This window comes from Yoonia sp. MH D7 (genome assembly GCF_054439475.1).
This window is the reverse complement of record NZ_JBTJCF010000001.1, coordinates 1032223-1146717: the sequence shown is the minus strand read 5'-3', so window position 1 is coordinate 1146717 and position 114495 is coordinate 1032223. Positions and strand designations below refer to the sequence as shown.

Sequence of the window (114495 nt, the reverse complement as noted above, 5' to 3'; positions counted from 1 at the left end):
CGATGCGTATATCGCGTCAATACCATCCGCCTGTGCGCGCCAAAATGTCCGGATCGACGTTGATGGACCACCTCGACACCGCTGCCTTTCAGCAGAGTATCAAAGGTGGCCACATGCACATCTGCGGTATGCAGAAACGCGATTTTCACTTTTCGGGCATCAACCCGCGCGGACTAAATCGCAACACCAGCAACAGCACAATACCCATGGTAAACAGGCGGAAATGCGCCGCTGCGTCCTCCATGCGGATGCGGAACCAGTGGTCGGTGGCAAAGCCCGAGGTGGTCACTTCCGCTATCCATTGCCCCAGCGGCTCAACCATCACCCACAGCCACCAGATCAAAAATCCGCCCAGCACCGCGCCAAAGTTATTGCCCGATCCGCCAACAATCACCATCACCCAGATCAGGAAGGTAAAGCGCAGCGGTTGGTAAGATGTAGGCGTCAGCTGCGCATCAAGCGTCGTCATCATCGCCCCCGCAATACCGCAAATAGCCGATCCTAGAATAAAGATTTGCAAGTGACGCGCGGTCACATTCTTGCCCATCGCTTCTGCGGCGGTCTCGTTATCACGGATCGCGCGCATCATACGGCCCCACGGCGAGTTCAGCGCGCGTTGCGCCAGCCACAGCAAGACTACCAGCACAATCGTAAACAGGATCACATAGCCCATTTTGGTGTAAAGCGTCGAAGCGGTCGTCGGATCAAGACCAAACGACGCTGCTTTCTCGATAAACCCCGGATCGTTTTGCAAATCGATCTCATAAGGCACCGGACGCGGCAAACCGTTCACGTTCTTCACGCCGCGTGCAAGCCAGTCTTCGTTTTTCATCACCGCGATGATAATTTCAGCAATGCCCAGTGTGGCAATCGCAAGGTAGTCCGAGCGCAGACCAAGCGCTGTTTTGCCAATGACCCAAGCAGCGCCAGCAGCAAACAAGCCGCCAACCGGCCACGCCACAACCGTCAACCAACCGTAGTCCTTGTAGTTCTCGCCGCCCCAGTTCAATCCGCCAAGGTAGCCGGTAGATGCAGGATTAATCGCTTCGACATTTGCCACGCCACCATCAAAAACCGCGCGGAAAGCAAAGAAACCAATGATCAATAGCGCCAGCGTCATACATGTGCGCAGCCCGCCCTTTGGCAACCAGCGAAACATCATCACCGTGCTGACAATCGTGAGCGCACCCAAAGCCAGACCCGCAAATATCTGCCATCCGCCAGCCTGCCACGCGCCCGGTGTGGCGGGCATCGAAATTAGCACCGTAGCCAAACCGCCCAGCGCGACAAACCCCATGACGCCGATATTGAACAGCCCCGCAAATCCCCATTGCAGGTTCACGCCAAGCGCCATAATCGCGCTGATCAGCGCAAAGGTCATCATCTTGAGCGAACTGTCCCATGAGCCGGAGAAAATCCAGAACTCGGTCGATCCTTCAAGAATATATAGTGCTGCAACAAACATAACGAGGAAAGCATTGCGATAGGTGAGGGTCATACGGATTTTCCCTTGAACAGGCCCGTTGGTTTGAACAGCAGGACGATGATGAGGATCGAGAAACTCACGGCGAATTTATAATCCGTCGATAACAGCTGGACCAACGAGTCCGGCGCGAGGCTGTCTGGTAACAGGTATTCCAGCACTTTCTTGAACGCATAGGTGATAGTGACTTCTGAAAATGCGATCACAAATCCGCCAGCGATGGCACCAACAGGACTGCCCAAACCGCCAACAATGGCACTTGCGAAAATCGGCAGCAAAAGTTGGAAATAAGTGAACGCCTTGAATGATTTATCCAGCCCGTAAAGCACACCTGCGGTGGTCGCCAACGCGGCCACAATCATCCATGTGACCATCACAACCTTTTCAGGATTGATGCCTGACAGTAGTGCCAGGTCTTCGTTATCCGAAAACGCACGCATGGATTTGCCGGTGCGGGTTTTATTGAGAAACCAGAACAAAACAGCCACCACAAAAATCGCCACAACAACTGTAATCCCTTGCGTGGTTTTGATCGCAAGACCTTCTTCCAGTCCGGTCAATTCTTTGAACCTGCGCACCGAAATGATGAACCGCTCGCCATCGGAAAACTGAATATCGCGCACACCGATCACAAACCGGACCAGACCGTTTAAAATGAACATCACCCCCATTGACACGATCACAAGGATCACCGGAGCCGCTTTCTGATCACGGTAAAATTTATACACAATCCGATCCGTCAGCAGCACCAGAATACAGGTTGCGACAATACCAAAGGGCAGGGCGAGCAGGGCGGTTGGCAGCGGGCCAAAGGTGATCCCAAGGGCCAACAATCCGTTGGTAAAGATAATCGTCATCGCGGTGCCAAAAGCCATGGTATCGCCATGGGCAAAATTCGAAAACCGCAGAATACCGTAAATTAGCGTGACACCCAGCGCACCAAGCGCAAGCTGCGCGCCATACGCCATCCCCGGCACGATCACATAATTGGTGAGGGCCACAAGGGCGTTCAGGAAATCCATCAGTTTGTCCTCTGCGCGGCGTGACCTGCGTCAAAATACGCCATCATCTTTTGGCCATGAAAATTAATTTGCCAGAGCGCACTATTCTCCGGTTCACGACTGCCGTTTTCAATCAAACGGGCGTTGGCGTGTTTCTGAGCAAGCGTCACGGACCAGTCGACGTTTTGCGTCTCTCCGGCGGTTGTGCGAAAGCGGTCAAATTGAAAAGATCGCTGATTGCCCGCAAGGGCAGCAGTTGCGAAAAACGGCATGCACATCGACGCCGGGGGGACTAATTGCCTCAACAGCTCACCCCCCAAGAAACTGCGGCGGATAGTCTCGTCCGCGAGCAGTTCTTTTCCGGTGCCGGTATGCGCGTTGGCACCCTGTACCAAAACATAGGCTTTATCAGCGATTTCAAGCGCTTGGCGCGCGTTCTGTTCCACCATCAAAATCGGAATACCCGTGCGGGCGACCTCGATAATACGGTCAAACAACTCGTCCATCACAATCGGTGATACACCCGCTGTCGGCTCGTCGAGCATCAAAACCTTCGGCTTTGTCATCAGCGCACGGCCAACGGCCACTTGCTGACGTTGCCCGCCCGATAACTCGCCCGCCGCCTGATTACGTTTGTCTTTCAAGATCGGAAACAAGTCGTAAATCTGTGCCATCGTTTCGCGGTAATCGTCGGTGCGAATAAACGCACCCATCTCCAAATTCTCTTCCACCGTCATCGAGGTGAAAATATTCGAGGTCTGCGGCACAAACCCCATACCTTTCACAACACGCTGTTGCGGCGTCAGTTTGGTAATGTCCTCGCCGTCCAGATGTACAGCACCTGAATGCACATTCAACATGCCAAACAGCGCCTTCATCGCGGTGGATTTGCCCGCGCCGTTCGGCCCTACGATCACCGCAATCTGGCCTGGATCAACAGAAATCGTGCAACCGTGTAAAATGTCAGGGCCTTTACCGTAGCCACCCGTCATCGCAACACCCGACAAAAAAGGCACCTCCGCAGACGGGGTCGCACGGCCCTTTTTATCAGGTCCTTCGCTGGTGCTGGACGTGCCTTGCTTAGCGATACTGGCGTCCTTGTTGCCGCGGGTGTTCTGATAGGGGTTACTGCTCATACTGCGCTGACCTTATCTTTGTTTTTCAAACCGGTGCCAAGATAGGCCTCGATGACCTGCTCGTTGGCCTTAATTTCCGCCAGCGTGCCTTGCGCCAGCACCTTGCCCTCGGCCATACAAATCACCGGATCACATAGCCGGCCAATAAAGTCCATGTCATGCTCGATCACGACAAACGTATAGCCGCGCTCTTTATTCAGCCGGATAATCGCATCACCAATGGTGTTCAGAAGGGTGCGGTTCACACCTGCGCCCACTTCATCCAAAAACACAATTTTGGCGTCGACCATCATCGTGCGGCCCAGTTCCAACAGCTTTTTCTGACCGCCGGACATATTGCCTGCCCGCTCGTCTTTCAGGTGGTCAATCGTCAGAAACTCAAGCACTTCATCGGCTTTAGCCAACAGCGCGCGCTCCTCGTCAGCAATCCGCTTGCGGCCGAACCATGCGTTCCACAGCGTCTCACCCGATTGCGCACCTGGCACCATCATAAGGTTTTCGCGTACCGTCATGGTCGAGAATTCATGCGCAATCTGGAACGTGCGCAGCAGCCCTTTGTGAAATAGTTCATGCGGCGGCAGACCGGTAATATCTTCGCCCATCATCGTCACACGACCCGAACTCGGTTCAAGGACGCCTGCGATCGCATTGAAAAGAGTGGTTTTTCCAGCGCCATTCGGGCCAATTAGTCCGGTGATAGATCCTTCTTCGATCCGCAGGCTTGCGCCATCCACCGCGCGAAAACCACCAAAGGTTTTCACCAAATTCTCAACGACAATCATGTTACATCCCCTCGCACGTCTTATATGACGTATCGTCTTGTGGTGGGCTGGCGCAAGAAATCCCGCGCCAGCCCAAGTGCCTCTCACCGCTTAACGGTAACCGATTGTCGCGTAAACGCCGTCAGAAAATTCGATTTCCTGATAGCTACCAGCAGATTCGCCGGGTCCAATCAACTCGACTGCGGATGCACCAACATAGTCAATGTCGCCGCCAGCAGCCAGAATTTCCAAGCCTTTAGCCAACTCACCTGGCAAGATCTGCTCGCCCGGTGCGTTTGCCACGTCCATGACGTGATCCTTGAAATCAGCGGATGCGGACGACTTTGCGGCCTGCATCGACAACATGATCAGCGCAGCCGCGTCATAGCTCTCGGGTGAAAACGCGCCCGTGCCGTCAAAACCGGCAGCGGTTGCAAGCTCCAGATAGGTCGCAGCACCTGCGTTATCTGTGCCGGGATACGCGCCATAAGACCCGTCCAATTCGCTTCCGAAGTTTTCATTCAGCTTCACACCAACCATGCCGTCTGGAAAGTAGAACGTATCAAACGCGCCGGTATCCAGTGCAGAGCGCACAACGCCCGATCCGCCTTGGTCAACGTAGCCTGCAACAACCAGAACTTCGCCGCCAGCAGAGGCAAGCGCGCCCACTTCTGCGGAATAGTCGGCTTTGCCATCTTCATGCGCCGCCGAAATCGTCACAACGCCGCCAGCAGCTTCGAACTCTGCTTGGAACGCGTCAGCCAACCCTTTGCCGTAATCGTTGTTTGTATAGGTAATCGCCACTTCTTCCACGCCGCGATCTTGCAAGATATTGGTGATGATCACACCTTGGCGGGCATCTGACGGCGCTGTGCGGAAAAACAAACCATTGTCTTCTGCGGTCGACAGACCAGGTGATGTCGCCGAAGGGGAAATCATCACAATGCCGTTTGGCAGTGCTACGTTAGCAAGGATCGCGCCGGTAACACCCGAACAGGCTGCCCCCATGATAGCGTTGATCTTGTCGCCGGTAACCAGCCGCTCGGCCGCAGATGTTGCCGCACCCGCATCAATACATGTGCTGTCTGCACGGATCGATGTGACTGTGGACCCATCTAGAAAGGTGCCAGCCGCATTCACTTCCGCCATCGCGAGCTCAGCGCCCGAACCCATCGCTGGGGTGATGGATTCAAGCGGGCCAGTAAAGCCCAGAATGACGCCGATTTTTACATCTTCCGCAAATGCCGCAGTGGACATCATTGCAACGGCAGAAGTCGCCATAATTATTTTTTTCATACGTAGTCTCCCTAATGGATTTTGTTATCCTAACAAGGAGATTAACAGCGAATACGGGAATGTGAAGCCTGAACATACAGGAAAATTATCTGTTATCAGAGCATATTTCAGACGTTTTGATGCTTCAACAGGCAGATTCAACCCTAAGGGTAGTTCATCAAACAGGGAGCCGCGCCGCATGGGTGCCACGCTCGCGGTACGGTGTCGTGTCATAATGCGACCGGTAGCATTTAGAGAAATGCGATGGCGAGGCAAAGCCGCAGGCAAGTGCGACGTTAATGACCGTCATATCCGTTTGCATCAACAGGTTCCGCGCCTTTTGTAGCCGCAACTCCATATAATACCGTTTGGGACTGCGCGACAGATATCGACGGAACAACCGTTCCAACTGCCGCGTCGACATGCCCACATCACTCGCCAAAGTTGCAGGACTAATTGGCTCTTCGATATTGGTTTCCATGATCTCGATGACGCGGCTAAGTTTCGGATGCCGCACCCCGATGCGCGTCGGGATCGACAGGCGCTGGGTGTCTCGATCGGTGCGGATTGCGGAATAAATCAACGTATCCGCGACCGCACTGGCCAGTTCTTCTCCATGATGATCCGCAATCAGCTTCAGCATCAGGTCAATCGACGCCGTGCCGCCCGCTGTAGTAATCCGGTTGCCGTCCACCACAAAGACCGATTTTGTTAGTATAACTTCTTCAAATTCCTCAACAAAGCTGTCTTGATTCTCCCAATGGATCGTCGCTTTTTTCCCGTCCAGCAATCCGGCCTTAGCCATCGTATAGCCCGCCGTGCACAGCCCCGCGACAATCACTCCACGCCGTGCCTCGCGCCGAATCCAACTCAACAGCTTCTTGGTGGTCGCATGCTGCACGTCCAGCCCACCACATAACATCACAGTGTCATCGCGGTCCAACGCGTACAGATCGTCGTCGAGCATAAAACTGCAGCCGTTGGAACACACAGCACTGGCGCCGCCCTCGCCAATGATCTTCCATGTATAAAGCGTTTTGCCGGCCGTGCGGTTCGCAATGCGCAGGCTCTCGATCGCCGAGGCAAAACACAGCATGGTAAACTGGTCCATCAATGCAAAGACAAACCGTCGCGGCTTGCCCGCATGTACGACGTCGATGGTGTGTGGGTCATCCATAATCGCACTGTTCCTCACGCTCTTGTTTACCGACCACACCAGCTTTGCACAGAAACGACAAGCCTCTTTCCACAAAATTTGTCGCTTTTGACTGTTGCAATTGCCGGCGCTCATGTGCCTTTTGGCATTGGCCCGCACGTGACTTCGGGTTATAACCGCGTTTGCTACCGCTAACAGCGGGGGCAATATAGATGAAATGGAGCAAGACAATGACTGATTGGCAAAAATCTGACTGGCGTAATAAGCCCCGCGTTCAGATGCCTGACTATCTCGACGCAGAGGCACTGAATGCTATCGAAGGTCGTCTTGCCAGCTATCCACCATTGGTTTTTGCCGGTGAGGCGCGCAAGCTGAAAGCAGCGCTCGGTGCGGCCAGCCGTGGCGACGCGTTTTTGTTGCAAGGCGGCGATTGCGCCGAAAGCTTCTCGGAATTCCGCGCCGACAACATTCGCGACACCTTCAAAGTGATGCTGCAAATGGCAATGGTCCTGACCTATGGGGCAAAAGTGCCGGTGGTCAAAGTCGGCCGTATGGCAGGTCAAATGGCCAAGCCACGTTCTGCCCCGACTGAAACTGCGAATGGCGTCGAATTGCCAAGCTACCGTGGTGATATCATCAACGGTTTTGACTTCACACCAGAAGCCCGCATCCCCGATCCAACCCGCATGGAACAAGGCTACTTACAGTCCGCTGCCACGCTGAACCTGCTGCGCGCGTTCTCCACAGGTGGCTACGCCGATGTGCGCAAGGTCCACGCCTGGACGCTTGGCTTCACCGAAGGACCCGAAGCCGAGAAATACCGCGAAATGGCGGAACGCATTGGCGATACGCTTGATTTCATGGAAGCCGCAGGCATCCGCGACGAAGCCTCGCACGCCATGCAAACCGTCGACTTCTACACATCCCACGAAGCGTTGCTTTTGGAATATGAAGAAGCCCTGACACGTGTGGACTCGACATCTGGCAAATGGCTCGCAGGCTCCGGCCACATGATCTGGATCGGGGACCGCACCCGCCAGCCCGACGGCGCACATGTCGAATTCTGCAAAGGCGTGCAAAACCCGATCGGTCTGAAATGCGGCCCGTCGATGACAACAGGGCATCTGAAAGCTCTGATGGCATCGCTGAACCCCGAAAACGAAGCGGGCCGTCTGACGCTGATCTGTCGCTTCGGCGCGGGCTCTGTGGGTGAACACCTGCCGCGTCTGATCAAAGCCGTCGAGGAAGAGGGCGCAAACGTGCTTTGGACTTGCGACGCAATGCACGGCAACACGATCAAGGCGTCCTCGGGCTACAAAACCCGTCCATTCGAGTCCGTTCTCCGCGAAGTGCGCGAATTCTTCGGTGTTCACGGCGCAGAGGGCACAGTCCCGGGCGGCGTGCATTTCGAGATGACAGGCAAAGACGTGACCGAATGCACAGGCGGCGTGCGCGCTGTCACCGACGAGGACCTTTCAGACCGCTATCACACCGCGTGTGACCCGCGCCTGAATGCGTCCCAGTCGCTTGAACTTGCGTTCTTGGTATCCGAAGAGCTGTCCCTTCGTCGCAACGCAATCGCGGCGTCCAAAGCAAGCTAGGTTAGGCGTCCGTGGCAACATAGGTGTCGTTGACAATCAAACGCAGGGCCGGACGGGTAAAACTGTCCGGTCTTTTTACGACTGGCGCAGGCACATAAGACTTCAGCGGCTCCATGCGCATCGGCTGGCTGTCATCAGTTTGCAAACGGCTACTGCGGGCAGTCAACTTGCCATCCACCACTAACGCACCCAAAACGCGGCTGACATCGCCATGATCATCCAGCATCGGCAGCAACAGCATCGCACCACGCACCTTCGTGCGTAGCAATCCTGACGGGATATGCACAGGGATCGCTACCAAGGCAGGCTCCGCAAATGCGCTCTCTAAATACACCGCCAATGTGCTACGATCATCTGCGGCAAAAAACGCACTGATCGGCATGCCGCGTGGCTCCATACGCATAATCTCGTGCAACTTTTGACCCGCCACGCGCATACGCGCCACACCGGGGGCCACACGCTCCAGCACAAATGTATGCGGCAAGGCGCTATCAATCGCACCGGGGTCAACATCTGCGCGGCGGGGCACTCCGTCGTCTTTACGCAGCGACTGCCAATACTCTTCAAGGCTCGCCAGAACAGGGTGCTTTGGGTCACACGCACGGCGCGCAGCCAATGGGAAGGTCAATGTCGTCGTCATCGTGTGTCTCCTTAGCTTGACATAATGTGAACCACTTGGCGTCACAATCTAAACACAATCTAGCGTCCGTTAAGACTTTATTCACTTAATAAAGTGTTAACGGGTTAACGCACACAGCTGACAACCCTTGATCCATCAGGCGTAAGTGCCTTAGGTGCTGTTTAACCAGATGAAGGACAGGCCTATGACCAATTCCATGACCGCATTTTCCAGCATCACTGGCGCGCTAGGCTCTGTTACATGGAGCTGGAAAATGCGCGGCGTGAACGGACGCGGCTTGGATTTACGCCTGCGAATCCCCGACGGGCTTGGTGCAGTCGAGACCACTGCACGCAAGGCGATCACCGCTTCACTGGCGTGCGGCAACATCACCCTGAACCTGCGCATCACCCGCGAAGAGGGCGCAAACCCCCTCAGCTTGAATGCAGCCCAGCTCGACGCCGTACTCTCCGCCCTCGACGCCCTGCAAGAACGCGCCTTCGAAATGGGCGTGACCCTCGCACAACCCAACGCGGCTGACGTTCTCTCCCAGCGCGGCGTGCTGACCCAAGACAAAAGCGAAACCGACGACGCACCGCTCATCGCCGCGCTCACACAAGATATCAAACCCCTCGTCGCCGCATTTGTCGCCATGCGGGCAGAGGAGGGGGCTGCCTTAAAAACCGTGCTGACCGCCCAACTCGTCGAAATCGAACACCTTGTCTCAGCAGCAAATACCGCTGCACAGGCCCGCAAACCCGCTCTAAAAACCAAGTTAAGCGCCGACATGGCCCGCATTCTCGAAGACATCACCGAGGTCGACGAAGGTCGGATCGCCCAAGAACTTGCCCTCTTGACCGTGAAATCCGATGTCACCGAAGAAATCGACCGCCTCAAAGCGCATATCACCGCCGCGCGCACGCTTCTGTGCGATCCAAACCCCAGCGGGCGCAAACTTGACTTCCTGTCACAGGAATTTAACCGCGAAGCCAATACACTCTGCGCCAAAGCAGGCGCCCCCGCGCTGACCACCATCGGTCTAGCGTTAAAATCCGTCATCGATCAGATGCGCGAACAAATTCAAAACGTGGAGTAACCCCGTGAACCGCAATCTTAATATGAAAAGACGTGGCCTTTTAATCATCCTGTCGTCGCCCTCAGGGGCCGGCAAATCAACCCTCGCAGGGCGTCTGCGGACATGGGACGACACGCTACGCTTCTCCGTGTCCTCCACCACACGCAGCCCGCGCGCAGGCGAAGTTGACGGCACCGACTACTTCTTTGTCAGCACCGAGACCTTCCAATCCCAAGTAGCGGACGGCGAAATGCTCGAACACGCGCGGGTGTTCGGCAACTACTACGGCTCGCCAAAGGCGCCCGTGCAAACCGCCATCGAACAAGGCCGCGACGTGCTGTTCGACATCGACTGGCAAGGCGCACAACAAATCAGCAAATCCGCACTCGCCGACCACGTTTTGTCGATCTTCATCCTGCCGCCCTCGATCACCGAACTCCACCGCCGCCTTGTCAGCCGTGGTCAGGACGACGCGGAAACCATAGAAAAGCGTATGCAAAAAAGCTGGGACGAAATTAGCCACTGGGACGGCTACGACTATGTTATGGTGAACGACGATCTGGACGAAACCGAAATGCGCCTCAAAACCATCATCAGTGCCGAACGCCTGCGCGCAAGCCAGCAACCTGATTTGATGAACCATGTGCGCACCCTGCAAACCCAATTCGAGGACCGATAATGATTTACGCCCTTGGCCAAAAAGTCCCGCAAGTCGCCCCCGACGCATGGATCGCACCCGGATGCCACGTCATCGGCAACGTGTCTCTGGGCGCGCAAGCCTCAGTCTGGTTTGGCACCACAATTCGCGGCGACAACGAACAAATCACCGTCGGCCTGCGTAGCAACGTGCAGGAAAACTGCGTATTGCACACCGATATCGGCTATCCGCTGACCATCGGCACCGGCTGCACCATCGGTCATAGCGCAATCCTGCATGGCTGCACCATCGGGGATAATTCGCTTGTCGGCATGGGCGCAACGGTGCTGAACGGCGCGGTGATTGGCAAAAACTGCCTGATCGGGGCAGGGGCCTTAGTCACCGAAGGCAAGGTCATCCCCGACGGCAGCCTTGTGATGGGCGCGCCGGGCAAGGTGGTGCGCCAACTCGACAGCTCAGCAATTGCAGCGCTCGAAACCTCCGCCACACATTACGCCCAAAACGCCGCACGTTTTAAGCGCGACCTCAAACCGATGTGATCGTCACGCGCTGATGCCTTGGCGTGGTCTCAGCGCGACCACTTTACTTTTTACACGCCGCTGCGCGTTGCGGCAAAGAGCAGGGTATGCGCTTGGTTGAAAACCACGGTTGTATCTTCGCGCGCGCTATAGTGTGATGCACCAAAGATCCACCCAAACCATAGGACGCCCCATGACTGACCTGATCTGCGCCGCGCCAAAACTGCATATCCTGCCTATTACGAACAGCACCGCGGGTTACCCGGTGAACCGGATTTTCTGCGTCGGTCGCAACTACGCAGCGCATGCGGCTGAAATGGGCAGCGAGGTCGACCGTGAAGCACCGTGGTATTTCACCAAGTCCGCACAAGCTATCTGCCAAAACACGCAAACCGTCGCATATCCGGCAGGCACCAAAAATTTCCAATTCGAAATGGAATTGGTCGTGGCCTTGGGTGACGACATCTTCCAAGCAGACGAAGCGCGCGCTCAAGCCGCGGTTTATGGCTATGCCTGCGGGCTCGATATGACACGACGCGACCTGCAACAAATCGGCAAAGACAACCGCAGACCATGGTCGCTTGGCAAAGACTTCGAGAACGCAGCCGTGATCGGACCGATCACACCGCGCGACAGCTTTGGCGCCGTCGCATCACAGCGCATCACCTTGGCCGTCAACGGAACCACACAGCAAGACGCACAGCTCTCCGATATGGTCTGGTCGGTGCCGGAAATCATCAGCCATCTGTCTCGCTTCTACCACCTGTGCGCTGGCGACCTGATCATGACAGGCACACCGGCGGGCGTGGGCGCAGTTAACGCCGGCGACGTTATCACCGGCAGCATCACAGGGCTGGCAGACATCTCACATACGCTAAAAGCGGCGCAATAGATGCAGTGTCGTAAAAGAATACGTAAGTCGCATAATCATGATTATGTTACATTTACTATAACCGGACCATAGCCATGAAGCCGGTCTTAACCCAAATCGACGATATCGTCAGCTCCACCTCCGTCGAGGCGCTCTGGACCCTGCATACCACTTACATGGCGCAATTCGGGTTCGACCGGCTGATTTACGGCTTTACGCGCGATAGCATTTCCAATTCATTGGGAAACCCCCAAGACCGGATTCTGCTCACGACCCACAGCAACGCCTACATGATCCCGTATCTGAACGACGGTCATCTCGCCAATGGACCCATGATACGTTGGGCGCTGGAAAACGCTGGCACATGTAGTTGGCAATGGATTTCGGACATGGCCAACGCAGGGAAACTCAACCCGAAAGAGCTTGGCGTGGTCGCGTTCAACCAGAAAATGAATGTGACTGCAGGTTACACAATCAGCTTTAAAACCGTGTCACAGCGGGTGAAAGCTGCCATCGCGCTGACCGCAAAAGAAGGTTTAAGCCAGCCTGACGTCGAAGCGATCTGGCAAAAATACGGTGCTGAAATTGTGGCGGCCAATAACGTCATGCACCTGAAATTGCTGACCCTGCCCCAGACTGGCGAACGGCAATTGACCAAACGGCAACGCGAAGTGCTGCAATGGGTCGGCGACGGCAAAACCGCGCAAGATATCGGGTTGTTGTTAGGCCTGAAACCCGCGACCGTCGAAAAACACCTGCGACTGGCCCGTGAAACTCTGGACGTTGAAACCACCGCGCAAGCCGTGCTAAAAGCCGCTTTCTCCAATCAGATGTTTGTGATGGATATCTAACTGAAATCATTCGATTAATTCAAAAGGTATGGAATACACTACTTTCGTGATGTCACGTCAAAGCGTATGACAAAGCTGTTCTGTAAGTGGTGGCCTTTGGTCTGGGGAACGTAGGGCGCAATCCTGATGATTTTCAGGCTCTGCGCCTTACACCTCGTCCCCGAAATCAGCATAAATCCTGAAAAAACGCCTACCGATCAAACCTTATTGGCAACGAAAACTGATGCACGCCCGACGACAAACCGGCTGGTGCTTGGACTGCATGACCAGCATTGAGGGTTGGTCCTGCTACCGGCTTGGCATAACCGGTGCAAGAAGGACACTTTGCTGAAACGCCTCGACCGGCCGGTCCCAATCATCAACCATAGCTGAAATCGCCCAAGAGGCAGCCGCGAGACTGATGGTATCTTCGCCCCCGCCCACCTCTGGTCCACCATCGGGCGCGGCACTGAACACCACCAGATGCACCACCGCCGCAACTGCCGCAAACCCGATGAATTCCACCGCCTGTCTCACGGGTTTGCCACGGCAAGATCAACAGATGTGATGGCGATACCGGTAAGCCGTGCCTGGACATTGGCTAGCTTTGGCGTCGGCAAATCCGCATCGGCCCGGATACTCAGGCGCTGTGTTTTATAGCGTCACGTCTTCTTCCAAAGGCGTTTCACTCTGCGAGACAGGCAACGATAGAAAAAATGGCGGCGCAGGCGCAATCCGCGCCGACATCATGAAAAACACCAGCAGCAGAAAAACCACATCAACAACGGCGCTTCCTGCGCCAGACACCGCGCAATCAAAACCCGCGCCTGTTCGCCGCCAGACAACCGCGTCGCAGTCCGGTCGCGAAACGCGCCTAAATCCATACGGTCCATCGCCCGCGCCACAGCGGCAACGTCCGCATCACCAGCGCGCTGGCCTACCGCCGAATGCGGCGCGCGACCTAATCACCAGCGTTTGCACATCCACAGGCCATGCGATCTCGCGCGCCTGCGGCAGCCAGGCCACGGCGCGACCCCGCTCGCGCGGCATTAACGCGACCACTGAACTATGACCCGTACCTTCAATCAACCCCAAGGCAGCACGCATTAGCGTCGTTTTCCCCGCACCGTTCGTGCCGATTATGCCAACCAACTCCCCCTGCCCCGATCACCAGATCAACTCCGCGCAGAATACTGTGATTGCGCCGTGCCACACCAAAACCAGTCAGCATCAGCAGGCTCATAATCTGTCCCTCCGCGTGCGGTAAATCAGGTGCAAAAACAACGGCGCACCCACCAATGCAGTCGCCACACCCAGCTTCAGATCACGCGCAGGCAATATCACACGCACCGCAATATCCGCCGCCACCAACATCGCAAGTTGATCGGTGCAAAGATTGACGGACACGACCTTGACCGGCGTGTCCGACATCACGGTCACCGGATAAGCCATCAGCGCGCCCGTCAGGCAGAACGCCTTTATCAACTTAAAAACTTGCACTGACACCAGCATTGGCCGCAGGCCCGCGCGTAGCAAAACCCCAAACATCAACCGCATCACTATCAAACAGGTTCGTGACACGCGCATTCAGCGTCACAATATCGTTAGCTCATAGCGCGCTGCAAAAACCGTCGCAGTCGTTGCCGCACCCACCTCTAACGTGGCTACATAAGTGTCGCCAAACTTGCCATTGCGGGTAATAATATTGGTCACGCTCGCAGATGCACTCGAGCCATAATAGACTGAATGCGCCCCACGCAACACCTCGATCCGCGCAATATTCGCCGTCTCCAAGCCACTCAGAATATATTCCCCATATCCGCGCCACTACCTCACCTATTGCCCATGAAAAAGCCCGCCTGTTTGCACAAGCGGGCCTCCAATCTCGAATGAATAGCGCCTTAGCCCTTCAGTTTTGCCACTTCAGCTGCGAAATCTTCTTTCACAACTTCAATGCCTTCACCAACTTCAATACGGGAAAAACCAGTGATCTCAACGCCAGCTTCTTTTGCAGCCGCGCCAACAGTCAGGTCTGGGTTCACAACGAATTGCTGGTTCAACAATGTGACTTCCGCCATGTATTTCTGCATACGGCCAACGATCATCTTCTCGATCACTGCGTCTGGCTTACCAGATTCACGCGCGATATCGATCTGCACGTTCTTCTCTTTTTCAACGATTGCCGGATCAAGATCAGCTTCGGACAACGACACTGGGTTCACAGCTGCAATGTGCATCGCAACCTGACGGCCAAACGCTTCGTTGTCGCCAGTCATCGCAACCAGAACGCCGATGTTGCCCATATCTGTAGCAGCCGCATTGTGTACGTAGGACACAACGGTTTCGCCTTCCAGAACAGCCATACGACGCACGGACATGTTCTCGCCGATGATTGCAACTGCGTCTGTCACAGTCTGCTCAACGGTTTTGCCGCCCATGTCAGCCGCTTTCAACGCGTCTGTATCACCAACGGTCAAAGCAACTGCTGCGATTTTCGCAACCATGCCTTGGAAATCGGAGTTTTTGGATACAAAGTCGGTCTCGGCGTTCACTTCAACAGCGATACCTTTGCCGCCGGAAACCGCAACGGCAACAAGGCCCTCTGCAGCAGTACGGCCGGATTTCTTAGCAGCTTTTGCAAGGCCCTTGGTGCGCAGCCAGTCAACGGATGCTTCCATGTCGCCATTGTTTTCAGTCAACGCTTTTTTCGCGTCCATCATGCCTGCGCCCGTGCTGTCACGCAGTTCTTTTACCATTGCAGCGGTAATTGCCATGTTATCTCTCCATTACGGAATTCAAATTGGGATGAGGCAGGGAACACCCCTGCCTCTATTAGTCTCACAAAGCTTACTGCTGCTCGGAAGCAACCAGCTCTTCTGCGAACTCTTCCATTGCGCCCATATCAACGCCAGCTGCACCCAGCTGCGCTTGCATGCCGTCAAGGGCCGCACGTGCTGCAAGATCAGTGTAAAGCGCGATTGCACGCGCCGCATCGTCGTTGCCTGGAATGACATAATCAACGCCGTCTGGCGAACAGTTGGTGTCGACAATAGCGATCACAGGAATGCCCAGCTTCTTGGCTTCCAGAATTGCGAGGTCTTCTTTGTTGACGTCGATGACGAAAATCAGGTCAGGCACGCCGCCCATTTCGCGGATACCGCCCAAAGACGCCTGCAGTTTGCCCTGCTCACGTTCCATGCCAAGACGCTCTTTCTTGGTCAGACCGGCAAAACCGTTCTCGGACGCTTCATCAATCGCTTTAAGGCGGTTGATCGACTTGGAAACAGTCTGCCAGTTGGTCAATGTGCCACCGAGCCAACGGTGGTTCATGTAGAACTGTGCGCAACGCTCAGCAGCATCAGCAACTGGCTTTTGTGCCTGACGCTTGGTGCCAACGAACAAAACGCGGCCGCCCTTGGCAACTGTGTCGCGAATAACCTGCAACGCTTGGTCCAGCATTGGCACTGTCTGTGTCAGGTCCATGATGTGGATGCCGTTACGGCTACCGTAAATGTGTTTTTGCATCTTTGGGTTCCAGCGCGCTGTCTGGTGGCCAAAGTGTACGCCTGCTTCAAGCAATTGGCGCATGGAGAACTCGGGTAGAGCCATGTCAGTCTTCCTTTTCCGGTTTTAACCAAGGACGGGGGTGAAGGCGCTGAAGTGCGACAACCGGTGGATTGTCCGGGATTTCTCCCCGAACGACCCGCCCCGTCTGGGGATTTCGTAGCGTTCCTTTAGCGGGCGTTCCTGCCATTTGCAAGTGGCCTCACATCCGGCAGGACCATTTTCACAAGAACACCCGCTCGATGAACCAGTATGTGCCAACGACCGCAATCGCCAGCGAGGCCGGAATAGCCACGATCCGGCGGTACGCGTCCAGATGATCACGCAACTGGATCGACACCATGCACAGCAGGAATATCGCCATCAGCGGTGCCGCAAATACCCAGACCGGCCCTTCGATCAACGTCACCAGTGGCGCAGGGTTCAACCAGATCAACACAGCAGCAACCGCCGCCAGCACACCGTATAACGCTATCCCCTGCGACGCCTCATTGGCTCCTCGATCGACGCGCAGCGCTTGCAACACACAAACGAACATCACGCCAATCACTGCCAACTGGCCAACCTCAACACCCACATTAAACCCGATCAACGCAGGCACAAAGGTATTCTGCGGCAATCCAAACTCGGCCAGCACCGACGCAAACCCAAGCCCGTGCAACAAGCCAAAGCCGAAAATCACAAACGGTCGCCACGGACTAAGCGTTTTCATAAAGACATTCTCAACCGCAACATACACAATCGACGCCGCAATCAACGGCTCGACAATACTGCCCGGCACCACAACCCAGCCCAGCGCCGCGGCCGCCAGCGTAATCGTATGCGCCAGCGTGAACAGCGTCACCTGCGTTAACAGCGGACGCAGCCGCGCCGATAAGAAAAACAATCCCAGCACAAACAGAATATGATCCAGCCCCTTGGGCACGATATGATCAAAGCCAATCGGAATATAACGCGTAAATGTCTCCCAGCCCGTCGCCTCATCGCCACCGGCCAATGCAATCGGATCAGACTGCGCGCCAGCTTCCAAATAACCGTCATAAGGCGCCTCAACACCGATTTGACGCAGTACCAGCACACCAAATTCCGGCGCCCATCCGACCTGCACCACCTGCGCATCCGCAGGTAGCGGCGTGGTAAACTTGATCATAGAGGCGCGCGTCACCTCCACATCACCCACCGGTCCCACATCCACCGACACCAGCTCGGCCAGCATCGGCTGCCCGTCCGCCGTCAAGGTCATCGACTCTGCCATCTGCGGCCAAAACGTCATAAACCGCGCGGCCAATGCTTCAGGCGCCAGCGCACGCAAGGCATCATAATCCGCAGCCTCACGCGCATTTGCAGTGTCCGCCACCGCGGTCAAATCAATACCCGCAATAAACCCCTCCAAATTCAGGCGCACATCAAACACCAATGTATCACCCTCCCTCGTCATATCGGCGATAGAAGGCAGCACTTCATGGGCGCTCGCGGTTGACAGAGTTGTGAACCAGACCAAGAGCATGCTTGACAACAGGCGCGCAAAGGACAGTTTAAACGGAACAGAAAAGGACGGTGTCATGCGTAAAATTGCTCTCTTAATTGGTTTGCTGGCGGGACCTGCGACGGCACACGAGCTCTGGCTGGAACCCGACGCCTACCAGATAATGTCGGATGGTAGAATGACCGCGAATATTGTCAATGGACAGGACTTCAAAGGGGTTATTCTCCCCTACGTGCCGCAACGGTTCGCACACTTCAAGACCTTTGCAAATGGCAATTCGACCGACGTCACCGGACGCATAGGCGACACGCCGGCACTCGACAACGCACCACTTGCAGACGGGCTGAATGTGGTGGCCTATCAAGCACGCAATTCAACCGTCGACTACGCAACGTGGGACAAGTTCAAAGCATTCCTTGATCACAAGGATCTGGGCGATCTGCGCGCCAGCCACACCGCACGCGGCCTGCCGCTCGAAAACGTCAAAGAAGTCTACTCTCGCTACTCTAAAACCCTGATCGGCGTGGGGTCAGGCGCAGGTGCGGACCGGCGCGTCGGGCTGGAAACTGAAATTGTAGCCCTGACCAACCCCTATACCGACGACCTGTCAGGCGGCATGCGGGTGCAGCTATTCTACGGCAACGTGGTGCGCGCAAACACCCAACTCGAAATTTTCACCAAAACCCCGACCGGCGCAGTCTCGATCGGCTACACCCGCACCAATGCCCAAGGCATCGCGACCGTGCCAGTCACCTCTGGCAACAGCTACATGCTCGACGCGGTTGTCCTGCGCGAACCCTCTGAACAATTGGCAAATGCCACGAAAGCAGCCTACGAATCCCTTTGGGCGAACCTGACTTTCGCAGCCCCCTAAATTGCACCTCAGCCGCACTTGCAAACGGTCACGCCCTGCTGCAAAAGCAGGGCATGACAAAACAATCTGACATTTTATGTATCGGTTCGGTCCTATGGGACGTGATCGGACGCGCCGCTTTCCATATGCGCGTAGGGTCCGACGTGCCGGGACGTATCACGCGACTTCCGGGCGGCGTGGCGATGAATATCGCCATGACCCTACGGCAGTTTGGCATGACCCCCACGCTGCTCTCGACTATCGGGCGCGACGCAGAAGGCAACGAACTGGTCGCCGAGGCCCACCGCATGGGCCTGATCACCGACCACCTCTACCGCTCCGACGACCTGCCAACTGACATCTATATGGCCGTTGAGGGCGCAAACGGCCTCATCGCCGCTATCGCCGACGCACATTCGCTCGAAGCCTCAGGCGACAAAATTCTGCGCCCCCTGTCTGATGGCCGCCTCGGCAGCCTCGAAAACCCCTTCAAAGGCACAATAGCCCTTGACGGCAACCTTACCGAAGACCTGCTGCAAACCATCGCAAACTCGCCGCTATTTGCAAACGCCGACCTGCGCGTCGCCCCCGCTTCACCGGGCAAAGCACAGCGACTTCTGGCGCTGATGGACCACCCCACAGCAACTCTCTACGTCAACCTGGAGGAAGCAGGCTTGCTCTGCCAAACCAAATTCGAGACCTCCGCCATCGCAGCAAGCGCTCTGCTGAAACGAGGTGCACACCGCGTGCTGGTCACTGATGGCGGCAATGCCTGCGCCGAAGGCACCGCAGGTAATATCATCAGCCACACCGCCCCCGCCGTTATGGTGACGCGGGTCACCGGTGCAGGCGACACATTCATGGCAGCACATATCGCAAGCGAGGCGCAAGGACTTGACCGCCAAGCCGCACTCACCCGCGCATCCAACGCTGCCGCCACCTACGTTTCAGGAGAAACACCCCAATGACAATGACCCAAAACCTGCCGATGCAATTCAGCGTCGAAGTCACGACAGCACGCCGCAAAAACACGCCCATTGTGGCGCTGGAAAGCACAATCATCACCCACGGCATGCCTTTTCCGCAAAACGTCGAAACGGCCCGCATTGTGGAACAAGACGTGCGCGACAACGGTGCCACGCCCGCCACAATCGCTGTGATCGACGGTGTGCTGCACATCGGCCTTGAATCCGACATGCTCGACAGTTTGGGCCAAGCGCAAAACGTCGCCAAACTCTCACGCGCCGACATCGCAGCCTGCATCGCCACTGGCGGCACAGGAGCCACCACAGTCGCCGCCACAATGATCGCAGCCAACCTCGCAGGCATCAGCGTTTTCGCGACAGGCGGCATTGGCGGTGTACACCGCGGCGCTGAGACCTCATTCGATATCTCCGCCGACCTGCAAGAACTCTCGCTCACCGGTGTCACCGTCGTGGCCGCTGGCGCAAAAGCAATTCTCGATCTCGAGAAAACCTACGAAGTCCTCGAAACCCTCGGCGTCCCCGTCATCACCTTCGGTCAAGACGCCCTGCCCGCTTTCTGGTCAGCCACCTCTGCGATGGCATCACCTCTGCGCATGGACACCGCCGCCGATATCGCACGCGCGCAACTGACCCGCAAACAAATGGGGCTCACCGGCGGACAACTCATCTGCAACCCGATCCCGCAAGACGCCCAAATCCCGGCAGACACCCTCGCGCCCGTGATCGCCCAAGCCCTCGCAGAAGCAACGGCGCAAAACATCAGCGCAAAGGCCGTGACCCCCTTCCTGCTTGACCGGATTTTCACCCTGACCGAAGGCCGCTCGCTGGCCGCGAACATCGCCCTCGTGCGCAACAACGCGCGTCTGGCCGCCCAAATCGCCGCCGAGATCATCAGTCAAAGCGATCCTGTGTAGTAAAGCTTGTAGGGGCGCTCACGTCACATTACATGTGACCAAACTTTAAGGCGTCCCTCCATGCACCTCGACCCCCTACATGACGACACCAGACCATCAAAACGCGGCCTGATCGCACGCGCGCGCAGTAACTTTCTGGCGGGTTTGGTTATCGTCGCCCCGATCGCCCTCACGCTCTGGCTGATGTGGACTGTCGTGGGCTGGGTCGATAGCTGGGTCTGGCCATTTGTGCCCGAAGGTTACCACCCCGACGCCCTTATTAACCGGTTTTTCCGCCCCGACGGCGCCGCACCGATCAATGTAAACGTGCGCGGTTTCGGCGTGATCATCTTTTTGATCTTCACCGTGATCGTCGGCTGGATCGGCAAAGGCATCATCGGTCGCTCGTTCATCCGCTTGGGCGAAAACCTCGTGGGACGGATGCCCGTCGTCAGCTCGATCTACAACGGCGTTAAACAAATCGCTGAAACCGTGTTTTCGCAGCGCGACACCTCCTTCGACAAGGCCTGCCTTATCGAATACCCGCGCAAAGGGATCTGGGCGATTGCCTTTATCTCGACCAACGCCAAAGGCGAAATGCGCGACAAAATCTCCACCGGCGGCGATATCGCAACCGTGTTCCTGCCCACCACACCAAACCCGACCTCGGGCTTCCTGCTGTTCCTGCCGCGTGAAGATGTCTTTGAACTGGACATGAGCGTCGAAGATGCCGCCAAACTGGTGATCTCTGCCGGACTGGTCTACCCGAACCCCAAAGACCCTTCGAAACCCGTAACACTTCCTGCGGTATGATCACCCCCGCACTCACGGGCTTTGCGACAGGGTTCTCACTGATCCTCGCCATCGGCGCACAAAACGCCTTCGTGTTACGGCAAGGACTGGCAAAACAACACGTCTTTTGGCTCTGCCTGCTCTGCGCCACCTCCGACGCGGCTCTGATCACTGCAGGTGTGCTCGGCTTTGCGGCCATCGTTGACGCGGCACCTATGCTTCCAAAAATCATGGCGTGGGGTGGTGCCGCCTTCCTCTTCGTCTACGGCGCCCTGCGGCTTCACGCCGCCTACCTTGGTCACTACGACAACCAGATTACCGGCAAATCCGCAGGGCTCTGGACCACCCTCGCCACCGCCGCCGCTTTCACATGGCTCAATCCGCACGTCTACCTCGACACGCTGGGATTGATCGGCGCAATATCGACCCAATACACCATAAACGCCGAACGCTACGCTTTCGGCGTAGGCGCGGTTACCGCGTCCTACGTCTTTTTCTTTGGCCTGGGCTACGGCGCAAGACTACTCGCGCCCGTCATGCAATCACCCCGCGCATGGCGGATCCTCGACGTGATCATCGGGCTGGTGATGTGGGCGCTGGCAGTAAAACTGCTCAGCTGAACAGCGCCTCCGATTTCCACGCGCCCCACAATTACAACGTAAGGTTGATCTTAATTAAAGTGCGGTCCAGCCACCATCAACGCTGATGGTCGTGCCGGTAATCTGTGCCGCTGCGTCCGAGCACAAGAAATTCACTGTCCCACCGAGCTGTTCCACCGTCGCAAATTCCTTTGACGGCTGGCGCGCCAACATGACCTCTTTGATCACCGTCTCGCGGTCCATACCGTATTCTTTCATCGTATCAGGGATTTGCGCCTCGACCAAAGGCGTCAACACATAGCCCGGACAAATCGCATTGCAGGTAATCGGCTCCTGCGCAGTCTCCAAGGCAGTCACCTTCGAAAACCCGACAATCCCGTGCTTGGCCGCGACGTAAGCCGATTTATACGGGCTTGCCGTCAGACCATGCGCCGAAGCCACATTCACAATCCGCCCCCAGCCAGCCGCGCGCATCATCGGCAGCGCTTCCGCCGTGGTGTGAAACGCACTGGTCAGGTTGATCGCAATAATCGCATCCCACTTCTCGGCAGGAAATTCGTCAATCGGCGCCACGAACTGAATACCCGCATTGTTTACCAGAATGTCGCAGACACCCGCCTCCGAAATCAACTTGCGGCAGTCAGCCCCTTTGGACATATCCGCCTGAATATACCGCGCTTTCACACCAAACTCTTTGGCAATCCCGGCTGCAATCGCATGATCCTCATCGCGGTCGGTGAACGAATTCAACACCACATGCGCCCCCGCACGGGCCAGTTCTCGCGCAATCCCAAGGCCAATACCCGAATTTGATCCGGTGATAACGGCGGTTTTGTTCTGATATGACATAGATCTTGGCTCCGGTGCTGAAAATGATACCTGCAGTATAGATCCTGCACCTGCAAATAACACACCGATTCTCAGCTGATTCCACCAGCATTAATCCTGTGGGCAAACATGTGGATAACCTGCAAAAGACCAAAAAAAACGCCCGCACAAGGCGGGCGTAAAGTTATTGAGGCAGGTTTCATACAGGCAAGAAACCTATCGAGCAGTAAGGACGTTATACGCCTAACTACGCCTACGGCCAAGCTAAAAGTTTGATAAGCCCGTGAACTCGCTATAAGTTGATCGTTAACGTACACAGGGATTGCAGGGATTATTGCCGAAATGAAGCCACACTATTTCAGATATTTGCGCCGGTTCAGCGCGGCCAACGCTATTGTTTTGGCAGGCACTGCCGCTTTTGGCGAATCAACCCATGGTATTGCGATGTATGGCGACCCCGCTTTGCCCGCCGATTTCACCGCCCTGCCCTACGCCAACCCCGACGCGCCCTTGGGCGGCAAAATGGTCACCGCCAACGTCGGCACATTCGACAGCCTTAATCCCTACATCCTCAAAGGCAACGTGCATTGGCAATTGCGCTACCTGATGGGCGACAGCTTGATGGGGCGCACGCTGGATGAACCCTTCTCGCTTTACGGCGTCATAGCCGAGACAATCGAAACCGGCCCCGCCCGCGAATGGGTTGAATTTACCCTGCGCGAAGGTGCGCAGTTCAACGACGGCAGCCCGATCACAGTAGAAGACGTAATGTGGTCATTCGAGACACTGGGCACCCAAGGCCACGGCCGCTACCGCGGGTTCTGGGAAAAAGTGGAAACCCTCGAGGCCACAGGCCCGCGCTCGGTGCGCTTCACCTTTACAGAAGCCGACAATGAACTGGCTCTGCTGGCAGGTCTGCGCCCCATCCTCAAGAAATCCCAATGGGATGGCTTGGACTTTGGCGAAAGCGGCCTTGATGTTATTCCCATCGTCTCCGGCGAATATGTGATCGACGATTTTGAAGCTAACCGCTTTATCTCCTTCAAACGCGACCCCGACTATTGGGCCGCTGACATCCCCTTTATGCGCGGCGTCGGAAACCTTGACGAAATTCGTTTAGAATTCTTTGGCGACGAGACCGCTGCATTCGAAGCTTTTAAAGTCGGTGAGGTGAATACTCACCGCGAATTCAACGTGGCAAAATGGGACGGCCAATTCGACTTCCCGATGGCGCAAAGCGGCGAGGTGATCAAATCCATTCTCCCCCACGAACGCCCTTCCGGTATGACCGGATTCGTGATGAACAGCCGCAACGCGGTCTTTGCCGACTGGCGGGTGCGCGACGCGATGCTGCACGCCTTCAATTTTGAATTTATCAACGAGACGATGACCGGCAGCCAGCAACCGCGCATCACGTCCTATTGGTCCAACTCACCTTTGAGCATGGACCACGGCCCCGCCACGGGCCGGGTCGCCGAATTTCTGGAACCCTTCAAAGCCTCCCTGACGCCCGGCACAATAGAGGGTTACACCCTGCCGGTCTCGGACGGATCAGAACGCAACCGCGCGGGCATCGGCGCGGCACTGGCCCAACTCGAAGCTGCAGGCTGGACCGTGCAAAACGGCGTGTTGAAGGACGCAAACGGGGCGCCGTTCAAATTCGATATTCTTATTGAAGCCGCAGCAACCGAAAACACCGCGATCATCGACATGTATGTGCAAGCCCTTGGACGTATTGGTATTTCGCCAACCGTATCTTCGGTCGACGGCGCGCAATACAAAGAACGGACCGACGCGTATGATTTTGACATGACCTACTACCGCAGCGGGTTGTCACTTTCGCCGGGCAACGAGCAAGACGCCTATTTTGGCGCGGACCGCGCAGACGAGATAGGCGGACGCAACCTGATGGGGATCAAATCCGAAGCTGCTGACGCCATGATCGACAGACTTCTAACCTCGGAAAATCAGGACGATTTTGTCGCGGCAGTGAAATCGCTTGACCGGGTGCTGACCGCAGGACGCTATGTGATCCCGATCTATCAGTGGAACATCAGCCGCATCGCGCATTCAAAAAATCTGCACTTCCCCGAAGACCTGCCGATCTTTGGCGACTGGCCCGGATGGCAGCCCGATGTCTGGTGGTACGAAGAATAACTTTCGAGGGCCAGCGCTGCGCTGGTCCTCTTCATCACATGTCTGGAAAACCTATGCGAAAACTGTTTCTTATCTGCGGCGCATTATATCCGCTGCAAGCCTGCACCGTGGCGCGTACCGCGGGCAATGTGGCGGTTGGCACAGGGCAACTGGCGCTTGGCGCGGTGGATGTGGTGCTGTAATCGCAACAGCCGTTAAGCCAGCGATGTCACCCATAAAACGGTGGCATCATCCGCACTCGTCGACACCACGTTATGACCCATCGCGGCGTCGTAATAGGCGCTGTCACCGCGCTTTAGGTCCACAGGCTCGTAAAATTCAGTGAACAGTTGCACAGTGCCTGTCAGCACCAATAAAAATTCTTCGCCGTCATGGCGGATCCAGCCATCAAAATCATCCATCCGGCGCGCACGGATACGGGCGCGGTAGGGCAGCATTTTTTTGGCCGTCAGGGCTTCGGCAAGAATTGTATGCTCGTAAGTCGTGGTGATTTGCTGCGCACCCTCGCCCGCCAATGTGATCGTGCGGCGGCCGTTTACCTGTGCCGTTGAGGGGGGCGTAAAAAGTTGTGGCACCGAAATTTCCAAGCCAACTGCCAGCTTTTTCAGCGCCTCATAGGTCGGTGACATTTGCCCGTTCTCGATCTTGGAGAGGGTCGAGCGTGCCAATCCCGCTTGCTTGGCAGCCTGTTCTAACGTCCAGTCACGCGATTTGCGCAGCTCGCGCACGCGCTGGCCCAGATCAAGCGGCTGCGCGGTTTCGGTCCTGCCGTCTTCATGGGCGATGCGGATCAAGGTTTTGGGATCAATGTCTGACATAGGAATTCTATTAGTCTGCCCGACTGATGCTTGCAACAGTCGGGGTGTGGGCATAGCGATGAAGATTGTGCCTACTTGCACGATGCAGAGAGACGGGTAAAACCTTATCCGCGGATAAGCTTGCTTTATTGAGAAATTTACCACTTATTAACGATCCGACGGGCAATCTGGCTCATCCCACCCCCAAAGATGCATCTAGTCCGCAGCAACAAGGTCAGCGCGTGGCGACTGTGCAAAATGGTAAGCTTGTGAAAAGCGGCAAGAGTGGCGCGACGACTATATGATAAATGCGGGCGGGTACCGCGTGAACCTGATTGAGGTTGAAGCGTATCCAGCGATGACAAAGGCTGCGATCTGTGAGGTACAGATCGAACAGGCTGTGTGCATTATTGCGGCCTTTTATGTTAGCACAGATGTGGTAAAGGACGATCTTCTGACCGCGTGGTGTGCGGACACATTTACGCGCTACAAATACCCAAGGCTATTTGTGCGCCAAGACACCCTGCCGCGCGGTGCAAACAACACATTACTCAGGCGCGTATTGCGTCAAAACCGGGAGGCCGCGCATGGTCAAGCTAGATATTATTTCCGATCCGATTTGCCCATGGTGCTATATCGGCAAAACCAATCTGGATAAGGCGCTGCTGCAATTCCCGGAGCATCCGTTCATCGTGGAATGGCATCCGTTTCAGTTGAACCCAGATATGCCCGCGGGCGGTATGGATCGCAAAGCCTACCTTGAAGGCAAGTTTGGCGGCAAAGAGGCAGCGGTGAAAGCCTATGCGCCTGTGGTCGAACACGCGGAAAAAACCGGTGCGGTGATCAATTTCGAAGCGATGAAGGTCACACCGAACACGATCGACGCACACCGCTTGATCCACTGGGCCGGCATCGAGCATCGCCAATCGTTTGTGGTTGATCTGCTGTTCAAAGCTTATTTTGTGGATGGCCGCGATATTGGTGATCATGCGGTTTTGGCCGATATTGCCGATAGTGCCGAAATGGACGCGGCGATGGTCACGCGTTTGCTAGCGACGGATGAAGATACCGTTTTGATCCGCGAACGTGACGCCCATAGCCGCAAAATGGGCGTGAATTCGGTGCCGACGTTTATCGTGGCGCAACACCATGCGGTGCCCGGCGCGCAACCACCCGAGACCTGGGTGCAAATTATTAAAGACATACAGTCGCAACTAGACGCATCAGAGCAGTCCTAATCAAAAAAGAGCAGACCATGAAGACCCCGACCAAAGCCCTATCCGAGCGCGAATTCGTCGCACTTGTTGCCATGTTATTTGCCTCGATGGCCTTTGCAATTGATGCGATGCTGCCTGCGCTGTCGACGATCGGCGCGGAGCTGTCGCCAAGTGATCCTGCACGCTCTGCGCTGGTGGTGGGGATTTTCGTGCTAGGCATGGGAACCGGCACTTTGTTTTCGGGACCTTTATCGGACGCCTACGGCCGTAAGCCATTGATCATTTGGCCCTATCTTATTTTCATTGCAGGCTCCGTTCTTGCGGCGAATGCGCCGACCCTAGAGATTTTGCTGATCGCGCGGTTTATTCAAGGGCTTGCGTTGTCGGGACCCCGTATTGCGGGTCTGGCGATGGTGCGTGACCTTTACTCGGGGCCAAAGATGGCCGCTGTGATGTCGATGGCGATGATGGTATTCGGGCTGGTACCCGCGATTGCGCCGCTGTTGGGTCAGGTGATCCTGAACATGTTTAACTGGCAGGCGATCTTTTATTCGATGGTGATTTTTGGTGTCGTGGTCAGCCTGTGGTACGGATCGCGTCAGGGCGAGAGCCACGTTGTTTCCGCCCGCCGCCCGCTAAAGATATCGTCGATGTGGGAAGCCGCGAAATACGCCTTTGGCAACCGTGTGTTCCGCTATTCAGTCGCCGTCCAAACCGTGCTTTACAGCGCGCTATTCTTGCAAATTTCGCTGATCCAGCCGGTGTTTGAAATCTACTACGACAAGGCCGACACATTCCCGTTGTGGTTCGGCGCCATTGCGGTTTTGACCATGTCTGCCAGCTTTATCAATGCGCGCATTGTCGGCCGATTGGGCATGCGTAAAATCATTCAAGGGACATTGGGTGTGCAGGTCGTATTCTCGTCGACGGTTATTGCCGTGTTCCTGATAAGCGGCGGTCTGGCGTTCTGGCTTTACTTTATCTGGGCGGTTTCGGTCATGCTGATGGTCGGCTTCACCTTTGGTAACCTGAACGCGCTTGCGATGGAGCCGATGGGCAAAATTGCGGGCATGGCGGCGTCGATTGCCGCAGGTATCTCGACGATCCTGTCGGCGTTGATTTCAATGATGATCAGCCTGACGTTTGACGGCACACCGCTGCCTTTGACCATCGGGGTGTTTGGCTGCGTGGTCGTCGGATTGACGCTGATGCGGATATTGGGACCACGGCGGGCCACTGACGAATCCTAAGCCTTTTTCGCCGCCGCCAGCTTACCTGCAAGATCCCGGGCGATATCAAATGCGCCCTGGATTTTGTCGCGCTCTTTGGACCAGTCGCGCATAATGACAATCTTGTTGTCTTTGACCTTGGCCTGACCTTTTTGATCATAGATGAAATCTACCAAGCCCGCAGGTGACGCAAATTTGTCATTGTGGAACATGATGGTCGCACCTTTTGGCCCGGCATCAAGCTTGGCGATCCCTGCCCGTCTGCACATCGCTTTGATCCGGACGACGAGCATCAAGGTATTCACTTCGCGCGGTAATTTGCCAAAGCGGTCGATCAATTCGGCAGCAAACCCTTCCAGTTCGACCTTTGTGGTCAGCTCGGACAGGCGGCGGTACAGGCCCAGACGCACGTCGAGGTCAGGCACATAGACTTCGGGGATTAGCACAGGCACCCCGAGGTTGATCTGCGGCGCCCATTGACCGTCGTCCACGATACCTTCGGCGTTACCCGACCGGATTGCATTGATCTGGTCTTCGAGCATTTGTTGATAAAGCTCGTAACCCACTTCACGCATCTGGCCTGACTGCTCTTCGCCAAGCAGATTGCCCGCGCCGCGAATGTCGAGGTCTTGGGATGCGAGGGTAAAACCGGCACCCAAGCTGTCCAGACTGCCCAGCACCCGCAGACGTTTTTGTGCAGTGTCAGTCAGTTTCTGGCGCGGTTTGGTGGTCAGATAGGCATAGGCACGGGTTTTCGAGCGGCCCACACGTCCCCTGATCTGATAAAGCTGGCTTAACCCGAACATGTCGGCGCGCCAGACGATCATCGTATTCGCTGTCGGGATATCGAGACCGGATTCGACGATTGTTGTCGCCAGAAGCACGTCATATTTACCATCGTAAAATGCGTTCATGCGGTTATCAAGGTCGCCAGCCGCCATTTGCCCTGTGGCAGAGATGTAGGAAACTTCCGGTACTTCATTTTTCAGGAACTGTTCCATCTCGTCCATATCGGCAATGCGCGGCACAACGATGAAGGATTGACCGCCACGATAATGTTCACGCAAAAGCGCCTCGCGAACGGTTATTGTATCAAATTCAGAAACATACGTCCGAATTGCCAGACGGTCGATCGGCGGTGTGCCGATGATGGACAAATCGCGCACACCTGACAAAGAAAGCTGCAATGTCCGTGGGATAGGCGTCGCAGTTAATGTCAATACATGGACATCAGTGCGTAGTTGTTTCAAGCGTTCCTTGTGCTGAACCCCGAATTTTTGTTCTTCATCAATGACTAACAAGCCGAGGTTCTTGAACTTTACGCCTTTGGCGAGCAGCGCATGGGTGCCGATGATAATATCAGCCGTGCCAGAGGTGATGCCCTCGCGGGTCAATGTGGCATCACGCGCTGACACAAAACGCGACAAGGGTCTGACATTGATAGGAAATCCACGAAAGCGCTCTGCGAAACTCTGATAGTGTTGACGTGCCAGCAAGGTCGTTGGCGCGATGATTGCGACCTGCACGCCCGACATGGCCGCCACAAATGCCGCGCGCAGCGCCACTTCGGTTTTACCAAAGCCCACATCGCCACAGATCAGCCGGTCCATCGGTTTGCCAGAGCCCAAATCTTCGATCACATCGTCGATGGCGTTCAGCTGGTCGTCGGTTTCAACGTAGGGAAAGCGCGCCAGAAACTGGTCCCACATGCCATCGGGCGGATCCAGCACGGGCGCTGTGCGCAACGCGCGTTCGGCCGCGACACGGATCAGGCGCTCGGCGATCAGACGAATACGCTCTTTGAGCAGTGCCTTTTTGGCTTGCCACGCGCCGCCGCCCAATTTGTCCAGCAGTCCGGTTTCGTGGCCGTATTTCGAGAGCAGTTCTATGTTCTCTACTGGCAGGTAAAGCTTTGAATTTTCAGCATATTCAATCAAAAGGCATTCGTGGGCCGCGCCCAAAGCGGTGATGACCTCCAGCCCCATAAACCGTCCAACGCCGTGGTCGACATGCACCACCAGATCGGTGGGGTTCAGGCTGGTGGCCTCGGATAGAAAGTTCTGCGCGCGCCGTTTGCGTTTGGTTTGGCGGATCAAGCGGTCGCCAAGCACATCTTGCTCGGAAATCACCGTCAGCCCGTCTGCCTCGAACCCTGCATCCAGCGCCCAAACGGCCAGATGCAGCCCGCGTTTACCAACCCGTTTGTAGTCGGTCACAGGGATCGTCTCGACCAGTCCTTCGTCCTCGATCAGTCCCATCAGGCGCTCGCGCGCGCCCTCGGAATACGATGCAACGACAACCGGACCAGTCTTGGATTTCGCTTTAATATGATCGGCTAACGCCCCAAAAAGACTAAGGTTTTCTTGCTGTCGTTCGGGTGCAAAGCTGCGGCCGATACGTCCACCCGCATCAATGACACCCAGACCAGTGGCCTGCTTATTGGGCGAGAATTGCAGCACGCGTTTACCTGCCAAGGCCGCGTCCCACGCAGTGTCGTCAAGGTATAACAGGTCGGGCTTGGCCGGTTTATAAACGCTGTCCATGCGTTTTTTCTGGGTCAGTGCATGCATGCGCGTGCCGTATTGATCTGCGATGCTTTCCCAGCGCGCAAGGCGTTGCGGGCTAATTTGGTCGTCTAAACTGATGGTTACACGCGGTAAGTAATCAAACAAGGTTTCCAGATCGTCCTGAAAAAAGCCCAACCAATGCTCGATACCGGCGTGTTTGCGCCCTGCGCTAACCGCCTCGTAAAGTGGGTCATCGGTGCCTGCCGCGCCAAACGCGATGCGGTAGTTTTGCCGGAACCGCATGATCGCGGCCTCGTCGAGGATCACTTCGGAAACCGGTGCGAGCTCGATCTCTGTCAGTTTTTCGGTAGTGCGTTGGGTTTCGGGATCAAAGCGCCGCGCGCCGTCAAGCACATCACCAAAAAGATCCAGCCGGATGGGACCCGATTGCCCCGGTGGATAAATGTCGATGATGCCGCCGCGCACGGCGTAATCGCCTGCTTCCATCACTGTCGGACTTTGGGTAAAACCCATACGAACCAGAAAGTTACGCAGCGAAGCTTCATCAATCCGGTCGCCAACGCGCGCCTTGAACGCGGCGTCGCGTAGCACTGATCTGGCAGGCACCCGCTGTGTTGCGGCGTTCATCGTGGTTAACAGCACGAATTGCGCCGGCATTCCGTGCACAAGAGCGGCAAGTGTAGCCATACGCGCCGCAGAAATATCCGCGTTGGGAGACACGCGGTCGTAGGGCAGACAATCCCAGCTCGGGAACACAAAAACCGGCATCTCTGGCGCAAAGAAAGCCAGCGCCGCCTGCATCGCCGCAAGCCGTTTGTCGTCGCGGGCCACATGCATCACGGGACCGTTTTTTGCGAGCTCATTGAGGATCAGTTTGGCGTCAAAACCCTCGGGTGCGCCGCTGACGGTGATATGGGTGGGGCTGTTCATCGTGTCATCACATCCCGCGCACAATGGCGAGATTATAGAACATTCCGTAGAGGCCGGTGATAAAAATTGCAATCATCCCAATGACTTGGGTCCATAAACGGTGGCGCAGTAAAATGGCGTATAGGGCTTCGCCTTGTGGTGATGTGGCGGCAATCAAACGGCTGGTCGACAGGGTCAGTGCGCCAACACATGACAGCGGCAACACCAGCAGCAAAACCGCTTGCGCTAGTTCAATATGGTAGATAAACCCGAGTGCTGCCAGCATTGTTAAGACAAAAAACACGAACCCGATGAGCCAGATGCCAGCAAGTGCGGCGGTGGCTAACTGTCTGTTCACATTGATGCGCACCAGATCGGTCAGGTCGATTTCTGCCTGTCCCCCCTGTCGTCTGCCGCGTTGGATCAAGTCAAACGGCACACCGAGCACCCAATGGCTAACGGTGGACCACATGATGGCCACGACAATCCAATACCAGAGGCTCGAAAATGACCGCACATTGATCACATGTAGAATTGCGTTGTTCCAGTCCACTGGACCCCCAAGTGTTATCGGTCGATTTATCCGCGCATATTAGCCGCAGATGAGAGGGAAGCCCAGACTTGCGAGCGTGCAAAATCCATGCGACCAAACGGGTGTGACCAGAAAGGCCCGTATCATGAAACCAACTCTTGCTCAATTCCCTGCCGCCCGCTTACGCCGTATGCGTCAAAGCCCTGCATTGCGCGCATTGTCCCGCCAGAATGTGCTGACGCCGTCAGATTTGATCTGGCCGATTTTTGTGATGGAAGGTGTCGATGCCGAGACGCCGATTGCATCAATGCCCGGTGTGACCCGCAAGACGGTAGACCGTGCAGTAAGTGCGGCGCGCGAGGCCTATGCCCTTGGAATTCCTGCGATTTGTATTTTCCCTTATACAGGGATGGAGGCACGGACCGAGGACTGCGCGCTGGCGTGGTCGCCCGAGAATATATCCAATCGTGCGATCCGTGCCATTAAGGATGCGGTGCCCGATATCGCGATTATGACGGATATTGCGCTGGATCCGTATAATATCAACGGGCATGACGGATTTGTCGAAAACGGCCAGATTGTGAATGATCGCACCGTCGAGGCACTTGTGAAAATGGCCTTGGCGCAGGCCGCGGCGGGTGCGGATATTTTGGGACCATCGGATATGATGGACGGGCGTATCGGCGCAATCCGTGATGCACTCGAGGCCAACCTTTATCAAAACGTAACGATTTTGTCTTATAGCGCCAAGTATGCGAGCAGTTTCTATGGGCCGTTTCGTGATGCGGTTGGCGCGTCCGCTGCACTGACGGGAGACAAAAAAACCTATCAGATGGACCCTGCCAATAGTGACGAGGCGCTACGTCTGGTTGCGCGCGATCTGATGGAAGGTGCCGATATGGTCATGGTCAAGCCGGGCATGCCGTATCTGGATATCTGTCGACGTGTTAAGGATCAGTTTGGCGTGCCGACCTACGCATATCAGGTGTCGGGCGAGTATGCGATGATGATGGCTGCGGCGCAGAATGGCTGGCTGGACGGTGATGAGGTGATGATGGAGAGCCTGATGTGCTTTAAACGCGCGGGCTGTGACGGGGTGTTGACCTATTTCGCCCCTGCCGCTGCAAAGATTATGAACGGTTAATTATTGTGCGTTTTGCGGTAGATCGTCGGTGATTTTATAGTAATCGCCCTTGTTATCAGTGAAAATATGCAGCGCCAGCGCGGTTCGCGTTGGCGCGTCAAACGCGCCCATGGCGATTGCGATCCAATCTTGGAAGAGTGCATCGAAGAACATATTGCAACCGCAGGTCGCGCAAAATCCGCGTCGCACTTTGTCGGATGCCTGATACCAAGTGATGCGATCAGCCCCTTCAATCGTGACTTTATCGCGCTTGAACTCGGCAGAGGCCCAATAATGCCCCGACTGGCGGCGGCATAATGTGCAGTGGCAGGCGTTAGGCGGCGTCATTTCAGCGTCGACCGACACCTGAACTGCGCCACAATTACAACGGGCTGTGTGCATTTTGGACCCTTTGCTGGCTGCAAACCGCTTTTACGTGATCTAGTGCGTGACAGATTCGCATAAATTGCTTAGACTATATGTGATAAGAAGCGGAAACAGCTTCTCGCGACAAGATAAAAAAGGCAGTATTATGACTCAAATTTCACGACGGACTTTTGCGTTCGGGGCAGTGGCAGGCACCACGCTGGCCGCTTGCGGTAACGGCATTGGCGGCAACGGTGCCTCGACGATCGACGCGCGTGTGTCGAGCACGGTTGAGCATATGTATTCGCGCTATCCCGGCACAAGAGATCTGGCCACTAAATCCGCGGGCATGCTGGTCATGCCGCTGGTGACCGAAGTGGGTCTTGGGCTTGGCGGATCGTTCGGTCGCGGCGCGTTGCTGGTTGGTGGCTCGACAGTTGATTATTACTCAACCACCGGCGGTTCTGCAGGGTTACAGATTGGCGCACAGCAATATAGCCATGTGTTGTTCTTTATGACCCAAAACAGCCTGATGGATTTCCGTCGCTCGCAAGGTTGGGCCGCAGGCGCCGATATCGAATATGCAATCAATGATATGGGCGAAGTGCTGCGCGCCGAAACGACGACGTCGCTGGCCCCTGTTATTGCCGTTGTGTTTGCGCAGGCGGGTCTGCGTGTCGGTGCAACCTTGGAAGGTAGCAAATACACACGGATCATCCCGTAAGTCTTTAATATACTGCGGGCTTTAGGCCCGCAGGTTTTATCATCGAAATCAAAGTGCGGCGCGTTATCGCGACTTTTGGTATCGGCCTCGTAGCGCCAGATCACTGTCAGCTTTAGCGTAAATCGGCGTCGACCAGTGCCGCTAGGCGGTCGCGATCACCATCAAACGGAAGCGCTTGCAAAGCGCGGCGCAACTCGGCTGTGGCAAATATTTTTGCCGCAGCCTGCATCGCAGGATCGCCATGCAAGCGCAGGCTTTGTAACGCTTTTTGCAACCGGATCTGGATTTCGACCATCGCCGCCCCGTCACGCGCCAAGGTGCCAAATCCCGAATTCAGCAGGTCATGCGCACCCAACGCAGGCAGATACACGCGGTCATATTGCGCATTGATCCCGCTATCAGCCTCGTTGCGATAGAGACATAAAATTGTGGTCAGACGGGTCATCACATCAATCGCGGTGCCACTGTCATTGATGCCCGGCGACAGCGCCTTGCTGGCCATTTCGCCCAACACCAGCAATCCAAATCGCGGATCCTGCTCGAAGCTGCGCAGATCCCCCAAAACCATCGCGTCGGCAATATCGTCCTGCACTGGTTCCCCGCCCAAAACGCGGGCCACGACATCACCTGCGACTACAAAACTGCCCACATCGCGCGTGACATAAATCTGCGCATTGGTATCCTCAGCGATTTTTTGCAGCTGATCTGTATAGATAAACTGGATGTAGCCAGAGACTTTTGCCTGAATGTCGTATGCGCCACTCGGCACGTCACCATAACGACGCCCGCCCAGACACGGGGAATCGATGCGTTCTTGCAAGCGACGGGTGGTGATCGCGGCCACCTCACGCGCAGTTTCAATCAAGCTGCCAAAGCTCTGCAAATGCAGGGTCCAGCGGATGATATAGACCACAATGATCGCCATGACCGCGACCGTCAGGTAGAAGATGAGAAACGCATGTTCGGGACCAAATAGCCCGGTTTCGCGCAGGACAATCCCCACGGTTGCATAGACGTAAGCGCCGATAAATGTGGCCAGAGTGTTTTGCGTGGTGCGGTCTTCTAACATCAGACGGTGAATGCGCGGCGTCCACTGGGTCGAGGTGGCGCGGTAGACCGAAACCATCACAGTCAGGGAAAACGTGGTGACGGCCAGCATTGAATTCGAGATGATATCCAGCAGCCTGTCCACCGACGTGATATCGACCGAGCTGGTCAATCGCACGGGTAGAAACGCGGCCCCGAGCCGTGCAGCGGCCAAACCAACCAGCGCCAACATGCCAAACATGACCACCCGCACCCAGAGTTTACGGGTCTGCCGCAGGGCCTCGTGGAACAGATGCACTGGCATGTTTAAAAGACGGATCATTCGGGCCCCTTCAAATGTGCTGCGGCGTCGCCCTTGTTGTCAAACAACGACATGACGTGTCGGACGAAATCAACGATTTCTTGGCGTTTAACATAGACCTAAACCATGAGACGTCGCATGGAAACCGCTCCACTTGACGATTTGATACAGGCGCCTCTGAAGGTCGACGCGGTGCTGCATCTGGTTACACCTGACCCGCGCCTGATGTGATCCCTGTTATTTATCTTGCCGCTGGTGCGTCGCGCCGTATGCGCAGGGCTGATAAGGTGCTGTAAAATTTGTATTTTTCGCGACCAGTCGTCATGTGTCGCGCAGTTTGTTGCAGATCCAAAAAAACGGGAGGCCATCACTGGCCCCCCGCGTTTTCCACCCCGACGTTTTGGAGTGGCGCTGCATCTTTTGACTTACTTGAGCAAAAGCTTTGCTTCGTGCTTTTTCAGTGCTTTGCGGGCGGACTGGTATCCTTCCAAGCCGGCCTTTGTATTGAGTTCAGGGAAGAGTTCTATGATCTCGTTACGCTGGCTGTTGCCGATCCCCTTGAGAGAGTAATCGCCCGGCTGGAAGCTTTCGGTCCAAGCGCCGTTTGACAGAACAACCTCGTGACGCTCGAACATGAAGTGCACATAGGTTGTGCTCATCACGTCGACCGCGTGGATGCCGTTCGCGCCAACCATATGCTTGGCAGCAGCCAGAACTTCGTTCTCTTCGAAGTAAAGCTGTGTCAGGTCGGAGGAGACCAGCACCCGGTGGTTTGGCGATACCATCATGTCGCGCTCTGGCAGACCGTTGCCCAAGGCCCCTGCTTTAATCAGGACGGGGCGCAGATGCGGGTTCTGAACCAGTTGCTTGCCAGTCATCTCTTTGTGGCCAACCCATGCAATTTCTTGAATGCCGTTGTCACGTGTGATGATGCGGTCACCGATCTGCAGTTCTTCAACCAGACGCTCGCCTTTTGCGGTCGCGATTGCGGTCCCTGGCGTGAAGCAAGGGATCACATTCTCGATCTCGGAGAATGTCATCGTGGACCCGTCGAGGAACGTCACAACACCACTTTCCGGATCATTCGATCCGTTTGGCAGAGTTGTGTAAGTGATAAAGTCTACATTGGACCCTGTGAGGTCAAGTGTATCCCAATCGCTATCATCCGGATCTTCACCACCGACAACCACATCGCCGGCATTGCCGCCCAAGAACGTGTCGGACCCTAAACCGCCGTAAAGTGTGTCTTCGCCAGCACCGCCAGTGAGGACGTCATTGCCGTGCCAACCGTTGATGATGTCGTTACCGTCACCACCTTCGATGACGTCGTCACCATCGCCGCCGTGCAGGCTATCGTCACCTTCGCCGCCATAGATGATGTCATCACCGCCGCCGCCTTGGATCCAGTCGTCACCTTCGTCGCCGAACATCATATCGTCGCCTGTGCCGCCACGGATTTCGTCGTTACCCGTGCCACCAAAGATCAGGTCATCGTCAAGCGACCCTGTGATTGTGTCGTTGCCTTCGTCGCCGTAGATTGCGTCGTCGTCCTGATTGCCTTGGATCGTATCGTCGCCAGCGCCACCATAGATCGTGTCCTGACCTTCACCGCCGTTGATCGTATCGTTGCCGATCCCGCCGTAAATCAGGTCATCGCCGTCGCCGCCAAAGATCAGATCGTTGCCCTGACCGCCCAAGATGGTGTCGTCGCCTTCATCGCCATAGAGTTCGTCATCATCGATGCCGCCATCCAGATAGTCGTTTCCGGTACCACCAAACAATGTGTCGTTATCGTCGCGACCAAAGATCGTGTCGTTGCCAGTACCGCCATAGATGGTGTCGCGGTTATCGTCTGGTGCAGGATCGAATGCATCTGGCAGGTCAAGCACTTCGCTGACCAGACCGCCGTAGATCAGATCGTCGCCATCACCGCCTTCGATGACATCTTCGCCCTGACCGCCGATGATGGTGTCATTGCCTGTGCCGCCAAACACGAGATCGTCGTCAATACCAGAGTCGATAAAGTCGTTACCCTCGCCACCATAGACCGTGTCAGCATCATCACCTGTATAGATGATGTCGTCGCCAACTCCGCCATAGACTGTGTCCATGTCGTTGTTCGGGAACGGATCGTTGTCACCGATTGGCAGACCCGGCACAACCGCGCCCGGATAGTCGTAGTCGGTTGCCGGATCGACATGGTTGCCGGTGTTGATGACGTCATTTCCGTCACCGCCATAGACCAGATCGTTGCCGATACCCCCTGCGATGCTGTCATCGCCAGCGCCGCCGTAAAGCGTATCGTCGCCGGTACCGCCATTGATGCTATCGTCGCCATCTTCGCCGTAGACGACGTCATTGCCCTGACCGCCGTCAAGCGTGTCATTGCCTGCGCCACCGTTTACGGTGTCGTCGTCATCGCCGCCAAAGATCGTGTCTTCGCCAATACCACCGCTAACGTCATCCTCGCCATCGCCACCACGAATGATGTCGTTGCCTGCGCCGCCATCGATTATGTCGTTGCCTGCGTTACCCGCAAGACTGTCGTTGCCGTCGCCGCCGTAGATCGCGTCATCGCCGTCACCACCGCCAACGGTATCATTGCCAGTGCCGCCGTAGATTTCGTCGTTGCCGTCGCCTGCTTCGATGCTGTCATTGCCTTCATAGCCATAGATCAGATCGTCGTTGCCGGTATCACCTGGCAGGATCGCGTCGTTACCGTCCACGATATCGCCATCGCCGTCGACATAACCCGGCACCATGATATCGTCGCCAGAGGTACCCTGAACCGTACCGTCATTGGTGCCCGTGACCGTAAATGTGGCTGTTGCGCTGTCTTCGTTACCCGCTTCATCAACGATCGTGTAAGTGACCGAGGTTTGCGCCGTGTTGTTCAAACCCAGATCGTCAAAGTCACCATTGGCGTCAAAGTCGACGGTGCCATCGGCATTGATTGTGAACAACCCGCCGTTGTCACCCGCAACCGCAGTGCCAACACCGGCCGCAGAGCCGCCAACCGCAGAAACGGTCAGCACATCGCCTTCGGGATCGCTATCAACGCCGTTGCCAGTGTTGTCGGTGATCACGTTGCCGTCGATGTCGCCGCCAGCTTCGTTTGACGTCGCAGTGTAGGTGTTATCAACAGCGACTGGGCCATCATTCACGCCTTTGACAGTGACGGTCACAGTTGTCGACGAGGTCGCGCCATCAGGGTCAGTCACGGTATAAGTGACCTCTGTTGTTGCGGTTTCGCCTGCGTCCAACGCTTCGAATTCGCAGTTTGGATCGAATGTCGCAGTGCCATCGGCGTTGATTGTGATCAAGCCGCCGTTGTCACCAGCTACTGGCTGGCCGACGTTTGCCGCATCGCCGTTCACTTGTGCCACTGTCAATGGATCGTTCTCAACGTCGGTATCGTTGCTAAGAACATTGCCCAAATCGGTCAGGCCTTTGTCGGACGCATCGCTTGCATCCATCACCGCAACAGGCGCGTCGTTTGTGCCTGTGACTGTGAAGGTGACCGTTGCGGTGGACTCTGCACCATCAGGATCGGTCACGGTATAAGTGACTTCGGTGGTGGCTGTTTCGCCGTCGCCAAGGGCTTCAAATTCACCGTTTGGATCGAAAGCAACCGTACCGTCGGCATTGATGGTCACAAGACCGCCATTGTCGCCTACCACAGCTACGCCAACACCCGCAGCGTTGCCGTTCACTCCGGAAACCGTCAGCGCGTCGCCGTCAGGACCGCTGTCAGCACCATTGCCGGTGTCACCAGTGATTACATTGCCAACAATCTGGGATGGATCGTCTTCGTTGGTGGTGAAGACATCATCGGTTGCGATGGGACCCGTGTTGGCTTGTTCGCCGCGGATTTCCTCGATTTCGACAAAATCAATCACTTCGCCAGTCGGGTTTCCGTCCGCATCGACAAACACAATCCGACCGTCAAAGCCGTTGCCGTTGCTGTCAGGGATAGGAACGCCTGTGCCGTCCGGACCCGTCAGAATGAATTCGCCCTGCCCTGTGACGTCCAGAATGTCGTAGTCGTCACCTGACGAGCCACCGTCAACCGTATCGCCAGCACCGCCGTAGATGTAATCACGATCTGCGCCTCCGTAGATCACATCGTTGCCTGCGCCGCCTGTCAGCGTATCATCGCCAACCTGCCCGTAGATCAGGTCGTCGCCGTCGCCACCGTTGATGGTGTCATTGCCGCCAACACCTTCGGACACGTCGATCAGAATGACGTTGTCCAATAGTGGGCTGGTCGAGTCGTTTTCGCTAGCCAGTTCGCGGAATTCCAGACGGTCGACGCCGCCTGTGCCGGTCACTTGCACCGTGAATGTGTCCCACTCTGTGCCAGCACCCGGCTGCACAACAGAAACCACAACACCGTTCCAAAGGATCTCGACCGAGTCGGCATCCCCGCCACGCTGCAATGCATCAACGCTGATTTCATAAGTGTGACCGTCTTGGGTCGCCACGTCCTGCCAGATGCTATCCAGCTCTTGACTACGGTCCAGCTCAACAAAGTTCGATCCGTCGGTGCCGTTGACGCCAAGGAAGCCGTCAGCCCAGATCTCGATTTTGCCACTCGCGGACTGCCAACCCGTCACAGTGCCGTTATAGTTTGTGGAGCCATCAGGAACGCCTGCTTCAAAGCTGCCGTTCACCAGCAGGTTCTTGCCTGTTGATGCGTCAAGGTCATCACCGTAAAGAACGTCGTTGCCTGTGCCGCCGTCGATGTCGTCGTTGCCCGCGCCACCGAAGATTGTATCTTCGCCTGATCCGCCGACCAGTGTATCGTCGCCGCCTTCGCCGTAGATCACGTCGTCGCCAGCACCGCCAAAGATGGTGTCGTTGCCATCCACACCGTCATCGGATGACAGCGCATCGGTGCTGTCAAAGAAGATTTCGGTGATGTTGATGCCAGAGTTGTTGGCGCCGTCCTGGTCATGCTCGACCACGATCTTGGACACCGGACCCGGGATCGAAACGTTCAGGTTATAATTCGCAGTATCCGTATCACCATATCCGCCACGGCTATCGGCCGTATCAGCACCTGCAACGGTATCTGTGTCTTTCAACGTCAGTTTGCTGCCGCCTGTCAGGTTGACAGGGATCATGTTGCCATCTGCGTCATAGGCCGTCACGCGCACGATACCGTCGCCATCAATGTCATTGATGTTAAACGATACATTGTCGACGGGTTTTGAAAAGTCCCAAGAGAATGCGCCTTCGTTGCCCATACCTTTGGTTTCAGAGAAAAGCGAGCTGTTGGTGTCGATGGTCAAGTCGCCGGTGTCGATACCGTCAACGTTCAGGTCGACGTTATTAACAAGGCTGGAGTTATGGTTGCCGGTATCTTGAATACGGTCATAGGTCACGGTCACGCTGCCTGTGTTAACTGCGAACCCTTCGTCGATTTCATCATCAGTACGACCTTGCCAACCGAAAGATTCACGCTCGACCGTTGCTGGCGCACCACCATTCGGACCACGATCACCGTATAGCACGTCGTCGCCGTCGTTGCCTTCGATATAGTCGTCGCCGCTACCGCCATAAATCAGATCGTCACCGGCACTCTCATCAACCGCGTCTGATGCGGTGGTTGTGAAGGTGATGTCGGTGACATCAATACGCTGGTCGGTGCAATCGCCGTTGTCGTAGTCAATCTCGATACGGGCAACCGGACCTGCGATGTTATACAACACCGAACCGGCCTGACTTGCTTGGGATACACCATCCGCATGTGCGACACCGCCGGTCACGGTATTGCCGTTGATAAGCTGTGCATTGGATTCCGCAGAGATGGTCACAGGCACTTCATTGCCATTCGCATCATACGCGCGGACCGTTACGATATCGAGGTGGTTATCAGAGCGCGTGCCAAAATCGATGTCGTTAATACGGAAGGAAACATCCTGCACTTCGTCGCCATAAGCCACGTCGCCAGAGTTGAATGTCAGGGTCGTTGTAGAGGTGTTATCAACGCCACCCTCGCCGCCGAGACCGTAAAGCTGAAGACCGGAATTGGCATCAAAGCCCTCGCCGGTTTCCACATACATCTTGTCAGAGCCGATTGTGCCAGTCGCCCCTTTGTCTTGCACGGTAAAGCCGACAGTCACGTCCATGCCACCGACCTCATAGGTCTGCGTTGCACCCAGTTTGGTGCCGTTGGATGCCACTTCGTTCCACTGCAATGTCAAGCTGTCCTCGCGGCCAAGCGCTCCGCCGGATTCGTTGTCACCGATCAGAATATCATTGCCAGAGCCGCCGTAAACTTCATCGTCGCCCGCACCTGCAAGCACGGTATCGTTGCCCGCGCCCGCAATGATCAGGTCGTCATCGCCCACGTCACCCGCAAGGATCGCATCGTCGTTATCGACCATGTCGCCGTCAGGATCGCCGGTGTAGTTCACATCAATCAGATCGTCGCCGTCGGTGCCTGTGACCGTGCCATCCAAATCGGACGGGCCGTCGAACACGAGGTTATCAACCGCACCGGAGCCACACAACTGGACCTCCATGCGGGACACACCGTCCGTGTCGAATTCGGCAACGCGCTGGCCATTGTTGTCTGTCGGCTTGATCCACTCTTTGCTGATAAGGCAATTGTCGGCGTCATAAAAACGGACCCATGCCCCTTCTTCGATATCGAGAAATGTCAGGCTTTGTACGGATGTAGGATCGTCGAACTTGAAATTCAGCTTTCCGCCACCGGCATTGTCATCCGGGTCCGAGCTTTTGCCGTCCTCTGAAATGATCAATACGCCGCCCAGATTGCTGGTCGCCAGATCGTGGTCGCCGCCTGTAGGATTTGCACTGTCAAAGATCATGGCTTTGCCAGATCCGCCAGACGCAGAAACCGTGACACCCTGTACGCTATATTCGTTATCGACGACAGTACCGCGGGATAAGTCGTTAAAATTGATGACAGTCATCCTGTATCTCCTACTCAAAATCGGGGCAGAGCCCTCGACAAAACTGTTCACATGCCAAGGCCGGCCCCATCACGGGCCCACCAAAACACATAGGCAGTCCTCATCGAGAAACCGCACTATTTACATTACACTGCTAAATTCGGAACGACCCGTTTCACGCAGACATCACATTCGCCTGAAACACGCCAAAACGCACTTCAAGCCCGACTGCCCCAGACAATCGGTATGCCCCCCAGTTGGGCTCTTTCTGATTATCCAAGTTATCCGATTTTCAAAAGGAAATAATGCATGAACTTTTCCCCGTAAGCCGTGAGGTTTACGCAAATTTGACTTTAAACGTCGGACTCGCACCCCGGCGCAGAGGTCATTGTTTCCGAACCCGAAATAAATTTACACGTAGAGCGTGTAAAGTCAGCGATAAAACGGGACAAAGGTTACAAAATTTCATTTTTGTCTCATTATTCGACATAAAATGACCTCATACCTGCGTAGTGCATCACTGCGTTAACCCTACGTCATTTTTCAATATTCAAATTTTTTTCGTCCGTGTTTACGTCTTAAAAATGGAAACAGGTTGGCCAATTTGGCCGGATTGTCTCCAAATCCGTCGCCACCGTGCCGTAAATCGTAGCGTCCGCCTCATTTTCTCCACGATTCGTGAAACAGGCTCGATTGCTCAGAACTGGCAATACGGAACTTAATTCAAATACAAACGGTCGCACTTATCGCCTGACACGATATTGCAGCCACTTACGCCCCCCCTGCTCACGGCCTGACTTACAACTTAAACTTTTGCACAGTTTTACGCGCTTTCTGTCTTGTGTCTTTTTGCGACCTTGGCTAATGAGCCCATGTTGGCCGTGTGGTGGAATGGTAGACACGACGGATTCAAAATCCGTTGCCTTAACGGGCGTGCCGGTTCAAGTCCGGCCACGGCTACCAACAAAAAACGCGACCCCGCTTTTAGCAGGGTCGCGTTTTTGTTTTGATCGGCTTTTTTCAGAGCGTGTGACTTCAGAGCTTTGACGCAGAGAATGTATCGCAGTCAGCTATCTCGCCACTATCATAGCCACGCGCAAACCAGCGCTGGCGCTGGGCGCTGGTGCCGTGGGTAAAGGTGTGAGGTTGCACGCGCTGGCCCGCATTGCGTTGCAAGGTATCGTCGCCGATCTGTTTGGCGGCATTCATTGCCTCGGCAATGTCGCCGCTCTCAAGGCTGCCGAATTTGGCCTGCGCACCGCGCGCCCAGATGCCCGACAAACAATCGGCCTGCAATTCGATCCGCACTGATATCTCGTTTGATTCTGTCTGAGACATCTGCGCACGCATCCGGTTCGCCTGTCCCAGTATCCCCAGCTCGTTTTGCACATGATGCGCGATCTCGTGGGCGACGACGTAAGCGGCGGCAAAATCACCGCCTGCCCCCATACGCTGCTCGAGTGTCGTAAAGAAATCCGTATCGAGGAACGCTTTCTTTTCTGGCGGGCAATAAAACGGGCCCGTTGCTGCGGACGCGCCACCGCAGGCAGATTGTGTGCTGCCTTTAAACAGGACCAGCGTTGGTGGCACATAGGGTTCACCGACCTGCGCGCGAAAGACATCGATCCAGACCTCTTCGGTATCGGCCAGCGTCACCGACACAAACTCTGCCGCGCGCTCGTCTTCGGGCGTGATCTCTGCGCCCTGTGTCGTGCTGACACCGCCCTGCCCCGTATCGACAAAGCCGCTGACATCGACCCCGAAATACCACCCCGCCAGTAACAGCACAATCGCGCCGACGCCCCCAATGCCGCCGGTGCGCCCCACACTTGCGCGGCCCCGACGGTCTTCGATGTTGCGGCTCTTGCGCCTTCCTTGCCACTTCATAACGATCCCTTTCAGATTTTGTGCTATTCTAGCCGCATTGCGCGAGCGCACAAGCTTGACGACACGCCAGACCCGTGTCCTAAAGCGGCATCATTATCAAAGGACGCGGATATGCTGCGCAGACTCTACGACTGGACCATGACGCTTGCCGCGTCGCCCTATGCGCTATTGGCGCTGGCCACTGTGTCGTTTATGGAATCCTCGTTTTTCCCGATACCGCCAGACGTGATTATGATCCCGATGATCATCGCCGCACCGCGCCGTGCGTTTTTGATTGCAACGGTCGCTGTCGTCTCGTCGGTGCTAGGTGGATTGTTCGGCTACTATATAGGCGCGTTTCTGTTTGACGTGATCGGGCAGCCAATCTTTGATTTTTACGGCAAATCCGACGCGGTTGCGGCGTTCAAAGTAAAATTCAACGCTTACGGCGCCTGGGCTGTGCTGATTGCAGGTATCACACCGTTCCCGTTCAAAGTTATAACGATCATGTCGGGCGTCACGGGGCTGTCGCTGCCGGTGTTCATCTTGTCGGCGATCATTGCGCGGGCATTCAGGTTCTTTCTGGTCGCCGTGCTGTTGTGGAAATTCGGCGCCCCGATCCGCGATTTTATCGAACGTAAACTGGGTCTCGTCTTTGTGCTCTTCTGCGTGCTGCTTGTTGGCGGGTTCCTGATGGTAGGTGTTTTATGACAAAGTTAAACTTGATCCGTCTGGCCGCGTTCGGCTCTTTCGCCTTGCTTGCAGGTGCTTATGTATTTCAAGCTCTCGGCTATCCGCCCTGCCAGATGTGTTATTGGCAGCGCTGGCCGCATTTTGCAGCCTTGGCTATCGGCATCGCCGCGCACCTGATCCCGCACCGCATCTGGCCCTATCTGGGCGCGTTGGCTGCTGCGACGACCAGTGCGACCGGCCTCTTTCATACCGGCGTAGAGCGCGGCTGGTGGGAAGGCCCGTCAAGCTGCACTGGCGGCGGGCTGGATGCGTCAAGCAATCTGCTGTCGCTGTCAGGCGATATGTTGATCATGTGCGATCAGGTCTCTTGGGAAATGCTGTCGCTGTCGATGGCCAGCTGGAATGCACTCGCATCCGCTGTTCTGATGGTGATCTGGTTAGCGGCGGCTCGTCAAAAGTAGGCTGGTCTCGGAGCGTGCCACCCCGTCAAAGGTGCGAATAGCCGTCAGTGCGGTATCGAAAGCCTCAAGGTTATTTGTGCCGATTTCGACAATTAAATCCCATGTGCCATTGGTGGTATGCACCGCTGTGACCGCCAACATGGTGCGCAAACGCTGCACGACCCGCTCTGTGCCGCGCCCTGCAATCTCCAACATCATCATCCCGCGCACCGGATGCGGTGCGACATCAGCAGGGGTTTGAACCGTAAAGCCCGCGATTTGTCCGGATGATTGCAATCGGTCCATACGCACGCGCACCGTCGCACGGGTCACTTTCAAATCCGCCGCCAGTTCCGACAGGGTCGCCCGCCCATTGCGGCGCAGAAACAAAATCAGCCTACTATCCAGGTCGTCCATTTATACCGTCCATATTGCGCAATTCGCTATCATTTAGCGCAAATTGCGTGATGAAACCAGCATCAATACGGGCAATGATCCCCCCATGACACAAAAACATTGCATCTTAATAGGCGCGCCTGTCGATTGCGGAAAACGTACGCGCGGCTGCCTCATGGGGCCTGACGCCTACCGCACAGCCGGTATCGCCGAGGCCATCACCGCACTCGGGTTCACCGTCACCGATCTTGGCAATCTCGCGCCAGCTCCGGTGGCCGACACCGATCATAGTAATCCAGCCCTTTATAAACTGGCCGAGAATATCGGCTGGTGCGAGACCCTGCAAAATGCCGCGATAGAAAATGGGCCCAAGGGCATGCCGATTTTCCTAGGTGGCGATCACGCGCTGGCGATGGGCACGGTCTCGGGAATGGCGGCACACGCCAAATCCATCGGCAAACCGTTCTTTGTGCTTTGGCTCGATGCCCATACCGATATCCACACCCTGTCCAGCACAGACAGCGGCAATATCCACGGCACACCCACAGGGTATTATATCGGCCGCGAAGGATTTGATATGTTCCCGCCGGTACCCGCCCCAGTGCCTACCGAAAACATCTGCATGATCGGGCTGCGCTCGGTTGATCCGGCGGAACACGCGGCTCTTGCGCAGTTGAATGTCGATCTGGTGGATATGCGACGCATTGACGAGGAAGGTATCCGTGGCCCGCTTGCCGCCTTTCTGGACAAGGTCGCAGCCGCTGACGGAGTATTGCATGTCTCGCTTGATGTAGATTTTCTTGATCCTTCTGTCGCCCCTGCGGTTGGCACCACTGTACCTGGCGGCGCGACCGACCGCGAAGCCCACCTGGTAATGGAAATGGTTTCAGACAGCGGGCTGCTGGGATCGCTGGATCTGGTCGAGCTGAACCCGTTTCTTGACGAACGGGGCAAGACTGCTTCGCTCATGGTCGAACTGACCGCATCACTTTTAGGACGCCGCGTCTTTGACCGGCCTACACGGAGACATCCATGACACATATTCCTTCGAAACTGGCGCTGGTGCCATTCGTCTCGGTCGCCAATATGATGAACCTTGTGCATCATATCGGATTGGAAAAATTTCTGCGCGATCTGGCCACCGAGATCGACACCGATTTCAGACGCTGGCCGTTGTTTGACAAGACCCCGCGCGTAGGCTCGCATTCAGATGTCGGCGTAATCGAGCTGATGCCCACATCGGACGGCGAATTCTACGGCTTCAAATATGTGAACGGCCACCCTAAAAACATGAAAGAAGGGCTGCAAACCGTCACAGCATTTGGCGTCTTGGCTGATGTTTATTCGGGTTATACGGTGATGCTGTCGGAAATGACGATGCTGACCGCCCTGCGTACCGGTGCGATGTCTGCTGTCGCGACCAAATATCTGGCTGCAAAAGATGCCGATACAATGGCAATGATCGGCAATGGTGCGCAGTCCGAATTCCAGTGTCTCGCCCAGAAAGCCGTGAACGGGATCACCAACATCCGGCTGTATGATATTGACGCTGAAGCGACCGAAAAATGCGCCGCCAACCTCGCGGGGCATGGCCTGAATGTGACCAAATGCAAAACCCCCGAAGAGGCGATCATGGGTGCGCAGGTGATCACGACAGCCACGGCTGACAAAGACACGCAAACTATTCTGACCGATAACATGGTCGGCGCAGGCGTGCATATCAACGCAATTGGTGGCGATTGCCCCGGCAAGACCGAGCTGCACCGTGATATCGTCGCCCGCGCCAGCGTCTTTGTCGAATATCCCCCGCAAACCCGCATCGAGGGCGAAATCCAGCAAATGGCCCCCGACCATCCGGTTACAGAGCTGTGGGAAGTCATGACAGGTGCGGCCAAAGGGCGGCAATCGGCCGGTGAAGTCACCTTGTTTGACGGCGTCGGCTTTGCGATCGAGGATTTTTCGGCGCTGCGTTACGTCTATAAAACCGTCAAGGACACGCCGTTCTTTGAAAATCTTGATTTTGTCGCAGACCCCGACGATCCCCGCGATCTGTTCGGAATGTTACAGCGCGCCAAAGCCTGATTTTATGTGGCCCGCAAACCCTGCGGGCCAAATCACCCTTTAGCGTTGATGCCAGCCCTTGTGTCTGATAGGTTCCGGACGACGATATATGGGCAAGGGTAATAACGTGAACGATACGCCGGAAACACCTGAAAATAATGATGAAATCCCTGACGGGCGCTACGTTTACGACGGGCCTTCTGTCACGATCGAGCACGAGCTGAAAACCAGTTACCTTGATTACGCGATGTCGGTCATCGTTTCGCGCGCTATTCCGGACCTGCGTGATGGTCTGAAACCTGTGCATCGCCGTATTATTTACTCGATGTATGAAAAAGGCATTACCTCCGACAAATCTTACCGCAAGTCGGCAAAGGCCGTGGGCGACGTGATGGGTGCCTATCACCCGCACGGCGATAGCGCGATTTATGAAGCGCTTGTGCGTATGGCCCAAGGTTTCTCGATGTCGCTGCCGCTGATCGATGGCCAAGGCAACTTTGGCTCGATGGACGGTGATGGTGCAGCGGCGATGCGCTATACTGAATCGCGGCTTGCGAAATCGGCCACCGCCCTGACCGATGATATTCTGAAAGATACCGTCGATTTTCAAGACAACTATGACGGCAAAGAACGCGAACCCACGGTCCTACCCGCCCGCTATCCCAACATGCTGGTCAACGGCGCTGGCGGTATTGCGGTTGGTATGGCGACGAACATTCCGCCGCATAACCTTGGCGAAGTAATCGACGCGACGCTGGCGCTAATCAACAACCCTGACATGACGTCGGAAGAGTTGATCGAATATATTCCTGCGCCCGACTTCCCGACGGGCGGCATTATCTTGGGCCGCGCCGGAGCCCGCAAAGCCTATACCGAGGGACGCGGCTCTGTGATTTTGCGCGCCAAAACCCGCATCGAGGAAATTCGCAAGGATCGCTGGGCGATCATCATCGACGAAATTCCTTACCAAGTGAACAAATCGGTCATGATCGATAAAATCGCAGAAGCTGCGCGCGATAAAAAGATCGAAGGCATTGCGCATGTGCAAGACGAATCCGACCGTAATGGTGTGCGGGTTGTGATTGAGCTCAAGCGCGATGCAACAGCCGAAGTTGTGCTGAACCAATTGTTCCGCTTCACGTCGATGCAAACCTATTTCGGCTGTAACATGCTGGCGCTAAACGGCGGTCGCCCCGAGCAATTGACGCTGCGCGATTTCCTGTATCACTTTGTGAATTTCCGCGAAGAAGTTGTCGCACGGCGCACGGCATTCGAGCTGCGCAAAGCCCGCGAACGCTCGCATATCCTGTGCGGTCTGGCTGTCGCCGTCACCAACATCGACGAAATCGTTGCGACAATTCGCGCCTCTGCCGACGCCTCCGAGGCACGTGAAAAGCTGATGACACGCCGCTGGCCTGCTGGCCCGATCCTCGAATATATCGCGCTGATCGACGATCCGACCCATACCGCCAACGACGACGGCACCTATAACCTTTCCGAGACGCAAGCACGCGCGATCTTGGAACTGCGTTTGCAGCGCCTGACCCAACTGGGCGTGAATGACGTGACTGACGAGTTGAAAGACTTGGCTGCAAAAATTCGCGAATACCTCGAAATTCTTGGTTCGCGTGACCGGATCATGCAGATCATCCGCGACGAACTCGGCGAAGTGCGCCAAAACTTTGCCGTGCCACGCCGCACACAGATCGTCGACTGGTCGGGCGATATGGATGACGAAGACCTGATCGAAAAAGAAGACATGGTCGTGACCGTCACCTCCGGCGGCTACATCAAACGCACCGCTTTGGCCGACTTCCGCGCACAACGGCGCGGCGGCAAGGGCGTGGGCTCGATGTCCACCAAAGAAGAAGACGTTGTCACCACCCTGTTTGTGGCCAACACCCACACCCAACTGCTGTTCTTCACAACAGATGGCATGGTCTACAAACTCAAAACATGGCGTTTGCCACTTGGGTCACGCACCGCAAAAGGCAAGGCGATCGTGAACATCCTGCCGATCCCGCCAGGTGTGTCGATTGCCGCTATTATGCCTGTGGATCGCGACGAGGCAGACTGGGACGACCTGCAAGTCGTCTTTGCAACCTCCGCGGGCACCGTGCGGCGCAACAAACTGTCGGATTTCACCAACGTCATGCGTAACGGCAAGATCGCGATGAAATTCGAGGGCGACACGGCCGATTACACGCTCATCAATGCGCGTATTGCGTCAAACGACGACGATGTGATGCTCTTTACCAACTCCGGGCGCGCTATCCGCTTCCGCGCAACCGATGTGCGGGTCTTTAACAGCCGTAACTCGGTTGGTGTGCGCGGGATCAAACTGCAAGGCGACGATAAAGTCGTCTCCATGTCGATCATCCAACACTTCGAGGCAGAATCCTCCGAGCGCCAAGCCTATCTCAAGATGCGCCGCGCCATGGCGGGTCTGACCGACGAGGCCGAGAACGAAGATGAAGATGTCGTCGCAGGCGAAATCAGCACGGCGCGTTACGTCGAAATGTCTGCTTCCGAAAACCTGATCCTGACGATCACGGAAAAAGGCTCGGGCAAACTCTCGTCCTCACACGATTATCCACTTCGTGGACGTGGCGGCATGGGCGTGGGCGCAATGGACAAAGCGATGCGCGGCGGCCAGTTGGTCACCTCCTTCCCGGTCGAACTCTCGGACCAGATCATGCTTGTGACCTCCACAGGCCAATCAATCCGCGTACCAATCGAGGGCATCTCGTTCCGCTCGCGTAGCGCTGGCGGCGTGAAAGTCTTTGATACCGCGAAAAAGGAAATCGTAGTGTCCGTGGCATGGATTGCCGATCAAGGTGAAGCAGAAGATGACGGCGTCGAGGACGCACAAATCGTCGAGTAAAAGCAAGACGCAAAGAAGACGCGCGCAAGACGCAATAAATACAGTAACTTTGGCGGGGCCTTCAAGCCCCGCCTTTTGACATAAAAACGGGTCACATGACAGATATTCTCAACATCATCGGCGGCGGTATGGCCGGCTCAGAGGCCGCTTGGCAGGCAGCAAATGCAGGCGTTAAGGTGGTGATCCACGAGATGCGCCCGAAGGTGAAGACCTTCGCGCATCGTACTGAATTCCTTGGAGAAATGGTCTGTTCTAACTCATTCCGCTCTGACGATGACGAACAAAACGCCGTGGGTCTTTTGCATTGGGAAATGCGCAAAGCTGACGGTCTGATTATGGCGACTGCAGAAAAACACCGCATACCCGCAGGTGGTGCGCTGGCCGTGGACCGCGACCCCTTTGCGCAAAGCGTGACAGCCGCCTTAACATCACACCCTAACATACAGATTTCATACGATGAAATCACATCACTGCCCACCGACGGACACTGGATAATCGCCACAGGCCCGCTCACATCCGGCGCCTTAGCAGAAGCAATCGCCGCTGAAACTGGCGCCGAAGCATTGGCATTTTTCGACGCAATTGCCCCCATCGTTTACCACGATAGCATCAACATGGACGTCGCATGGATGCAATCGCGCTACGACAAAGGCGAAACCGTTGAAGAGCAGACCGCCTACCTCAATTGCCCGATGAACAAAGAGCAATACGAGGCGTTCATAGATGCTTTACTTGCAGCTGATAAAACAGAGTTTAAAGAGGGCGAAACGGCCGGATATTTCGACGGATGCCTTCCTATCGAAGTCATGGCTGAACGTGGCCGCGAAACCCTACGATTTGGCCCGATGAAACCGGTTGGCCTGACCAACACGCATGATCCTGAAACCAAAGCCTATGCCGTGGTGCAACTGCGCCGCGATAACGCGCTGGGAACGCTTTACAATATCGTCGGTTTTCAAACCAAGATGAAGTATGGCGCGCAAAAGGCTGTTTTTAAAACGATTCCTGCGCTTGAAGACGCCGAATTTGCGCGGCTCGGCGGCATCCACCGCAACAGCTTTATCAACTCACCAACCCTGCTGGACGGGCAAATGCGATTGAAATCTCGGCCCAATATCCGCTTTGCGGGACAGATCACTGGTGTCGAAGGCTATGTCGAGAGCTCCGCAATGGGACTGCTTGCAGGGCGTCTGGCGGTGGCTGAAATGCGTGGTATTGACGTTGCACAGGTGCCAGATACAACGGCCATGGGCGCACTTGTGTCGCACATCACAGGTGGTGCGGCTGCCAAAACATTCCAACCGATGAACGTAAACTTTGGTCTATTTCCGCCGTTGGAAGGCATGAAATCAGGCCGGCGTGGTCGTAAGGATCGCTATAAGGGTTATACGGATCGCGCCAAAATCGACTGGCAAGACTGGCTTACCAAGCTGGCATGATCACTCGCTTCGCCCCCTCGCCAACTGGCCCACTTCACTTGGGCCACGCCTATTCTGCGCTGCTTGCGTATGACATGGCAATGGCGGCCGGCGGCGAGTTTTTGCTCCGCATCGAAGACATTGATCAGTCGCGCGCACGCCCCGCATGGGAAACGCAAATTTACGATGATCTTCAATGGCTTGGCCTATGGTGGCCGACGCCGGTTATGCGTCAATCGGATCGTTTGGATGTCTATCATGCGCGCCTGCAAAACCTGTGGAGGCGGCAATATGTGTTCGCGTGTTCATGCAGTCGGCGCGATGTTCTAGACGCCGCCAGCGCCCCGCAAGAAGGCGCAGATCCGGTGATGGGGCCTGACGGGATTATCTACCCTGGCACCTGCCGCGAGAATCGTGGCTTGGCGATTGGCCCTGACATGCCGACCGACGCCGCCCTGCGGCTATGGATGGACCGCGCAGCGAATATGGCAGGTGAAATTCATGAGGCCGGAAAGATTATTTCGTTTACCGAAACGGGTCACGGACCCAACGGTGAAACGGGGCTGATTAGTTTCACGGCCGACGAGGTGATCAAAACCATCGGTGATGTCGTGCTGGCGCGGCGCGATATGGGCACGTCATACCATCTGTCTGTGGTGCTGGATGATGCGGCGCAAGGGATTACCCATGTGGTGCGCGGCGCTGATCTGTTTGAGGCGACCAAGATCCATGTGATCCTGCAGCGGATATTCCGGTTGCCGACGCCTATCTATCATCATCACGGATTGATCCGCGACGAAAATGGCAAGCGGTTGGCCAAGCGTGACGATGCGCGGGCCTTGTCGAAATACCGCGTCGAGGGGGCAACCCCCAATGATATCAGACGCTTGGTGGGTCTTCCTGACCCATAGGTTTGGCGATTTCGACTTCGGTGCCGTGGCGGACAGCGGTGTAAAAACAGTTGCGGCGGCCTGTGTGACAGGCGGCGCCAGTCTGGTTTACTTCTACGAGAATGCAGTCACGGTCGCAGTCGAATTTGAAATCGACAAGCTGCTGCGTGTGGCCGCTGGTGGCACCTTTGACCCAGAATTCTTGACGGGAACGCGACCAATAGGTGACTTCGCCACTATCCAGAGTGCGCTGGATGCTCTCGACATTCATCCATGCCATCATAAGAACCTCGCCCGAAGCTGCATCTTGGGCAATCGCGGGGATCAGCCCTGCCTCGTTGAATTTGAGGGTGGTGGGATCAAAAGACATCTGTGCGGACCTTTGCATTTGCGGTGTTGCGAACTATCTAAGGCCAAGACGACAAAAGGGCAAATGCGGTGACAGATAAAATCGAGATGATGAAATTATACTCGCAGCGCATTTTGGCACTGGCGGCCGACATGCCGCGCACCGAGCGATTGGCGGCACCTTCAGGGACGGCGAAAAAGCGTGCGCCACTGTGTGGGTCCGCGGTGACTGTTGATGTGCAGCTCGCAAACGGGGTGATTGTTGATTATGGTCAAGACGTGAAAGCCTGTGCATTGGGCCAAGCTGCGGCGTCCGTTGTGGGCAGCGTTGTTGTGGGGCTGACCCCTGCGCAGGTGCAGACCGGACGCGATCAGATGCAAGCCATGCTGAAGGGCGCGGGGCCGATGCCATTGCCCCCGTTTGAGGGACTGGGCGTTTTGGAACCAGCGCAGGACTATAAGAACCGTCATGCCTCGATCATGTTGGCCTTTGATGCCACTTTGGATGCGATTGCCGCCAGCCACGTATAAAAAAACGCCGCACATCCAGGACAGGATGGCGGCGTAGATATTTGCGATGCGGCATCCAGTCCTATGATCCAAGGGGAGAGGCAAGGCCCCCACATCGGATTTTGACAGGCAGGTCGTTCATTGCAAGGTGGGACAAGACAATGGGACGGACCGGATGCCGTATTCGCTGGGCAGGTCAGACCATCCCGGGCAAGGACAGGCCGACAAACAACATCACAAGTAAAGCAGCAGCACCAAGGGCATCGCCAAGAATGGTATCGCGTGACCGGTAGATAACCGTTTTAATCTCTTTAGCCATTGATTTGCTCCCTTATGTTTTGTTGTTTCCCCTTTGTTCCATAAGGTTAATGACCTGTAAAGAACAAATGAGAACATAAGAGAACAAATCGTTAACTTAATTTCTAACCAACTGATATTAAACGGATTGCTTTGTCCTGTTCCATCAGCCAAAGAGCGGTCCTTGCCGCCTGCCCTCGTGGAGAAACCAGTTTTGGGTCGAGCAACAGCAAGTTTCGCGCGTCGGTTTGGGCAATCTGCATCAGCGATGCTTGGCGTTCCATGTCTGCAATGCGGAATCGTGGCACGCCCGATTGTGCGGTGCCAATCACGTCGCCAGCGCCGCGCATAGCAAGGTCTTCTTCGGATATTTTGAACCCGTCTTCGGTTTCGCGCAGGATTTCCAGACGGCGCCGTCCTGTTACCGACAATGGTTCCTGAAAGAGAAGCAGGCAACTGGACGCGGCGGACCCGCGCCCGACCCTGCCACGCAGTTGGTGCAACTGAGCAAGTCCAAATGTTTCGGCGCGCTCGATCATCATGATGGACGCGTTTGGCACGTTGACGCCGACCTCGATCACCGTAGTTGCGACCAGCACCTTGGTTTCGCCCGACACAAACCGCGCCATTGCTGCGTCTTTTTCGGCGGGTGGCATTTGGCCGTGAACGAGGCCTACGACCCCTTCGCCCAACGTCGCGCGCAGGCGTTTGAACCGCTCTTCGGCGGCGGTCATGTCGAGGAATTCGCTTTCTTCGACCAATGGGCACACCCAATAGGCTTGGCGGCCTTCGTTAACCGCGTGGCGCAGCTTTGTGATGACTTCGTCCATGCGTTTTGTAGATACGAGTGCGGTTTGCACTGGCGTGCGTCCGGGTGGTTTCTCATCCAGAACCGACACGTCCATATCGCCGTATTGTGCCAAGGCAAGGCTGCGCGGGATCGGGGTCGCGGTCATGACCAACACGTCGACGGCGCGGCCTTTGGCCCCGAGTTCCATGCGCTGTGCCACGCCAAACCGATGTTGCTCGTCAATCACGGCAAGCCTAAGATCTTTGAACTCAACGCCTTTTTGGAACACGGCATGAGTGCCAACGAGGATTTGAATTTCACCATTGGCGAGGCGTTCCAGTTTTTTTGCGCGCTCGGTGCCCTTATCGCGACCTGTCAAAAGGTCCAAAACCACGCCTGCGCTGGCGGCCAAAGGTTGCAATCCGTCAAGATGTTGCCGCGCCAGAATTTCGGTCGGGGCCATCATGACGCCCTGCCCGCCTGCCTCGACCACCGCCAAAAGCGCCATGAGTGCGACCAGCGTTTTCCCGGATCCGACATCGCCTTGCAGCAAACGGTTCATGCGCAGCGGCGTTGCCAGATCAGCGGCAATCTCGGAAACTGCGCGGCTCTGGGCGCCGGTCGGATCGTAAGGCAGTGCTGCCAGCACCTTGGTTTGCAAGGCGCCTGTGGCTTTGGACGCCGTGCCTTTGCCACGTCTTAAAACGGCGCGAGCCAAGGCCAATGTCATTTGATGCGCAAAAAACTCGTCGTAGGCCAATCGCTCGCGGGCTTTTGCATGAGCCGACAGATCGGTTGTGGCTTCCGGCGTGTGGGCGTCGCGCAGGGCCTGTTGCCACGAAGGCCAGCCGTGTTGGGATTTCAAAGCAGGATCAATCCATTCGGGCAAATCAGGCGCAAGGCCAAGCGCACTGCGGGTGCCTTTCCACATTAGTTTTTGCGTGATGCCAGCGTGAAGCGGATAGACCGGTTCAAAGGCGGGAATGTCGCCCGCGTCCTCTACCCGCAAGATGTGGTCGGGGTGCACCATTTGGGCGATGGTATCGAAGGCCTCGATCTTGCCCGAAACGATGCGTTTCTGACCCGTCGGAAGTTGTTTGGTCAGATAATCGCCGCGCGCGTGGAAAAACACCAATTGAAACGTGGTTTCGCTGTCGGTGACATGCACGCGGTGGGGTCGACTGCGTGTGCTTGGCGGGTAATGTTCGCCGATCGTGACCTCGACCGTTACCACGGCGGGCGGAACCACGTCGCGGATACTGGCCCGTTGGCCGCGATCAACGCCCGACACCGGCAGCGTCATCAGCAGGTCACGCGGGCGGGAAATACCTGCGGCTTCAAGGATTTGCGCCGTTTTGGGGCCGATCCCGTCGAGATTTGTCAGGGCAGCGAATAACGGGAAAAGTGTTTCGGGGCGGCCGTTCATAATCCGTCAATCATCGCGAGCCATGCGTCCTCATCGATGGTGAGAATGCCAAGGTTCGCGGCTTTTGTGGCTTTGGATCCTGCGCCGGGGCCTGCGACAAGGATATCCGTTTTCGCGCTGATCGCGCTAGAAACTTTCGCGCCAAGGCTTTCGGCGCGGGCTTTGGCTTCGGCGCGGCTCATCTTTTCCAAGGTGCCGGTGAATACCACGATTTTGCCCGCGACGGGACTATCGTTTGCAGTTGCGGTGACTGCGTTTTGCACGGTCAGCTGGGCTACGAGTTCGTCGATTGATGCGCGCTCGGCGCCATTTTGGAACGCGCTAATCAGGGATGTGGCCATAACTTCGCCTACGCCATCGACACCAATCAGGTCGTCCCACGCGGTGCCGGTTCCGATCTGAGCGGATGTCAGGGCGTTTTCCAAGGTGGCCCAAGTGCCGTAATGCCGTGCGATCAGGCCTGCATTCGTGTCACCGACATGCCGGATGCCAAGGCCAAAGATGAGTTTGCGCAACGGGATTTTGCGTTTATCCTCAATGGCATCAAAGACCTTTTGAGCGGATTTTTCGCCCCAGCCCTCGCGGTTTTTAAGCTGTTGTAGGCCTTGGCCATAGCGCGATTGTAGGGTGAAAATGTCAGCGGGGGTTTTGATCCAGCCGTCGGTGTAGAGCTGTTCGACCTGTTTTGCGCCAAGACCGTCGATATCAAATGCGCCGCGACTGACGAAATGCTTGAGCCGTTCGACTGCTTGGGCGGGGCAAATCAGCCCACCAGTGCAGCGGCGCACCGCGTCACCCTTTTCGCGCGGCGCAGGTGAATCGCATTCGGGGCATGTTGTGCGGAATACGTAGGGCTCTGATCCGGTTTTGCGTCGCGAGATGTCGACGTCTTTAATTTTTGGAATCACGTCGCCCGCGCGGTAGATTTGCACCCAATCGCCGATACGAATGTCGCGCCCGCCACGGATGTCGTTGCCGTCGCCGCCGATGCCTGCGATGTAATCTTCGTTGTGCAAGGTTGCGTTTGAGACGACGACGCCGCCGACGGTCACAGGAGCCAGTCGCGCCACAGGTGACAATGCGCCGGTGCGCCCCACCTGAATGTCGATGCCTGTCAGGGTTGTCCAAGCAAGTTCGGCGGGGAATTTATGGGCAATCGCCCAGCGTGGTGTGGTGCTGCGAAAACCGAGGCGTTTTTGCAATTCAAGGTCGTCAACTTTGTAAACCACGCCGTCGATGTCATAGCCCAAAGTGGCGCGTTGCGTTTCGATGTCTTGGTAATGCGCGATCATCTCGGCAGGTGACGCGCATTTTTTGGTCAGCGGGTTCGTTTGGAAGCCGAAATGTTGCAAGGCCATGATTGCGCCAAATTGCTTGTCCGCAAGTGCGGTCGAAAGTTCGCCCCAAGCATAGGCGAAGAATTTCAGCGGGCGTGCTTTGGTGATTGCAGGGTCAAGTTGGCGCAATGACCCTGCGGCGGCGTTGCGTGGATTTGCGAAGGTTTTGCCGCCGATTGCCGTTTGCTTTTCATTAAGCGCGGCAAAGTCTGCGGCGCTCATGTAAACTTCGCCGCGCACTTCGAGAACTGCGGGCGCACCGTGGATTTCGTGTGGGATGTCGGCGATCGTCCGCGCGTTTGCGGTCACGTTTTCACCAAACGCGCCATCGCCACGGGTTGCCGCTTGGGTGAGTTTGCCGTCCTCATAACGCAGCGAGAGCGAGAGCCCGTCGATTTTTGGCTCGGCTGTGTAGATGAGTGGGGCATCTGCTGCGAGACCGAGAAATTTGCGCAGGCGTTCGTCAAACTCGACAATATCGTCGTCGGTAAATGCGTTGCCGAGGCTGAGCATGGCTTGCGCATGTTCGACTTTGCCAAATCCGTCTACGGGTGCGGCTCCGACGTGATCGGAGGGACTATCGGCTTGTTTCAATTTTGGAAAGCGGGCTTCGATCCCCTGATTGCGGCGTTTGAGAGCATCGTAGGTTGCGTCATCAATCGCGGGTGCGTCTGCACCGTGATAATCATTATTGGCTTGCATGAGGATAACCGACAAGCGCGCAAGTTCTTGTGCGGCATCGGTGGCTGACAGGTCATCAATGGCTTTGGTTGCAGTGTCAGTTAAGTTCGCACGCGTCACGGCTTTCCTCCAAGCAAATGACCGCAAATAGATGCGGCCATGCTTAAGTTTTAGCAGTGTCACGCAGGAGGTAAAGTGCGTAGCCCCCTGCGGATCAGAAAAACGCGATGCGACGCTATGCGCTGACGGCGATTTTTTCTGCGTTGGCGACCGGTTGTGGATCGCGCAGGACGTAGCCGCGGCCCCAAACGGTTTCGATATAGTTGTCACCGCTGGTTGCCTCTGCAAGTTTTTTGCGCAGCTTGCAAATAAACACGTCGATGATTTTCAGTTCTGGCTCGTCCATCCCGCCGTAAAGATGGTTCAGGAACATCTCTTTTGTTAATGTTGTGCCTTTGCGCAGGCTTAACAATTCCAGCATTTGATACTCTTTGCCCGTCAAATGCACGGTTAGCCCACCCACCGCGACAGTTTTGGCGTCAAGGTTGACGTCAATACGGCCGGTTTTGATGATCGACTGCGCATGGCCTTTCGAGCGGCGAATAATCGCATGAATGCGCGCCACGAGTTCTTCGCGGTGGAACGGTTTGGTCATATAGTCGTCCGCGCCAAAGCCAAACCCTTTGAGTTTAGCGTCGGTGTCATCGTCGCCAGATAGAATCAAAATCGGCGTATCAATACGGCTAAGTCGCAGTTGCCGCAGCACTTCGTGCCCATTCATATCTGGCAAGTTAAGATCAAGGAGGATCAGATCGTAATCATACAACTTCGCCAGATCGATCCCTTCCTCCCCCAAATCCGTCGCATAAACGTTTAGATTCGCATGGGTTAACATCAATTCGATGCTCTTTGAGGTTGTAGGGTCGTCTTCTACCAACAATACACGCATTTAGTTTCTCCGCTGTCTCTCTGATGAAAGCACCTTATGCGCCGAATGGTTAATTGTAGTTTAACGACGTGAATTAACTTTGTCTTTCCTACCTAGGGTTGTCTATACCGTTTTAGGGCTGTGGCTCTCAGCGCCCCAATTCCGTGTTGTTTTACCGCAGTTTCCCATTCCAAAAATTCTTCTTCCGATAGAGCGTAGGTAATTTTCGCCGATTCGCGAGTCAGCAATCCAGCGGTCACCGCCTTAACAACCATGGCCTTTCTTGACGCAACCCATCGGCGCGTATCGGGTGAAGGCAGGTCCGCACGCGTCATGATTGTTCCGTCTGACAACGTGACTGACCGCGGCCCTTCTACTTTTTTCAAATACATCTCTCTCTTCCCTTTTCAGGTCGTCCCAAGACAGTTATGCGGTGGCAGCCTTAATGAGAGGTGTAGCTGCGCCTTGTTCATTCATAGGATTTACCTATATTTCGAACAAATGTTTCACGATTGGATAGAATGATGAGCCTTGACCAGCCCCTAAACTCGCTTGGATTCGCTAAAACGCCTGCGCAGACACGTGTGGTGGTGGCGATGTCTGGTGGCGTGGATAGCTCTGTTGTGGCGGCGCAACTGGCTGAAGAAGGCTACGATGTGGTTGGTGTGACGTTGCAGTTATATGACCACGGGGCGGCGTTGGCCAAAAAAGGTGCTTGTTGTGCAGGGCGCGATATCCATGATGCGCGCCGTGTGGCCGAAGAAATGGGCTTTCCGCATTACGTCCTGGATTACGAGAACACGTTCAAAGAGGCGGTAATGGACGAGTTTGCCGATAGTTATTTGGCGGGTGCGACCCCTGTGCCATGTATTCGGTGTAACGAGCGGGTAAAGTTTAAGGACCTGTTGAACACCGCCAAGGATCTGGAGGCCGATTGCATGGCGACCGGGCACTATATCCAGCGGTTTGTCGGCGATCGTGGTGCAGAGCTACATTCGGCGGCGGATCCGACCAAGGATCAAAGCTATTTTTTATTCTCGACCACGCCCGAACAGTTGGCATATTTGCGGTTTCCACTTGGGCATCTGAAGTCCAAAGAAGAAACCCGCGCGTTGGCGGTGAAGTATGGATTGAGTGTCGCGGATAAGCCGGACAGTCAGGACATCTGCTTTGTGCCTGACGGGAATTACGCGGCGGTGATCGAGAAACTGCGCCCCGGTGCGGCGGAGCCTGGCGATATCGTGGACGTTGAGGGCAATGTCTTGGGCGCCCATACGGGCGTGATCCATTATACGATTGGGCAGCGGCGCGGACTGGGCATCGGCGGTTTGGCTGATCCGCTATATGTCGTGCGGTTGGACGTGGATAAACGCCATGTGATCGTGGGGCCAAAGGCGATGCTGGCCACGCGTATGGTGCCACTGCGCGAGATTAACTGGCTGGGTGACGACGGGTTTCTCGCGGGTGGTGAGCGCCAGATTTCGGTAAAGGTGCGCTCGACCAAGCCGCCAATTGAAGCGATCCTGCGGCCTATTTCGGATACCGAAGCGGAAGTAGAGTTGCTGGTCGCCGAAGAAGGTGTGTCGCCGGGTCAGGCTTGTGTGTTTTATGATCCTGAGAGCAGTCGTGTGCTGGGTGGCGGTTGGATTTGGCGGGGGTATTGAGTGGTTAATTAGCTCGGATTGCTAATGTAGGCACATCACTATTCCCCATTTGGAAACTGCCGTTCCAGCCATTCTATAACTTCATATTTTGGATCAAAAGTGTACCCTCCAGACTCTGGTTTCCAATACTGGAGATGTGAAATTTCATCGGCAAATACGAGTTCTGTGATCATACTCAGAAAGAACGCAACGGACACAATCGAGTGCTTTACAAATCCTAACGTGTCGTCGTTTTTCAAATAAGGGATAGGCATCTCAAGTGAAGCATGACCTGTTCCGATGTGAACAAATTCGTTGCTGAAAAAGCCCCACATCTTCCCTATCTCTGAAATTGATTTGCTAGCCCAAGTTACACATTTACTCGAAGGTAGGTCATTAGCGTAAAACTTGGCTAACGCATCTTCTTTCGTAGCCAAGACAAGCACAATGGCCAAGGTTTAAACAACCATCCGCGCTAATGCACCATATTGCCTCGGGTAACCGTGACGTGCGACCTCAATACTTGCAATAAATGAATTTATAGCGCTTGATAATAGCCGCGCCGAAGTTGCTTTTGAACCTTTATCATCCACACTTGGAAGATGTTCTAATAGAATACCAGAGCATCTTGCTACGAGTTCACTGCATTTTTCGATTTCGGTTTTAGTTAGTCGATCAAACGACCTTGCTATTTTCGGTCCATCGCGTTGAATCTGATTAATCAACATATTCTTTTTAATTATAATTTGAAGATTTTTCTCATGATCGATCCTAATATGGGCAATGTCTTTGCGAGTTGGTAGTCCTTTGCTATCTCGTCTTAAATGCCCGTCAGATTTCTTAGTCATGAACATCACCCATTAAAGTTTTTATTGATCTAGTTGTGCTACCAAGCTTTAGTAATGCAAACCAAAAAACATTTTGGCTGGAAACCCATCCAATCCACCACTATCCCTACGCACATGATATACAAAACCGCATCTGACTGGCGCGACGCGTCGCATAAACGTGTTCTGCTCTTCGCGATGTCAGGCCTTGGAAAGACGTATCTGTCCAACCTCGTGCGTGCGCAGGGCGACTGGTTCCATTACTCGATCGATTACCGGATTGGCACGCGCTATATGGGCGAGTTGATTGCGGATAATGCCAAGCGTGAGGCGATGAAGGTGCCTTTTTTGCGCGATTTGTTGCGCTCTGACAGTATTTATATCGGGTCGAATATCTCGTTTGATGATCTCAAGCCGATGTCGTCGTATCTGGGCAAACCCGGCAGTGTTGATGCGGGTGGTTTGGCATGGGACGAATATACCCGCCGTCAGGGTCAGTTTCAGAAGGCCGAGATTGCGGCACTTTATGACACCGGCCATTTCATTGATCGCGCCTATGATCTGTATCAGTATCGGCATTTCATCTGTGATACGGGCGGGTCGATTTGTGAGTGGGTTGAGGTGAATGACCCTGATGATCCGATCATGACAGAACTGGCGTCCAAGACCTTGATGGTCTGGATTGAAGGGTCCGATGCACATACCGCAGAACTGGTCCGCCGTTTTGACCGTGAACCCAAGCCGATGTCTTATGATCCGGTATTTTTGTTGCAGACGTGGCAAGCGTATTTGGCAGAGTTCAACACGCAGCCCGATCAAGTGAACCCAGACGACTTTATCCGTTGGGCTTTTGCCAAAGCACTCGCGCACCGTCAGCCGCGCTACAAGGCGATGGCCGACCGTTGGGGGCTGACCATTCCAATGGACGCTGTGGCAAAGGTCAAAGATTCTGACGGGTTTGTGAACATGATCGCGGACGCCCTTGAGATGCGGAACCAATAGCGCTACCTCAACACCTCAAGCGACGACATTAGGACCAGTCATATGCCCATCAAGATCCCAGCCTCCCTGCCCGCCTACGACGTGCTGACGCGCGAGGGTGTGATGGTGATGGATCCGGATCAAGCCGGCCATCAAGATATCCGACCGTTACGGATCGGGCTATTGAATCTGATGCCCAAGAAAATCCAGACCGAGAACCAGTTTGCGCGACTGATCGGCGCCACGCCACTGCAGATCGAACTGACGCTCATTCGCATGTCCGAACATAAAACCAAGAACACCGCCGCAGAGCATATGGAAGAATTTTACCAAACGTTTGACGAGGTCCGCGACCAAAAATTTGACGGATTGATTATCACAGGTGCGCCGATCGAGCATCTGGATTTCCATGACGTGACTTATTGGGACGAGTTGACCCGCGTGTTCGACTGGACCCAGACCAATGTACATTCCACGTTTGGCGTGTGCTGGGGCGGCATGGCGATGATTAATTATTTTCACGGCGTGCCAAAGCATCTGACAGACCACAAGGTGTTTGGCTGTTTCAAGCACCATGTAACGGCACAGGCTTCGCAATATTTGCGCGGATTTTCAGACGAATTTGTGATCCCCGTCAGCCGCTGGACCGAAATGCGGCAAGATGATATCGCATTAGCGACGGGTCTTAAGACATTGATTACAAGCGAAGATTCTGGACCTGCTTTGGTTGAAGATGCGGGCCACCGTGCGCTTTATATCTTTAACCATTTTGAATATGACAGTGGCACACTCAAGCAGGAATACGACCGCGATGTGAGTGAAGGCACGCCAATTAACGTACCGCAAAATTACTATCCAAACGACGACCCGTCAAAGCCGCCGACCAACCGCTGGCGCAGTCACGCGCATCTATTGTATGGTAACTGGATCAATGAGATCTACCAGACAACAAAGTATGATATTGATGAAATCGGTACTTAAAATTCTCCAATTCTCGACGCTAACGCTTGGCATCGGTGCTGTGCTGGCAGGGTGCACATCTGCCGCGCGCACTGCCGCGGTAGAAGCCGCGTTTCCACCCGTGGGTGCGTTCGTCGAGGTAACGGGCGGGCGTGTGCATTATTTGCGTGCAGGGTCCGGTCCTGAGTTGGTTTTGCTGCACGGCGCGGGCGGCAACTTGCGCGATTATACCTTTGATTTGTTTGATATTTTAAGCGAGCGCTACACTGTCACTGCCTTTGACAGACCTGGGCTTGGCTACACTGACCGCGTGCCTGGTATCGCCGTCGGGCCGACAGCCACCGAGGGCGACAGCCCGCAAGATCAAGCAAAGATGCTACGCGAAGCCGCTGCAAAAATCGGCATCAAAGATCCGGTTGTGGCAGGTCATAGTTTTGGCGGGATTGTCGCCTTGGCCTGGGCCACAGCGGGACTGGAGGCGCAAAGCCCGGTGAACGCCAAAGCGGTGGTTTCATTTGCAGGTGTCATGATGCCGTGGCCTGATGATTTGGGCGCTTATTATACCATCAATGGCAGCGCATTTGGCGGTCTGGTGGCTATTCCCGTGATCTCGGCGATTGCGACCGATGCGCAGATTGCATCGGTGGTTGAAAGCACCTTTGCGCCCGACCCTGCGCCCGAAGGCTACGCCGCACATATCGGTGCGAGATTGACGTTAAGGCCCGAAAATTTCCGCGCTAATGTGCGGCAGGTCAATACCGCCCACCCGCATGTGTCAGAAATGAAGTTGCTTTATCCGCAGCTGACGTTGCCAATCGAGATCCTGCATGGCACTGCTGACACCACGGTGCCGATTGACGTGCATGCACGACCGTTCCGCGACATCGTACCTTCTGCCCGTCTGACCGAAATGCAGGGTGTCGGACATATGCCGCATCATGTTGATCCCGAGGCCGCAATCGCAGCGATTGACCGTGCGGCGGGTCGCGCCGGATTGCGCTAAGGCGCAGCGTTGCGCATAGTGAGCGCAAGCAAACGAGGATAGACCCATGGACTTGCCTTTTGACGGCGGCATCAGCAAATTCTACAACGAGGCAGCGCCCGCAAAGGTGAAGGCGGCGATCAAGGATGCGCGTAAGAACGATATTCTCAACGCCGACTATCCGTATAAAAAACGCATGGACCGGGACGCCTACGAAAGCGAGATCGAGGCGCTTCAGGTAGAGCTGGTGCGGATGCAGGCATGGGCGATTGAAACGGGCGCGCGCATTGTGGTGGTCTTTGAGGGCCGCGATGCGGCGGGTAAAGGTGGCACCATTGCGCGATTCCGCGAGAATCTGAACCCGCGCCATGCCCATGTTGTGGCGCTATCCAAGCCGACCGAGAGTGAGGCGAGCCAATGGTATTTCCAGCGCTACATTGATCACATGCCAAGTGCGGGCGAGATCGTGTTGTTTGACCGCAGTTGGTACAATCGCGGCGTTGTAGAACACGTCTTCGAGTTTTGCACCGATGCCGAGCGCGAAAAATGGTTTTCCCAAGTGAATGCCTTTGAAAAGCTGCTGGTAGATGACGGGATCAAGCTGTTCAAGATCTGGCTAAATGTCGGGCAAGCCACACAATTGAAACGGTTTTTGGACCGCGAGGAAGATCCGCTCAAACAGTGGAAACTATCCTGGATCGACGTCGCAGGGCTATCAAAATGGGACGCCTATACAACCGCCATCGCAGAGACATTGACCCGCACAGATGCCGACGACGCGCCTTGGACCGTTGTGAAATCCGACGACAAGCGCCGTGCGCGATTGAATGTGATCCGCTCGGTTTTGACTCCGTTGGATTACACCGGCCGAAATGACGACGGGCTAGGCGCGGTTGATCCCTTGGTCGTGGACGGCTCTGACGTGTGGCATGGTTAAGCGCGGGTATCATCACGGCAATCTGCGCGAGGCTTTAGTTGCTGGCTGCCTGTCTTTGATCGAAAAACGCGGCCCGACCGGATTTACCTTGTCAGAGGCCGCGCGTGAAGCGGGCGTGACACCTGCCGCTGTTTACCGACACTTTGAAGGTCGCGAAGACCTGATCGCCGAGGCTGCATTGCAAGGCTACGAAATCTTTGGCGAGATGATGGAAAAAGCTTATGCAGGCGGAAAACCGTCCGATCTGGCGGCATTTTCAGCGACGGGTCGTGCCTATCTGGTCTTTGCCAACAAATTCCCGGGGCATTATGTGGCGATGTTCGAGAGCGGCATTTCGATGCAGCGCACCCCTGCCTTGCATGCCGCAGCAACACGCGCCATGGGAGTATTTGAAACCGCCGCACTCGCGCTAAGCCAGCATATTCCTTCCGAGAGACGCCCGCCACCGCAGATGTTCTCGGCGCATATCTGGGCGTTGTCGCACGGTGTAGTAGAGTTATTTGCACGCGGCAGCCCCGGCACAAAATCACCGTTTCCCCCCGAGGACCTGCTGGAAAGCGGCATCGGAATTTATTTACGCGGCTTAGGCCTCGTCGCCCCTGACACATAGGATAGCATTATGGACGGAACACTAGCGGCGATATTCTTGGTAGCGAGCCTGACGGACATGGCCCTGACGGATTGTAAAACGGGATGCTTAGCGCCAGCGCAGGATGCAACACGTCTGACATTTCAGGTGGCACAGATTGATTTCAACAAGATGCAAGTCGGACATGAAGTCATGGTCGGCTATGACTATGGCACCAGTTACGGCCCGTTCCAGCCGACCTTCGGCGCGGCGCTGTCAGATATGGGCGATGTCTGGATTGGTGCTGGTGCAAAATGGACGACACAGGACCTGATCGACGGGCCGCTGTTTGTAGAAGCCTCGTTAATGCCGGGTTATTTCAAACGTGGTGACGGGCCTGACATCGGTGGCGCGTTGCAGTTCCGCTCTGCACTCGGCCTCGGTTACGAGTTTAGCAACGGGGTGACGCTGCTTGCGGCCTACGATCACAGGTCAAACGCGGACACCCAAAAGCTGAACCCCGGGTTAGAAACAATCTCGTTGCGGATTGCGGTGCCGTTTTAAGGCAGCAAGACCAGCGAACGCGCATCCCAAACCACGGAGGTTTTCGCGCCGACATCCAGAACCGGCCGCCCGATCAGGTTTTTCATGGCGATATTCAGCGTACTGGCAACGCCGTCAATGCGCACATCGTAATAGGTCATATCACCGTAGTAGACGACTTCATCCACCACACCTGCGATGGTTTCGCGCGCGGTTGTTTCGCCGTCAAACAGGATGCCAAGGGTTTCAGGGCGAATGCCCACTTTAGACCGACCAATGTCGATGCCTGAAGGCGCCTGCTCCAGTTCAGCCGTGCACATGCCAAGCCCTGCCACATCCACCTTGATTTTGTCGTCGACCGAAATGACATTGGCATCGAGAAAATTCATTTTACCGATGAATTCAGCTACGCGGCGGCTGTTGGGGCGGCGGTATAGCGTTTCAGGGTCGGCAAGTTGACCGATTTCGCCCTCAAACATCACAGCAATCCGGTCTGACATGACCAGTGCTTCTTCCTGATCGTGGGTGACCAGAATGAAGGTGATGCCGACGTGGCGCTGCAATTGCATCAACTCGACCTGCATTTGCTCGCGCATCTTTTTGTCGAGCGCCGACAGCGGTTCGTCGAGCAGCAGCACGTTTGGTTTGAGAATCAGCGCGCGGGCCAGTGCGACACGCTGACGTTGCCCGCCAGACAGTGCATGGGCCTGACGGTCTCCGAACCCTTTGAGGCCAACCATATCAAGAGCTTGCTCGACAGCTTGGAATTTTTCCAGCTTGTCCATTTTGCGTTTGCGCAGGCCAAAGGCCACATTTTCACCCACGGTCAGGTGCGGAAAAATCGCGTAGGATTGGAACACCATATTGGTGGGGCGCATGTTAGCGGGCACGTTCGCCATGTCTTTGCCGCCGATCATGACGGCACCGCTAGAGACGCCTTCAAAGCCCGCAATTGTGCGCAGCAATGTAGTTTTGCCACAGCCCGACGGGCCCAGTAACGAAAAGAACTCCCCTTCTTTAATCGTCAGGTCGATGTCGCGCAGCGCGTGGTAATCGCCGTAGTATTTGTTCACGCCGGTCAGTGAAATTAGGTCGGTCACAGGAAGCCCCCTTTGTCGCGCACCCCTGCACGGGCGAGGCCGCGACGACGCATAATTTCTGCAAATGTCAGTAGGATGATCGACAGCGCGACCAGAATTGTGCCCAAGGCCATAACGATTGGTAACGAGGACGGAAAGCGTAACAGGCCCCAGATATAAACCGGCATCGTCGGGTTTGCGCCAGTCAGGAAGAAGGCGATGATGAATTCGTCCAGACTAATGGTGAAGGCGATAAGCATTGACGAGATAATGCCCGGCATGACCAGCGGCAGGGTCACGAGGCGGAATGCGGACAAGCGGCTTTCGCCAAGATCCATCGCCGCTTCTTCCATGCTGGGGTCAAGGTTCTGGAATGCTCCGTTCAGGATCGCGATGCTAAACGGTGTGCATATCAGCACATGCGCCGCGATAACTGTCCAGTTTGACAGGCCCAGATCAAGGATTTGCACCACCACGATCAGAAGCGAGACCGCGACGATAATTTCGGGCAGGACCAAGGGTAACATGACCAGACCCAAGATGCCGCGCTTGAGGGGGAAGTTGTACATTGCCCCTGCCCGCGCCGCGCAAACCCCGAGGATTGTTGATAAAAGCGAAGTGATGACCGCGATGAACAGCGAGTTTTGCACGGCAGTGTGCATTGCTTTGGTTTGGCTCAGCTCGGCAAACCATTCGGTTGTGAACCCTGTCAGGGGAAATGCGATAATCGTCGCATCGTTGAATGCAAAGATCGGCAGCAGCACAATCGGCGCGTAAAGAAAGATCAGATAGGCAATGGCGTAGATTCGTAGGCTCATGATCGACCTCGCAGCCAACGGCGGTTCAGCAGCACAAAAATCAGGCTGATGGCAGTGACGCAAAGCATGGCAACAATGGCCAGCGCCGCCCCGAGCGGTGCGTTATTAAGTGCCAAAAACTGCGTCTGGATCATGTTTGCAATCAGCTTGCCGCCTGCGCCGCCCATCAGTTCGGGTGTCACATAGTCGCCGATTGTTGGGATGAACACGATCAACACAGCAGCCACCACACCCGGCATGGCCAGCGGCAAGGTGACACGGAAGAAGGTGGTGAACTTACTTTCGCCAAGATCTTGAGACGCCTCAAGCAGCGAGCGGTCGATTTTCTCCAAGGCCACAAAGATCGGCAGGATCGCAAAAGGTGCAAATGCGTGGGCCAGCGTGATGATGACCGCGTTTACGTTATACAAAATGAAGGTCAGCGGCTCGTCGATAATCCCGACGCTCAGCAGCCCCGAATTGATCACGCCGTTATAGCCCAAGATGACTTTCCATAGGAAAACACGGATCAGATAGCTGGTCCAGAACGGGATCGTGATCAGAAACAGCCACAACGACTTTCGGTGTGCAGGTACATGAAAAGACACGAAATATGCCATCGGAAACGCCAGCAGCACCGTGACGAGAGTGACCACGCCAGAGACAAAGAGCGACCGCTGCAAGAGCGCAAAGTAGATCGGTTTCTCGGCAATCTCGCGGTAGTTGTTGAGAGTGAATGTCGTATCGACATTCATAAAGTCCTGCGTCCAGAAACTGAACATAACAATTGCGCCCAAAGGGAACGCCAAAAGCAGCAGCGCATAGATCAACGGCGGACTAACCATCAGTAGCCCGCGTCGTCCCTCTGTCGCTGTCAGTTTTTTCCACATGGGTCGATCTTCACTGCGTGGCCGAAAAGTGCAAGATGCAAAAGATTATCGGCCGCATTATTTCAGCTTTTTTGCCCGCCATACGTGTGTCGAGGCGGGTTTGACCGTGCTTTGACGTTTCATCATGCAGAAAATGGATCGTATCATGCAGCTGCACGGTGTCGAATTTCATGTCGCCACCTGTTGATGATCCACCGCTTTGGAAGGATACCAGCATAGCCTGATCACCCGATCCGGTACCACCGCTACCAGCAACGGGTTTGCGATCAACGCCTCGGCGGTCTGTACGATGAGATTGTCCAGTCGGAACCGCGTAATCAGCTGTTCAGTTACGGCCAGATCAGTTTCTTCAAAATAAGCGGGGAAAGACAACTCGCTCCCCCCCAGAAACAGAAAAAGGGCAGCCATTGCTGGCCGCCCTCTTCCCAAAAACAAGTTCGTAAAGCTTAACGCTTAGAGAACTGGAAGCTCTTACGGGCTTTTGCTTTACCGTATTTCTTACGCTCAACAACGCGGCTATCGCGTGTCAAGAAGCCGGCAGCTTTCAAAGCTGCGCGCAATGTCGGATCATAAAGCTGAAGCGCCTTAGAAACACCGTGCTTTACCGCGCCAGCTTGACCGGAAAGGCCACCACCAGCAACAGTTGCCATAACGTCGAACTGATCAACAACACCAGCAACCTGAAATGGCTGACGCAGGATCATCTGCAGAACTGGACGCGCAAAATACGCGGACATTTCTTTGCCGTTTACGACAACTTTGCCGGAACCTGGCTTGATCCAAACGCGGGCAACCGCATCTTTACGTTTACCAGTCGCATAAGCACGACCAAGTGCATCGCGCACTGGCTCGCGGTTAATCGCAACAGGCGCAGCAGCAGGTGCTTCAACGCCTTCAGCAACTTGGCCCAGCTCTTCGAGAGAGTTCACTTGATCGACCATTATGCAGTCCTCGTGTTCTTAGGGTTCATGGATGCAACGTCCAGAACTTCTGGCTTTTGTGCTTCCATGCCATGCTCTGTGCCTGCGAATACGCGCAGGTGAGTCATCTGCAAGCGAGACAGTTTGCCACCAGGCAACATGCGCTCGACAGCTTTCATGATAACGCGCTCTGGGTGCTTACCCTCAAGGATCTCGGCTTTCGTCTTTTCCTTGATGCCACCAGGGTGGCCAGTGTGCCAATAGTATTTCTCGTCACGCTTGTTGCCGGTCATCTGGATTTTCTCACAGTTGATCACGATAACATTGTCGCCCATGTCCATGGACGGCGTGAAAGAAGGCTTGTGCTTGCCACGCAAGCGCATTGCGATAACAGACGCGAGACGGCCCAAAACAACGCCTTCAGCGTCGATAATGATCCATTTCTTGTCGATATCCGCAGGTGTCGCGGTAAAAGTAGTCATAAGTCACCAATTCTAGTTGGGCCAAAAGCGACCCGTCATTCGATAACTGGCTTATAAAGCGACCACCCAGACCGTCAAGTATCATAACGACTAATTTATATAGTAAAATCAATGCGTTAACATTTAGGTATTATAATACCCCATTACTTTGGCGGAATCGCATAGGTCAACGAGGCCCGCGCAACCGGTTTATCGTGACCGTCGCTGTAAATCAGGCAATCGCCCACCGCCAGTACGCGCCCGATCTTGTGCAAACTCACCTCGCAGCGCAGATCCGCCCCAGCCGCAGGTTTGCGCATGAAATCAATGCTGCAATTGGTGGTCACGGCTAGCGCTTGCGGGCCAATCCGGCTCAGAACCGCCAAGTACATCGCCACATCTGCAAGGGCAAACATCGCAGGCCCGGACACAGTACCGCCCGGACGCAGATGCTGTTGCTTGATGATCAACCGCAAGGTAAGGCCCGCGTCAGTGACTGCATCGACGCAAAAATCCTCACAAACTTGCGGGAATGCCTCGGTCAAAAACACCTGAAGCTGCGCGGCGTTCAATTGAATGTCCATTACAGCTTATAAATACCTGAAAACTTGGCCTCTAGGTAATCCAATAGTGGCACTTCGCTCGGTGCATGACCAACCGCGCGGGTGATCACCTCTTTGGGTTCATATAGCCCGCCATGGGTCTGCACATTCTCGCGCAACCATGATGTCGCCCGCGATGTGTCGCCGCGCGCATAGTCCGCTTCCAGATCCGGTACCGCCGCTGTCATCGCTTCGTTCAAACAGCCCGCATAGACATTGCCCAACGTGTAGGTCGGGAAATAGCCCATCAAGCCTTCGGACCAATGTACGTCCTGCAACAGCCCGTAAGATGGTTTATCAACCGCGTAACCAAAATCAGCTTTGAAACGGTCGTTCCATGCCGCCTCCAGGTCGGTCACAGCCAGATCACCCGCCAGCAAAGCGCGCTCCAGATCAAAGCGCAGCATCACATGCAAATTATACTGCAACTCATCCGCCTCGGTGCGGATGAACCCGTTGTGGACGCCGTTCACGCACGCATAGAACGCATCTTCGTTGGCAATCCCGAAATCACCAAAGGCGTCTTTCATCTGACCAAACAGCCAGCCCGTGAACGCGCGACTGCGCCCGATCTGGTTCTCGTAAATCCGGCTCTGGCTTTCATGAACGCCCATCGATACGCCCGCACCCAGAGGTGTCAGCAGATAGTCAGCATCGATATTCTGCTCGTATGCAGCATGGCCAACCTCATGAATAGTCGAGTAAAAACAGTTGAATGGATCAGTTGGATTGGTGCGGGTGGTAATCCGCACGTCACTGCCGGAGCCGCTGGAAAATGGATGCACCGCCTTATCAATGCGTCCTTTACTCAGATCATAGCCAAAGGCCAATGCTAGCTTTGTCGACAGCGCAAGCTGTGTCGCTTCATCAAAATGACCGGTCAAGCTCTGCGGTTTTGGTTGGTCCAGCACAGCAGCACGCAGCGCCACCAGCCGTGGACGAAGCGCATCGAACATCGCGCTAATTTCAGTACCATTTGAACGAGGTTCATAGTCATTCAGCAGCGCGTCATAGCGGTCCCCACCCTGCGCGAGCGCATCCGCCTCTTCCTGACGCAACGCGACAACCTTTGCCAAAACCGGCAGATAGCTTGCGACATCCTCCTCGGCGCGAGATCTTGCCCAGATGCGATGCGCCAGCGAGGTTGTTTTCGCCAGTTCTGCTGCCAATCGCGCAGGCACTTTTGCTGTGCGATCATAGCTACGGCGAATGTGGCGCAGGTTTGCGTGACCGACGTCATCAGTGGCCTGCGCGCTTTTCAACCAATCGCCAACGCGCGGATCAATGCGGCGGGCATGCAGTACCGATGCCATCGCCGCGTGTTCCTCGGCGCGTTGCGGTGCAGACCCTTCGGCCATCATGGTTTCCTGATCCCATCCCAAACGGCCGGCAACCTGCGCCAGCGCCTCGGTTTCGCGCTGAAACGCCATCAGATCATCATATGCAGTCATGGTTAACCCCTCACGGATTGTGGATGCGGATGGCCCGCCAGAAATGCAGCTCGCAGGATCACCACCCACAGCACAACCGCGCCCAACTGGTGCACAATCGCGATATGCGCCGGTGCGGAATAAATCACGGTGACAATGCCCAGCACAACCTGAAGCGTCATCGCACCTAGCATCGCGTTGAACGCAAAGCGGGTGCGCGTATTGCCGTTCTTGCGCGCTTTGGCCCAGACATAGATACCAAATGCGAATACGACATAGCCAGCCATCCGGTGCATGAATTGCACCAGCCCGGGATCCTCAAAAAAGTTGCGCCACAGCGGGACTAGATCAAACGGCTGTGGCGGCATGAACCCGCCCGCCATCAACGGCCAGTCAGGATAGCCGCGCCCTGCATCGATGCCCGCCACCAGCGCTCCAAGCAGGATCTGGAGAAAGGTCAACGCCACAAGCCACTTGCCAAGGCGCGCAAGACGGCTATCGCCAAACCTGCGGGACTGCATCAGGGCCGATTCAGTGCGGGAAAGTTGCAAAATATACCATGCAATAAACCCGAAAATGACAAAGGCCAGCCCAAGGTGTGTTGCAAGACGGTAAGACGCCACCGCCAACATTCCTTCTTTTAACCCGCTTGTCACCATCCACCAGCCAATAGCGCCCTGCAATCCACCTAAAACCCCTATAAACAATAACTTACGGGTCCAACCTGTCGGAATTTTGCGCGCCACAAGAAAGCCAATAAATCCGACAGCCCAAACCAGACCGATGACACGCCCAAGCTGCCTATGCCCCCACTCCCACCAGAAAATCGCTTTGAATTCAGAGAGTTCCATACCTTTGTTCTGCAATTCGTATTGGGGAATTTGTCGATACCGGTCAAATGCCTCGGCCCAAGCGACGTCAGTCGTCGGCGGCATGGCCCCTGCAAATGGCGCCCATTCAGTGATCGACAGCCCGCTATCGGTCAGGCGCGTCAGCCCACCCACAAGGATCATGATGCCCACAAGCGCAAATATAAGCCCCAGCCAGATGCGGATCGCTCCGCGTGCGCCGCGGCCCTTGGCGTCAATGCCACCGGGTTTTGCAACTTGCTTTTGCACGTCGCCGACCTCTTCAAAAATACTGCGTGGTTTGGTAGCCATGTCTGCTGGTCCTTATCTGCTTGCCTGCAACCTAGAGCGCCAATCGCGGCGCGACAAGACCAGCCTAATCGCGTTCTTTCCAGCGGACCATTTGCCGCAAAATTCCGTGCAACATCTGTACATCGGCACGGGTCAACGGCAGGCGGCTCCACATGTTGCGCAGATTGGCTTTCATGTTTGGCCCTTTATGCGCCGGATAAAAGAAGCCTGCGGTCTCTAACCGTTCCTCGTAATGTGCGGCCAAAGCCGCCATCTCGGACTGCGCGGCCCAATCGCCGACGTGGCTGACGGTGCGATGATCTACCTGTGTAGTCGCGCGCTGATACTCGTAAGCGGTCAACAACACGCATTGCCCCAAATTCAACGAGGCAAATTCTGGGTTCACCGGTACGGAAATAATCGCGTTTGCCCGCACGATATCGTCGTTCTCCAGCCCTGCCCGTTCCGGACCAAACAGCACGGCGACCGATTGACCTGCTGCAATCCTGTCGCGCGCCTCGGTCATTGCTGCCTCGGGCGTCAGCACAGGCTTGGTCAGGTCACGGTCCCGTGCGGTCGTCGCATAGACATAGGTGCAATCGGAAATCGCAGCATCTGTGCTGTCGAACAGTTGCGCCTCATCCAGCAACCTTCCGGCGCCGCTGGCCATCGCCACCGCTTTCTGGTTTGGCCAGCCGTCGCGCGGGCTGGTGATCCGCATCCTGTCCAGTCCGAAATTCCACATCGCACGAGCAGCGGCCCCGATGTTTTCACCCATCTGCGGACGGATTAGTATAAATGTCGGTTGTGGGCGATCGGTTGGCATCAGGCTTCCTTTTGGCATTTAGGGCGTGATACGCTGCACGCATAGATCACGCAAGAGAGCTACTCCACACATCTGAACGCAGTTCACGCCATGTTCAGCGCGAAGCTTTCAGCAAATGAAGATTTTTCATAAAACCGGCGTGGAAAAATACCCGCCAAAGTAGCCAAGCGTCGCAAATCACGCTAGACCCTGCGCAACACCCTATAAAAACGGAAACACCCATGTCCAAAACACCTGATCGCCCGCAAATTTACCTGATCACCCCAAGTGAACTGGACCTAATAACATTCCCCGATAAACTCGCCGCGTGTCTTGATGTCACCGAGATCGCCTGTGTGCGCCTGTCGCTTGCCAGCCGCGACGAGGCGCGTATCGGGAAAGCTGCGGACGCACTACGCGAAGTGACCCATGCGCGCGACGTAGCCTTGGTGATCGAGAGCCATATCCAGCTGGTCGAAAGATTGGGCTTGGACGGTGTTCATTTTCTCGATGGCGCGCGTTCTGTGAAAAAATCCCGTGCTGATCTGGGCGCAGACGCGATCATCGGCAGCTTTTGCGGCAATTCAACCCATGACGGCATGACTGCGGGCGAGCTCGGCGCGGATTACGTTAGTTTCGGACCCGTCGGACACACTGCATTGGGTGACGGATCAACTGCACCGCTGGACCTGTTTGAATGGTGGTCGCAAATGATCGAAGTGCCTGTTGTCGCAGAGGGCGCACTGGATCTAGACCTTATTCGCGTGCTATCGCCGCATACCGATTTCTTTGGATTGGGTGACGAAGTGTGGTCACAGGAAAATCCTGCAGCCCAGCTAAAGGCGCTCATTGCCGCGATGGGCTAATCCGCTCCGCACGTTATCTTCCATCGCTTTCGCTAGTGCCTTGCGGTCAGCAAAATCCGCAAGCGCAACCGGCGCATGATAGATCACATTTACGCTGCCCTGTCGCGGGGCCGCCAGGGTCGCAAGTAAATGCGGACCAAAAGCCATATCGCCCCACCAGCCATAAAAGCGCGGATCGGCCCCTTCGGGAGCCGTATAATTCAACGTCACGGGCTGCACGCGCATCCGGTCCGCCAAAGCTGGATCAAAGAACGCGGCAAAGAGTGTCGGCTTGAACGGCAGCACCTGTTGCCCGTCAGTGCTGGTTCCTTCAGGGAAAAATAGCAGTTTATGTCCCGCAGCCAAACGCGCCTTGAATACCGCAATCTGCGCAGCCGCTTGTGTGCGGTCACGCTGGATGAACACGGTGCCGGTCGCGCGGGCGAGCCAGCCAATGCCCGGCCACTTTGCAACCTCTGATTTTGAAACAAAATAAATACGTTTAGAGGCATTCAACGCAAAAATATCGAGCCATGATGAATGATTGGCCACAACCGCCCCCGCACCCTCCATCGGCGCGCCAGAGCGCGAAAACCCCATGCCAAGCAATACAAACGCCGCGCGGCAGACAAACTGCGTGATATAAGGTGTAAATGGACGGCCCAAGCCAAACAAAGGTCGCTCTATCAGGCGCAACGCCAGCAGCAAGATCAAGCTGCCAAACACCAACATCACTAGCGGCACACCCCGCAAAATCGCGCGCAGCACCCCCATTGGGCCAATCGCATACTGTGCAGGCGTCTCGCCCTCATTCCACGCAGGCGTCATGATTGCATTCCTTTGGTACGCGCCGTCAGTTTTGCAGCATCAACCAACAGACAGACATCGGTGGTGTTAAACGCGCGATCCACAAAGGCACCCTGCCCGACCATGCCACCCAAGCGCAAATAGGCCTTTATCAAAGTCGGGATCTGCACAACCGCCGCTTTGCGGTCGATCTTGTCCTTTGCGATGATATCCATCGGTACAGCCCCATCCGGGCGGGCAACAGGCGCAAGTTCAGGCGGGGCCAAATGCATATTATTTAGATACGTCAGCGACGGCGCCAGCGCATCCGTGTCTGTGCCTTGAAATGAGGCGACGCCAAACAGCATGTCTATACCGGCAGCAGCAACATAATCCGCAAGACCTGCCCAAAGTGTCAGAATGCCCGCCCCGCCACGGTAATCGGGGTGCATACAAGAGCGTCCCAATTCAAGTAACCGAAGGTCACTTTGCAATAATGCCGATAAGTCAAATTCGGACGCCGAATAGAAACTGCCAGCCTGTGCCGCCATGTCCCGCGTCATAAGCCGGTAAACACCCACAAGCCGACAGCGCGCCTCGGGTGCGATATCCTCCAACAAAAGATGCGCTGCAAAGGCATCAAATTGATCGCACTCTACCTTGCTGTGATGGTCCACCAACGGACCGCAGCCGCCCATCTCGGTGATAAACACCTGATACCTCAGGCGCTGCGCCGCAATCAGGTCAGCAGGACTATCCGCGAGACGGACCACATACTTTGGCGTATGATGAAGCAAAACATGATCCTTTCTGGCGCTAAACCCTGATATTTCGTAAAAATATGGGGTCGTTTAATTTCTTGGTAACCATTTAGCAATGTTATTAAAGGAATATGAGCCAAACGAAGATTGACAGCCGAACCAACATTGCTAGCCTTAGTCGGGTTCGCCACTAGTCGAGACGAGGACCAACATGATCTGCCCGCCATCGATGACAACTTTTCCCTTTTCGCGAAAATTTACAGTAATTTTCCCGCCAATATTTGATTGCACCTGTCCTAAACCCCAATCGGGCGCTGTCGGATGGCTTACAATCATCCCCGGCGCAAGAATTGCGTTAAAGTTGTCCATCATAATCCTTTTTACGTCAGGAGACGCATGATGCGCCTGGAATTTGCAACACTTGTTGGGTCACGCATTTGTCACGACCTTATCAGCCCAATCGGGGCAATCGGCAATGGGGTCGAACTGCTAGGTCTGACAAACGACACTATCGGGCATAGCCCCGAAATGGACCTCATTTCACAAAGCGTCGAAAATGCGAACGCAAGGATCCGGTTTTTCCGTATCGCATTTGGATCTCCATCCTCAAAGCGCACGATTGGCAGTCAAGAAGTGTTGTCGGTTTTGGCCGCTTCGGCTCTTGGTGGGCGTTTCAACTATTTTTGGCAGGTCACAGGGGATCAATCGCGCAGTGACGTGCAAACCGCGTTCCTTTTGTTGCAGTGCTTCGAGACTGCGATGCCACTTGGCGGTGATATTCATATCCATCTCGACGGTGACAAATGGGTGCTCAAGGCGCAGGGGCCACGGGTGTCAATTGCTCAACCGCTGTGGGACAGCTTGACCGATCCGCAGGTTGTCATCGACCACACCCCTGCACAGGTGCAATTTGCTCTGCTGCCCGCCATCGTGGCGGACGCGGGCAAGGTTTTGGACATTCAAATCGCAGTGGATTCGATCACGGTTCAGTTTTAGGTCAGGCGCGGATCGTCCCGTCACCTGTCACCAGATATTTAAAACTGGTCAATTGCACTGCACCTACCGGGCCGCGCGCGTGCAGTTTTCCGGTGGCGATGCCAATCTCGGCGCCCATACCAAACTCGCCACCATCGGCAAACTGGGTCGAGGCATTGCGCATCAAAATCGCACTATCAAGCTGGTGAAAGAACTTGTCAGCCACAGCATCGTCTTCGGTTAGAATAGCATCGGTATGATTACTCCCGAATGTGCGAATATGCGCAATCGCGGCGTCAACGCCGTCAACCACTTTGGCCGCAATAATCATATCTAGAAACTCGTGGCCAAAATCATCATCTTTGGCAGCAATCGTGCCTTGGGTCTGTGCGACGCGCGCATCACCGCGCACCTCAACACCAGCATCTAACAAATCACGTACCAGCACATCACCGTGTTGGTCATAAAATGCGCGGTCCACCAGCAATGTTTCGGCAGATCCACAGATACCTGTGCGGCGGGTTTTGGCGTTTAACAACACGCGACGGGCTTTTTCCAGATCGGCGGCACCATCAACATAGACGTGGCAAATCCCTTCCAGATGGGCAAATACAGGGACACGCGCCTCTTTTTGCACCAAGCCAACAAGGCCCTTTCCGCCGCGTGGAATAATCACATCAATATGATCCACGGCTTGCAACATCGCACTGACGGCCGCGCGGTCGCGGGTCGGAACCAGCTGGATTGCATGTTCAGGTAAACCTTGGGCTTTCAGCCCCTCCACCAGACATGCGTGGATCGCGGTGGACGAGTGGAAACTCTCGGAGCCGCCGCGTAAAATAACGGCATTGCCGGACTTGAGACACAAGGCACCGGCATCTGCGGTGACATTTGGACGGCTTTCATAAATCACACCAATGACACCAATCGGCGTGCGCACGCGCTGGATCAACAGGCCCGTTGGTTGGGTCCAGCTTTCGGTAATCTCGCCGATCGGGTCGTTTTGCGCGGCAACTGCACGCAGCCCGTTTACCATGCCCTCAATGCGTTCCAGGTTCAGCATCAACCGGTCCAGCATCGCCGGCGACAGGCCTTTTTCGGTGCCGTAGTCCATGTCTTTTGCGTTGGCGGCCAAAATCGCATCGCGCCGCGCCCACATGATATCGGCCGCTGACGTAAGCGCCGCAGCCTTGGACATCGCCGGAGCCACCGCCAGATCACGGGCCGCACTGCGCGCCTGCATTCCGATCGTTTGCATCATTTGCGAAATATCCATCGTCATCTCCTATAGCACCATGTCGTCGCGGTGGATCAGGGCAGCTCTGCCCTTATATCCCAGCACATCTTCGATTTGATCCGACCTGCGCCCCATAATTTGACGGGCTTCATCGCTGGTATAGCGCGTCAGCCCAATCGCAATCGCAGCACCCGACGCCGCACGAATAGACACCGGATCACCGCGCCCGAACTGCCCTTCAATCGCGACAACGCCTGCAGGCAAAAGACTTTTCCCAGCAAGCAGCGCGTTTTGCGCCCCCGCATCAATCACAAAACCACCGCGTGATTTCATCGTAGCGATCCAGCGCTTGCGGGCAGTTTGGGGGTCTGTCTGCGGCGAAAACCATGTAGCGCGACCGCCAGATTCTAGATTTTTCAATGGGTTAAGCGGCGTTCCCAATGTGATCGCCATAGCACAACCGGCTTCGGTGGCGACCTTAGCAGCCATGACTTTGGTTTTCATGCCACCCTTTGATAACGCCGAGGCTGCGTCACCCGCCATGTTTTCTATCTCAGGCGTAATAATAGACACAATTTCAATGTGTTGCGCATCACTGTTAATGTTGGGGTTAGAGGTGTATAACCCATCAACATCAGACAGCAAAACCAATTGATCTGCGCCGATTGTGACTGCGACCTGCGCTGCAAGACGGTCGTTGTCACCAAAACGGATTTCATCGGTGGCGATGGTGTCGTTCTCGTTCACAATCGGCGTGACACCAAACCCCAGTAAGGTTTCCATCGTTGCACGACTGTTCAAATAGCGCCGGCGATCTTCAGAGTCTTCAAGCGTTACAAGGATTTGCGCGGTGATGATGCCATGTGGGGCCAGCACCTCTTCATAGGCGCGTGCCAGTTGAATTTGACCGACGGCAGCTGCCGCCTGTGATTGCTCTAACGGCAATGCCGCAACAGGCAATCCCAAAACACCCCGTCCCAGCGCAATCGAGCCTGAAGAGACCAAAATCACATCGGTGCCGCGCTTGCGAATTTCGGCCACGTCTTCGGCCAAAGATACCAGCCAATCGCGACGCAATGCGCCCGTATTGGAATCGACCAAGAGTGCAGACCCGATTTTAACAACAAGCCGTTTGGCGTTGCTTATGGCTGCCACGGCGCATCCTCCGCCTCTTGATCTTCGATCTTCCGGTGCCGCAAACGGTTCTCGTCGATCTCGGCACGCAACGCTCGCAGTGCGTCTTGTGTGCCTTCACGCGACACGCCCGACATCATCATCACAGGACCACCGACAGCTGCTTCCAGCTCATCTTTGATGAACGCGCGTTCTTCTTCGTCTAGCGCATCAATCTTGTTCAGAACCGTAAGACGCGGTTTTTTGGCCAAATCACCACCGTAAGCTTCTAATTCGCCAATGATTGTTTGATAGTCCCGCACCGGATCACCCGCTGTGCCATCAACCAAATGCAAAAGAACGGCGCAGCGCTCTACATGGGCCAAAAATTGATCGCCCAACCCGCGTCCTTCGCTGGCGCCTTCAATCAATCCCGGAATATCCGCGACCACAAACTCGACCTCATCGACACCCACAACACCAAGGTTCGGCACCAGGGTTGTGAACGGGTAATCGGCGACTTTCGGACGCGCATTTGATGTAGCGGCGAGGAATGTGGATTTCCCTGCGTTTGGCATCCCCAACAGCCCGACATCGGCGATAAGTTTGAGTTGTAACCAGATTGTACGCTCAATCGCCTCTTGACCGGGGTTGGCACGGCGTGGTGCTTGGTTCGTTGCAGATTTGAAATGCAGGTTGCCCCAGCCACCATTCCCGCCCTTGGCGATCACAACAATCTGACCCACTTCGGTCAGATCGGCGATGATTGTTTCCTCGTCTTCGTCGATGATTTCTGTGCCAACAGGGACGCGTAACACCTTGTCTTCGCCGTCTTTTCCGGTGCGCTGACTGCCCATTCCATGTTGGCCGTTCTGCGCAAAAAAGTGCTGCTGATAACGGAAGTCAATCAGTGTGTTGAGACCCTCAACGGCCTCTACGATGATCGACCCGCCGCCACCGCCATCTCCGCCGTCAGGACCACCGTATTCGATGAACTTTTCACGGCGGAACGAAATACAGCCTGCACCGCCTGCGCCGGACCGGATATACACTTTGGCAAGATCAAGAAACTTCATCGTCGGAGGCCTTTCGGGGGGGCATGTTCATCGCGAGAGGTAGTCTATTGCTGCGGTTTACTCAAGCGGTGCAGGCATTTTTGATCAAGGTCATACGCTGAGTAACAACAGTCTCTTGCGTGCAATGTTGTATTTGGTTCTCTGCGCCAACGTCGGTAAAGCCCAGTTTTAGTAAAATCGCCCGAGATGCCGAGTTGCCGCAAAAATGACCTGACATCAACGGCAGATCCGTTTGGCTGAAATACCAGTGAACCACCGCCTCGGCGGCTTCACTCATGACATGTTGGCCGTGAAATTCCGCATCCAGCCAATACCCCAGATCAGGCTGGACACTGATCGCACCGATCAGTCCGTCACCTGCATCTATTGCCCAATTTGTGCTTTTAGGGGCAATCTCGTTTATGAAATGCACCGCATCAGTCCGCGCATAGGGAAATGGTGGGGCGGTCAACCATTGCACAACGTCCCAATTGCGCATGGCGTTCGCAATCGCATCGGCATCATCCAAAGTGATCGGTCGCAATGTCAGTCGCCGCGTGGTCAAAACCGGCGGCGTCATAGGCCCGTCTTGCGCGTGTAGGTCCATGTGGGCAAGGACGTATTGCGCGAAACACTAAACGCTTCGGCGTCGCCAAGGTAGTCGAACCCGCAGTTGGTCAGCACTCTCGCCGAACGCGGGTTATCTTGAAAACTCTCGGCAAAAAACCGAATTGCGCCTGTCGGATTCGCGGCGATGACCGTGTTCACGGCTTCGGTTGCAAAACCGGTATTCCAGAATGCGGGCGCAATCCAAAAGAAAATTTCGGTCTGGGCGCGATCCATTTTGTTCAGACTGATCACGCCAATCGCTTCGGCATGGCCATACGCAGATCCGTCAATCACATAGGTATCTTCAGTGCGATCTGGCGCTTGTGCGCGGGCGATCATTGCCTCTACAGCACCTGGTGGCAGAGGGTGCGGTATAGCACGACTGCCGCGTGCGACACGTTCATCAGACGCATAAAGCGCGATTAGGCCCGCGTCCGATTTACGCGGCGCGCGCATGATAAACCTGTCCGCGTGCAATATTGGTTGATCTAACGTCACGTCTTGCTTCATCGCATTTCTCCTCAGAACGCAAAGCCTGTTGATCCCTCCCGGATACTACAGACCATAACTAAAAAAGGGACCAGCTTTCGCCGATCCCTTTAAACTTAAAAACTTAAAGTTTCGGTTTATTCAGCGGCCTCCGCCACGGGAAGAACCGAAATAAAGGTGCGGCCCTTGAGGCCTTTGTGGAACTGTACGTTACCTTCAGCAGTTGCAAAAATCGTGTGATCCTTGCCCATACCGACGTTCAAGCCCGGAAACATCTTTGTGCCACGTTGGCGCATGATGATGTTGCCTGGAATGACCACTTCGCCACCGAATTTTTTCACGCCGAGGCGGCGACCAGCTGAGTCGCGGCCGTTACGGGATGAACCGCCTGCTTTTTTATGTGCCATGGTGTCTCTCCTATACTACGCTTATTTCGCCAGATCGGCAGCTTGTGCAAGCCAGTTATCACGGTCAATGCGACCCTTGAAGTTCAGCTTCTCATCCATGGACTCGATATCTTCGGGGGTCCATGCTGCGATCTGTGCGAATGTTGTGACGCCAAGGTCGTTCAATTTGCCAACAATCACCGGACCTACGCCACTGATCTGTGTCAGATCATCGCCGTCTGTCTTGGCTTTTGCCTTAGGTGCAGCCTTTGCTTTTGGCTCGGCTTTTGCCTTAGGCGCAGCAGCTTTTTTGTCAGCCTTTGGCTTGGACGCACGCTCTGCGGCGGCGGCGGCTTTCTTGGAAGTCGGTGCGCCAACATATGCCGGCTCGATTTTGAAGCCAGCGCCGTTGATCGCCGCTTTAACGCCAGACTTGTCAGCGCCAGTTTCCATGATGTCGCCGATACGCACCAGTGTCAGTTGCTGGCGGTGGCCTTTTTTACGTGCGGACGAGTGCTTCCGGCGACGCTTGACAAAGTTAATTGTCTTTTCGCCTTTGATCTGGTCCATGACTTCGGCTTGCACGCCAGCGTCAGCCACAAAAGGCGCGCCGATTGTGTTGCCAACCATCAGAATTTCGTTGAATTGAATTTTGTCGCCTGCAACAGCGTCCAGTTTTTCAATGCGCAATACGTCGCCAGAGGCAACTTTGTACTGCTTGCCGCCGGTTTTGAGAACCGCAAACATATGTCTATCCTTCATGTCTCGCGTCACTGAGGCCCCTGTAAAAACAGGCGTTTGGTGCCTTTGGACAGCGCGCCCGTCTTGGGCGTAATTTCGCGTAAGCCCAAACAAATACCTTGTCCAGATGGCGGCTTATCTATCCATTGTGGATTTAAGTCAAGCCCTAGAAAGGCCAAACACATGCGATATACCCTGATTTTTCTGGCCCTTTTGTCCGGCTGCTCCGATGGAGCAAATCATCTGGGCAATCCCTTTACCGCACCCATTTCCGGTCTGTCTACTTTAGCGGCTAACACGCTATATAGCCAAAAACGTGGTCAGGTCGAGGTTTTGGTCAAATCTAACCACCCTGCCCTAATTGACCAGATCATCGCAGGCCAGGGTCCGATATTGGAAGACGCATTCAAGACGTCAGGAATACCTGTGCAAGACAGACCTGCGCGGTTGATCCAGCTGCAATCCGACCTTGGGTTGTACGATGCAAATCCGGGTGCTTTGGTGACCGCCTTGATGATCTATGGCGGCTAATTTACAGCTCGGCACCTGCCATCATACGCGCGACTTCGCGGCCCAGATCGTAGCTGATATCGTTGAACATCCCGTCAAAGGCTTCAAATAGGGACTGATTTAACTGCTTGCCCGCTTCGGATTGCGAAAACGCGATGTAGCTTTTGATATCTGCGTCGGTCGCCGGATTATAGGCAAGTAGCAAAAACGAATAGATCCATTGTGTCGTGGTAGTACGGATTTCGCTTTCCTGATCCCAAACATCCGATAGCATCTGTTCGTCAGTCAAACCATCCTCAAATGCGCCGCCTGCCATCAAACCCTTGTAAAACGCGTAATTTGAATTGAGCGCCCCGACGACATTTGTTTCAATCAAATCATTGACTTGTACAATTTCAGAGACCAATTTGTAGCGATCGGTCTGATCATCTGCGGCGATCGCCGCCAGTTCTTTGCTTGCGTCGTCAACCGCATCATCAAGCAGCGCACGCCGCGCGCTGACCTCAAGCTGCGCAAAAGTTTTGCCCGGCTCGCTGTCGAAAAACGCGAGCATCGCAGGCACGTCGTCACCTGCAAGCGCGGCATCAAAAGCGGTCCGCACATCGTCCAGCATCTTTGTAGGCTCATAAATTTTTTCGACCGTTGCGGCCCAAGTGGCATTCACCTGCGAAGTAGACATATCAGTGCCAAGCTGCCCGCCATACGCAATACCCTCTGCGCGCATGACTTCGATAATCTGTGGCAATTCCAAAGCATCGAACAAGGCCTGCGTATCAGCTGACGCGGCAAAAGCCGGAGCGCAAAAACCAATTGAAAACGCAGTGGCAGTAAGTGTGCGGGCAAACATGGGGCGTCCTTTCAGAGCGATATTATTTACAGAACTTATGCATCGTCCGCGGGCTTGCCAAGACAACACACGGAATTGTCACAAAGATACTTGCACGCAAGCCCGCGCCCATGAACGAAGCCCCAGAGCGGAGACGTGCCGAGGTGGTCCAACGGGTCGGTCTCGAAAATCGGACCAAATGTGGATTTTCGAGACCCTTGGGCGTAAAGTTTTGGGGGAAAGTATGAGGTGCCCCTAGATTTGTAGACGCTTTGCTTGGTAATTTTGGAACCAAGGAGAGACGGATATGACCAAAGGAATACGGTTTACAGACGAGTTCAAACAGGACGCTGTGGCGCAGGTTGTTGAGCGTGGATATGCGGTCAGCGAAGTCGCCGAGCGGCTAGGGATAAGCACCAAGTCTCTGTACACTTGGAAGGCGCAATTTGCGAAGTCGCCACGTGTCAGATCGGAGGTTGCGGAGCAGGCTGCTGAGATCAGACGGTTGAAGCGAGAGCTGGCCCGCGTCACCGAGGAACGCACAATCTTAAAAAAGGGCGCAAATTGTCCGCCATTGGTCCGAGGACAATGCCGCGCGCGTACTTCGCGCGAGAGTCTCAGTGAGGTACGCGTTTATTGAGGGTCATCGTGCGGAGTTTTCGGTGCGGTCGATGTGTCGTGTGCTGGCTGTGCATTTCAGCGGGTTCTATGCATGGCTTAAAGAACCGTTAAGCGTACGCGCGCTTGAAGATGCGCGGCAGACAGAGCTGATCCACCAAGCATGGACAGATAGCGGGAAGGTCTATGGCTATCGGAAGCTGGCCGATGATCTACGTGATGCTGGCGAGACCTGCTCCGAGAACCGTGTGGCACGATTGGCTAGCCTTGCGGGCATCACAGCACAGATCGGATACAAGCGTCGGCCTGGTCGCTATGGCGGCAAACCTGCTGTTGTCGCTGACAACACGCTGGACAGACAGTTTGAGGTTGCGGCACCTGACGCGGTTTGGGTGACCGACATTACCTACATCAGAACCCATGAAGGCTGGTCATATCTCGCTGTGGTCATCGATTTGTTTTCACGACGTGTCGTTGGTTGGTCGATGCAATCTCGCATGACAACTGACCTGGCCTTGCAAGCCTTGTTGGCTGCTGTTTGGCGGCGCAAACCAAAGCAAAAAGTCATGATCCATTCAAACCAAGGTTCACAGTTCACTGGCAAAGAGTGGCAGTCGTTCCTTAGCAAACACAATCTGGTTGCCAGCATGAGCAGACGTGGGAATTGTCATGACAACGCGGTCGCAGAAAGCTTCTTCCAGCTTTTGAAGCGGGAGCGCATTAGGCGGCGAACATACCTCACACGCGACGCCGCAAGGCAGGATGTGTTCGATTACATCGAGATGTTCTACAACCCTACACGCAAGCACACGAACAACGGCATGCTGTCACCGGTTGACTATGAAATGAAACAGCAGAAAATGAACGAGGCAGGCGTCTAGGAAGTTAGGGGCACCTCAGTAACCTGAAAACATCGGGAAGCAGTTAACAATAAATCCTCTGATCTTCTCCCGTTGTTCAACCCATCCCCTTCCAGCGACATACTGCACAATCGTTTTTGTGCCGACATACCCACATTCAGCGCACCACCCACGCTCTCGGGTCGTCGCCAGCGAGAAAGTTCAGCGCCGAAACGCCCGATTGCCTGACATAGAGATAAAACTCGCGTAGAAACACCGACTGGCACTACTCGCCCTTCGTGGAGGCTACTGCTTCCGGCCCTTAGCATGCGTAATTGGGCTACCCTCTGTTTTGAGGTCGAGCTCCCGATAAGATCGCAGGATGACCGTGAACAAGGGAGAAAGAAGATGGAATATTTTGCCGGAATAGACGTATCGCTGCGATCCTGTGCGCTTTGCATTGTTGATGGCAAGGGAAAGGTGCTTCTTGAGCGGGAGCTGCCTTGCGAGGTCAGCGACATTGCTAATTGCCTTGCTGAGTTTGCGCATCCGATTGAACGGGTTGGTTTTGAAGCAGGCACAATGAGCCAGCACCTGTACTTCGGTTTGACAACAGAGGGCTTTGATGTGGTCTGCATGGAGGCGCGACAGGTCAATGCAGCGCTGTCGGCAATGCGGAATAAGACTGACAAGAATGATGCACGTGGCATCGCTCAAGTGCTGCGCACCGGCTGGTTCAGCCCTGTGCATATGAAGAGCCGAGAGGCACATGGTGCGTGCCTTGCTCAGCACACGCAAGGCGTTGCTGAAGAAAACGATGGATTTGGAAAACGAAGTCCGTGGACTGCTGAAGATCTTCGGCAGTCGTCTGCCCATGACTGTGAAGCACGGGAGCTTTGACGGCATCGTCAGGCCGTTGATTGAGATGGATGATATTTTGACCCATGCCTTGATCCCGCTCTTGGATGCACGTGTGGTTTTTTATCAGCATTTTCTCGAACTGGATCGGCGCGTCAAACGCGCTGCCAGCCATGATGAAGTTTGCATGCGGATGATGACCGTTCCGGGTGTCGGACCGATTGCTTCGTTGACCTTCAAGGTTGCTGTTGATGATCCGACGCGATTCAAACGATCCCGCACTGTTGGCGCACATTTTGGGCCGACCCCGCGACGATACCAGTCTGGTGAACATGACAATCCCGGTCGTATATCCAAAGCGGGAGACCGAGATGTCCGCGCAACTTTGTACGCCGCCGCCAACGCTTTGCTCATGCGAACGATGGCGGGGTCTCAAATCAAGTCTTGGGGCATGCGACTGATGCGGACCAAGGGTCGTCGCCGCGCCGTTGTCGCCGTCGCCCGCAAACTCGCCGTCTTGCTCCACCGGATGTGGATTGATGGCACGGAGTTCCGTCAGGACCAGGTGGGAGGAGCGGCATGACCTAAAAGCCGACCACCAATCCTAACGGGGTCGTCCCTCACCGGACGAGGTTCGTGGAAGAAGCCGAAAATGGCTGCTGCGCAACGTGAAGCGCGTCTCAAAGCAAGGCTCTCCACGTCCGATCCGACATATGCGTGCAGCGGTGCCACCACGGCACCAACCAGACTGCGAAGAGAAGCGTGACCCGGATGAGTGACAATGACCCGAAACTAAAAAGGAAAAAGAGCTTGACCCAAACACCCAATTAGAGGAGCCGCCTTTCAGCAACCATTCCGAATGCTGCAGTGCGGCTCGTCATTGCGGACTTTCGTTGCAGCCACAAAATCAGCGAAAGGCGAACTCACACACTGCAGTGCGGTTTCAACGGGTCGACGCAACACTTTAATCTTTATGGAAAGATGGAGTGTTTATAATGAAGTATCGCACACGTACGTATTATACGGACCAGCAGAAATCCGAGATGTGGGATCGGTGGCAACGCGGCGATTCAATGGGGTCGATTGGCCGTCACTTCAATCGTGCGTCTACTTCGATCTTCCCTCATTTGGCGCGAACTGGTGGGATCCGACCTGCTGATCGTACACGGTCAAGATGTGCTTTGAGCCTTATTGAACGGGAAGACGTTTCCCGAGGGCTTGTCGCCGAACAGTCATTTCGTTCAATCGCGCAACACCTGAACCGGTCGCCTTCGACAATCAGCCGAGAGGTTCGCAGAAATGGCGGACGCCAAGCCTATCGCGCGACCCACTCAGACCAGCGCGCTTGGGACTGCGCAACACGGCCCAAGTTGTGTCAGCTCTCATTCAATGATCCATTGTGCCAGTTGATAGCGCGCAAGCTGCGACGGAAATGGTCGCCGCAGCAAATTGCAGGCTGGCTCAAACGAAGATACCCTGATGAAGAGCAAAATCGCGTGTCACACGAAACGATATATCGCAGCCTCTATGTCCAAACCCGAGGGGTTTTGAAGAAGGAATTGCAGGAATGTCTGCGCAGTCGACGTGCGGTACGACGCTCCAGGCATGCCACCCAAAAGGGCCTTGAATTACGTAAAATCAAGAATGCTGTTTCGATCAGCGAACGTCCAGCTGAGGTCGAAGATCGTGCCATTCCGGGCCATTGGGAGGGCGATTTGATTGCGGGCTCGAACAACAGTTACATCGCCACGCTGGTTGAGCGTCATTCCCGTTTTGTGATGCTGGCGAAAGTTGCGAACAAAGACACCCAGAGTGTGACCACAGCCCTGATCAAACAGGCACGAAAGCTTCCCAAGGAGCTCTACAAATCCCTGACGTGGGGTCGCGGGTCTGAAATGTCGGGGCATCAAAAGTTCACCATAGCCACAAATATCGATGTCTACTTCTGTGACCCACAATCTCCGTGGCAACGTGGGAGCAATGAAAACACCAACCGCCTTCTCAGACAGTACTTTCCAAAAGGCACTGATATATCAGGGTTCAGTCAAGCCAAACTTAGCGCAGTCGCACGTCAGCTAAACGAGCGGCCAAGAAAAACCTTGCAATACCAGACACCAGCAGAGAAATTTGAAGCCTGTGTTGCAACGACCCGTTGAAACCGCAGGACAGAGTGGGCTTTTGCCGCACACTACTAAAAGATCTGTTTTCGGAACGCGCGCGCCTAGAAGATAGTTTAACGGGAAATCGCAACGGTTGGTCGAGACAACAGCAATTCGTAGCTCTTGTTCATTCATTTGCAATAACCTGTTCATGCAATGTCCTGGATTTAGTGTTCCAACGCTGTCCACATAATTTAACAAACCCCTCTGAGTGCACTGTTACACGAACGAAAATCTACCTCTTTGTAAATTCAACCGAATATTCAGATTTGGCTTAATTGATATGTAATTTTCCCATCGCAAATTGTGAGCACGCTCTCTACTTGTAATGGGCCATTTTGGTGCAATGTGTCCAAGTCACCCCGGATCACAACTAAATCGGCCAACATGCCAGCCTCGACCCGTCCCAGACGATTTTCGTCGAATGCAGCGTAGGCGCCATTTTTTGTATAAGCTAACAGGCATTCTTCAAGGCTTAGACGTGGATCTGGCAAATCATCGTCCCATGGTTGACGGGTTAGAGCACAATTAATCGCATAAAGCGGATCGATAGGAGAGATCGGCCAATCTGTTGCAAAACAGATCGTCGCCCCGGTATCTGCAATCATCCTCCAGTTAAAGGCGTACGGCCAGCGATGACGCCCCATGATCGTTGTGGTCGGCTCCAACGACAAACCCGCACTACCGGGGGGGTGCACCGGTTGCATTGACGCGATGACGCCCAATTCGTTTAAGCGTGGAACGTCATCAGGGTGAATGGTGTCAATATGCTCAACCCTGTGGCGGCTGTCCCGGTGTCCGTTGGCTTTTTGGGCCGCTTCATAGCCATCCAGAACCATACGCACAGCACCGTCGCCAACGGCATGAACGCTGATTTGAAGGCCGTGTTTGTCGGCATCAATACAAATTTCATTGAACCGTTCAGCGGTTACAATAGGCACACCGCGGTTCCCTGCCCTGTCTGCATAATCATCCAAAATAACGGCGGTCCAATTGTCAAAGACACCGTCCATAAACAGCTTTAACCGGCCGCAACGCAGTTTGTCAGATTTGAATTCCCGCGTCATATCCAGTGCTTTCTGCACCGGATCTTCGGGGCCTTCTTCAAATACTCTATTGGGGACTTCAACCCGGCAAGGTAGCTGATCACGCTTTTCCAGTGCTCGTAGAAGTTCTAGCTGATACTTGTTGCCATCCATATTGATGATCGACGTAATTCCGTGCCGCGCACAATAATTCAGCGCGGAACTGAGAACAGCCATATCGGATTCCCGTTCTGCATCTGTTACATGTTTCGGTTCCTGACCAGACATGCCTAATGTATCGCGCGCTTCACCGGGTTGTAGGCACATAATCGTAGCCATCGCTGCGTCTTCACGTAGCTCTCCGGTGGCCAGTTGGTCATCGCCCATTACAATTTCAGCATTCGCTCCGACATCGCGACCTTGCAATATGCCAGCTTTTTTCAGTGCAATCGTATTGGCCCATGGTAATCCCCCCATTTTTAATGGGGTCCAGCCGTAGAATTCATGCGGTTGTTTTCAGTTTCATGGCGGGTGTGATGCCGCCGATGCCCATGTTGGGGCGCTCGTTGTTGTAAGTCGAGAGTATCCGTCTTGATCAAGCGGTTTTTGGTGTCCATTTGCGATTAGCTTTGACAAGTGCATTTGCGATTTCGATTAGCTTCCGCATTATAGCGACAATTGCGACCTTGGCGGGTTTTCCCACGTCTCGTAGGTGTTCGTATTTTGCTTTGAGGTCTGGGTTCCAGCGCATGGCGACTAATGCGGGCATGTAAAGGGCATCGCGCAAGGGCTTGCGCCCGCTTCCGATGGACGCTTTGCCCTGCCATAATCCAGACTGGCGTGTGATGGGGGCGAGACCAGCCAGGCTGGCCACTTGTTTGCGATCTAGCGTGCCGAGTTCGGGCATCAGGGTCAATATTGCGGCAGCAGAAACAGCGCCGACACCGGGCATGGAACGCAAAATATCATGCGTACGTGCGGTGCTCTCCCGCGCCTGGATCAGCGCTGCTATCTCGGCGTCCAACTCAACGATCTGGCGTTCCACTAGCGTGAGACGCGCTTTGGTTTGGCGTTTCAGGAGAGATAACCCCTGAATTTGAGCACGGTTGCGCAATCTGGTGCGATCCTTGACCAACCCAGCCCGCGCAACATGCAAGTCTTTGAGGTCAATTGCTTCTTTCGGGAGAGGCACTTGTGGTTCAAGATTAAATGCCGCGCCCATAAGCGCCAACATTCGAGCATCGACTGCATCAGTCTTAGCTCTCGTACCATGGGCCTGCGCAAAACGGCGCGCCTGCAAAGGATTTACCTTGACCAATGGTAACACCTTCCCAAGTGTCGCTTCAAAGGCTTTGTGATACGATCCTGTCGGCTCGTAAACGACCCTCGCTACACGGGTCGCCTTGCCCAACCATCTGATAAGAGCACGGAAGCCTGTGATTGAATTATCGAAGCGTTTAGCCATGTCGTCTTCCAATCGAAACACGTCCAGATGGGATTTAGAAATGTCCACGCCAATGTTATGATCTGTCATATTCTCCATATCCTATGCTTGTCATACGTGACTTGTTGCACGCGTATCCGTTCAGGCCTTTGGGGAAGACGGCGGTTGATCAAACTCTGGAGCGGTCCATCATGACCCAGCCATTTACGATCCAACCGCCGCCACTGCCTGTCACAAATGACGTGGCGGGCAGTGGCCCCATTATAAAGCAGGAGCCAAGTTCATTATAAGACAAGCCATTGTGTGGCGAAGTCTTGCGCCTCCTCGATGTTTTCAATGATGTGTTGGTCCAACCATTCATGCCTGACCGTGCGATTGTAGCGCTCGATGTAAGCGTTCTGCTGCGGCTTTCCGGGTTGGATATGCTGGATGCTAATACCTTGTTTTTCAGCCCATTCTAACAGCTTGCCACTGATATATTCTGGGCCATTATTCAACCCGAATAGTTTCTGGTTTTCCACGCCATTCGATGATCCGATTGAGGCTGCGAATGACCCGTTCGGCGGGCAAAGAAAAATCAACTTCAATGCCCAAACCCTCGCGGTTAAAGTCGTCCAGCACGTTCAACAGCCGAAACGCCCGACCGTCCCCGAGGCGATCCGCCATGAAGTCCATCGACCAGGTCACGTTCGGTGCGTCTGGCACTGCCAGCGCATCGGGTTTGTCCCGCTTTAACCGTTTCCGAGGTTTGATCCGCAAGTTCAGTTCCAGTTCGCAGTAGATGCGGTAAACGCGTTTGTGGTTCCACGGATGGCCCTGCACATTGCGTAGATGCAGGAAACATAGCCCAAACCCCCACGTCTTCCGGGCGGTCGTTAGCCCAACCAGCAGATCGGCGACCTCTTCGTTCTCGTCGCTCAAGAGCGGGCTGTAACGATAGCAGGTCTCACTCACGCCAAAGGTGCGGCAGGCCAGCGCAATGCTGACACCGTGTCGCGCCACAGCTTTCTCGGCCAGACCCCGACGCAGGGCTGGCCGGATCACTTTTTTCCAAGGGCTTCCTTCAGTAACTCAGCTTGCATGCTCATCTCGGCATACATCTTCTTGAGACGCCGGTTCTCGTCTTCAAGGGCCTTCATCTGGCTAATCATCGATGCGTCCATCCCGCCATACTTCGACCTCCATTTGTAGAATGACGCGTTGCTCATGCCGTGCTCGCGGCACAGCTCAGAGACAGGCACACCGCCTTCGGCTTGGCGCAGGATCGCAAGGATTTGGGGTTCGCTATATCTCGTCATCTTCATCAAAATCTCCTCAGATATCTTGCCGAGAAAACTCTACTTTTGAACACCACTAATTTTCGAGGGGATTACCAGTGTAGCGCAGGGCAACGCATCCAAGACGTACTGGACATAAAATGCTCGGACATGAACGGTGATAGAAACAACATAATTCAAAACAAGACTGGCGCGGAACTGTATATCTCGTCCACTCACCGCCTTTCCAAATTTCTGGCGTCCGCACCCAAGCGTGGCTTTTTCATAGCAAACACTGCGCACGGCACAGCCACCCATAACAACACGGCCGAACAAAGGTTCAGACGCATCAGGAACGCCATTGGCAGGCAAGGCTACGTCATGCATGGCTGGCGATACACCGCAACCCACCAGCTCGCACAAGCAGGAAGCACGGACGGACAGATTGCATCAATTACGGACCATAAGTCTTTGCAAATTCTGGCTAAATGCTCTCGCAATGTAGGACAGAGAAAGCTTTCTAAAAACGGAAATGAATGATCGTGAGATAACCATATTACCCGCCGCCAGAGTGAGAATGTGAAGCGTTTTCAGTCCAGGCAGAACAAAGACAAAACGAGGATGCGTAAATCGATTGTAAAACTTGAAAACACTCTTGCCACGGCCACTCATTTTATCTAGTGAAAACAAATGCGGAGACGTGCCGGAGTGGTCGAACGGGGCGGTCTCGAAAACCGTTGAGCCTTTACGGGTTCCCAGGGTTCGAATCCCTGCGTCTCCGCCAGAGACCCTAAATTTTGTTTATAATTTCCGATGTTTAGAGGTTTTTACTGCAATTCACCCCCCATTTTACCCGCCATTAATGGACCTGTCACGGTTTGATGCCGCTCCTTTGATAGCATTTACTGCAACAAAGGAGATGAACTATGGGGCTGAAACGAACAGACGAATTTAGGTAAGATGTGGTGCGTGTCGCACTGACCAGCGGACTTACACGTAAGCAGGTGGCTGACGATCTTGACGTCGGTTATCGACGCTGAAAAAAATGGATTACAGCGCACCGAGACACGGATGTGGTGTCGAAGGAAGATTTGGGGCTGGCTCAGAAGCATGACCGGCTTAGACGTGAAAACCATATCCACAAGGAGGAGCGGGAAATCCTAAAAAAGGCCACGGCGCACTTACCGGCAGGGGAATGCGGAGCAATCCCCTGAGAGGGATTTTCGCGCGCCAAAAGCCGTGAGGTTTGGATTCATCCGCTGCCCGGCAGTCGAAACGCAGTTTCGATGAGAGGAGAAGAACACCAATTTGCATTTTCCACTGGACGGATGTGCCATGTCATGAATGTCAGCGCGCGCGACTTACGGGCGTTCCGTAGCCGCCCAGCCAGTCGCAGACAGCGATCTGATTTGGTTACGCCGGCGCACATCAAAAACAGTCCAGCCTCAGCCTTGGCAGCTATAGGAGGCCGCGCATGACTGAAGAGCCGAAGGAGATCGCCTGAATATTGGCCATCGTCGCGTGGGGCGTTTGATGCGTCAGAACAGTATATCTGCGGTTAGAACGCGCAAACATAAAGCCACGACCGACAGCAATCACAAGTTCAACATTGCGCCGAACTTGCTGGACCGTGAGTTCTCAGCGGACCAACTAAACCACAAATGGACCGGTGACATTACCTAAATTTGGACGCGTGAGGGATGGCTGTACCTCGCTGTGATACTGGACCCGCATTTAAGGCGCGTGATCGACTGTGCCATCAGTAAACGCATGAAACGCGATCCGCTGCCCGGCAGGCGAATTGGCAAAGCCAAATCGGCCGAGAGGGGGCGATCTGGGCATTGAACATGGCCATAGCCTTCCGGGCGCCGCCAAAGGACTGCATCCATCACACGGATCGCGGGTCGCAATATTGTTTACACGATTATCAGAAAGTCCTGTGCCAGTACGGCTTCAAAGTGTCCATGAGCGGCAAAGGGTAATTGCTATGACTGTGAGTATGGTATTGCGGCTTGATGGCCTGACCCATGCTACGATTGACTGCGTGTCATTGCGTTGACGTGTCGACCGTCAAGTCGCCCCGGCAACGGGCGAGATGTGACTTTATAGGAGCCTGACGGTCAGCGTACCATCACAGTCCTGTCCCCTCGGATCGGTGCCTGGGCATTCTTAGCAATGAGGGCATCATGAAGACTACACATCCAATCATTATTGGCATCGACACACACAAAGCAACACATGTTGCCGTCGCAATCGATACGCAAGGCACCCGTTTGGCCGCATTATCTATACCCACCAATCCCAAAGGGTATTTGGAGCTGGAACGCTGGTCGCAGTCTTTTGGGGACGTTCTAGCATTCGGAATCGAAGGGACTGGTTCGTATGGTGCGGGCCTATCCCGGTCTTTGTTGGCTCAAGGCCACAATGTCATTGAGGTCACACGACCAAACCGACAGCTGCGATACACGCAAGGTAAAACAGACAGTTTGGACGCAGAGGGCGCTGCACGATCCGTTCTTTCTGGGCAGGCAACAGCGCGACCCAAGACACAAACAGGGTCATCCGAAATGATCAGACATTTGAAGATTGCACGCGATACTGGCGTTAAATCACGCTCACAGGCGATGGTAACGCTGAAGACGTTGATCATTAATGCACCTGCTGATCTTCGGGAGGCACTGGATCCAATTCGAGGGAAAGTCGCGTTGATCCGGCATATTGCGGCCTTTCGGCCTGGCGATATCGACACGCCATTGGCCTCAGCAAAAGCCGCCATGCGGGCATTGGCGCGCCGGTGGCTGTGGCTGCATGAAGAAATTATTGCCCACGACAAGGAACTGGAACGCCTTGTCACCGAACGCGCACCAGACCTGATGGCATCTCATGGGATAGCAACACTGACAATCGCAGAGATGCTAATCCTCGTTGGCGACGACCCAACGCGCATCCGTTCGGAAGCAGCATTGGCAAAGCTCTGCGGTGTTTGCCCAATCCCAGCTTCCAGCGGCAAAACACACCGCTTCCGGTTAAACAGAGGCGGCAATCGACAGGCCAACGCAGCACTCTATCGTGTTGCTATCGTTAGAATGCGAAGCCACCAACCGACACTTGCATATGTCAAGAAACGCACGAAAGACGGGAAGAGCAAAAGCGAGATAATTCGATGCCTGAAACGCTACATCGTCCGCGAAATCTACAGCCAGCTCTGTGTATCGAAAACAGATCAAATCGCAACTTGACGAATATAGGAGCTTCAATGCGGCTGTTGAGACGTTCTTCAAAACCATCAAAGCGGAATTGATCTGGCGCGATACATGGGAAACCCGCAGAAAGGCTGAGATGCCATCTTCGAATACATCAATGGCTTCTACAATCCGCGAGGCCGTCACTAACACTGAGCTGCAAAAACCCTGTCGCTTTTTTCGAGCGGATGGTAATTTAACCGAGCACTTGGAGCGGCACGAAAACGCGATAGCTCCAATTCGAACCATCCGAATAGTAGCAACAACCGTTTTTTCTTTTAGATGACTTGCCTTCCTTCCGGACCTTATTTGCTATAGTGAACGTCCGGTTTAACCAACCGCTCGGCAGCATAGTCTGTGGAAGTTACACTTCTCCTTTGGGCCGTTCGCCTCCAGCCAAGATTGACTGGAGGTACGCACACTTATGAATCGCCTCCTCAAGCGGTTTAGTGACGGCACGCCGTTGATGGATTTCAGGGCCTATCGTGACGTCATCACGCTTTGCAGACTTTACTTTGTTACTCCGTCACGCTGCGGCAATAGCTTGTTCTAGGTCCGCGATGATATCGTCGACATGTTCGATCCCGACAGAGACGCGGATCAGGCCGGGTTCGATTCCCATGGCAACCCGTTCTTGCTGCGGAATATCCAAAAACGCCATTGTTCCTGGCACCTGCGTCGTGGTGCGGACCCCACCGAGACTTGCGGCAAAGGCACAGAGCTTCAGGTTCTTCAACACCCGCACGCCCATCTCCTCGCTTTCCACTTTGAACGACAACATCGAACCACCATCTCGCAACTGCTTTTTTGCCGCCAGATAGGTGCCGTGGCTTTCCAGCCCCGGATAGAAAACCCGCTCCACCTGATCGTGGCCCTGCAACCAATTGGCAATCTTTGCCGCACTTGCGCACATCCGTTCCGCCCGTAAGCCAAGAGTCTGTGCCCCGCGAAGCAACAGCCATGCATTGAACGGAGAAATTGGCGCGCCCAGCTTGTTCAAGGTGTTCCAACGCACGTCTTCCAGCCAATCGGTGGGCAAAATGTCGGATTTAAGGGTAATGACTCCACCCACTGCGTCGTTGTGACCGCCGATAAATTTTGTCGCGCTTTCGACCACTACATCAACGCCGAAATTGTGCGGACGGCAGATCGCTGGCGAGGCAAAAGTGTTGTCGCAGATGACAACGATCCCGTGCTCATGAGCCAGCGCGACCAGCGCCTCCATCGGAGGGACTTTCATCGTCGGGTTTGCAATAGATTCGAAGTACAGCACTTTCGTTTCCGGCCGGATCGCAGCGCGCACACGGTCTACGTCGGTGCAATCGACCAGCGTTACATCAAGTCCGAAATCACACGCGCGGTGGTCAAAGAATTCATGCGTGCTGGAATAAGTCGTCAGATCCGCGATGATGTGATCGCCCGCTTTCATCACGCCAAACAGTGCATGGGAAATCGCCGCCATGCCCGAAGCCGTCGCCAAACAGCTGGTGCCACCTGCCAAACGCGCAACATGATTTTCAAACTTGTATTCCGTCGGATTACCGCAGCGCGAATAGATATTTACATCTTTGCGCGCACCGTCGACGATCCGGTCATAGGTATCTCCGCCATATTCGAAATTCGCCGACATATAGAGCGGGTAGTTGATCGACTGCGAATGCTCTTCGGGCTCGTAGAACACTGCAAGGCTGTTGAAATCGAGGTCATCTTTTGTCATTTTAATTACCTTTGGATTGCGGCTTAGAAGCCGTCAGAAATTTGGAGTGCGCTACAGCACGCGGGATAAGAATTGCTTTGTGCGGGGGGACTTCGGGTTGGTGATGACCTCTTTCGGGTCGCCCTGTTCGATGACCATTCCGTCGTCCATGAATATGAGCTGATCGCCAATTTCGCGCGCAAAGGCGATTTCATGCGTGACGACGACCATAGTCATCCCGCTTTCCGCCAGATCCCGCATAACGGCCAGCACTTCTCCCACCAGTTCGGGATCAAGCGCCGACGTCGGCTCGTCAAATAGCAGCGCTTTGGGCTGCATCGCCAGAGCGCGGGCGATGGCGACACGTTGCTGTTGGCCGCCGGATAATTCACGGGGATAGGCGTTCACCTTGTCCGACAGTCCAACCCGTTCCAGCAATTCAAGCGCAAGACTTTGCGCCTCTGCTTTCGGTGTCTTGCGCACGCGGATTGGTGCTTCGATCAGGTTTCCCATCACGGTCATATGTGAAAACAGATTGAACGACTGAAACAGCATGCCAATTTCAGCCCGCCGCTGGCAGATCAAGCGATCTTTCAGCTCGTAAAGTCGATCCCCTATTAAATCATACCCCACAAAATCTCCGTCGATCAGGATAACCCCGCCGTTCAGCTTTTCCAGATGGTTCATGCAGCGCAGAAAGGTACTCTTGCCCGAACCTGACGGGCCGATAATACAGGTCACCGAGCCTTCAGCGACATTGATATCAACACCTTTAAGAACCTCGTTTGCACCGAAACTTTTGCGGACACCGCGCGCAAATATCATCGAATTTTCGGGCACGTTGAACCGTTCACGGTTCGTTAAGGTGGCATCAGACATCAGCGTCGCTCCGTTTCTTGCGATGGAAGACGGCGCGCATCCAGACGTCGAACAGAACATCCAATTGTTTTTCGCTGCGGCCGAAGTATCTCTCTATAAAGAATTGACCCACAGACATGATGCTGACCACTGCCAGATACCAAGCCGAGACCACGATCAATAACGGTATCGTCTCGAATGTACGGGCATAAATGCTCTGCGCTGAGTAGAACAGATCATCCACTGCGATAAAGGTCACCAGTGAAGTCATCTTCAATAGATTGATCGATTCATTCCCCGTCGGCGGCACGATAAAGCGCATGGCCTGGGGCAGTGTGATCTGCTTGAGAATCTTGCTGTAGGGCATTCCCAAAGCGGTCGCCGCTTCGCCCTGCCCGCTTGGCACTGATTTTATGCCAGCGCGAATGATCTCCGCCATATAGCCCGCTTCACACAGCGCCAACGCCACGACTGCGGAAAAGAACGGCGTCATGAAATCGTTGGTGCGGATCGAGAACACTTCTCCCACGAACGGTAATGTCAAAGTAATGTCACTCACCAGCACCGATAGGTTGAACCAGAATATCAGTTGGATCAGGGCCGGAACACCGCGAAAGAACCAGACGTAAGCGCCGGCGAAGCCATTGAGTATAGCACTGCGCGAAACACGCATGATCGCAATGATGGTACCCAGAATAACTGCTGCCACCATGATTACTAGAGTAAGCAACAGAGTAGTATAAAGCCCGTCAAGGATCGACGGGTGGAATAAATACTTCCGCACCACATCCCATTGAAAGGCTGGATTGATCGCAAAAGCGCGCACGATGACGAACAATATAACCAACACCGCAGCGGTACCGATCCACAGCCCGTATTGCTTTTGCGCAACCACCTTCAGCGAAGCGATATTCAGGGGGGTACCGCCGCCCTGTCCGTCTGGATGATCCATCAGTTTGTGCCTCTTATTCCGTTTTGGACGTCCGGTCACCCAGACGCCCGAAGATTTTAATTGTCGCGCAGGTCGTCCATCGAGCCAACAACGTAAGGCGCTTCGATGGCGTATGGGCCCATGCCGTACTTTTCGAGAACCGCCATATATGTACCGTCCTCAAACGTCGCAGCCAACGCGGCGCGCATCATCTCCGCAGTCTCGGAATCATCTTTCGCGATGGCCATGCCGAGGGGGGACACTTCGTAAAGGGCTGGAAGTACCACAAGCTTACCAGTCTCTAACTCGAAGAAAGTGGAGGACGTGGCGTCGTCCAGACGGGCGTCAATACGACCCGACAGCACCGCTTGCACGATATCGGTGGAGTTGTTGAAGACCGATCTTTTGACTGGCTCCAGCCCGTTTTCCGCGCATTCGACATCCAGTTTCTCGGTCAGAAAATCCGCAAGGCTGCCTGGCGCAACGCCAACCGCCTTGCCACATAGTGGGTAGTCGCCGGCAAAGTTTTCTACGTTTTCCGGCAAGGTCGACGCAGCAACCCCTGCCTTCAGGAACATAACGAAATCAACTTGCTCCAACCGCTCTGGCGTCGCCGAGAAGGTTTCCCAAGCTATGCTGAAACGGTTTGCTGCGAGCCCAGGAATAATCGAGGGAAACGGCGTACGCTGCAGGTCAAGCTCGACTCCCATGGTCGCTGCGGCGGCCTGTGCCAATTCAACAATGATCCCTGTTGGGGCACCGTTTTCGTCAAGATATTCGAACGGCGCATAGTCAAGCGTATTTGCGATGGTCAGAACACCGCTGTCCGCAACTTCGGGGGAAAGGGGGATGTCTTGTGCAATGGCATTGCTGCCAGCCAGCGCAATAAGCGCGGCCGCGATAGGCGTAATCGCCTTGATTGACTTAGTCATTGTTACCTCCAATTGTGATGACTTCTTTGCATTTGACGACACAGGTCTCAGACCTGTTCAGCCGCCTTTTTCTTACGGTAGTGATAATTTTTATCGATGCGTTCCATAAGGTAGTCACCATAAAAGACCGGCTCGTATTTCTTCTGACCGTCCGCGCCGACACAGACAGGCAGAACGTCGATGTTTTCATCCATCGAGGGGTCAAAAAAGAAAGGCTGCGAATACCGCTCGCGACCGGAACTATTGATGACGCGGTGCGGTGTGGAGACAAACCGATCATTTGACCAACGCGCCAGAATGTCACCCACGTTCATTACGAAGGCACCCGGCACCGGCGGCGCAGCGACCCACTCGCCGTGTTTATTCATTACTTCCAGCCCACCGACGTCGTCCTGTGCCAGCAACGTGATAAATCCGTAATCTGTATGCGGCGCCGATCCGAACAAATCCTTTTCTGCGGCTTGCGGCGGATAATGCAGCAAACGCAAAAACGTTGTTGGATCATCGAAATATCGGTCCAACGCATCGACCGGCATCCCCAAAGAGACCGCAATTGTACTCACCAGCTTTTGCCCCAAGACGGTCATCGCCCGCACGTAACCTTCAATTATCGCGCGAAATTCGGGCAAAACGTCCTCGTCGGGCCATTGGTTTGGTCCCTGCAATGGCTTTCCGGCCAATGCACGCGGGTCGTCTTCGGCAACCTCATGAAGAAAGAACAAAGATTCACTCTGGTTGGGTTTTTTGACCGTCTCAACTGACGACATAACGATTGTTGATGCCGCAAACGGCAGATAACCGCGAAAGTTCTTGTCGATTTGCAGTTTGCGTTTTTCGCCGTCGGGCAACGCAAAAAACCGTTTGCTTAACTCACGGACGGCTTCGATCTGTTCGGTCGCAATGGGATGACCAACCACATATAGAAACCCGGTTGTTTCCAGATGGGTCCGCAACTCCGCTGCCGTCTTCACCAAAGCCGCGCCGTCCGTGCCGTATAGTGCACCTACATCGAGCTTGGGTATCGCGTCGAAATCACCTCTGGTCGTCATTTTCTGCCCCCTCACCGATCTTGCGAATCCGCCACTAACATACAATACTGTATTGTATGCCCTGCGTCCAAAAAACATCAACACCTTTGTCGAAACAAAATGCTCGCGACGCAGGACTAAAGCGCCTATCAAGGGATAAGACGGCTGATACTTAACCTAATTCCATCGGCCTCAAGACAAGAAACAATTGCGATAACAAAGGCCTGTAACACGTGAGTAATCCTGGTAAGCCCACTGAACCTGTTAAAGCACCGAAGCCCCCGCGTAAAAATCTATCGCGGGAAGCTTGGGTGTCGGCGGCGCGGCGCACCTTAGAAAAGCGTGGTATTGCAGAGGTCAAGATTGAGCATCTTGCCCGCAAACTTCACGTCACCCGGGGCAGTTTCTACTTTCACTTCGCCAGTCTGAGCGACCTGCACGAGGAACTGTTGAACGAATGGCGGCGGGCAAATTGCCGCCCCTTCGAGGATCTGGACGAGAAGCCCCACGAGACCGGCCTGCAAATGTTCACCGATATTGTCCACACTTGGGTAGACGAAGACCCGTTCAGCCCGGCGCTCGACCTGGCCACCCGAGACTGGTCGCGCACCTCCTCGGCGCTGGCCCGTGAGGTAAAACTGAATGACAGTTTGCGGATGGATCTTTTAACCAAAGCGTTCCGGAAAATGGGATATAACGAAGACGAAAGCATCGTCCGCGCCCGCATCACGTATTTCCACCAAATTGGCCAATACGCTCTGTCGTTCAAAGAACTCCGAAGCGTCCGCGAACACTATCAGCCACTGTTTGGCTCAGTTCTATTGGGGCCGCTCGTCGAAGACCCTAACCTGAAGAAGCGATAAGTCCGGCGCGGGCTACCGTGCTTTGCTCCTCGTGAGGCAGAAGCACCATTCAATGCCGATATCAGGAATCACAACAAAACCAAAGTCAGTCATTTCCAAGCAATAAGGATGAGCATAACAATAACCAAGGTGCGTAAGTAAGAACGATAGGGCCTCGAGGAAAACGTCTCACAGGATGGGTTGTCTGGAACTTTTATAAGAAAACAACGGCTGCGCATGCTTCACCATGTATAAAATCTATATCGATGGACCGAGGACTTCAGTTCACTGTGGACCTCCCCCAGTTTGCCGGAGGCGCCAAAGTAAGTACGGATGGAGCCTATGTGAAAAAGTAACAGAACCAACAGATTTTCGACTGGTGTGCACGCATGTGCGGTTCGGATGGTTTTGGAACATGAACACGAGTATGCTAATCAATCTGAAGCGATCATGGCCATTACGCCAAAGGTCGGATGTGGCAGGGATACGCTGCGGCGTTGGGTTAAATAATCGGATATCGATAACGGCGGCAAAGACGGGCAGACCTCCGATGAGCGCGCCCAGATTAAGGCGATGGAACGCGAGACGCGAGAACTACGTCAGGCAAATGAGGTTCTCCGCAAGGCCACAGCGTATCTTGCACAGGCGGAGCTCGCCCGCCCGTTCAAACGATGATCGCTTTCATAGAAGAGCACCGCAATGACCCGGGTGTCGAGCCGATTTGCAAGGTTTTGCCAATCGCCCTAAGCCCTGATCTGGCCTCGGATCGTGCCAAACGGAATGCGGATCTGAGCCCTGAGATTAAACGTGTTTGGGAAGAGAACAATGAAGTCTACGGCATACGAAAGGTGTGGTATCAAATGCAGCGTGAAAAGTTCACGATCGCCCTGTGCACTATGGCGAGGCTGATGAAACGCCTTGATATCCATGGCGTTATTCGTGGAAGGGCAAAGAAAACGACAGTGCAGGACAAGAGCCAGCCATGCTCAAAAGACAAGGTGAACCGCAAGTTCCGAGCGCCTGCGTCAAACATGCTTTGGGTGAGCGATTTCACTTACGTCTCGACCACTGCCCGGCAGCACATGAATAGCATGTGTGAGAGGGCGGCAGGGCTTCGTGTCTGTCGCCTTCATTATTGGTGCCTTCGCGGACAAAATCGTGGGCTGGCGTGCCTCCGATTCGCCCAAAACGGATTTTGTTATCGATGCGCTGGAACAAGCGCTGCATGATCGCCGCCCTGTTCACAAAGGTGGCCTCATTCATCACTCCGACTGCGGCGGGCAATATCTGTCCATTCGCGATACTGAGAGGCTGGCCCTCGCGGGCATCGAACCCCCTGTTGGCAGCGTCGGTGACTATTATGATAACGACGCCTCGGCCGAATCCATAAACGGCCTCTACAAAGCCGAGGTCATCCACCCGCTGGGTCCATAGAAAACCATGGCATCGGTCGCGTGGGAAACTCTCAAATGGGTCGATTGGTTTAACAACCGTCGCCTACTTGAGCCCATCGGATACATCCCGCCAGCAGAAGCAGAAGAGAGGTACTGTGCACAATTCAATGCGTTAGATATGGTCGCGTGAGACGAAGTAATCAGCCTCCGGCAAACGAGGAGCGGTTCATTGCTTGTGGTATTTGCAGTACGGGATTCGAGGACTTAGCTGCAGTGGCGTGCTCGGTCGCGGCAGTAAGGTTATAGAAGTGAGGCCCTTGTGGCGAACGGCAATTGGTTCGCTACCGGCTTGCCCAGTACGCGCGTTATCTAGCGCCGCTTTCCCCCGAATACTAACGTCCCAACTGTGGGCTTGCCTAGGCCAACGCCTTCCGCCTCCCGAGATGACGATACTCTACACCCAGCGACGACTTCTGGACCGCTCGACACGCAGCATCAAACGCAGCCCGCCACCGTCGTGGTATTCTTCGGCTCACTCATCGCGCAGACGAAAGCTGGGCTTAGCGGTCTGCGTGCACTCCGCGGGATCATTAGCGTGGCATACCCATCGACCTGTCTGTCCCTCCTGCAAAGCAAGGAAATGCGCAGGATTCAACAAAAAAGCCCTTGGAATGGGTGAACGTGTAATCTTCTTGATAATAATGTGAATTTGAGGGCATCGCTTTGTTGTCTGCATTGTTTGGTCTAGCAGCATAAAACTGACTTTCAAACATATGTGACAACTCCTGTTTTCTAGCCTCAAATTTTCACGAGATGGTTGTCCCAATTCCGTTTGTGCATTGAAAGTGGTGTCAGCTGATCTCCTTGTGCGTGCAGCAAGCCGCCCATACCATCAGTTGTGACAAACCCGCTATTGGCACTGCTTAGTCCGGAAATATCGCGGCGCTCAATAAAGACTGGGTCGCGGGCGTTGCGGTCGAAATGCACCATGACGCCTCCCTTAGGGCAGGTCATCGCCACGCGGTTGCCCTGCCCATCAAAGGCGACGCTCGCGGCATAGTTCTTTAGCCGATATGCTAGATGGTCGGGCAATGCGGTAAGGCGTGCCCCCTCGCCCTGTTTGTGCAATCCTAAAAGTGGCGGCAAGGCTGCACTGTCGCCCTCCCATTGCATCGCAAAAGCCACGGTGCCGTCAGGTGCTGCAGCTAAATGGCGGATAGAATTCTGATGCAATGTCTCGGGCAATGCCACCTGTTCCAAAACTGTACCATCGGGCGTTAAATAACTGAGGTTCGGGGCCATTGTGTCAAGGTTAAGCTTGCTGCGATCATCGTCTAGGGCGACTATAATGCCGCCATTGGCGATTGCGAGCGTTTCACTGTCAGGTATCCGCAAGATTTCGTGCGGGCCTATGCCGCCAGAGGCAAAACTATGCTTGCGGGTATAATGATTGACCGTATCCCAAACGCCGATACGCCCCGCACCGCCCGCGTTTTCGACCTCGCTGGTATAAAGCGTCTGGCCGTCTGCACTATAGGTGCCGTGTCCGCTAAAGTGCAGCCCCGAGGGCGCCGCAAGATTATGCATGACACGCCCCGAGTAACAGTCGATCACCACTGCAAATGTGCCGGGTCTGCGTGCAAAGGCTATGGCTTCGGGCTTGATTGGGTGCGCTGCCCCTGCATGGCCCCGTGCGGGTAGAGGGATGTTGAATGTCTGAACGCCCTGCGCGGTTAAACCAACCAACGCAAAACTGCCGTCAGGTTCTTTTGCAGCTGCAAGGTAGTCAGGCCCGCCCACATCTGCCCACGTCACTCCGGGCAATGTGGCTGAGACGATCAGGGATGCGATGAACCCGCGCCGCGTAGCCATATCAATCGCCGTCGGCAGAATTAAAGCCCGCATCAACGCCGAGCAGATCGCTCAGTTCAACCTCGACAGCATCGCCGATCGCCTGCAAGGATTGCTGGACGATTTCAACTTTGAACCTACCTTGCGGGTCGGCGACGCCTGCCAGAATTGGATCTTCCAGTTGGTCAAGCAGGACGAACGCCTTGGCAAAAGCCGCATCAGAGACCGGCGTTGGCGCGTCAGAGAGCGCATCTTTCAGCGATTTCAGGCCCTTCAACGAGAGGGTCAGGTTGTCCTGGCTGCGCCCTGACCGCCAGCTTTCGGCGCGATTTGGGCGCGGCCTTTCAAACGTGCCCAATGGTCTGCCAAGTCGTTTTTCAACGTCAAATTCTATACCTGCAAGAAGAGCTGTGAACAGAGCTTGTATACCTTCGCGCTCAGTCAGGTAGGTTTGATTGCCGGGATCCCCTGCGGTGCGCAATACGTCACCGTAACCGTCGTTCCAATCCTTCAACACCTGTGTAGCCAGTAGCGCAAGATCTGCGGTCAGAGCTCGGGTCAAGGCGCATCCATAGTCGCCTGTGTCTGCGAATTGCGGATCATACAAAAGGTATTCAAGCGCATAAATCCCACGTGCCGCTGCAGAAATTTGTGCCGTGCCTTGTGGCGATGCGATCACCTGATCCTGATCTGCAATTAGGCCTGCCAAGCTGCGCACACCCGCACCCCGCTCGTCTGGCCAAAAGGCGATAACGACTGCGCGGCCCTCTTTCTCGACGGGACCAAACCGCAGGTGACTGATGTCTAGCCACGCATCAAAGACGTCGTTCCATGCGGGCTGCACTATCGCAATTGTGCAGCCGGTAAGCGCCGCCTCATGCAATGCATCAGCTTTTTGCGCAAAGGCGGTATAGCCAGGCAAGATATATGTATCCACGGCGCGCGTGACGTCGGCGGTCGCGGTAGACGCGGTCAGTGCCAAGATGAAAGGCAAGATATATTTCATAGGCTTTCCAGGTATGTAATGAGGGCGGCTCTGTCTTCGGCAGGCATGTCAACAAATGTGTCACGTGCGTTCTGCGCCTCACCACCATGCCACAAAACTGCCTCTAGTAATGACCGCGCACGTCCATCATGCAAGAAATAAGTGTGCCCGCTAACAGTTTCGGTCATGCCGATCCCCCAAAGCGGCGGTGTGCGCCATTCGCGGCCATTGGCGAGTCCTTCGGGGCGGTTATCGGCTAGGCCTTCTCCCATGTCATGCAGCAAAAGGTCAGTGTGTGGCCAGATCAGTTGAAAGCTTTGTTCAGGCTGATCGATCAGTCTATCGGTCACATATTTAGGTGTGTGGCAAGACGTGCAACCGGTTTGGTAAAACACTTGCTTGCCACGTAGCACCTGCGGATCGTCCACGTTTCGTCGCTCTGGTACGGCGAGGTTGCGCGCGTAGAAGGTCACAAGATCCAGCCCCTCGGTTCCGATCTCGGTGGCTTCATCGCCGCCGGTTGTGCCGTTGGGCGCGGTCATGCAGTTAGTTTGTGCAATTGTGCAATCGCCTGACGGTGCAGGAAAGATCGGCGTTGAAATACCAATATCGCCTAAAAACGCAGCAGCGGATTGTTCGCGCACCGACGGCCTGCCTGCTTTGTGTCCGAAACGTCCTAGCATGATCTGGTCTGCTTCAGCGGACCAGACAAATTGCGCGCGTCCTGAAATGCCATCGCCGTCCGCATCGTCAGGATCTTCCTGCGCAAGAATATCTGCGGCTGGGATCGCTTCGAGCAGTCCAAGCCCGATCATTTGCTGCGTGACGCGCGGCGATAACATTGCGCCATCCCCCAGCGGGCCATAGCCAAGGTTTGCTGCTGTGTAGGTCGGTTTGCGCAGGGTCGCAGTTTCGCCGCCAGAAAGAGGCACTGAAATCTCGGCGTAATCTACATCAAACGTGTATTCAGCGGCATGACCGAGCACGCCTGTATCCTGCATTTGTTCGCCGTAAATCGGATGGGGTGCGGTGCGCTTTGTATCTGCATCGATGCTGTGCAGATAGGCCTCGATCTCGGACATATCTTGTGTGCCCGCAACAGGGACCGAGATGCGCAAAAAGATCGAGACCGCGTTATCTGTGTCGGTTTCGGGTGGATGACCCCGTCCGTCTTTGATGTGGCATGACTGGCACGCGCGGGCGTTGAACAGTGGCCCAAGCCCGTCAGATGCCAGTGTCGACGAAGGTGACGAAACCCAGAGCTTCGTAAAAAACCCGTTGCCAAGGGTGAATTGCAATTCACGCTCGAAACTGGCATTGGCCGAGACCAGCGAGAACGCATCTGCGTTGTCACGCGCACGCACCGTTGTGCCACCACCGCCGTTAGCCTCAAAAGGTTCTGCTTTGGTAAAGTCACTCGTAAGCGCTGTGACGGAAGCGACGCGCGCGACCTCAGCTGCGGTGCGCGGAACAGCCGAAAGCGTTGTAATCGTCAGATCGGCGCCCGTTTGCGCTTGGCCCGAGATCGCATATACCGCGACGCCAAGCACAGAGATAAGCAGTACGCCCGGGCGGGAGAACAAGGATGCCACTGGGTTTTTCATGTTAGTCTCGGTATTTTAGGTCTGGGATAGTAGCATATTTGCGGACGCTGAGAGAGAGAGGTATACCCTATCGACGCCCGCAATCAATGCGACGTCTTTTATTGAAATACCGCGTCAGGCGCATCAAGACTGTCAGAGCCTTCCAGCGCGATTTCTCCAAGGTTAAGCACCGTCACTGCACGCTCAATCGCGCGGGTCTGTACAACCAGTGAATCAACTGCCCCAAGGATCAAAGCTTCGCCCTGCGCGTTGTCACGGGCCAACATCATGTCGTAGGCCATGCCATTTTCCGCGGCTGTCACAATTGCATCCAGATCCGCAACAGATACGGCAATGTCAGCAGCCAGTTGGGCGGCAACGTCAGCGTCAGTTTGTGCAATCAAATCTTGCAAAGATGCGCCAGAAACGACGCTTCCGTCGATGCGTGTGTAGCTGCCAAGGTAGACGTTTTGAATGCCAACGCCGTCAAAATAGTGGCTGTAATGAGTGTTATCGGAAAAACAGTCGTGCTCTTCTTCGGGGTCATTAAGCAACACGCCAAGCTTCATTCGTTGGCCGGCAAGCTCGCCGTAAGAAAGTGACCCCATGCCGGTTAACATCATCGAAATACCTGTTGCGGGCTCCGCTAAAACAGCTGCGCGTGCAGCACCTCCTTCAGCCCATTGCGCAGACATATAATCAAGCTCGTCAACTAAAAGCTGCGTTGCCGTGCGCAGATAATCGGCGCGCCTGTCACAGTTTCCACCTGTGCAATCATCGCCAATTGCGTAATCTGTCCAAGGTCGTGCACCTGCCCCAGCGCCGGTGCCATTAAGGTCCTGACCCCAAAGCAAAAACTCGACCGCATGATAGCCAGTTGCGACATTTGCCTCGACCCCATCGGCCTCTTGCAGCGTGTCTGACAAGAGTGCGGCATTGATCTTGGTCGCATCAACGTCCTGCCCTGAGAGGGTAAATGTCGGGTTTGCAATCACGTTCAACGCAGCAAATTCGTTTTCATCCGTGGCCCCGCCATAGGTCGCGTCAACATAGTCAATCAACCCTTCATCAAGTGGCCAAGCGTTCACGCGCCCTTCCCAGTCGTCGACGATCGGGTTGCCAAAACGGTACACCTCGGTTTGCATATATGGCACGCGAGACAAGCGCCACGCCGCGCGCGCGCTTTCAAGTGCGTCATTAGAAGGATCCGCTAAAAATGTGTCAATCGCTGCTTGCAGGGCCTTTGCAGAGATCAGGCTGTCTTCATATTTTGCCAATGCCATATCAGCATAATTTATCAAAACATCCGTTTTTTCGATAGCAAAAGCAGGGAGCGCGATGAGCGAGCCTGCCGCGAAGGCAGAAAAAAAGGTGCGGGTCATAAAGTTTCCTCAGTAGATGTATGGTTTGATTTTTGCATCGAATGGCATCAGATCACATACCTGACAAAAATACTCTGCAATGTCAATTCTGATTATTTTACTCAGTTAATTTCCAAAGCCTGCCCCGCTACACTAAAAATGAAATTATGCCATCACAAATCACCTCAGGCATCGCGCTCGTTAAACGACCTTGGGATACTTTGGTTCATAGGTTTTGATGATCGGCTCAAAGCCCTTAATCAATAACCTTTGGCGGGCGAAGTGCTATTACCATTGCGATAGCAAAAAGTGCCGCTACTGCAGCCAAGCGATAGCTAAGGGAAAAATCACCGCGGTTCTCTGCCAGAATACCGGAAATGACAGGTCCCAGTGCTTGCCCTGTGGAAAACATCAGCGTTAAAATTGCCAGCGCGCTCGCTGCGCCTTCCGATCCGAAATAATCACCTGCCGAAGCGGACATAATGACCGGAATGCTCCAGACTGCGAGACCAAACAAGGCCACCGAAATGTAGAGCCCCATCACTGATTGCCCAAACCCGACAAGGCCAAAAGCCACGGCAAGAATACCAAACGCAATGGCCATCCCTGCACGGCGTCCAATCCTGTCCGACAGACCACCAAACAACATCCCCGAGAAAATGCAAAGAAACCCGAACCATGACCACAGGCCGCCTGCTTGGGCTTGGGTCATGCCATAAGTGTCCACCATGCTGGTAACGATAAATGTCATGTACAGCATATAAATTGCGCCATAGATGCCGTAGATAAGGCCCATATGTGCGAGCAATCTGACCTTGGCGCGTCGGGTCATGGGCTCTGCGCTGCTGCCGGCAACTTTCGCTGGACGCCCAAAGGGCGCCTGCCCCGCATCGCGCGGATGATTGCGAATATAAAAAACGGCAAGCACGGCGACGCAGGCTGTGATGACACCAAAAATCAACCATCCCACTTGCCACGCTGCCATAGTATACAGCGGTTGCAACCGTGGCACGGCAAAGCCGGTTAAAATAATACCAAAACCCGGCCCAGCCATCACCATACCCGACGAAACACCGCGATGGGATGGGGCAAACCACTTTGTCGTTACACTCATCGCCGACACAACCACAGCGCCACTTCCCAATCCGGTCAGAAAATAAAAACCCGTAAGCCAAAAGAAACCATGCGTCATTGCCATCGCGAACATCGACAAAGACATAAGACCTAATCCGAATGTCACGACGGTTCGCGTACCAAACCGACGTAAAACCGACGGCACCAGCGGCACGGCTACCAAATAACCAGCCAGATTTCCGAATCCCAAGATGCCGCTTTGAGAGTAATTCAGATCCAGTGACGTTGAAATCGATGGCAGCATCATACCAAATGCAAACCGGCCCAGACCAAGCGCACAAAACACCGCGATACCGCCGATAATGGCCACAACCCATGCGTAGTGAAGCCTGCGTGGGATTTTCGCACTTGAGTTGTTCATCGTGATCTCTTTCAGCAGTAGTTTAGTGCAGACGACACCGAGCGTGCGGGAAACAACAAGTGTCGTTGTCAACTTTTCAGCCTTTTGCGTAGAGACATCAAAAGTGCAGATTCTATTCAAAGCTATCCATGCGCGCGTAGCACCTCAATTGAATTCGCCTCTCAACACGTCGGTTTCATAGGCGTCTAAAATCGCACCCCCCCGTCAGGTATCGCCTCTTTGGCGATGGACCGTCGGTTCAGCGATTTAGTGGCTTTAGTTTTTGGGTAATTTGGCGGCTGTTGTCAAAACAAAGGCCATCCATTTGACCCAGCTATCTGGCAGTGGGTCGGGGCGCGTTGCGCCAAATTCACGTAACGGGTTGATTTTGATGTCCCAGCATTCCAAGCAACTCTATTCGGGGCCGATCATGATATTCGCGAATGTCCCTGCACTATCGCGAAAGGGTTTTTAAGAGAACACCGCGCTACAGTTCTGCCGACCCCCCCCGCACAAAACGTGTTTCTCGCCAGAAAATGGCGCGGTTCTATTTTGCCAGAACCATTTCTGCTTTCAGGCCGCCCAACCGTTCACTGTCACCTAACCTCAGCAGTCCGCCATGCGTGCGCGCAATGTCGGCAACGATCGACAAACCAAGCCCGACGCCTGTGCCTTTGTCCTGATTGCGCGCCGGATCCAGTCGCACAAAAGGGCTCATCGCGGCTTCACGGCTTTGCGCGGGAATGCCCGGGCCGTCGTCTTCGACGGTCAGCCGCACCGCGCGTTCGGTCACAGAGAGGCTAATCTCGGCACAAGTACCATAGCGAAGCGCGTTGGAAATCAGATTATCCAGGGCGCGCCGCACGGCCATCGGGCGCACAGAGACGGGCACGTCAAGCCCGCTGATCTCATGCACACGCACCACATGTCCGATGCGCACGGCATCCGCCACAACAGATAAGATAATCTCGCGCGGAATACACCATTCAAGGTTATCGCCCGCATCGTTACGCGCAAAGTTTAAGAACGCGTCAAGCAGGTCCTGCATGTCGTCGACGTCTCGCAGCAAAGGGGCAGTATCTTCACCGTCAAGCATCGATAGTCCGAGCCGTAGACGTGTGAGCGGTGTGCGCAAATCATGGCTAACCCCCGATAGCATCAAAGTCCGGCTTTGGGTTTGTCGTTCAATTCGGTTCCGCATATCAAGAAATGCCATGCCAGCCGCACGCACCTCAACGGCCCCGGTGGGCGTGAACGGCGTCACCCTGCCCTTGCCGTATTCTGCCGCCGCGTCGGCCATGCGTTTGATCGGCCGCAATTGGTTACGGAGGAAAAAGTAAGAAATTGTTGTCATGATCGCCCCCATCACCACCATAATCACCAACAACTGGTGCGGGTTCGACGCCGATACCCGCCCACGCCCGAATGTCAGCAGCGCGGGGCCAAAAGACGTGTCGATCCAAAGCTGCACGACTTTGCGATCTTCCAAAGATACTGCGAGAATTTCGGGGATGCTGTTACGCAGGTTGGCGATCGCGGCTTTGCCCGTCAGGTCGTTCCAGTTACGAATGTCTGTGCGCGGTATGCCTGTCGCGGGCAGAGTGGTCTTGAATTCCAAGGGCGTAGCGACATTCAGTAGCGCCATTTGCGCCGCACTCATATCTGGGGCCGCATTCACTGTATCGCGCAAATATCGCAGCTCGATGCTGACGGCCCTTGTCATCGCGCGGGTCACACCCTCAAAGTGGCGCTGGATAAACACCACAGAGACAAGCAGCTGCAACGTCAAAACGGGCAGGATGAGGATGAGTGCTGCGCGTCCATACAGGCCACGCGGCATATAATTTTTGAGCCATTGCCAGAACATGGCGGCAGGATACTGCGGCGCGCACCAATGGGAAAGATGCGATCACGATGACAGACACCGATTTTTCGCCGATTGTCGGGCATGCCTACGATTTAGAAGACGGGTTACGGATGGTTTTGGCACCGAATCCGTCGCCAATGACATATCTGGGGACCAATACCTATCTCTTGGGTAAGACCCGAATTGCGGTCATTGACCCCGGGCCAGACAGCGAGGCGCACCTTAACGCACTGTTGCGCGCGATTGGTAGTGCGACGGTCAGCCATATCATTGTGACCCATAACCACCTTGATCATTCACCACTGGCGGCGCGTCTGTCTGAGCAAGTTTCCGCGCCTGTTTACGCGTTTGGCACCCACCTTGAAGGGCGCAGTGCGGTGATGGATCTTCTTGCAAAGCAAGGTTTGTCAGGCGGAGGTGAAGGAATCGATATGTCGTTCATACCTGATATAATACTGAGTGACCGGCAGACAATCGGGACAGACGAATGGACGCTCACCGCCCTGCACACACCCGGCCACATCGGGAATCACCTTTCACTGATCTGGGATG

General features: G+C 54.9%; 108 protein-coding genes, 2 tRNA genes, 7 pseudogenes and 1 other annotated feature (1 of these 118 only partly in view). Of the genes and pseudogenes, 48 read left to right on the top strand and 69 right to left on the bottom strand.

All coding sequences use genetic code 11. The features are described from left to right. Positions 1 to 145: 145 nt before the first annotated feature. The 6 genes and pseudogenes from ACXLHR_RS05645 to ACXLHR_RS05620 form a co-directional block, all read right to left on the bottom strand. Complete coding sequence (locus tag ACXLHR_RS05645) at positions 146 to 1498, bottom strand: branched-chain amino acid ABC transporter permease (protein ID WP_458790546.1); 1353 nt, start codon at positions 1496 to 1498, stop codon at positions 146 to 148. Then, the gene (locus tag ACXLHR_RS05640) at positions 1495 to 2505 is read right to left on the bottom strand and encodes a branched-chain amino acid ABC transporter permease (protein WP_458790545.1); all 1011 of its coding nucleotides are present in this window, start codon (positions 2503 to 2505) and stop codon (positions 1495 to 1497) included. Before ACXLHR_RS05640 ends, ACXLHR_RS05645 begins: the two co-directional genes overlap by 4 nt. Positions 2506 to 2795: 290 nt before the next feature. Continuing rightward, positions 2796 to 3476: pseudogene (locus ACXLHR_RS05635) on the bottom strand (ABC transporter ATP-binding protein); the annotation flags it as partial. Between the two features lie 140 nt (positions 3477 to 3616). Then, the gene (locus tag ACXLHR_RS05630; protein ID WP_458790544.1) at positions 3617 to 4402 is read right to left on the bottom strand and encodes an ABC transporter ATP-binding protein; all 786 of its coding nucleotides are present in this window, start codon (positions 4400 to 4402) and stop codon (positions 3617 to 3619) included. Between the two features lie 90 nt (positions 4403 to 4492). Further along, positions 4493 to 5677 carry an ABC transporter substrate-binding protein gene (locus tag ACXLHR_RS05625; protein ID WP_458790543.1) on the bottom strand — a complete coding sequence of 395 codons (1185 nt, stop codon included), beginning with the start codon at positions 5675 to 5677 and terminating at the stop codon, positions 4493 to 4495. 157 nt (positions 5678 to 5834) lie between these two features. Beyond that, positions 5835 to 6833, bottom strand: coding sequence for a GlxA family transcriptional regulator (locus ACXLHR_RS05620; RefSeq protein ID WP_458790542.1), 999 nt, complete (start codon positions 6831 to 6833; stop codon positions 5835 to 5837). Positions 6834 to 7042: 209 nt separating this feature from the next. Between ACXLHR_RS05620 and ACXLHR_RS05615 the strand changes: the two genes are divergently transcribed. Further along, positions 7043 to 8413, top strand: a complete 1371-nt coding sequence (locus ACXLHR_RS05615) for a class II 3-deoxy-7-phosphoheptulonate synthase (protein ID WP_458790541.1) — start codon at positions 7043 to 7045, stop codon at positions 8411 to 8413. A gap of 1 nt (position 8414) precedes the next feature. Here the strand turns inward: ACXLHR_RS05615 and ACXLHR_RS05610 are convergent, their stop codons facing one another. After that, the gene (locus tag ACXLHR_RS05610; protein ID WP_458790540.1) at positions 8415 to 9053 is read right to left on the bottom strand and encodes a PAS domain-containing protein; all 639 of its coding nucleotides are present in this window, start codon (positions 9051 to 9053) and stop codon (positions 8415 to 8417) included. A gap of 184 nt (positions 9054 to 9237) precedes the next feature. Between ACXLHR_RS05610 and ACXLHR_RS05605 the strand changes: the two genes are divergently transcribed. The 5 genes from ACXLHR_RS05605 to ACXLHR_RS05585 all read left to right on the top strand — a co-directional run bounded on the left by ACXLHR_RS05605 (position 9238) and on the right by ACXLHR_RS05585 (position 13005). Further along, a complete protein-coding gene (locus ACXLHR_RS05605) occupies positions 9238 to 10128 on the top strand; it encodes a YicC/YloC family endoribonuclease (protein ID WP_458790539.1) in 891 nt (296 codons plus the stop codon). Between the two features lie 22 nt (positions 10129 to 10150). Continuing rightward, entirely contained in the window at positions 10151 to 10786 is a 636-nt protein-coding gene (gene gmk, locus ACXLHR_RS05600; RefSeq protein ID WP_458792476.1) for a guanylate kinase, read from the top strand. Continuing rightward, positions 10783 to 11304, top strand: a complete 522-nt coding sequence (locus ACXLHR_RS05595) for a gamma carbonic anhydrase family protein (RefSeq protein ID WP_458792475.1) — start codon at positions 10783 to 10785, stop codon at positions 11302 to 11304. Before gmk ends, ACXLHR_RS05595 begins: the two co-directional genes overlap by 4 nt. Before the next feature lie 172 nt (positions 11305 to 11476). Then, on the top strand, positions 11477 to 12175 hold the full coding sequence (locus ACXLHR_RS05590; RefSeq protein WP_458790538.1) for a fumarylacetoacetate hydrolase family protein: 699 nt from the start codon (positions 11477 to 11479) through the stop codon (positions 12173 to 12175). Positions 12176 to 12249: 74 nt separating this feature from the next. Beyond that, positions 12250 to 13005 carry an autoinducer binding domain-containing protein gene (locus ACXLHR_RS05585; protein ID WP_458790537.1) on the top strand — a complete coding sequence of 252 codons (756 nt, stop codon included), beginning with the start codon at positions 12250 to 12252 and terminating at the stop codon, positions 13003 to 13005. Positions 13006 to 13293: 288 nt separating this feature from the next. Here ACXLHR_RS05585 and ACXLHR_RS05580 read toward each other — a convergent pair whose 3' ends face one another. The 9 genes and pseudogenes from ACXLHR_RS05580 to ACXLHR_RS05540 all read right to left on the bottom strand — a co-directional run bounded on the left by ACXLHR_RS05580 (position 13294) and on the right by ACXLHR_RS05540 (position 18112). Then, a complete protein-coding gene (locus tag ACXLHR_RS05580) occupies positions 13294 to 13521 on the bottom strand; it encodes a hypothetical protein (protein WP_458790536.1) in 228 nt (75 codons plus the stop codon). Between the two features lie 117 nt (positions 13522 to 13638). After that, positions 13639 to 13731 carry a hypothetical protein gene (locus ACXLHR_RS05575; RefSeq protein WP_458792474.1) on the bottom strand — a complete coding sequence of 31 codons (93 nt, stop codon included), beginning with the start codon at positions 13729 to 13731 and terminating at the stop codon, positions 13639 to 13641. Further along, complete coding sequence (locus ACXLHR_RS05570; RefSeq protein WP_458790535.1) at positions 13731 to 13877, bottom strand: ATP-binding cassette domain-containing protein; 147 nt, start codon at positions 13875 to 13877, stop codon at positions 13731 to 13733. The genes ACXLHR_RS05575 and ACXLHR_RS05570 overlap by 1 nt, the downstream gene beginning before the upstream one ends. Positions 13878 to 13905: 28 nt before the next feature. Continuing rightward, positions 13906 to 14091, bottom strand: a complete 186-nt coding sequence (locus ACXLHR_RS05565) for a hypothetical protein (protein ID WP_458790534.1) — start codon at positions 14089 to 14091, stop codon at positions 13906 to 13908. 132 nt (positions 14092 to 14223) lie between these two features. Next, positions 14224 to 14361, bottom strand: a pseudogene (locus tag ACXLHR_RS05560) (iron chelate uptake ABC transporter family permease subunit); the annotation flags it as partial. 216 nt (positions 14362 to 14577) lie between these two features. Continuing rightward, positions 14578 to 14778: a hypothetical protein gene (locus ACXLHR_RS05555; protein ID WP_458790533.1), complete on the bottom strand. Its 201-nt coding sequence runs from the start codon at positions 14776 to 14778 to the stop codon at positions 14578 to 14580. 107 nt (positions 14779 to 14885) lie between these two features. Beyond that, on the bottom strand, positions 14886 to 15758 hold the full coding sequence (gene tsf, locus ACXLHR_RS05550; RefSeq protein ID WP_458790532.1) for a translation elongation factor Ts: 873 nt from the start codon (positions 15756 to 15758) through the stop codon (positions 14886 to 14888). A gap of 73 nt (positions 15759 to 15831) precedes the next feature. Beyond that, positions 15832 to 16593, bottom strand: coding sequence for a 30S ribosomal protein S2 (gene rpsB, locus ACXLHR_RS05545; protein WP_458790531.1), 762 nt, complete (start codon positions 16591 to 16593; stop codon positions 15832 to 15834). 178 nt (positions 16594 to 16771) lie between these two features. Next, a complete protein-coding gene (locus tag ACXLHR_RS05540; protein ID WP_458790530.1) occupies positions 16772 to 18112 on the bottom strand; it encodes a HupE/UreJ family protein in 1341 nt (446 codons plus the stop codon). On the opposite strand from ACXLHR_RS05540, the gene ACXLHR_RS05535 reads away from it, so the two are divergent. The 5 genes from ACXLHR_RS05535 to ACXLHR_RS05515 are packed head-to-tail and all read left to right on the top strand — an operon-like array spanning position 18111 to position 22178. Then, a complete protein-coding gene (locus ACXLHR_RS05535) occupies positions 18111 to 18908 on the top strand; it encodes a DUF4198 domain-containing protein (RefSeq protein WP_458790529.1) in 798 nt (265 codons plus the stop codon). The two genes, ACXLHR_RS05540 and ACXLHR_RS05535, sit on opposite strands and share 2 nt — an antisense overlap. A gap of 53 nt (positions 18909 to 18961) precedes the next feature. Then, positions 18962 to 19855: a PfkB family carbohydrate kinase gene (locus ACXLHR_RS05530; RefSeq protein WP_458790528.1), complete on the top strand. Its 894-nt coding sequence runs from the start codon at positions 18962 to 18964 to the stop codon at positions 19853 to 19855. After that, complete coding sequence (locus ACXLHR_RS05525) at positions 19852 to 20787, top strand: pseudouridine-5'-phosphate glycosidase (RefSeq protein WP_458790527.1); 936 nt, start codon at positions 19852 to 19854, stop codon at positions 20785 to 20787. Before ACXLHR_RS05530 ends, ACXLHR_RS05525 begins: the two co-directional genes overlap by 4 nt. Before the next feature lie 60 nt (positions 20788 to 20847). Then, the gene (locus tag ACXLHR_RS05520; RefSeq protein WP_458790526.1) at positions 20848 to 21579 is read left to right on the top strand and encodes a DUF502 domain-containing protein; all 732 of its coding nucleotides are present in this window, start codon (positions 20848 to 20850) and stop codon (positions 21577 to 21579) included. After that, entirely contained in the window at positions 21576 to 22178 is a 603-nt protein-coding gene (locus ACXLHR_RS05515; RefSeq protein ID WP_458790525.1) for a LysE/ArgO family amino acid transporter, read from the top strand. Before ACXLHR_RS05520 ends, ACXLHR_RS05515 begins: the two co-directional genes overlap by 4 nt. A 54-nt stretch (positions 22179 to 22232) precedes the next feature. Here the strand turns inward: ACXLHR_RS05515 and ACXLHR_RS05510 are convergent, their stop codons facing one another. After that, on the bottom strand, positions 22233 to 23006 hold the full coding sequence (locus ACXLHR_RS05510; RefSeq protein WP_458790524.1) for a 3-hydroxybutyrate dehydrogenase: 774 nt from the start codon (positions 23004 to 23006) through the stop codon (positions 22233 to 22235). A 321-nt stretch (positions 23007 to 23327) separates the two neighbouring features. Here ACXLHR_RS05510 and ACXLHR_RS05505 point away from each other — a divergent pair, with 321 nt between their 5' ends. Together ACXLHR_RS05505 and ACXLHR_RS05500 are read left to right on the top strand one after the other, a co-directional pair. Continuing rightward, the gene (locus ACXLHR_RS05505) at positions 23328 to 25142 is read left to right on the top strand and encodes an extracellular solute-binding protein (RefSeq protein WP_458790523.1); all 1815 of its coding nucleotides are present in this window, start codon (positions 23328 to 23330) and stop codon (positions 25140 to 25142) included. A 53-nt stretch (positions 25143 to 25195) separates the two neighbouring features. Then, positions 25196 to 25324 (top strand): hypothetical protein, encoded by a 129-nt coding sequence (locus tag ACXLHR_RS05500; protein ID WP_458790522.1) that lies wholly within the window; start codon positions 25196 to 25198, stop codon positions 25322 to 25324. Between the two features lie 12 nt (positions 25325 to 25336). Here the strand turns inward: ACXLHR_RS05500 and ACXLHR_RS05495 are convergent, their stop codons facing one another. Beyond that, the gene (locus ACXLHR_RS05495; protein WP_458790521.1) at positions 25337 to 25960 is read right to left on the bottom strand and encodes a helix-turn-helix domain-containing protein; all 624 of its coding nucleotides are present in this window, start codon (positions 25958 to 25960) and stop codon (positions 25337 to 25339) included. A gap of 566 nt (positions 25961 to 26526) precedes the next feature. Here ACXLHR_RS05495 and ACXLHR_RS05490 point away from each other — a divergent pair. Next, on the top strand, positions 26527 to 27177 hold the full coding sequence (locus tag ACXLHR_RS05490; protein ID WP_458790520.1) for a DsbA family oxidoreductase: 651 nt from the start codon (positions 26527 to 26529) through the stop codon (positions 27175 to 27177). A 17-nt stretch (positions 27178 to 27194) separates the two neighbouring features. Further along, entirely contained in the window at positions 27195 to 28406 is a 1212-nt protein-coding gene (locus ACXLHR_RS05485) for a multidrug effflux MFS transporter (protein ID WP_458790519.1), read from the top strand. Here the strand turns inward: ACXLHR_RS05485 and mfd are convergent. Both mfd and ACXLHR_RS05475 read right to left on the bottom strand, forming a co-directional pair. Beyond that, entirely contained in the window at positions 28403 to 31843 is a 3441-nt protein-coding gene (gene mfd, locus ACXLHR_RS05480; protein WP_458790518.1) for a transcription-repair coupling factor, read from the bottom strand. The genes ACXLHR_RS05485 and mfd overlap by 4 nt on opposite strands. Before the next feature lie 7 nt (positions 31844 to 31850). Next, on the bottom strand, positions 31851 to 32375 hold the full coding sequence (locus tag ACXLHR_RS05475; RefSeq protein ID WP_458790517.1) for a component of SufBCD complex: 525 nt from the start codon (positions 32373 to 32375) through the stop codon (positions 31851 to 31853). A 124-nt stretch (positions 32376 to 32499) separates the two neighbouring features. On the opposite strand from ACXLHR_RS05475, the gene hemB reads away from it, so the two are divergent. Continuing rightward, positions 32500 to 33498: a porphobilinogen synthase gene (gene hemB / locus ACXLHR_RS05470; RefSeq protein WP_458790516.1), complete on the top strand. Its 999-nt coding sequence runs from the start codon at positions 32500 to 32502 to the stop codon at positions 33496 to 33498. Here hemB and ACXLHR_RS05465 read toward each other — a convergent pair whose 3' ends face one another. Next, positions 33499 to 33879: a GFA family protein gene (locus tag ACXLHR_RS05465; RefSeq protein WP_458790515.1), complete on the bottom strand. Its 381-nt coding sequence runs from the start codon at positions 33877 to 33879 to the stop codon at positions 33499 to 33501. It lies immediately after the preceding gene. 130 nt (positions 33880 to 34009) lie between these two features. Here ACXLHR_RS05465 and ACXLHR_RS05460 point away from each other — a divergent pair, with 130 nt between their 5' ends. Further along, the gene (locus tag ACXLHR_RS05460; RefSeq protein WP_458790514.1) at positions 34010 to 34567 is read left to right on the top strand and encodes a lipid-binding SYLF domain-containing protein; all 558 of its coding nucleotides are present in this window, start codon (positions 34010 to 34012) and stop codon (positions 34565 to 34567) included. A 112-nt stretch (positions 34568 to 34679) separates the two neighbouring features. Here ACXLHR_RS05460 and ACXLHR_RS05455 read toward each other — a convergent pair whose 3' ends face one another. Together ACXLHR_RS05455 and ACXLHR_RS05450 are read right to left on the bottom strand one after the other, a co-directional pair. Next, positions 34680 to 35936: a DUF2254 domain-containing protein gene (locus ACXLHR_RS05455; protein WP_458790513.1), complete on the bottom strand. Its 1257-nt coding sequence runs from the start codon at positions 35934 to 35936 to the stop codon at positions 34680 to 34682. Positions 35937 to 36340: 404 nt separating this feature from the next. Continuing rightward, on the bottom strand, positions 36341 to 42859 hold the full coding sequence (locus ACXLHR_RS05450; protein WP_458790512.1) for a Hint domain-containing protein: 6519 nt from the start codon (positions 42857 to 42859) through the stop codon (positions 36341 to 36343). Between the two features lie 856 nt (positions 42860 to 43715). Here ACXLHR_RS05450 and ACXLHR_RS05445 point away from each other — a divergent pair. Then, positions 43716 to 43801: transfer RNA gene (locus ACXLHR_RS05445), tRNA-Leu, on the top strand. A gap of 72 nt (positions 43802 to 43873) precedes the next feature. Here ACXLHR_RS05445 and ypfJ read toward each other — a convergent pair. Next, the gene (ypfJ, locus tag ACXLHR_RS05440) at positions 43874 to 44725 is read right to left on the bottom strand and encodes a KPN_02809 family neutral zinc metallopeptidase (RefSeq protein WP_458790511.1); all 852 of its coding nucleotides are present in this window, start codon (positions 44723 to 44725) and stop codon (positions 43874 to 43876) included. 111 nt (positions 44726 to 44836) lie between these two features. On the opposite strand from ypfJ, the gene ACXLHR_RS05435 reads away from it, so the two are divergent. Both ACXLHR_RS05435 and ACXLHR_RS05430 read left to right on the top strand, forming a co-directional pair. Beyond that, a complete protein-coding gene (locus ACXLHR_RS05435; RefSeq protein ID WP_458790510.1) occupies positions 44837 to 45415 on the top strand; it encodes a YqaA family protein in 579 nt (192 codons plus the stop codon). Continuing rightward, positions 45412 to 45858, top strand: a complete 447-nt coding sequence (locus tag ACXLHR_RS05430) for a disulfide bond formation protein B (protein ID WP_458790509.1) — start codon at positions 45412 to 45414, stop codon at positions 45856 to 45858. The genes ACXLHR_RS05435 and ACXLHR_RS05430 overlap by 4 nt, the downstream gene beginning before the upstream one ends. On the opposite strand, the gene ACXLHR_RS05425 is transcribed toward ACXLHR_RS05430, so the two are convergent. After that, complete coding sequence (locus ACXLHR_RS05425) at positions 45835 to 46254, bottom strand: Lrp/AsnC family transcriptional regulator (protein ID WP_458790508.1); 420 nt, start codon at positions 46252 to 46254, stop codon at positions 45835 to 45837. The genes ACXLHR_RS05430 and ACXLHR_RS05425 overlap by 24 nt on opposite strands. 85 nt (positions 46255 to 46339) lie before the next feature. Between ACXLHR_RS05425 and rocF the strand changes: the two genes are divergently transcribed. From rocF to gluQRS, 5 genes are all read left to right on the top strand, one after another. Next, on the top strand, positions 46340 to 47269 hold the full coding sequence (gene rocF / locus ACXLHR_RS05420; protein WP_458790507.1) for an arginase: 930 nt from the start codon (positions 46340 to 46342) through the stop codon (positions 47267 to 47269). Then, the gene (locus ACXLHR_RS05415; protein WP_458790506.1) at positions 47266 to 48315 is read left to right on the top strand and encodes an ornithine cyclodeaminase; all 1050 of its coding nucleotides are present in this window, start codon (positions 47266 to 47268) and stop codon (positions 48313 to 48315) included. Before rocF ends, ACXLHR_RS05415 begins: the two co-directional genes overlap by 4 nt. Before the next feature lie 106 nt (positions 48316 to 48421). Next, a complete protein-coding gene (gyrA, locus tag ACXLHR_RS05410; RefSeq protein ID WP_458790505.1) occupies positions 48422 to 51178 on the top strand; it encodes a DNA gyrase subunit A in 2757 nt (918 codons plus the stop codon). Between the two features lie 95 nt (positions 51179 to 51273). Continuing rightward, positions 51274 to 52617: a methylenetetrahydrofolate--tRNA-(uracil(54)-C(5))-methyltransferase (FADH(2)-oxidizing) TrmFO gene (gene trmFO / locus ACXLHR_RS05405; RefSeq protein ID WP_458790504.1), complete on the top strand. Its 1344-nt coding sequence runs from the start codon at positions 51274 to 51276 to the stop codon at positions 52615 to 52617. Beyond that, complete coding sequence (gene gluQRS, locus ACXLHR_RS05400) at positions 52614 to 53507, top strand: tRNA glutamyl-Q(34) synthetase GluQRS (RefSeq protein ID WP_458790503.1); 894 nt, start codon at positions 52614 to 52616, stop codon at positions 53505 to 53507. Before trmFO ends, gluQRS begins: the two co-directional genes overlap by 4 nt. Here the strand turns inward: gluQRS and hisI are convergent. Next, the gene (gene hisI / locus ACXLHR_RS05395; protein WP_458790502.1) at positions 53476 to 53856 is read right to left on the bottom strand and encodes a phosphoribosyl-AMP cyclohydrolase; all 381 of its coding nucleotides are present in this window, start codon (positions 53854 to 53856) and stop codon (positions 53476 to 53478) included. The genes gluQRS and hisI overlap by 32 nt on opposite strands. Before the next feature lie 86 nt (positions 53857 to 53942). On the opposite strand from hisI, the gene ACXLHR_RS05390 reads away from it, so the two are divergent. Then, positions 53943 to 54365, top strand: coding sequence for an iron-sulfur cluster assembly scaffold protein (locus ACXLHR_RS05390; protein WP_458792473.1), 423 nt, complete (start codon positions 53943 to 53945; stop codon positions 54363 to 54365). Positions 54366 to 54540: 175 nt separating this feature from the next. Here ACXLHR_RS05390 and ACXLHR_RS05385 read toward each other — a convergent pair whose 3' ends face one another. From ACXLHR_RS05385 to sciP, 5 genes are all read right to left on the bottom strand, one after another. Then, on the bottom strand, positions 54541 to 54663 hold the full coding sequence (locus ACXLHR_RS05385; protein WP_458790501.1) for a hypothetical protein: 123 nt from the start codon (positions 54661 to 54663) through the stop codon (positions 54541 to 54543). A gap of 103 nt (positions 54664 to 54766) precedes the next feature. Next, on the bottom strand, positions 54767 to 56857 hold the full coding sequence (gene recG, locus ACXLHR_RS05380) for an ATP-dependent DNA helicase RecG (protein WP_458790500.1): 2091 nt from the start codon (positions 56855 to 56857) through the stop codon (positions 54767 to 54769). Beyond that, positions 56854 to 58995 (bottom strand): NAD-dependent DNA ligase LigA, encoded by a 2142-nt coding sequence (ligA, locus tag ACXLHR_RS05375; RefSeq protein ID WP_458790499.1) that lies wholly within the window; start codon positions 58993 to 58995, stop codon positions 56854 to 56856. Before ligA ends, recG begins: the two co-directional genes overlap by 4 nt. A 115-nt stretch (positions 58996 to 59110) precedes the next feature. Then, the gene (ctrA, locus tag ACXLHR_RS05370; RefSeq protein WP_458790498.1) at positions 59111 to 59824 is read right to left on the bottom strand and encodes a response regulator transcription factor CtrA; all 714 of its coding nucleotides are present in this window, start codon (positions 59822 to 59824) and stop codon (positions 59111 to 59113) included. Positions 59825 to 59916: 92 nt separating this feature from the next. Beyond that, a complete protein-coding gene (gene sciP / locus ACXLHR_RS05365) occupies positions 59917 to 60195 on the bottom strand; it encodes a CtrA inhibitor SciP (protein ID WP_458790497.1) in 279 nt (92 codons plus the stop codon). A gap of 132 nt (positions 60196 to 60327) precedes the next feature. Between sciP and mnmA the strand changes: the two genes are divergently transcribed. Next, on the top strand, positions 60328 to 61467 hold the full coding sequence (gene mnmA, locus ACXLHR_RS05360) for a tRNA 2-thiouridine(34) synthase MnmA (protein WP_458792472.1): 1140 nt from the start codon (positions 60328 to 60330) through the stop codon (positions 61465 to 61467). A gap of 38 nt (positions 61468 to 61505) precedes the next feature. On the opposite strand, the gene ACXLHR_RS05355 is transcribed toward mnmA, so the two are convergent. Both ACXLHR_RS05355 and ACXLHR_RS05350 read right to left on the bottom strand, forming a co-directional pair. Then, positions 61506 to 61883 (bottom strand): hypothetical protein, encoded by a 378-nt coding sequence (locus ACXLHR_RS05355; protein ID WP_458790496.1) that lies wholly within the window; start codon positions 61881 to 61883, stop codon positions 61506 to 61508. A gap of 21 nt (positions 61884 to 61904) precedes the next feature. Continuing rightward, positions 61905 to 62294 (bottom strand): hypothetical protein, encoded by a 390-nt coding sequence (locus ACXLHR_RS05350; RefSeq protein WP_458790495.1) that lies wholly within the window; start codon positions 62292 to 62294, stop codon positions 61905 to 61907. A gap of 114 nt (positions 62295 to 62408) precedes the next feature. Between ACXLHR_RS05350 and ACXLHR_RS05345 the strand changes: the two genes are divergently transcribed. The 6 genes from ACXLHR_RS05345 to ACXLHR_RS05320 are packed head-to-tail and all read left to right on the top strand — an operon-like array spanning position 62409 to position 67265. Then, positions 62409 to 63275 (top strand): ATPase, encoded by an 867-nt coding sequence (locus tag ACXLHR_RS05345; protein WP_458790494.1) that lies wholly within the window; start codon positions 62409 to 62411, stop codon positions 63273 to 63275. Between the two features lie 42 nt (positions 63276 to 63317). Further along, positions 63318 to 64235, top strand: coding sequence for a homoserine O-acetyltransferase MetA (gene metA, locus ACXLHR_RS05340; RefSeq protein WP_458790493.1), 918 nt, complete (start codon positions 63318 to 63320; stop codon positions 64233 to 64235). Further along, positions 64219 to 65217, top strand: a complete 999-nt coding sequence (locus ACXLHR_RS05335; RefSeq protein WP_458790492.1) for an alpha/beta fold hydrolase — start codon at positions 64219 to 64221, stop codon at positions 65215 to 65217. Before metA ends, ACXLHR_RS05335 begins: the two co-directional genes overlap by 17 nt. A gap of 46 nt (positions 65218 to 65263) precedes the next feature. Then, positions 65264 to 66133 carry a polyphosphate kinase 2 gene (ppk2, locus tag ACXLHR_RS05330; RefSeq protein ID WP_458790491.1) on the top strand — a complete coding sequence of 290 codons (870 nt, stop codon included), beginning with the start codon at positions 65264 to 65266 and terminating at the stop codon, positions 66131 to 66133. Continuing rightward, complete coding sequence (locus ACXLHR_RS05325; protein ID WP_458790490.1) at positions 66126 to 66743, top strand: TetR/AcrR family transcriptional regulator; 618 nt, start codon at positions 66126 to 66128, stop codon at positions 66741 to 66743. Before ppk2 ends, ACXLHR_RS05325 begins: the two co-directional genes overlap by 8 nt. A 9-nt stretch (positions 66744 to 66752) precedes the next feature. Then, positions 66753 to 67265 (top strand): acyloxyacyl hydrolase, encoded by a 513-nt coding sequence (locus ACXLHR_RS05320; RefSeq protein ID WP_458790489.1) that lies wholly within the window; start codon positions 66753 to 66755, stop codon positions 67263 to 67265. Here ACXLHR_RS05320 and ACXLHR_RS05315 read toward each other — a convergent pair. From ACXLHR_RS05315 to ACXLHR_RS05265, 11 genes are all read right to left on the bottom strand, one after another. Next, positions 67262 to 68344: an ABC transporter ATP-binding protein gene (locus ACXLHR_RS05315; RefSeq protein ID WP_458790488.1), complete on the bottom strand. Its 1083-nt coding sequence runs from the start codon at positions 68342 to 68344 to the stop codon at positions 67262 to 67264. The genes ACXLHR_RS05320 and ACXLHR_RS05315 overlap by 4 nt on opposite strands. After that, a complete protein-coding gene (locus ACXLHR_RS05310; protein ID WP_458790487.1) occupies positions 68341 to 69141 on the bottom strand; it encodes an ABC transporter permease in 801 nt (266 codons plus the stop codon). Before ACXLHR_RS05310 ends, ACXLHR_RS05315 begins: the two co-directional genes overlap by 4 nt. Then, entirely contained in the window at positions 69138 to 70010 is an 873-nt protein-coding gene (locus ACXLHR_RS05305; protein ID WP_458790486.1) for an ABC transporter permease, read from the bottom strand. The genes ACXLHR_RS05310 and ACXLHR_RS05305 overlap by 4 nt, the downstream gene beginning before the upstream one ends. A gap of 10 nt (positions 70011 to 70020) precedes the next feature. Continuing rightward, positions 70021 to 70182, bottom strand: coding sequence for a hypothetical protein (locus ACXLHR_RS05300; protein WP_458790485.1), 162 nt, complete (start codon positions 70180 to 70182; stop codon positions 70021 to 70023). After that, positions 70179 to 70418 carry a hypothetical protein gene (locus tag ACXLHR_RS05295; protein WP_458790484.1) on the bottom strand — a complete coding sequence of 80 codons (240 nt, stop codon included), beginning with the start codon at positions 70416 to 70418 and terminating at the stop codon, positions 70179 to 70181. Before ACXLHR_RS05295 ends, ACXLHR_RS05300 begins: the two co-directional genes overlap by 4 nt. A 38-nt stretch (positions 70419 to 70456) precedes the next feature. Next, positions 70457 to 70951, bottom strand: coding sequence for a 30S ribosomal protein S9 (gene rpsI / locus ACXLHR_RS05290; RefSeq protein WP_458790483.1), 495 nt, complete (start codon positions 70949 to 70951; stop codon positions 70457 to 70459). After that, positions 70951 to 71412, bottom strand: a complete 462-nt coding sequence (gene rplM, locus ACXLHR_RS05285; protein WP_458790482.1) for a 50S ribosomal protein L13 — start codon at positions 71410 to 71412, stop codon at positions 70951 to 70953. Before rplM ends, rpsI begins: the two co-directional genes overlap by 1 nt. A gap of 143 nt (positions 71413 to 71555) precedes the next feature. Next, a complete protein-coding gene (locus ACXLHR_RS05280; protein WP_458790481.1) occupies positions 71556 to 71975 on the bottom strand; it encodes a PaaI family thioesterase in 420 nt (139 codons plus the stop codon). Continuing rightward, positions 71975 to 73444: a carboxypeptidase M32 gene (locus ACXLHR_RS05275; protein ID WP_458790480.1), complete on the bottom strand. Its 1470-nt coding sequence runs from the start codon at positions 73442 to 73444 to the stop codon at positions 71975 to 71977. Before ACXLHR_RS05275 ends, ACXLHR_RS05280 begins: the two co-directional genes overlap by 1 nt. A 2-nt stretch (positions 73445 to 73446) precedes the next feature. Continuing rightward, positions 73447 to 74583 (bottom strand): heme A synthase, encoded by a 1137-nt coding sequence (gene ctaA / locus ACXLHR_RS05270; RefSeq protein ID WP_458790479.1) that lies wholly within the window; start codon positions 74581 to 74583, stop codon positions 73447 to 73449. A gap of 64 nt (positions 74584 to 74647) precedes the next feature. Next, the gene (locus tag ACXLHR_RS05265) at positions 74648 to 75388 is read right to left on the bottom strand and encodes an RNA methyltransferase (protein ID WP_458790478.1); all 741 of its coding nucleotides are present in this window, start codon (positions 75386 to 75388) and stop codon (positions 74648 to 74650) included. A gap of 221 nt (positions 75389 to 75609) precedes the next feature. On the opposite strand from ACXLHR_RS05265, the gene ACXLHR_RS05260 reads away from it, so the two are divergent. Then, positions 75610 to 76233, top strand: a complete 624-nt coding sequence (locus tag ACXLHR_RS05260; RefSeq protein ID WP_458790477.1) for a thiamine phosphate synthase — start codon at positions 75610 to 75612, stop codon at positions 76231 to 76233. Here ACXLHR_RS05260 and olsA read toward each other — a convergent pair. The 3 genes from olsA to ACXLHR_RS05245 form a co-directional block, all read right to left on the bottom strand. Further along, complete coding sequence (gene olsA / locus ACXLHR_RS05255; protein WP_458790476.1) at positions 76204 to 77040, bottom strand: lyso-ornithine lipid O-acyltransferase; 837 nt, start codon at positions 77038 to 77040, stop codon at positions 76204 to 76206. The genes ACXLHR_RS05260 and olsA overlap by 30 nt on opposite strands. Further along, entirely contained in the window at positions 77037 to 77795 is a 759-nt protein-coding gene (gene olsB / locus ACXLHR_RS05250) for a l-ornithine N(alpha)-acyltransferase (RefSeq protein WP_458790475.1), read from the bottom strand. The genes olsA and olsB overlap by 4 nt, the downstream gene beginning before the upstream one ends. Before the next feature lie 138 nt (positions 77796 to 77933). Next, on the bottom strand, positions 77934 to 78128 hold the full coding sequence (locus ACXLHR_RS05245; RefSeq protein WP_458790474.1) for a DUF3553 domain-containing protein: 195 nt from the start codon (positions 78126 to 78128) through the stop codon (positions 77934 to 77936). A 27-nt stretch (positions 78129 to 78155) separates the two neighbouring features. On the opposite strand from ACXLHR_RS05245, the gene ACXLHR_RS05240 reads away from it, so the two are divergent. Further along, on the top strand, positions 78156 to 78755 hold the full coding sequence (locus ACXLHR_RS05240; RefSeq protein WP_458790473.1) for a histidine phosphotransferase family protein: 600 nt from the start codon (positions 78156 to 78158) through the stop codon (positions 78753 to 78755). 1 nt (position 78756) lies between these two features. Here the strand turns inward: ACXLHR_RS05240 and ACXLHR_RS05235 are convergent, their stop codons facing one another. The 7 genes from ACXLHR_RS05235 to ACXLHR_RS05205 all read right to left on the bottom strand — a co-directional run bounded on the left by ACXLHR_RS05235 (position 78757) and on the right by ACXLHR_RS05205 (position 84370). After that, on the bottom strand, positions 78757 to 80016 hold the full coding sequence (locus ACXLHR_RS05235; protein ID WP_458790472.1) for a glutamate-5-semialdehyde dehydrogenase: 1260 nt from the start codon (positions 80014 to 80016) through the stop codon (positions 78757 to 78759). 3 nt (positions 80017 to 80019) lie between these two features. Beyond that, positions 80020 to 81126, bottom strand: coding sequence for a glutamate 5-kinase (gene proB, locus ACXLHR_RS05230; protein WP_458790471.1), 1107 nt, complete (start codon positions 81124 to 81126; stop codon positions 80020 to 80022). Continuing rightward, positions 81114 to 82160 (bottom strand): GTPase ObgE, encoded by a 1047-nt coding sequence (obgE, locus tag ACXLHR_RS05225; protein WP_458790470.1) that lies wholly within the window; start codon positions 82158 to 82160, stop codon positions 81114 to 81116. Before obgE ends, proB begins: the two co-directional genes overlap by 13 nt. 61 nt (positions 82161 to 82221) lie before the next feature. Then, on the bottom strand, positions 82222 to 82719 hold the full coding sequence (locus ACXLHR_RS05220; protein WP_458790469.1) for a GNAT family N-acetyltransferase: 498 nt from the start codon (positions 82717 to 82719) through the stop codon (positions 82222 to 82224). Beyond that, on the bottom strand, positions 82716 to 83258 hold the full coding sequence (locus ACXLHR_RS05215; RefSeq protein WP_458790468.1) for a GNAT family N-acetyltransferase: 543 nt from the start codon (positions 83256 to 83258) through the stop codon (positions 82716 to 82718). Before ACXLHR_RS05215 ends, ACXLHR_RS05220 begins: the two co-directional genes overlap by 4 nt. A 116-nt stretch (positions 83259 to 83374) precedes the next feature. After that, positions 83375 to 83644, bottom strand: a complete 270-nt coding sequence (gene rpmA / locus ACXLHR_RS05210; protein ID WP_458790467.1) for a 50S ribosomal protein L27 — start codon at positions 83642 to 83644, stop codon at positions 83375 to 83377. A 21-nt stretch (positions 83645 to 83665) separates the two neighbouring features. Next, complete coding sequence (locus ACXLHR_RS05205) at positions 83666 to 84370, bottom strand: 50S ribosomal protein L21 (protein WP_458790466.1); 705 nt, start codon at positions 84368 to 84370, stop codon at positions 83666 to 83668. Between the two features lie 177 nt (positions 84371 to 84547). On the opposite strand from ACXLHR_RS05205, the gene ACXLHR_RS05200 reads away from it, so the two are divergent. Next, entirely contained in the window at positions 84548 to 84895 is a 348-nt protein-coding gene (locus ACXLHR_RS05200; protein WP_458790465.1) for a hypothetical protein, read from the top strand. Between the two features lies 1 nt (position 84896). On the opposite strand, the gene ACXLHR_RS05195 is transcribed toward ACXLHR_RS05200, so the two are convergent. Next, positions 84897 to 85721, bottom strand: coding sequence for a DUF2059 domain-containing protein (locus ACXLHR_RS05195; RefSeq protein WP_458790464.1), 825 nt, complete (start codon positions 85719 to 85721; stop codon positions 84897 to 84899). Positions 85722 to 86007: 286 nt separating this feature from the next. Between ACXLHR_RS05195 and ACXLHR_RS05190 the strand changes: the two are divergent. The 4 genes and pseudogenes from ACXLHR_RS05190 to ACXLHR_RS05175 all read left to right on the top strand — a co-directional run bounded on the left by ACXLHR_RS05190 (position 86008) and on the right by ACXLHR_RS05175 (position 90171). Beyond that, positions 86008 to 87199: pseudogene (locus ACXLHR_RS05190) on the top strand (IS3 family transposase). Positions 87200 to 87565: 366 nt separating this feature from the next. Beyond that, the gene (locus ACXLHR_RS05185; protein WP_458790463.1) at positions 87566 to 88057 is read left to right on the top strand and encodes an IS110 family transposase; all 492 of its coding nucleotides are present in this window, start codon (positions 87566 to 87568) and stop codon (positions 88055 to 88057) included. Then, a complete protein-coding gene (locus tag ACXLHR_RS05180; protein ID WP_458790462.1) occupies positions 88032 to 88598 on the top strand; it encodes a transposase in 567 nt (188 codons plus the stop codon). The genes ACXLHR_RS05185 and ACXLHR_RS05180 overlap by 26 nt, the downstream gene beginning before the upstream one ends. A gap of 412 nt (positions 88599 to 89010) precedes the next feature. Next, on the top strand, positions 89011 to 90171 hold the full coding sequence (locus tag ACXLHR_RS05175; protein WP_458790461.1) for an IS30 family transposase: 1161 nt from the start codon (positions 89011 to 89013) through the stop codon (positions 90169 to 90171). A gap of 266 nt (positions 90172 to 90437) precedes the next feature. Here the strand turns inward: ACXLHR_RS05175 and ACXLHR_RS05170 are convergent, their stop codons facing one another. From ACXLHR_RS05170 to ACXLHR_RS05160, 3 genes and pseudogenes are all read right to left on the bottom strand, one after another. Further along, positions 90438 to 91676, bottom strand: a complete 1239-nt coding sequence (locus tag ACXLHR_RS05170; protein ID WP_458790460.1) for an amidohydrolase — start codon at positions 91674 to 91676, stop codon at positions 90438 to 90440. Positions 91677 to 91794: 118 nt separating this feature from the next. Further along, positions 91795 to 92733: an IS110 family RNA-guided transposase gene (locus ACXLHR_RS05165; protein WP_458789636.1), complete on the bottom strand. Its 939-nt coding sequence runs from the start codon at positions 92731 to 92733 to the stop codon at positions 91795 to 91797. Between the two features lie 203 nt (positions 92734 to 92936). After that, positions 92937 to 93947 (bottom strand): annotated as a pseudogene (locus ACXLHR_RS05160) (IS3 family transposase); the annotation flags it as partial. 123 nt (positions 93948 to 94070) lie between these two features. Between ACXLHR_RS05160 and ACXLHR_RS05155 the strand changes: the two are divergent. The 5 genes and pseudogenes from ACXLHR_RS05155 to ACXLHR_RS05135 form a co-directional block, all read left to right on the top strand. Continuing rightward, positions 94071 to 94439: a site-specific integrase gene (locus ACXLHR_RS05155; RefSeq protein WP_458790459.1), complete on the top strand. Its 369-nt coding sequence runs from the start codon at positions 94071 to 94073 to the stop codon at positions 94437 to 94439. Positions 94440 to 94593: 154 nt separating this feature from the next. After that, a tRNA-Ser gene (locus ACXLHR_RS05150) sits at positions 94594 to 94683 on the top strand. Positions 94684 to 94861: 178 nt separating this feature from the next. Beyond that, a pseudogene (locus ACXLHR_RS05145) lies at positions 94862 to 95891 on the top strand (IS3 family transposase); the annotation flags it as partial. Positions 95892 to 96085: 194 nt separating this feature from the next. Further along, the gene (locus ACXLHR_RS05140; RefSeq protein ID WP_458790458.1) at positions 96086 to 97138 is read left to right on the top strand and encodes an IS110 family RNA-guided transposase; all 1053 of its coding nucleotides are present in this window, start codon (positions 96086 to 96088) and stop codon (positions 97136 to 97138) included. A gap of 16 nt (positions 97139 to 97154) precedes the next feature. Then, positions 97155 to 97341: pseudogene (locus ACXLHR_RS05135) on the top strand (IS3 family transposase); the annotation flags it as partial. A gap of 326 nt (positions 97342 to 97667) precedes the next feature. Here ACXLHR_RS05135 and ACXLHR_RS05130 read toward each other — a convergent pair. From ACXLHR_RS05130 to ACXLHR_RS05110, 5 genes are read right to left on the bottom strand one after another with little or no spacing between them, the layout of a single operon-like run. Continuing rightward, positions 97668 to 98858 carry a trans-sulfuration enzyme family protein gene (locus ACXLHR_RS05130; protein ID WP_458790457.1) on the bottom strand — a complete coding sequence of 397 codons (1191 nt, stop codon included), beginning with the start codon at positions 98856 to 98858 and terminating at the stop codon, positions 97668 to 97670. 51 nt (positions 98859 to 98909) lie between these two features. Beyond that, entirely contained in the window at positions 98910 to 99716 is an 807-nt protein-coding gene (locus ACXLHR_RS05125; protein WP_458790456.1) for an amino acid ABC transporter ATP-binding protein, read from the bottom strand. Then, positions 99709 to 100647 carry an amino acid ABC transporter permease gene (locus tag ACXLHR_RS05120; RefSeq protein ID WP_458790455.1) on the bottom strand — a complete coding sequence of 313 codons (939 nt, stop codon included), beginning with the start codon at positions 100645 to 100647 and terminating at the stop codon, positions 99709 to 99711. Before ACXLHR_RS05120 ends, ACXLHR_RS05125 begins: the two co-directional genes overlap by 8 nt. A gap of 56 nt (positions 100648 to 100703) precedes the next feature. Beyond that, positions 100704 to 101558 carry an ABC transporter substrate-binding protein gene (locus tag ACXLHR_RS05115; RefSeq protein WP_458790454.1) on the bottom strand — a complete coding sequence of 285 codons (855 nt, stop codon included), beginning with the start codon at positions 101556 to 101558 and terminating at the stop codon, positions 100704 to 100706. A 47-nt stretch (positions 101559 to 101605) separates the two neighbouring features. Next, complete coding sequence (locus tag ACXLHR_RS05110) at positions 101606 to 102607, bottom strand: isopenicillin N synthase family dioxygenase (RefSeq protein ID WP_458790453.1); 1002 nt, start codon at positions 102605 to 102607, stop codon at positions 101606 to 101608. Between the two features lie 212 nt (positions 102608 to 102819). On the opposite strand from ACXLHR_RS05110, the gene ACXLHR_RS05105 reads away from it, so the two are divergent. Both ACXLHR_RS05105 and ACXLHR_RS05100 read left to right on the top strand, forming a co-directional pair. Then, positions 102820 to 103449: a TetR/AcrR family transcriptional regulator gene (locus tag ACXLHR_RS05105; RefSeq protein ID WP_458790452.1), complete on the top strand. Its 630-nt coding sequence runs from the start codon at positions 102820 to 102822 to the stop codon at positions 103447 to 103449. Between the two features lie 381 nt (positions 103450 to 103830). After that, positions 103831 to 105012: pseudogene (locus ACXLHR_RS05100) on the top strand (IS3 family transposase). Next, positions 104058 to 104173 (top strand) — a sequence feature (AL1L pseudoknot). (Overlaps the previous pseudogene by 116 nt.) 608 nt (positions 105013 to 105620) lie before the next feature. On the opposite strand, the gene ACXLHR_RS05095 reads toward ACXLHR_RS05100, so the two are convergent. The 6 genes from ACXLHR_RS05095 to ACXLHR_RS05070 all read right to left on the bottom strand — a co-directional run bounded on the left by ACXLHR_RS05095 (position 105621) and on the right by ACXLHR_RS05070 (position 113943). After that, complete coding sequence (locus ACXLHR_RS05095; protein ID WP_458790451.1) at positions 105621 to 106727, bottom strand: DUF1513 domain-containing protein; 1107 nt, start codon at positions 106725 to 106727, stop codon at positions 105621 to 105623. Beyond that, positions 106696 to 107679: an imelysin family protein gene (locus ACXLHR_RS05090; RefSeq protein ID WP_458790450.1), complete on the bottom strand. Its 984-nt coding sequence runs from the start codon at positions 107677 to 107679 to the stop codon at positions 106696 to 106698. Before ACXLHR_RS05090 ends, ACXLHR_RS05095 begins: the two co-directional genes overlap by 32 nt. Then, positions 107676 to 109262 carry a di-heme oxidoreductase family protein gene (locus ACXLHR_RS05085; protein WP_458790449.1) on the bottom strand — a complete coding sequence of 529 codons (1587 nt, stop codon included), beginning with the start codon at positions 109260 to 109262 and terminating at the stop codon, positions 107676 to 107678. Before ACXLHR_RS05085 ends, ACXLHR_RS05090 begins: the two co-directional genes overlap by 4 nt. A 98-nt stretch (positions 109263 to 109360) precedes the next feature. Then, positions 109361 to 110623: an imelysin family protein gene (locus ACXLHR_RS05080; RefSeq protein ID WP_458790448.1), complete on the bottom strand. Its 1263-nt coding sequence runs from the start codon at positions 110621 to 110623 to the stop codon at positions 109361 to 109363. Between the two features lie 235 nt (positions 110624 to 110858). Beyond that, positions 110859 to 112169: a YbfB/YjiJ family MFS transporter gene (locus ACXLHR_RS05075; protein ID WP_458790447.1), complete on the bottom strand. Its 1311-nt coding sequence runs from the start codon at positions 112167 to 112169 to the stop codon at positions 110859 to 110861. A gap of 454 nt (positions 112170 to 112623) precedes the next feature. Then, positions 112624 to 113943 carry an ATP-binding protein gene (locus tag ACXLHR_RS05070; RefSeq protein ID WP_458790446.1) on the bottom strand — a complete coding sequence of 440 codons (1320 nt, stop codon included), beginning with the start codon at positions 113941 to 113943 and terminating at the stop codon, positions 112624 to 112626. Between the two features lie 47 nt (positions 113944 to 113990). Between ACXLHR_RS05070 and ACXLHR_RS05065 the strand changes: the two genes are divergently transcribed. After that, on the top strand, positions 113991 to 114495 hold the 5' portion of the coding sequence (locus tag ACXLHR_RS05065; protein ID WP_458790445.1) for an MBL fold metallo-hydrolase. It continues 401 nt past the right edge of the window; the window shows 505 of its 906 coding nt (coding positions 1-505); it begins with the start codon at positions 113991 to 113993; its stop codon lies off the right edge, out of view.

Coding starts and splice junctions, on each gene's coding strand:
- ACXLHR_RS05155 (WP_458790459.1), top strand. CDS start 94,071: ATGAACGGTGATAGAAACAACATAATTCAAAACAAGACTGGCGCGGAA.
- ACXLHR_RS05220 (WP_458790469.1), bottom strand. CDS start 82,719: ATGACGCCGCCGGTTTTGACCACGCGGCGACTGACATTGCGACCGATC.
- ACXLHR_RS05620 (WP_458790542.1), bottom strand. CDS start 6,833: ATGGATGACCCACACACCATCGACGTCGTACATGCGGGCAAGCCGCGA.
- ACXLHR_RS05335 (WP_458790492.1), top strand. CDS start 64,219: ATGAAATCGGTACTTAAAATTCTCCAATTCTCGACGCTAACGCTTGGC.
- ACXLHR_RS05180 (WP_458790462.1), top strand. CDS start 88,032: ATGACTGTGAAGCACGGGAGCTTTGACGGCATCGTCAGGCCGTTGATT.
- ACXLHR_RS05640 (WP_458790545.1), bottom strand. CDS start 2,505: ATGGATTTCCTGAACGCCCTTGTGGCCCTCACCAATTATGTGATCGTG.
- ACXLHR_RS05460 (WP_458790514.1), top strand. CDS start 34,010: ATGACTCAAATTTCACGACGGACTTTTGCGTTCGGGGCAGTGGCAGGC.
- ACXLHR_RS05390 (WP_458792473.1), top strand. CDS start 53,943: ATGATGAAATTATACTCGCAGCGCATTTTGGCACTGGCGGCCGACATG.
- ctaA (WP_458790479.1), bottom strand. CDS start 74,583: ATGGCTACCAAACCACGCAGTATTTTTGAAGAGGTCGGCGACGTGCAA.
- ACXLHR_RS05325 (WP_458790490.1), top strand. CDS start 66,126: ATGGTTAAGCGCGGGTATCATCACGGCAATCTGCGCGAGGCTTTAGTT.
- ACXLHR_RS05260 (WP_458790477.1), top strand. CDS start 75,610: ATGTCCAAAACACCTGATCGCCCGCAAATTTACCTGATCACCCCAAGT.
- ACXLHR_RS05130 (WP_458790457.1), bottom strand. CDS start 98,858: ATGACAAAAGATGACCTCGATTTCAACAGCCTTGCAGTGTTCTACGAG.
- ACXLHR_RS05430 (WP_458790509.1), top strand. CDS start 45,412: ATGACAAAGTTAAACTTGATCCGTCTGGCCGCGTTCGGCTCTTTCGCC.
- ACXLHR_RS05465 (WP_458790515.1), bottom strand. CDS start 33,879: ATGCACACAGCCCGTTGTAATTGTGGCGCAGTTCAGGTGTCGGTCGAC.
- rpsB (WP_458790531.1), bottom strand. CDS start 16,593: ATGGCTCTACCCGAGTTCTCCATGCGCCAATTGCTTGAAGCAGGCGTA.
- tsf (WP_458790532.1), bottom strand. CDS start 15,758: ATGGCAATTACCGCTGCAATGGTAAAAGAACTGCGTGACAGCACGGGC.
- ACXLHR_RS05175 (WP_458790461.1), top strand. CDS start 89,011: ATGAAGTATCGCACACGTACGTATTATACGGACCAGCAGAAATCCGAG.
- ACXLHR_RS05535 (WP_458790529.1), top strand. CDS start 18,111: ATGCGTAAAATTGCTCTCTTAATTGGTTTGCTGGCGGGACCTGCGACG.
- ACXLHR_RS05500 (WP_458790522.1), top strand. CDS start 25,196: ATGCGAAAACTGTTTCTTATCTGCGGCGCATTATATCCGCTGCAAGCC.
- ACXLHR_RS05435 (WP_458790510.1), top strand. CDS start 44,837: ATGCTGCGCAGACTCTACGACTGGACCATGACGCTTGCCGCGTCGCCC.
- gmk (WP_458792476.1), top strand. CDS start 10,151: ATGAAAAGACGTGGCCTTTTAATCATCCTGTCGTCGCCCTCAGGGGCC.
- ACXLHR_RS05520 (WP_458790526.1), top strand. CDS start 20,848: ATGCACCTCGACCCCCTACATGACGACACCAGACCATCAAAACGCGGC.
- ACXLHR_RS05275 (WP_458790480.1), bottom strand. CDS start 73,444: ATGACTGCATATGATGATCTGATGGCGTTTCAGCGCGAAACCGAGGCG.
- sciP (WP_458790497.1), bottom strand. CDS start 60,195: ATGTATTTGAAAAAAGTAGAAGGGCCGCGGTCAGTCACGTTGTCAGAC.
- ACXLHR_RS05565 (WP_458790534.1), bottom strand. CDS start 14,091: ATGCGTGCTGCCTTGGGGTTGATTGAAGGTACGGGTCATAGTTCAGTG.
- ACXLHR_RS05300 (WP_458790485.1), bottom strand. CDS start 70,182: ATGAAATTCGACACCGTGCAGCTGCATGATACGATCCATTTTCTGCAT.
- ACXLHR_RS05115 (WP_458790454.1), bottom strand. CDS start 101,558: ATGACTAAGTCAATCAAGGCGATTACGCCTATCGCGGCCGCGCTTATT.
- ACXLHR_RS05425 (WP_458790508.1), bottom strand. CDS start 46,254: ATGGACGACCTGGATAGTAGGCTGATTTTGTTTCTGCGCCGCAATGGG.
- ACXLHR_RS05645 (WP_458790546.1), bottom strand. CDS start 1,498: ATGACCCTCACCTATCGCAATGCTTTCCTCGTTATGTTTGTTGCAGCA.
- ACXLHR_RS05170 (WP_458790460.1), bottom strand. CDS start 91,676: ATGGGGGGATTACCATGGGCCAATACGATTGCACTGAAAAAAGCTGGC.
- ACXLHR_RS05090 (WP_458790450.1), bottom strand. CDS start 107,679: ATGAAATATATCTTGCCTTTCATCTTGGCACTGACCGCGTCTACCGCG.
- ACXLHR_RS05490 (WP_458790520.1), top strand. CDS start 26,527: ATGGTCAAGCTAGATATTATTTCCGATCCGATTTGCCCATGGTGCTAT.
- ACXLHR_RS05320 (WP_458790489.1), top strand. CDS start 66,753: ATGGACGGAACACTAGCGGCGATATTCTTGGTAGCGAGCCTGACGGAC.
- ACXLHR_RS05185 (WP_458790463.1), top strand. CDS start 87,566: ATGGAATATTTTGCCGGAATAGACGTATCGCTGCGATCCTGTGCGCTT.
- ACXLHR_RS05235 (WP_458790472.1), bottom strand. CDS start 80,016: ATGACGATGGATATTTCGCAAATGATGCAAACGATCGGAATGCAGGCG.
- olsA (WP_458790476.1), bottom strand. CDS start 77,040: ATGACGCCTGCGTGGAATGAGGGCGAGACGCCTGCACAGTATGCGATT.
- ACXLHR_RS05165 (WP_458789636.1), bottom strand. CDS start 92,733: ATGACAGATCATAACATTGGCGTGGACATTTCTAAATCCCATCTGGAC.
- ACXLHR_RS05110 (WP_458790453.1), bottom strand. CDS start 102,607: ATGACGACCAGAGGTGATTTCGACGCGATACCCAAGCTCGATGTAGGT.
- ACXLHR_RS05525 (WP_458790527.1), top strand. CDS start 19,852: ATGACAATGACCCAAAACCTGCCGATGCAATTCAGCGTCGAAGTCACG.
- ACXLHR_RS05200 (WP_458790465.1), top strand. CDS start 84,548: ATGCGATATACCCTGATTTTTCTGGCCCTTTTGTCCGGCTGCTCCGAT.
- ACXLHR_RS05305 (WP_458790486.1), bottom strand. CDS start 70,010: ATGTGGAAAAAACTGACAGCGACAGAGGGACGACGCGGGCTACTGATG.
- ACXLHR_RS05095 (WP_458790451.1), bottom strand. CDS start 106,727: ATGCGGGCTTTAATTCTGCCGACGGCGATTGATATGGCTACGCGGCGC.
- hisI (WP_458790502.1), bottom strand. CDS start 53,856: ATGTCTTTTGATCCCACCACCCTCAAATTCAACGAGGCAGGGCTGATC.
- ACXLHR_RS05630 (WP_458790544.1), bottom strand. CDS start 4,402: ATGATTGTCGTTGAGAATTTGGTGAAAACCTTTGGTGGTTTTCGCGCG.
- hemB (WP_458790516.1), top strand. CDS start 32,500: ATGAAACCAACTCTTGCTCAATTCCCTGCCGCCCGCTTACGCCGTATG.
- rocF (WP_458790507.1), top strand. CDS start 46,340: ATGACACAAAAACATTGCATCTTAATAGGCGCGCCTGTCGATTGCGGA.
- ACXLHR_RS05625 (WP_458790543.1), bottom strand. CDS start 5,677: ATGAAAAAAATAATTATGGCGACTTCTGCCGTTGCAATGATGTCCACT.
- ACXLHR_RS05385 (WP_458790501.1), bottom strand. CDS start 54,663: ATGGCTAAAGAGATTAAAACGGTTATCTACCGGTCACGCGATACCATT.
- ACXLHR_RS05450 (WP_458790512.1), bottom strand. CDS start 42,859: ATGACTGTCATCAATTTTAACGACTTATCCCGCGGTACTGTCGTCGAT.
- ACXLHR_RS05205 (WP_458790466.1), bottom strand. CDS start 84,370: ATGTTTGCGGTTCTCAAAACCGGCGGCAAGCAGTACAAAGTTGCCTCT.
- metA (WP_458790493.1), top strand. CDS start 63,318: ATGCCCATCAAGATCCCAGCCTCCCTGCCCGCCTACGACGTGCTGACG.
- ACXLHR_RS05570 (WP_458790535.1), bottom strand. CDS start 13,877: ATGGACCGTATGGATTTAGGCGCGTTTCGCGACCGGACTGCGACGCGG.
- ACXLHR_RS05415 (WP_458790506.1), top strand. CDS start 47,266: ATGACACATATTCCTTCGAAACTGGCGCTGGTGCCATTCGTCTCGGTC.
- obgE (WP_458790470.1), bottom strand. CDS start 82,160: ATGAAGTTTCTTGATCTTGCCAAAGTGTATATCCGGTCCGGCGCAGGC.
- mfd (WP_458790518.1), bottom strand. CDS start 31,843: ATGAACAGCCCCACCCATATCACCGTCAGCGGCGCACCCGAGGGTTTT.
- ACXLHR_RS05615 (WP_458790541.1), top strand. CDS start 7,043: ATGACTGATTGGCAAAAATCTGACTGGCGTAATAAGCCCCGCGTTCAG.
- ACXLHR_RS05505 (WP_458790523.1), top strand. CDS start 23,328: ATGAAGCCACACTATTTCAGATATTTGCGCCGGTTCAGCGCGGCCAAC.
- ACXLHR_RS05265 (WP_458790478.1), bottom strand. CDS start 75,388: ATGCCAACCGATCGCCCACAACCGACATTTATACTAATCCGTCCGCAG.
- ACXLHR_RS05455 (WP_458790513.1), bottom strand. CDS start 35,936: ATGATCCGTCTTTTAAACATGCCAGTGCATCTGTTCCACGAGGCCCTG.
- ACXLHR_RS05530 (WP_458790528.1), top strand. CDS start 18,962: ATGACAAAACAATCTGACATTTTATGTATCGGTTCGGTCCTATGGGAC.
- ACXLHR_RS05120 (WP_458790455.1), bottom strand. CDS start 100,647: ATGGATCATCCAGACGGACAGGGCGGCGGTACCCCCCTGAATATCGCT.
- ACXLHR_RS05080 (WP_458790448.1), bottom strand. CDS start 110,623: ATGACCCGCACCTTTTTTTCTGCCTTCGCGGCAGGCTCGCTCATCGCG.
- mnmA (WP_458792472.1), top strand. CDS start 60,328: ATGAGCCTTGACCAGCCCCTAAACTCGCTTGGATTCGCTAAAACGCCT.
- ACXLHR_RS05240 (WP_458790473.1), top strand. CDS start 78,156: ATGATGCGCCTGGAATTTGCAACACTTGTTGGGTCACGCATTTGTCAC.
- ACXLHR_RS05195 (WP_458790464.1), bottom strand. CDS start 85,721: ATGTTTGCCCGCACACTTACTGCCACTGCGTTTTCAATTGGTTTTTGC.
- ACXLHR_RS05515 (WP_458790525.1), top strand. CDS start 21,576: ATGATCACCCCCGCACTCACGGGCTTTGCGACAGGGTTCTCACTGATC.
- rplM (WP_458790482.1), bottom strand. CDS start 71,412: ATGACTACTTTTACCGCGACACCTGCGGATATCGACAAGAAATGGATC.
- ACXLHR_RS05295 (WP_458790484.1), bottom strand. CDS start 70,418: ATGGCTGCCCTTTTTCTGTTTCTGGGGGGGAGCGAGTTGTCTTTCCCC.
- ACXLHR_RS05310 (WP_458790487.1), bottom strand. CDS start 69,141: ATGAGCCTACGAATCTACGCCATTGCCTATCTGATCTTTCTTTACGCG.
- trmFO (WP_458790504.1), top strand. CDS start 51,274: ATGACAGATATTCTCAACATCATCGGCGGCGGTATGGCCGGCTCAGAG.
- ACXLHR_RS05495 (WP_458790521.1), bottom strand. CDS start 25,960: ATGTCAGACATTGATCCCAAAACCTTGATCCGCATCGCCCATGAAGAC.
- ACXLHR_RS05215 (WP_458790468.1), bottom strand. CDS start 83,258: ATGAAGCAAGACGTGACGTTAGATCAACCAATATTGCACGCGGACAGG.
- ACXLHR_RS05605 (WP_458790539.1), top strand. CDS start 9,238: ATGACCAATTCCATGACCGCATTTTCCAGCATCACTGGCGCGCTAGGC.
- rpsI (WP_458790483.1), bottom strand. CDS start 70,951: ATGGTCGATCAAGTGAACTCTCTCGAAGAGCTGGGCCAAGTTGCTGAA.
- rpmA (WP_458790467.1), bottom strand. CDS start 83,644: ATGGCACATAAAAAAGCAGGCGGTTCATCCCGTAACGGCCGCGACTCA.
- ACXLHR_RS05125 (WP_458790456.1), bottom strand. CDS start 99,716: ATGTCTGATGCCACCTTAACGAACCGTGAACGGTTCAACGTGCCCGAA.
- ypfJ (WP_458790511.1), bottom strand. CDS start 44,725: ATGAAGTGGCAAGGAAGGCGCAAGAGCCGCAACATCGAAGACCGTCGG.
- ACXLHR_RS05245 (WP_458790474.1), bottom strand. CDS start 78,128: ATGGACAACTTTAACGCAATTCTTGCGCCGGGGATGATTGTAAGCCAT.
- ACXLHR_RS05085 (WP_458790449.1), bottom strand. CDS start 109,262: ATGAAAAACCCAGTGGCATCCTTGTTCTCCCGCCCGGGCGTACTGCTT.
- ctrA (WP_458790498.1), bottom strand. CDS start 59,824: ATGCGTGTATTGTTGGTAGAAGACGACCCTACAACCTCAAAGAGCATC.
- recG (WP_458790500.1), bottom strand. CDS start 56,857: ATGAACGGCCGCCCCGAAACACTTTTCCCGTTATTCGCTGCCCTGACA.
- ACXLHR_RS05575 (WP_458792474.1), bottom strand. CDS start 13,731: ATGTCGGCGCGGATTGCGCCTGCGCCGCCATTTTTTCTATCGTTGCCT.
- ACXLHR_RS05585 (WP_458790537.1), top strand. CDS start 12,250: ATGAAGCCGGTCTTAACCCAAATCGACGATATCGTCAGCTCCACCTCC.
- ACXLHR_RS05510 (WP_458790524.1), bottom strand. CDS start 23,006: ATGTCATATCAGAACAAAACCGCCGTTATCACCGGATCAAATTCGGGT.
- ACXLHR_RS05280 (WP_458790481.1), bottom strand. CDS start 71,975: ATGGACATTCAATTGAACGCCGCGCAGCTTCAGGTGTTTTTGACCGAG.
- ACXLHR_RS05345 (WP_458790494.1), top strand. CDS start 62,409: ATGATATACAAAACCGCATCTGACTGGCGCGACGCGTCGCATAAACGT.
- ACXLHR_RS05485 (WP_458790519.1), top strand. CDS start 27,195: ATGAAGACCCCGACCAAAGCCCTATCCGAGCGCGAATTCGTCGCACTT.
- ACXLHR_RS05350 (WP_458790495.1), bottom strand. CDS start 62,294: ATGACTAAGAAATCTGACGGGCATTTAAGACGAGATAGCAAAGGACTA.
- gluQRS (WP_458790503.1), top strand. CDS start 52,614: ATGATCACTCGCTTCGCCCCCTCGCCAACTGGCCCACTTCACTTGGGC.
- ACXLHR_RS05540 (WP_458790530.1), bottom strand. CDS start 18,112: ATGACACCGTCCTTTTCTGTTCCGTTTAAACTGTCCTTTGCGCGCCTG.
- ACXLHR_RS05140 (WP_458790458.1), top strand. CDS start 96,086: ATGAAGACTACACATCCAATCATTATTGGCATCGACACACACAAAGCA.
- ppk2 (WP_458790491.1), top strand. CDS start 65,264: ATGGACTTGCCTTTTGACGGCGGCATCAGCAAATTCTACAACGAGGCA.
- ACXLHR_RS05070 (WP_458790446.1), bottom strand. CDS start 113,943: ATGTTCTGGCAATGGCTCAAAAATTATATGCCGCGTGGCCTGTATGGA.
- ACXLHR_RS05590 (WP_458790538.1), top strand. CDS start 11,477: ATGACTGACCTGATCTGCGCCGCGCCAAAACTGCATATCCTGCCTATT.
- ACXLHR_RS05610 (WP_458790540.1), bottom strand. CDS start 9,053: ATGACGACGACATTGACCTTCCCATTGGCTGCGCGCCGTGCGTGTGAC.